We start from the raw sequence: 97,183 nt of genomic DNA on the forward strand, positions 1-97,183 counted from the left end.
GGAAAGATCAGCGGCAGGCCAACCTGACTGCCAATCAGACAGCCAGACGTTTGCGGCCTTTGGCGCGGCGAGCGTTGATCACGGCGCGGCCACCACGGGTTTTCATGCGAACCAGAAAGCCGTGAGTGCGGGCGCGACGAATCTTGGAAGGTTGGTAAGTGCGTTTCATTTTTGGAAATCCTAAGAAGCTCTAAGACGATTGAGCCCGTGCACAAATCAGGACAAGTGACGGATCAAATCGATGTTCGGTTTCTCCTGAATCGTTCAGGGAACCGCGGATTATCGCAAATTTTGGAAGCCAAGGCAAAATCAATCCTGATCAACCAACGGCAAGAGGTGGCTATCACCTGATTTTGCGGGTTGACCCGGAGTGTGGATAAGGTTTTGATAAATTAGAATGCAGGACACAGCAATTTAAAACTATCCACAGAAGCTGATTTCGCAATGACCCAGGGATACCAACCACAACCGGACCTCCAGGAGAGTTCGGCAGGCCCCGATTTTTGGCAAACCTGTATCGACCAGTTGGCCCAGGAACTGCCCGAGCAACAGTTTCAGACCTGGATCAAACCCTTGACCGCACAGGTCGCAGACGACCTCTCCAAAGTCACCATTTTTGTTGCCAACCGGTTCAAGTTAGACTGGATCCGGGCGCAATACAGCGCTCGTCTGGCCATGCTGATGGAACGGCTGACCGGACAGCCGATGTTGATTGAGTTAGCGCTTGCTCCGCGTGAACCTGTTGCCAGAGCTCAATCTGCCATCAAGCATTTGGCACTGCCCACTGGTTCTTCAACCCCCGCAACCGCTGAATCGTCGACCCACGAACCCCTGCGCAACCGGCTCAACACCGCCCTGACTTTTGATACTCTGGTGGAGGGTAGTGCCAACCGGATGGCACGGGCCGCTGCCATGCATGTGGCCGGCATGCCAGGCCATTTGTACAACCCGCTTTTCATCTACGGCGGTGTTGGTCTGGGTAAAACCCACTTGATGCACGCTGTCGGCAACCAACTGATCAGCGAACGCCCGGATGCCAAAGTTCTCTACATCCATGCTGAACAATTTGTTACAGATGTGGTTAAAGCCTATCAGCGCAAGGCTTTTGATGAATTCAAGGAACGTTACCACTCGCTGGACCTGCTGCTGATTGATGACGTGCAGTTTTTTGCCAACAAGGAGCGTACACAGGAAGAGTTCTTCAATGCGTTCGAGGCCTTGCTGGCCAAAAAATCTCATATTGTGATGACCAGCGACACCTATCCCAAAGGCTTGGCGGACATTCATGAGCGACTGGTTTCACGCTTTGACTCAGGCTTGACCGTGGCCATTGAACCGCCCGAGCTGGAAATGCGGGTGGCGATCCTGATCAACAAGGCCCAGGTCGAAGGCATTGTCATGCCCGAGGAAGTCGCCTTTTTTGTCGCCAAGAATGTCCGCTCCAACGTGCGCGAACTCGAAGGTGCCCTGCGCAAGATTCTGGCCTATTCACGCTTCAACCAGAAAGAGATTTCGATCATGCTGGCGCGCGAGGCCTTGCGCGATCTGCTGTCGATCCAGAATCGGCAAATCTCGGTGGAAAACATCCAGAAGACGGTTGCTGACTATTACAAGATCAAGATTGCCGACATGTACTCCAAGAAGCGCCCGGCCAGCATTGCCCGGCCACGCCAGATCGCCATGTACCTGGCCAAGGAACTGACACAAAAAAGCCTGCCCGAAATCGGGGAGTTGTTCGGCGGGCGTGACCACACCACCGTGCTGCATGCCGTGCGGAAAATCGGTGGAGAGCGCCAACAAGTCACCGAACTCAACCAGCAGTTGCACGTGCTGGAGCAAACCCTGAAAGGGTAGGCCAAATGAATGGGAAAATAAGCTTTACCGTAGCGGAAAATCCATTGAACAGTAACTGGAAGAAAACGACATGATTGTGATCAAGGACACCCAAAACAAAGTGCTGTCTGTGCTGCAGGCGGTCGCGGGCATTGTGGAGCGCCGCCATACGCTGCCGATTCTGGCCAACGTCATGATCCGTAAAACGGCACAAAGTGTGCAGCTGACCACCAGTGATCTGGAAATCCAGATCCGCACCACCGCCGAACTCGGTGGGGATACCGGTGACTTCACCACCACCGTGGGTGCCCGCAAGCTGATCGATATTTTGCGCAGCATGCCGTCCGACCAGACCGTGACACTGGAGTCCAGTGCCGCCAAACTTATCCTCAAGGGCGGTAAAAGCAAGTTCACCCTGCAAACCATGCCGGCCGAAGATTTCCCGCTGGTGCAGGAGTCGGCCAATTTTGGCCCGGTCTTCAGTGTGCCGCAAAAAACCCTCAAGGCCTTGCTGGGCCAGGTGTCCTTCGCCATGGCGGTGCACGACATTCGCTATTACCTCAACGGCATCCTGTTTGTCGCTGAAGGCCAGCAACTCAGCCTGGTCGCCACGGACGGCCACCGGCTGGCGTTTGCCTGCGCCACACTTGATGTCGAAGTCCCCAAACAAGAAGTGATCCTGCCACGCAAGACCGTGCTGGAACTGCAACGGCTGCTGTCCGACGCTGAAGGCGCCATCGACATGCAATTTGCCAGCAACCAGGCCAAGTTCAGCTTTGACGGCATGGAATTCGTCACCAAACTGGTCGAAGGCAAGTTTCCGGACTACAACCGCGTCATTCCCCGCAACCATCAAAACAGCATCATCCTGGGTCGGACGGCCTTGTTGTCGACCCTGCAGCGCACCGCCATCCTGACCAGCGACAAGTTCAAGGGCGTGCGCCTGAACATCGACCCCGGCACGCTGCGTGTGGCCGCCAACAATGCCGAACAGGAAGAAGCGGTGGACGAGCTCGACATCGACTACAGCGGAGACAGCATCGAAATCGGCTTCAACGTCACCTATCTGATCGACGCGCTGAGCAACATGACGCAGGAGATGGTCAAAATTGAACTCTCCGACGGTAACAGCTCGGCACTGCTGACCATTCCGGACAACGACCAATTCAAATATGTGGTCATGCCCATGCGCATCTGAGCCATCTGCTGCATCCGTGCATCGCCCCTGAACCCGCGACGAGCAGTTTGTTCTTTGCGGGTTTGATGTTTAAAGAGTTCCAGAAATTAACGACGTTTTGTGACACGGTTTCCCTTAAATGCCTGTCCTAACCTGATCAAGAGTGTGTCATGACCGAAGAAAACAAACCCACCCCCTCTGCCGACAACACGGTTCACACGGGTGAGGGCGCTGCTGACAGCTCCAACTTTCAACCCACCATCGACGCGCACCAGGTCGGTGCTTCCGAAGCCTACGGCGAGGGTTCGATCCAGATCCTCGAAGGCCTGGAAGCCGTGCGCAAGCGCCCCGGCATGTACATCGGTGACACCTCCGACGGCACCGGCCTGCACCACCTGGTGTTTGAGGTGGTCGACAACTCGATTGACGAATCGCTGGCGGGCCATTGTGATGACATTCTGGTCACCATCCACTCCGACAACTCAGTGTCGGTGGTTGACAACGGCCGGGGCATCCCCACTGGCGTCAAGATGGACGACAAACACGAGCCCAAGCGCAGCGCAGCCGAAATCGCGCTGACCGAATTACACGCCGGTGGCAAGTTCAACCAGAACAGCTACAAGGTATCCGGCGGTCTGCACGGCGTGGGCGTGAGCTGCGTGAACGCCCTGTCCAAGATGTTGCGCCTGACGGTGCGCCGTGACGGCAAGGTCCACGTGCTGGAATTCTCCAAGGGTTTTGTCCAGAATCGCATCACCGAAACCGTGGATGGTGTTGACGTCTCGCCCATGAAAATCACCGGTGAGACCGAAAAGCGTGGCACCGAAGTCCACTTCCTGCCCGATACCGAGATCTTCAAGGAAAACAACGACTTCCATTACGACGTGCTGGCCAAGCGCCTGCGCGAGCTGAGCTTCTTGAACCACGGGGTGCGTATCCGCCTGAAAGATGAACGCTCAGGCAAGGAAGACGACTTTTCCGGCGCCGACGGGGTGCGTGGTTTTGTCAACTTCATCAACAAGGGCAAAACCATCCTCAACCCCAACATTTTTCACGCCATGGGTGACCGCCAGAGCGACCAGAACACCAACATCGGGGTCGAAGTGGCGATGCAGTGGAACAGCGGCTACAACGAGCAGGTGCTGTGTTTCACCAACAACATCCCGCAGCGCGACGGTGGCACCCACCTGACCGGCCTGCGTGCCGCCATGACCCGCGTCATCAACAAATACATTGATGACAACGAACTGGCCAAAAAAGCCAAGGTGGAAGTCAGCGGCGACGACATGCGTGAAGGCCTGACCTGTGTGCTCAGTGTCAAGGTCCCCGAGCCCAAGTTCAGCAGCCAGACCAAGGACAAGCTGGTCAGTTCCGAGGTGCGCGGCCCGGTCGAAGACATTGTGTCCAAGCTGCTGTACGACTACCTGCAGGAGCGCCCGGCTGACGCCAAAATCATTGTTGGCAAGATCATCGAGGCGGCCCGCGCCCGCGAAGCCGCCCGCAAGGCGCGCGACATGACGCGCCGCAAAGGCGTGCTCGACGGCATGGGCCTGCCCGGCAAGCTGGCTGACTGCCAGGAAAAAGACCCGGCGATGTGCGAAATCTACATCGTCGAGGGTGACTCCGCCGGTGGCTCCGCCAAACAAGGGCGTGATCGCAAGTTCCAAGCCATTCTGCCGCTGCGCGGCAAGATTCTGAACGTGGAAAAAGCCCGTTACGAAAAGCTGCTGACCAGCAACGAAATCCTGACGCTGATCACCGCCCTGGGCACCGGCATCGGCAAGGCCGGCGGCTCCACTGGCAATGACGACTTTGACGTGGCCAAGCTGCGTTACCACCGCATCATCATCATGACCGATGCCGACGTGGACGGTGCCCACATCCGCACCCTGCTGCTGACCTTCTTCTACCGCCAGATGCCCGAACTGGTCGAGCGTGGCCACATCTACATTGCCCAGCCGCCGCTGTACAAAGTCAAGTCCGGGCGTGAAGAACTGTACCTGCAGGGCCCAACCGATCTGGACAACTTCCTGCTGCGGGTGGCGCTGGTCCATGCTACGGTACACACGGGCGGGGACAACAACACCTTGCTCACCGGTGATGTCCTGGCCGAACTGGCGCGCAAACATCAGGTGGCCCAAGCCGTGATTGCCCGTCTGGGCAATTTCATGGACACCTCGGCGCTGCGTGCCATTGCTGATGGTGTGGCCCTGAACCTGGACACCGTGGCGGACGCCGAGACCTCCGCTGCGGCCATGCAAGCCTTCTTGCCCGACGCTGAAGTCGCCGGCGAATTCGACGCCCGCACCGACAAGCCGATTCTGCGCATCAGCCGCCGTCTGCACGGCAACATCAAAAGCAGCGTGCTGACACAGGACTTTGCCCACGGTGCCGACTACGCGGCCCTGAGCGAAGCCGCCAAAACCTTCAAAGGCCTGCTGGGCACCGGTGCCAAGGTGACACGTGGTGAAGGTGAACGGCAAAAAGAGCAAAAGGTCGGTGACTTCCGCGAGGCCATGGCCTGGCTGGTCGCCCAGGCCGAAAGTGCCACCAGCCGCCAGCGTTACAAAGGTCTGGGTGAAATGAACCCCGAGCAGTTGTGGGAAACCACCATGGACCCGGCCGTGCGCACGCTGCTGCGGGTACAGATTGACGATGCCATCGAAGCCGACAAGGTCTTCACCATGTTGATGGGTGACGAGGTGGAGCCCCGCCGCGAGTTCATTGAAACCAATGCCTTGCAGGCCGGGAACATCGACATTTAGGAGCAAAATAGGCCTCTAGCCCGGATAAAACAAGCATGGATAGCTATTTTATTTATAGCAAAATGACGCCGTGAGTGAAAAAAAGCCATTTGAAATTGCCCGTGAGACGCTCAAGCAGCTCACGCTGCGCAAGCTGGCGCCCACGCCCCTGAATTACCATCGGATCTACAACGAGATCGCCGGCTTGCCCAATGATCCGCCGTTTCCTGCCGAACGGCTGCGTGACATTGCAATGGCCCTGCCCACCAAGACGCCAGGGCAGCAAAAACAACGTGCGCTGCTGGAGTCCGCTGTCAACCAGCTCAATTGGGAAGGTGTCAAAACCGCGCTGATGCACTATGGTGGGTTCAGCCCTGCTGCGACGGAACCGACCAAGCCGGGCGGCTTCCCATTGGCGGGGGCACCCAGGACAAGTGCACCGGCGGTCGCTCCAGAAACCGTGGCAACCACCGCCGTCATCACGGCTCCGGCCTTGACCGCCGAGTTTTTCGCCCAGATTGCCCGCCTGATCGAATACGCGCTGCCGGCACTCGGCACCGACGATGAACGGTTTTCGGAACAGACACAAACCCTGATCCAGGCCTTGCGTCAGAGTGAGCCAGATGCCGTGGCAGTCAAGCAGATGTTGATCCAATACGGACACCGGCTGTCTTTCGCCGCCGAGGATCAGGCCGAAATCAAGGCCATGCTGCTCAAGTTGCTGCAGTTGATCATTGAAAACATTGGTCAGTTGAGCCAGGAAGACAGCTGGCTCAAGGGCCAGGTGGACGCGCTACTGAGTGTCTGCACCCCTCCGCTGACCCTGCGCCGGCTCGACGATGTGGAACAGCGGCTCAAGGATGTCATCTTCAAGCAGACCGAGGCCAAGACCCGCACCATCCAGGCGCAAGAGGACATGCGCCAGATGCTGGCCACCTTCATCGAGCGGCTCAGTACCATGTCCGAGTCCACCGGCAGCTTCCATGCACAGATGGAGTCCAGTGCCAAACTGATCGAACAGGCCAAAACCATTGCCGATATCGCGCCGGTGCTCAAGGAGGTGGTGGGCGCCGCCCGCAACATGGCGCATGACAGTCAGGCCGCCCGCGACGAATTGCAAGGCATGAAAAAACAGGTGGAAGCCACTGAAGTGGAACTGGCCAAGCTGCATCTGGAGCTGGACCGCGTCAGTGCCCTGGCGCGACACGATCCGCTGACCGGTGCGCTCAACCGCCAGGGGCTAGATGAGGCGATCAACCGCGAGGTGGCCAAAGTCAGGCGCCACAACACACCGCTGTGCGTGGCGCTGCTGGATGTGGATGACTTCAAGAAACTCAATGACCGACTGGGTCATGCCACCGGTGATGCCGCCCTGGCCCACTTGGCCAAAGTGGCCCAGGAAGTGATGCGCCCACAAGACTCACTGGCCCGTTATGGTGGTGAGGAATTTGTGCTGTTGTTGTCCGACACACCGCTTGACAAGGGCATTGAAGCCATGACCCGTTTGCAGCGCGAGCTGACCAAGCGCTTTTTCCTCTCCGGGAACGAAAAAGTATTGATCACCTTCAGCGCCGGCGTCGCCCAATTGGCGGGAGATGAAACCGGCCCAAGTGCCATCAAACGCGCCGACCAGGCCATGTACCTGGCCAAACGCTCTGGCAAAAACCGGGTACTGGGTGCCTGAATCCAGCGACAAAACCGCAAACAGTGCTGCGTCTTACTTGGTGCCCATGAACCACTGAATCAGGTACTTGGCCACAAAACCCACCATGCCAAAGGCCAGTCCAAGAAACATCACAAAGGCACCAAACTTACCCGCCTTGGATTCCCAGGCCAGCTGGCCAATGATGAACAGCATGTAGAGCATGAAGCCACCCACGCCAAACGTCATGCCAAAATTTGTGATCTGCTCTTCCGTGAAACCAAACATGAACGCCGCCCCCTTGCTGGCACATCAAACCTGCGCGACCAAGGTGCCAGCGCAAGCGCTGCCAGAACCGCGACATTTCAACTGACTGTAGAACCCGTGATATTGCCATAGGTGCGGTCATTCTGGCGCCCTGCCACTCAAAAGACCTGGGGGCGCCACCGGCTGTTGGCCAGTGGCGCCCCCGTTGAGTCATTGTCAGACGCGGATGTCTGGGATTTATTGCTTGGGTTGAGCTTGTGGCCCCATACCACCGCGCGGCCCGCCGCGTGAGTGCCCGCGCCCTGGCATCGCAGACGCGTCAAACACCTTCTGCTGCTCTGGCGTCAACACGGCATACAGAGCCTTGACGGCTTCGGCGTGTTTGTCCATGACCGCTGTCATGTCCTTCATGTGTTGGGCCTGCAATGTTTTCATCTTGTCGATACGCTCCGGCATCGTCAGTTTGGCCATTTCGGCCGGATCAGGGCGTTGGCCCATCATCACCCCTGCGGGTGGTTTCATGGCCGCCGTAAAAGCGGTCCAGGCCGACTCCTGCGCCGGTGTGATCTTGAGCTGGGCTTTCAGGGCGGCATGATGTTGCTCCATACGCGCCTGCATTTTGGCTGGGTCCATGCTGCCCATGCGTTTGTGCTGCATGCCATGGCCCTGCATCGCACCGTAGGCTCCCATCATCGGATCACACTGACCACCCATCGGGCCCTGGGAATACGCAAAACCGGCCGCCACCAATAGTCCGGTGAGCAGCGAGAGTTTGAGACTGGTTTTCATGAGGATGTCCTTTCCGTTAAGGCTGATGACCTGAAGTGGCATCGGCATGGCAAGAAGTTTGCGGCACCTGTGTATCGCGCCGATGACGCCACGTGAAAGCTTTGTAAAGTTGGCGGCTTTTTTGCAGGTGTTTTGATGGGATGATCGACGCCTTGCAAATTCAGAACCCCGAAAAAAAGGCTCCCCGTGTTCAAGAACATCATCATGTACCGTATCGGCACCGGCTGGACCAGCACGGCTGAGCAGGTGGAAGAATGCCTGCAAGCAGGCCGTTTTGTCGAGTGTGGCGCCAGCCAGGAAAAATCGCTGGGCTGGATCGAACCACGGGGTCTGGCCAACGGCCCTTTACTGGAGGCCGTTGCCGGTCAGTGGATCACCAAGTTGATGGTGGAAACACGGGCACTGCCGGCCTCCGTGGTCAACCGCAAGGCCCAGGAACGTGTGGCCCAGATTGAAGCCAGCACCGGCCGCAAGCCCGGCAAGAAGGAAACCCGCGATCTCAAAGACGACATCCGTCTGGAACTGCTGCCGTTGGCCTTCACCAAACAATCCTCGGTGTTGGTCTGGCTGGACCAGGAGGCCCGCTTGCTGGTGATTGATGCGGCCAGCCAAGCCCGCGCCGATGAGGTGGTGACCCTGTTGGTACAAACACTGCCGGGCCTGGCCCTGACGCTGGTCAATACCCAGACCTCGCCGAGTGCTGCCATGGCCGAATGGCTGCTCAGCCAGGAAGCCCCGGCAGGCTTCAGCATCGACCGCGAATGTGAACTCAAGGCAGCTGACGAATCCAAAGCCGTGGTGCGTTACGCCCGCCATCGTCTGGACACCGAAGAAGTCCAGCAACACATCAAGGACGGAAAAATGCCCACCCGCCTGGCCATGACCTGGGCAGACCGGGTATCGTTCCTGCTGACGGAAGGCCTTCAGTTGAAAAAACTGGCTATTCTGGATGTGGTTCTTGAAGGCCACAGCGCCAGCAAGGACGACAATTTTGACGCCGATGTGGTGATTGCCACCAGCGAGCTGCGCCAGCTCCTGCCAGAACTGCTGGAAGCACTGGGTGGTGAAATGCCGGCGGCCCAATGACCGGTTTAATGAATCAAAACAGGCTCCAGCCCGCTAGGATGCCTGCTGTTTTGCTACTGTTTTAGTAGCAAAATAGCAGGATTTCATGCTCCCTTCCGGGCAAAAGGTTTGCCGCTTCCAGACTATTTCTTGGTTGGGCAGGTATTGAGGCCCAGGATGGGATAGAGGGCACACCAGCCAATGGCGCCCGTGGCCAGCGGCACAATGCCCAGCCAGCCCCATAAGCCGATATTGCCAGTGAGCGTCAGGCCGATCAAAATCAGGCCAACAACGATGCGCAAAATGCGGTCAATACCGCCAACATTGGATGTCATGCAAACTCCTTGGTGAAAGGGAAATAACCCGCTGACAGAATAAATGGATTACACCTGCAAGTCCATCTGCTGATCTGTGACTCAAGTCACGTAACCCGTTTGGCCCACCGTCCTTTGGCAGTCACCCATCCTTGCCTGAATCTGCATGGCGAACCGTTAGCCACTGACCGAAGCACTTCGTGAATAAATACGCGGTTTTATTGTAAAAATATGTAACCAGTCCAATAATATCAATTACAGTTCGCTATCAAATTCGTTGCAAAATTGCCCACTTTCCCGATTCAACTGCCATGACGAACCTAGATTTAAATCAATATTTTCGAAGTCAACAGGTTTCTTTGCAATGGTTACCGGTGTTGCGCTCACTGGCAGCGGAATTGGCTGACGACGTCCCCGCCGAGAAACTGCGACTGATGTTTTTTAATGTGGGCGGGCGGCTGGCGGGTGATGTGGAATCCCGCTTCGAATCTGTGCAAACCCTGACAGAGCTGGAAAACGAGATCAACGAGTTCTGGCTGCAACTCAATTGGGGCTGGATCCATTTCACGGAACAAGCCGGTTGCATCCACATCAACCACCAGGCCGCACCTTTGGCCGAGGCTTTTGGTGACGAGGCGCTACCTTGGAGCGTAGGCCTGCTTGAAGGTTTTTATCAGGCCCTCTTCAAGATTTTGGGGGCAGGCGACGGGATGACCGTGCGTGCTGTAGAGGGTGAATGTGCCGACATGCAGATTCTTCTGCGTTTCGGAAATCACGTCGCCTGATCGGTGTATATCCAAGGACTCCAGGAGCAAATTTATGGTGCCTCAAGGTGACAAGCTGTCACAGCTGTTTAAATCCTTGCAGCCTGATCAGTCGCAGCTCGAAGCGGTCAAAGTTGCAGCAGTTCAGGAGGCGCAACAGCGCTGGCCAATGTTCAAGGAGCTGGCACCGGTTAGACCTGCAGATACACCTGAATTAAGTGACGTGGAAAAGTCCCACTGGCACGCGCATGCCGATGCAACCGCCGCCAGACCCAAACCCGCCTTGACCGTCCCTGGTCTGAATGACCGACTGGCAGAAAGCCTGAACAACTTTGCCACCAGAAAACCGGTTTCCAAAGAGCCCGCCCTACCTGCGCAAACAGCACCCAACGCCAGTGCCCGCCCCTTGTTCAATGCCGCCACAAGCCAGCCTGCACCCGTGCTGGCGCCGCAGCGGGTGTCAGCAGCTGAAGTGGAAGAGACCACAACCCAGGCACCAGCGGCCCGCCCAGTCATGCCAACCATGCCGGCTGAAGCGCCCGTGAGCCACACCCCCACCCCGGTGGCTGAAGCGTCCGGTGTGCCTGCGGTTCCAGCCCCAGCGGTGCGGGTGCCACCGTGGGCTCGGACACCGGAAAAATTGCCAGCACCGGTGGTGGAAGAAACCCCTGTCGCCACGCCACCAACCCCTCCGACCAGAGCGGTCGAACCACCGCCTGCGGCCCAGGCTGAGACGCTTCAGAACTTGTTCAAACGGCTGGAAGGCCCTGAAAAAACGCCGGCCAAACCCACGGCAAGCAGACCTTCTTTTCTTGGGCGAATGGCTAAACGATGAGCATCGTCGGCATTGTTTCCATGAAAGGCGGCGTCGGGAAGACCACAGTGTCTGCCAATTTGTCCGTCGCCCTGGCGGCAAAACTCGGTTTGGGCCGCGTCAGTGCGGTGGACCTGGATCCCCAGAATGCGCTGCACTGGCATTTTGGCATTCAAGATGCACAGGCCCATGGCGTCTGTGAACAGACCCTGCTGAACGGCAACTGGCGCGACATTGCACAAGCCAGCGACAGTGGCGTGGCCTGCCTGCCTTATGGAAACCCTACGGAAGTTGAACGCGAACAGTTCGAGTCCCTGCTGGCAGCTCGCCCCAACTGGATCGGCCAACAACTTGATCGTGCCCAGTTGGGCCAGGATGCGGTCGTCTTCATCGACACGCCTCCAGGCCCGTCGGTGTACCTGGAACAGGTTTTCGCCTGCGCTGATCTGATCCTGATCGTGTTATTGGCTGATGCCGGCTCTTATGCCACGGTGCCAGCCATGGAGTCCTGGCTGGGCAGTGAGTTTGCCCAGAAGGGGCAACAAAAAGTGGTTTATCTCCTGAATCAGGTCGATCGTAGCGAACCACTGAACCGTGATACAGCCGCATTTTTGCGCGAGCAGCTAGGTCCCCGCATGTGCCCGGTGGATATCCACTCGGACGAGGCCGTGGGTGAGGCGCTGGCATTTCAACAATCTGTTCTTGAGTACGAACCACATGGTCAAGCCAGCGCGGATATCGCACGTCTGGCCACCTGGTTGATTGACAAGCTCAATCAATGAGCCCGCTTGAACTGATCAGGCTTTGGCGTGAACGCTGGGGTAAAGCAGACCCCCGATCAGCACCATCGCCCTACCGCAGTGGCTGGATCAGTCACTGGGGTGACAAACTGGGCCTGTTTCCGGTCTGGGGTATTCCTGGGCTGTCGGCTGTCCCACTGCTGGTTTTCCTGGTCTTCACCGTGATCATGACCGGCGTTCAGTTCGATCTGAAAGGCCAATGGATGGTTTCTGTTGCCATCCTGATGGTGTCTTTGGCGATCCAGTTGTATCAAGGCACACTGGTGACACTGATGTTGCTGGGATTTGCGCTCATCAGCTCCGCACGTTATGGCTACTGGCGGTTGACCGCCACCTTGCAACCTGAATTCAACCTGGAGTTCCTGTTGGCATTGGGACTGTTTTGCGCAGAAGTTTATGCCTGCCTCTTGATTGTCCTCTCTACCTTGACGAAAGCCTGGCCAGCTGTCAGCCTGCCCGTGCCGCGACAAGCGGCCCCCACCGAGGCACTGCAGCTGGATGTTCTGATCGTGGCTTCAACCGCGTCCAGCGAAGCCATCACAAACACCCTGACGTCAATAACCCGCTGCAGTGGTGCCCACTATCAGTTTGCTTTCCATGTGCTGGATCCGGAAAACCGGGAGCAGATCCGGGAACATGCTCACCATCTGGGAGTCGATTTTGTGACCAGTGACTCCCAGCCCTGTGACGTCAAGGAACTGATCAATCTTGTCCTCTCGCGCTCTACCCACAGATTTGCGGTCGTGGTTGAAGCAGGGAACGTGCTGGCACCCGATTTTCTGGCGCGAACCTTTGGCTGGTTTGAAACCGATCCGGATCTGGGTCTGCTGGCAACACCCCGTCATTTTGTGTTGCCGGCTCCAAGCGACTTGGTGGGACAGCAATTCAGTGACTGCGCTTTGGGCGGCAGCTTCCTGATCATGCGACGAAGTGCGCTGATCCAATCCGGTGGTATGCCACTTGAACCTGCATCCCGGGAAGTGAATCTGGGCACCATGATGTCGGAAAGAGGCTTCCGGCACGCCTACGTGGCGGAAAACAACGCCACACTCGTGCGGGTCAACGATCCTTTGCTGGAATCCCATTTGCGCAACAAATTGGCGATTGCACGCTGGCAACAGGTGGTTCACCGTGCTTGTCCAGTACTGGTCTGGATTGGCATGCTGGCGCCTCTGCTCTACTTTTTTGCGAGATTCAACCTCATCAAGACAACGGTGCCGATGTATCTGGCTTATGCCATTCCACATTGTCTGCAAGCCTTCGTCTTGCAGAACCGGATCACAAGTGCCCATTGGTCAAGTCTGTGGATCAGTGTTCGCGAAGCGCTGTTTGCGCTGTATTTATTGGTGGCAACGGCCGTTTTGCTGGTGTGGACCCAATGGCGCATGCGGCGTTCAGTGAGCAAGATGCCCCGTCCAAGCGACGAGTGGAAAACAAGCCGATGGCCAGTGGTGTTGATCGGCCTGCATCTGATCGCTTTCGACATGGTTTTATGGCAGAGTTTCCATGGCAAAGCAGATGTGTCTGGCATGCAGTGGCTTTATATGGCCTGGTCTGCCATGGTGATCCTGACCCTGGCGGCCAAACTGGCGGTGACAGAGGAAGCCCGCCAGATCCAGCAGCAAAAGCTGCGCCTGATGACATTGCCCGTGATGCTGAAGTTGTCCAACAACCACACGTCAACCGGCGTGACCCTGAATTTTCCAAATCCCACTCTGGAACTTCAGCTCCCCCGACCAGTAACCCTTCAACCCGACACGGAAATCTTTTTGTCACTGTTCTTTGCAGACCGGGAAGCTTCCTTCAAGGCTTTGATCACCAAGGCAAATGCCGAAAAGCTTCAGGTCAGCATTCTTGAAGAGGATCAAGTGGCCTATGTGGCCTTGGGTCAGCTGGTTTTTGCCAGGGACTCCGACTGGCCCGACTGGCTGCCCGGCCATGACGCCGACAAGTTGTTTGGGCCGTGGTTCGCAGCAAAGATCCGACGCGTGTTCCCCGCCATGCCTCAATGGTCGCTGCCGCCACTACGTCATTCGTTCAAGACATTATTTGGAAATCGGAAACGGGAAAATCTACCATGATGACCACGCATAAACGCAACCGCAGTGTCGGTATTACTCTGGGTATTTCCGCCATTGCCATGGCCGTGCTTTTGACCACCGATGGCGCGGCGGCCCAGGTCAAAACCAGCAAGAAACGCAAAGTGGTGGTGGAAGAGATCATTGAACCCGCAGCCCCGGTCAAGCAACGCACGGTTTCATTAAGCTTCAAACAATTGGGTGCCTGGTCTGCAGTCAACCTCAAGGGGGTTGATGGATCACGCACACTGTCGTTCCCGATCCGGGCTGATGAAATGGTGGTCGGCGCCAGCCTGAAGCTCAACTACGATTATTCGCCAGCACTCATTCCCGAACTCAGTCACCTGCGGATTTTGCTCAACGAGCGTGTGGCCAAGGTCCTGCCCCTGCCACAAGGCAAAAATCTGGGCAATGCCGTTGACATCGAACTCGATCCCAGGCAATTTACTGATCTGAATTTTCTGCGTTTCAACCTGATCGGTCACTACACCCGCCAATGTGAAGACCCTTTTCATTCATCGTTGTGGCTGACGCTCAGTGATCTGGGCCGGCTTGAGCTGACTCTGGCGTCCAAGGCCGTGGTCAATGACTTAAAGTACCTGCCGGCTCCCTTTATTGACCGGCGCGACAACCAGGCCATCAAGCTGCCATTCGTCTTTGTCAACAAGCCCTCGCTAGGAACCATCAAAGCTGCCGGGATTGTGGCTTCGTGGTTTGGCATTCAGGCTGGAGCGCGCGGAGCACAGTTCCCGGTTTCGATGAATGCTTTGCCCGATGGCAATGCCGTCGTTTTCCTTCTGTCCAATGAGAAGATCCCCGGACTCGACAGCCCGGCAGGGTCAACCGTCAGTGTGGTCACCCATCCCACCAACCCAAGTGCGAAATTACTGGTGATCACGGGTGCCACAGAAGAGGAACTGCTGCGCTCGGCGCGTGCCGTCGCCCTGATCAGTTCGACGCTGACCGGGCCGTCTGTCACGATTGCCAAGGAAACCGCAGCGACCGCAAGGCAACCCTACGATGCGCCGGCCTGGGTTCCAACCCATCGGCCCGTGCGCTTCGGTGAGTTGGCCAAACCGGAAGAACTGCGCTCACAAGGCTGGTACCCGGAAGTCATCCGGTTGAATTACCGTGTGCCGCCAGATATCTTTACCTGGCGAACCGCCGGGGTGCCGGTGCAGTTGAAATACCGCTACACCCGTTTGCCCGAACACAAAAACTCCAGCCTGAACGTCAGCCTGAACAATGAGTTCATCCACGCGTTGCCACTGAACTATCCCTATCAAGCGCCCAATGACGCCAATCGCCTGAACCTTGCGGGCAGCGAGAACATCTCCAAACACAACGATCTGTTGTTGCTGCCTCCTTACGCCATCGGCGGCCGTGACCAGCTTCAATTGAGCTATTTCTTTGATGTGCTCAAACACGGCGAATGCCAGAACATGCCGCCTGACAATCTCCAGGGATCGATCGATTCTGAATCAACCCTGGATTTCAGCGGCTTCCCGCATTACGCCGCACTGCCCAATCTGAGCTACTTTTCAAGTTTGGGCTTCCCGTTCACGCGGATGGCGGATTTGTCCGAAACTGCTGTTGTCTTGCCCGACCACCCAGACACCAACGAACTGGGCCTGTACCTGACACTCATGGGTCATCTCGGTGAGTCAACCGGGTACCCCGTGCTGCGGCACACCCCTCTGGCAGCCGCCAATATTGACTCCATGCCTGATGCCGATTTTCTGGTGATCGGGTCAGCCAACTCCCAGACCTTGATGACCAAATGGGCCGATCAACTGCCCATCGTCGCAACCAATGGGGAAAGACGGGTCCGGGAACCCGACGCCACCTGGCTGCCGGCCTATCGCTGGGAAGGTAAGGACGTCCATGCCGTCGAACAGTCCAAAGGGGATCTCATGGTGCTGGGGCAAGGCAACCTGAGCACGGTCATGGCTTTTGAATCACCCCTGAAAAAGGGACGCAGCGTGGTATTTTTCCATGCAGACAAATCCGGCGATTTGCAAAAAATCACCGACGTTTTCGCCGACAGGGAACGTATCGCTTCCGTCAAGGGTGATCTGGCCGTGGTTCAAGATAAAGAGGTCAATCACACCAAGGTCAGCCGGACCTATTATGTCGGCGAGCTTGCTCTGAAGTCACGCCTGCAGTGGTTGCTTGCGGACTACCCGCTGTGGAGCGGATTTTTTGTCGTCCTGGGCAGTATTTTGATGGCCGCCGCCGCCTACCAGCCCGTGCGCCGGTTGATCAATCGGTACCGCAAAAAATAAAGATAATGGCACGCTGAAGGACATCCTCAATCATGACCCAAGTTCTCGCATTCGTTTCAGCCAAAGGCGGTGTTGGGAAATCAACGGTTGCTGCCAATATTGCAACCGCCTTGGTCCAACGCAAGAAAAATGTTCTGCTGATTGATCTGGACCCCCAAAATTCCCAGCGCTTTCACTTAGGCATGGATCCTGAAGAGATTGCCGGGCTGGCACGTGAAGGCATTGAGCCGGGGTCCATCTTTGACAGCCCGTATGGCGTCAGCTTCATCCCTTTTGGACGTGTCAGTGAAAGTGAACTGCAGGAGTTTGAGTCGCAATTGAAACTCAACCCGCGCTGGGTTGCCGAGAGCATCCGCTCACTCGGAGAAAACATGTTCGACTACGTGATTCTGGATACCCCTCCAGGCCCATCGGTCTTTTTGCAACAGGCTCTGCTGGCGGCACACCGTGCGCTGGTGATCCTGCTGGCCGACGCCGCCTCGTTTGCAACGATTGAGAAAATCCAGGATTTGGTGACGCAATACACAGCCCAACGGACGGAGTTCAAAGGGGCTCACTTTTTGATCAACCAGATGCCCATCAACAGCAAGCTGGGGCACCAAGTCCGCAATGCCATGTCTGCCCACTATGGTGAACATCTGGTGCCCGCGTCCATCCACCGTGACGCCAGGGTCGCCCAAGCCCTCGCTTATGAGCGCCCGGTATTGCAGTACGAGCCTGGATGCAAGGCCAGCCTGGATCTGCAGTACGTGACCGACTGGCTGCTCAACAGCACGGACTGATGTACTTTTCCCGCTGGCAACTCAGTTTGGCGTTGCTGTTGGCGTTAGGTCAGGCCAATGTCGCTGCCATGCCACCCAAAACAATGGGGTATCTGGGGTGGTGGTTGCCGCGCTCATGGGACAGCCTTGCACTTGCCCAGTTTGACCGGCTGTTTTTTTTTGAACTTCGGGTCGATGCATCTGGCGCCATCAGCGAGAAACACGGCTGGCCAGAGCAATGGACGGCCCAGCAGATGACCATCCATGCCGCCAAAGTCCCACTTGATCTCACCCTGACGCTGTTTGAACCAGGCCATTTCAACACCCTGTTTCGGTCCGATGCCGCCATGGATCGCCTGCGCAACGAATGCCTTGAACTGGTCAAACACCCTTCGGTCAGTGGTTTGCATATCGATTTTGAAATTTTTGTCGATGCCGATTCCCACGCCATTGCCAATTTCAGGCAATTTCTGATCTCCCTGTCAGACCATTTGCATCAGTTAGACCCCCAGAAAAAGCTGTCGGTTTTTATGCCATTCGAACCCACAGCAGAGTTGTATGACCAAGCTGCCCTGGACAAACTGGACTTTGTCGTGATGCAGGCTTATGACACCCACCAAAAAGACAGCCAGCATGCCGGCCCGGTCGCTCCAATCAGCGGCCCCGACACCCTGACCTGGGAAAAAGTGGCCGCCAAAGGCGCTGCCCTGGGACTCCCCGGAGAACGGCTGGTGCTGACCTTCCCGCTGTATGGTTATGAATGGCAGGTGACCAAACACCAACCCCGGGCTGCAGTGAAAGCCCCGGGCACAACCACCTCATTTGCCCCATTGTCAGCCGATGAACTGCCTGACATCCGGATCAGTGTGACACAACGTGTGCGCCAATATGGCGCCACACATGACCCGCTGACAGGGTCTTCCTATTACCAATTCACCCTTGACAAGCAGTTTTACCAAGGCTGGTTTGAGGACTGGTGGTCTCTGGACCGAAAAATCGATTTTCTGAATCAGCAGAAGTTGGGAGGAATTGCATTTTTTCTGCTGGGTTATGACAACCAGGTTTTGGTCAACCATTATCTCAATAGGCAGCCTGCCAAAAATTTTGAAAATCTGATTGATCAATTACAAAATTCTGGTACCGAATTCATCAGGTAAACCCATTCATGTTGCATCATGGTCATGGAATATAAAGATGGTTTTTAGTTCAAATATTTTCCTGTTTCTGTTCTTGCCAATTTTTTTGGCCAGTTATTATTTGACACCCTGGCGCTTCAAGTCTCTGCTGATTCTGCTTTTCAGCTACGGCTTTTACGCTTGGTGGCGGCCCGATTTTCTGAGCCTGCTGGTCGGTGTCACCGTTGTCAGTTACGCCATTGCCCTGTCAATGGAACATGCCGCTACCGACCAGAGGCGCAGCCGCTTATTGGCATTTGGCGTCTTTTTGAATCTGGCTGCATTGGCATATTTCAAGTATGCCAACTTTGGCATTGACAGTGCCAATGTGTTATTGACCGGCATGGGTTTCGAGAAAATTGAATTCACCCGCATCATTTTGCCGATTGGATTGTCTTTTTATATTTTCCATGCCATCAGTTATCTGGTGGATATTTACCGACGCGAAGCCCCCCCTGCAAGAAACCTGATTGACTTCGCCGCCTTCATTGCACTGTTTCCTCATCTGGTTGCCGGTCCAGTGCTGCGATACCACCTGCTGGCTGAACAGTTCCGCTCCCGAATTCACTCACTGGAGCGATTCTCCCGCGGCAGCCTGATCTTCATGGTCGGTTTTTGCAAAAAGGTCCTGATTGCTGACAGCGTGGCCCCACTCGCGGATGCTGCCTTCGCAGTCGCCCATCCGAGTCTGGCAGACGCCTGGATCGGTGCCGTGGCCTACACCATCCAGCTTTTTTTCGATTTCAGCGGCTACACCGACATGGCCATTGGACTGGCCTTGATGATTGGTTTTGTGTTCCCGGAAAACTTCAACGACCCCTACACATCAAAGTCAATCACCGAGTTCTGGAAACGCTGGCACATGTCCTTGTCCAACTGGCTGCGGGAGTATCTCTACATCTCGCTGGGTGGCAACCGCAAAGGTGTTTTCCGAACCTATGTCAATTTGTTCCTGACCATGCTGCTGGGCGGCTTGTGGCACGGTGCTAACTGGACCTTTGTGCTCTGGGGTGCCTGGCATGGCGGCATTCTGGCGTTTGAACGTTATTGGCAGGAAAAGCATGGTCCGTCCAGACTCCCGGGCTGGATTCAGGTGGCCCGCACCATGCTGCTGGTGATGATTGGCTGGGTCATCTTCAGAGCGGTGGATATTCACGCGGCCATTGCCATGTACAAAGGCATGCTGGGCATCCATGGCACGGCCTTGACAGCGACCATGAGCTGGCAACTGACGGTGGACCGTCTCATGGTCGGCCTGTTGGGCATTCTGCTGATCTATGCCATGCCACGGTTGCGCAGCATGGTCAGCAACCCCCTGCGCTGGCTGATCCTGCCCCTGTTCCTGTGGGCCGTGGCCACCCTGTCAGCACAATCGTTCACCCCGTTCCTCTATTTCCAGTTCTAAGCCATGGCAACTCATCCACTTGCATCAACCGACCGGCCCGTTTCTGCGCCCCTGCGGTGGGCTTCTGCAGTGATCATGATCATGGTGATGGTGATCGGACTATGGCAATCTCTGGCCGCCGTCCAAAAACTCAACTGGTCAGAGCTTCCCGCCAGCGTCACCGACTTTCGCACCGGACTCACCACCGGCCAGCTGGAAAAAAAGCTGGATCAGCAAATGCCCGCTCGCGACCACCTGATCGCCTGGGCCAATGGCTTGCGTTATACCCTGCTGCGTGGCAGCAATGACCAGGTTCGTACCGGGAAAGATGGCTGGCTGTTTTTGACGGAGGAGCTGAAATACGACCCAAACGGCTTGCAGAACATGGCTACGCGTGTTGAACTTGTCAGCCGGGTTTCCACTCTGCTATTCCAAAAAAACATCCAGCTGGTCGTTGCCCTGGTGCCAGACAAGGCCCGCCTCTACCAGGATAAGTTGGCCATTGACAGCTATACCATCACCAACCAGTCCCGTTACGCCGAAGCCCTGCGGCAGATGCAGACGGCACGCATTGCGGTGGTTGATCTCCACACACCACTGAAACAGTCCCGGCTCAAGGAAGCGGTGTACTACACCACCGATACCCACTGGAATCAGACCGGTGCCCGGCTCGCTGCTCAAGCCATTGCCGAGCATGTGAAAGGTCTGGGCGTCCCCTTGAAAAAGACCGATTTCTCAACCTCACTGGCGGCCACAGCGACACAACGCCCAGGGGATCTCACCCGGCTGATGGGCCTTCATACCCTGCCAACGTATTTCCAACCCAAGGCCGACGTGGAGGCTGAGGCCACCACCAGACAGCTCGGTGACGGCGGGGGAGCTGGTCTGTTTGGTGACAACACGCTCTCGGCGGTACTCACTGGCACCTCGTATTCCCTTCGTGGCAATTTTCACGGGTATTTGCAGCAATCGCTGGCTACACAGACGCTCAATGCGGCCCAGGACGGCAGCGGCTTTTTTCAGGCCATCCAGAATTACCTGAAAGACGATGCGTTCAAAAGCAGCCCGCCAGTGCTGGTGGTCTGGGAGTTGCCCGAGCGCTTCTTGACCTTGCCCCTGGCCCAAGAGAAGGACTTTGCCGCGTTTCTCGCCAAGCTGCGCTGACCGCCGCGCTTCGTCCCGGCAAGCTCAGGGGAGATGACTGGCCAGGGCCCGCAGGGCGGCACTGTGGTGAATCTGGATCTGTTCACGCCCCAGCGTTACCCATCCCTCACGCTCAAAGCGATGTAGCAACCGGGTCACGATTTCACGCACGGTGCCAAGTTCATCAGCCAACGCCTGATGGGTGATGTTGAGTTGCTGGCCGTGTCCCAACAAAGCTGCGGCCAGACGTCGATCAAGCTTGTGAAACGCCACGGCATCAATCAGGCTGGTCAGGTCCGCCATACGCTCGGCAAACAGACCCAACACATCGTTTCGGAACGCAGGCGTTTCCAGCCAGTGCCTGAAAAGTTCTGGCTGGATCAACAACAACTCGCTGGGCTTGGTGGTGATGCCCAGCGCCGACAAGGGTTGGGCACGAAACAGACTGGCACTGGAAACCAGGCACAGCTCACCAGGCACCACACGGTAAAGTTCCAGCGAGCGTCCATCATCCGATTGGCGCGATACCTTGATCTCCCCCTCGATCACCAGCGGAAACCCCTGACAAGCGGTGTTTTCGCTGAACAACACGGTTTCGCCGGGCACCCGAAACGGCGCCAGCGTCACGCTCAACTCAGTCAATGCTGGCTGCACCTGAGCCAGCGATGGATACAGGGCCGTGATTTTCCCGACAGGCATGTCCTGGGCCATGGATCAGTCCACCACGGTGTAACCTTCGTCCACAATGGCCTGCTTCAGTACCTCCGCAGACTCGCTGGAGTCCACTTCCACCTTGTTGGCAGCACGGTCAATCTGCACATCGGCAGAACGATCGAGCTGGCGGATGGCACGTGACACGGCCTTCTCACAATGCTCACAGCTCATGCCTTGCACGTTGAAGTTGTACTTCATACAAATCCTCTGAAAAAATCGGGCGTTACAAAAAGCGTATTGTGAACCTTGTCCTCTTTGAATCCTTGCTTCTCCATGACCCACCCCCACCCCGATCCAAGCGCCATCCGAATTGATCTCGGCATTCACGGCATGACCTGCGCCTCCTGCGTGGCGCGGGCCGAGCGCGCGCTCAAGAAGGTTCCCGGCGTGCAGGACGTAGCCGTCAACCTGGCGACCGAGTCGGCCCGCGTGATGGTGCTGCCCTCCGAGCAGGTTGAAGCCCGGCTCAAGCGGGCCGTGCGCGACGCCGGATACGAACCGGTGGCCGCCAACGCTGCCATGGATGCCGCCAGCGAGTCCAGCTGGGCTGGTTTTGGCCCGGTAGCCTTCGGGCTGGCACTGTCACTGCCTTTGCTGCTGCCGATGCTGGGTGACCTGCTGGGCCGGCACTGGATGTTGCCGGCCTGGCTGCAGTTTGCCTTGGCCACGCCAGTGCAGTTTGTTCTGGGCGCACGTTTTTACAAGGCTGGCTGGCATGCCGTGAAGGCTCGCAGCGGCAACATGGACCTGCTGGTGTCCATTGGCACCACTGCCGGCTGGGCTCTGTCGGTCTGGCTCTGGCTGAGCAGCCCTGCCAATGCCATGACGCACCTGTATTTTGAGGCGTCTGCAGTGGTCATTACCTTGGTGATGCTGGGCAAGTGGCTGGAGGCCCGCGCCAAGCGGCAAACCACGTCTGCCATTCGGGCTTTGCATGCGCTGCGTCCTGACACAGCCCATTTGCTGGGACTCGACGGTGAAGTGGATGTGCCGATCGATGAAGTGCTGGTGGGTGACCAGTTGGTGGTGCGCCCGGGTGAACGTTTTGCCGTGGATGCGGTATTGCTGGAAGGGCAGACACAGGTAGATGAATCCATGCTGACCGGTGAGCCGCTGCCAGTAGCCAAGACCATGGGTGAGCGGGTCACGGGTGGCACCCTCAATGGCGACGGACGGGTGGTGATTCAGGTCAGGGCGGTTGGGGTGGACACGGTGTTGGCCAACATCATCCGGCTGGTGGAAGACGCCCAGTCCGCCAAGGCACCCATTCAGCGACTGGTTGACCAGGTCAGTGCCGTGTTTGTCCCGGTGGTGCTGGTGCTGGCATTGATCACGCTGCTGGGCTGGTGGTTCAGCGGCCATGGTTTTGAAGTGGCGCTGATCCAGTCCGTCACGGTGCTGGTCATTGCCTGCCCTTGCGCCCTCGGGTTGGCGACACCCGTGGCCATCATGGCAGGAACCGGTGTGGCAGCCCAACATGGCATTTTGATCAAGGATGCCCAGGCACTTGAACTGGCACACAAGGCGCAGGTGGTGGTGTTTGACAAAACCGGAACGCTGACCGTCGGTCATGCCCGCCTGACCAGTTTTGTCGTGCCATCAGGCGCTGATGTGACCCAGCTGCTGGGCATTGCCGCTGCCATCCAGAGTGGCAGCAGCCACCCGCTGGCACGTGCCGTGGTGGTGGCTGCGCAAGAAAAAAACCTGCCGCTACCCACTGTCAGTCACATCGTGAGTGTTCCCGGCAAAGGTCAGCAAGGACAGGTGAATGCTGTTGAATACTGCATCGGCAACCCACTCTGGATCAAGGAACTGGGTGGGGATTTCCAGGCGTTTGACATGCAGCTCCAGACCCTACAGGCTCAGGGTGCCACGCTGGCAGTCATGGGCCAGCGCACGGCAACAGGCCTGGACGTCCTGGCCCTGATGGCTTTTGGTGACGAACCCAAGGTCAGTGCCATGCCAGCCATTGCCGCACTGCGGGCGCGAGGGATCCAGGTGCTGATGTTGTCGGGTGACCACCAGGCCGCAGCCCAGGCCATGGCCCGGCGCGTAGGCTTGCAGCCCAGTGAGGTCATCAGTGATGTCCTGCCGGGCGACAAGGCGGCTCATGTCCTGGCCTTGCGCCAGCATGGCCAGACCGTGGTGATGGTGGGTGACGGCGTGAACGACGCCCCGGCACTGGCCGCCGCTGATGTCGGCATGGCCATGGCCAACGCCGAAGGTGGCACCGATGTGGCCATGCACGCCGCCGGCATCACCCTGATGCGCGGAGACTTGTCGCTGGTGGCAGCGGCGCTGGACATTTCCAGTCGCACCGTGGCCAAGATCAGGCAGAACCTGTTCTGGGCGTTCATCTACAACGTGGCGGGGATTCCATTGGCGGCACTGGGTTACCTGAACCCGGTGATGGCGGGCGCGGCCATGGCCCTGAGTTCAGTCAGCGTCATGAGCAACGCCTTGCTGCTGAGACGCTGGAAACCCAAAATATAAGCAAAAAAACAGGCTCTAGCCCGGATGAAAACTGCCTTAATAGCTATAAAATTTATAGCTATTAGTGTTTATTTGGCTTTGTAGGTTGCGCTTTGCACCACCATATAGGTGACGGCATTTTTCAGATCGGTATCACTGAGATTGGCCATGCCTGAACGGGCCGGCATGGCCTTGTGGCCCGTGATGGCCGAGCGCAGCAAACCATCCATCCCTTTTTGCAGACGCGGTTTCCAGGCAGAGAAATCATTCAGACGGGGAGCCCCGTCCTTGCCATCACCATGGCAGGCCACACAATGACCTTGTACCAGCTGCTCACCAGTGGAACTGGTGGGTGTGGCGTAAGGCTTGCTCGGATCAACAGCCTTGCCAAAACTCACCATGAAAGCAATCGCCCGGCTCATTTCCAGGTCGCTCAGATTGGGTTGACCCCCATGCGCCGGCATTTTGCCGATACCAGCGATGGCACTTTCGGTGAGTTTGGCCAATCCAAGTTTGGAACGCTGTGTCCAGGCGGGCACATCACCAATTTTTGGCGCGCCATCCTTGCCACTGGCATGACAGGCAACACAGGTCTGTTCAACCACTTCACGCCCAGTCTTTTCTGCCGCCCAGGCGCTGCTGACAGCCAGGGACAAAGCCGCTACCGTGCTAACAACCATCCAACGACCATGAACCCGCATAACATCTCCTAAAGTGACCATCACCAGACTGATCCAGCGCTTTGACCCGGATGATTCTAGGACATCCTCCTTGCCGACAAGTGTCGGTCAACGTGTCTCAGGAAGCTCAATCTTGACTTCCAGCACTTCCAGATTGTCCTGCCGTTCCAGGTTGACCTTGATGTCTTCCTGATTGATCTTGACGTACTTGCTGATCACGGCAATCAACTCCCGCTGCAGATCTGGCAGGTAGTCCGGTTCAGCCGGGTTACGGCCGCTACGTTCATGCGCCAGGATGATTTGTAGCCGCTCCTTGGCCAGGCTGGCGGTCTTCTTTTTTTCACCGAGGAAAAACGAGAAAAAAGACATGGCTTCACTTCCCCCCAAACAGACGTTTGAGCAGGCCTTGTTTGGGAGCCTCGGTAAAACGCATGGGTTTATCTTCACCCAGGAAACGGTCAATCACATCCTTGTAGGCTTCCGAAACATCACTGCCTTCAAGGTGAACCGCAGGAACCCCCTGGTTGGAGGCCTGCAGCACCATCTCGCTCTCAGGAATGATGCCAATCAGCTTGATACGCAAAATGTCCTGGATGTCCTGCAGCGACAACATTTGGCCCTGGTTCACACGAGCCGGGTTGTAGCGGGTGATCAGCAGATGTTCTTTGATCGGCGATTGCCCTTCCATGGCGCGTTTGGTCTTACTCGAAAGCATGCCCAGAATACGATCAGAGTCGCGCACCGATGACACTTCCGGATTGGTCACCACCAGCGCTTCATCAGCAAAGTGCATGGCCATCAGGGCGCCGGATTCGATACCGGCCGGGGAATCACACACGATGTACGCAAAGTCCATGGCCGTCAGTTCGGCAATGATTTTTTCCACCCCCTCCAGGCTCAACGCGTCCTTGTCACGGGTCTGCGAAGCAGCCAGCACATACAGGTTGTCACACTGTTTGTCCTTGATCAATGCCTGGTTCAGATTGGCCTCGCCATGAATCACGTTGATCAGGTCATACACCACACGGCGCTCACAGCCCATGATGAGGTCCAGGTTGCGCAATCCGACATCAAAGTCGATCACAGCCGTCTTGTGGCCACGCAAGGCCAGACCGGCGGCAAAACTGGCGCTGGTGGTGGTTTTGCCAACACCACCCTTGCCGGAGGTCACCACAATGATTTTTGTCATGTCAACAGAGTCTTTCAAAAAAGGAATCAACCATTCAGCGCTTCAAACAGCAGCTTCTCCTGCCCGTCGTCACTCAGGCGCACCTGGGCAGGCTTGCCCTGCACATCCGGTGCCAACGGGTTCTCGCTGGTGCGATACACCCCGGCGATGGAAATCAGTTCAGGTTCAAGGCAGGTGGAAAAAATGCGCGCCTGGGCGTTGCCGCTGGCCCCCGCCATGGCCTTGCCTCGCAAGGGCGCATAAACGTGGATATTGCCATCGGCAACCACTTCTCCGCCCTGATTCACCATCGCCAGCAATACCAGATCGGCCCCACGGGCGTAAATTTTCTGGCCAGAACGCACGGGCTTGTCGATCACCAAAGTAGCCGGTCCAGGCACCTCACGCACCACTTCCTTGATGACTTCAACCGACGCTGAACCGGTTTTTCTGGATTCGCCTGCAGTTTTTCCACGGGTGAGTTCTGCTGGCGCCAGCATCAGGTCCTGGGCCATGGCTAACGCCTGATGGGCCGGGTCAGTACTGCGAAAAGCCACAGGCTTCAACCGGCAATTCAGCAAGGCTTTCATCAAGGTATTCAAGTCCTCAGCCGAGACCTGACCTTTGGTTTTGGAGCAATCGATGATGACACCATCGTTTTCGAAAAAATCGGCGTTGTCACTGTCGGGTCCATAACGCTGAAGCAAATCAGAGGCAAGCTGCTTCAAATCAGTTGTTTTGGCCAAAAGTGACATCAGTGGCAACTGGGCACTTTTGATTTCAAATGAATCGGTCACTGGATTGCTGCAAAGTCAAACAGTCGAAGAAAAATGGCCAGGAACAGGTCCCATGGCCGACAACACACAAGTGGTTCGGAAAGAGTTCCAAATCTTACTTGATCACACCAGAAAAAAAACTGTGGTCACGAGTTTATTCGTCTTATGCACAAGCCGGTTTCCGGCTGTTCTCCTGGCCACTTCAATGGTTGAAAGTTGTTCTACTATGACGTTTAAATTCTTAATTTATAAAGTAGTCGTAGTAGATAGAGCCTCACAAAAAACGTTGATAAGTCATTTTTTTCTTTTTGAATCAACAGCTTCTGGAATGTTGACGGCTGTGTATGGGAGCGCTTTTTTGCAGTCACCGAAATCTGGATAAGTTTCAAATGTCGCCAGATTTGTGGATAACTTGCTGTTTCCAGACAAATTACTCACAGCTTTATCCAGATGGCATGTGATCAAAAAAAAAGCCGGACCAGGGTCAAACCCATGGTCCGGCTGTTGCGGTTGTACTGCTTTTTGGAATGTTGTTCAGGGTTTGGCTTTTCCAGCCATCCTGGCTTTGGCATCGGCAATTTCGGCCTTGACCTGTTCACTGTCCTTGGAGCCACCTGGCAAGACAGTCAGGACCGTTTCCCAGTGCCTGATGGCTTTGGCATAGTCGGCAGCCCGATAAGCCGCCTGACCGGCCATCATCAGCGCAACCGGGTGTTTGGGTTGGATCGACAGTGCCTTGTTAATGAGGGTTTGCGGTTGGCCAGTGAAGTCCCCCTTGGCCCTGCTGGCCAGCAAGTCTGCATACTGGGTGATCACGTCGGGGTCGGTGTCGAGCAGGCGGCCAGTTTTGGCAAAAGCCTGTTCTGCTTCAGCCGTGCGGCCCTGAACCTTGTAGGCGCGTGCCAATCGGGCCCAGCCGGCCACGTCATCCGGGTTGTCTTTCAAGCGTGCAGCCAGGCGCTCAACCATCTGGTTGATCATCTCGGGAGTCATGCCAGCAGCTGCACCTGTGGGGACGGGAGGCAGCTTGCCAGTCTCGGATGGTGCACTGGCCACTGGCAGGCCAGCCTTGGCACGGGCATCGTCGATGTTGGCCTGGATCTGCTGGGCGTCGGAGGAACCGGGTTCGAGCACCGAGAGCAATTTCTCCCATTGGGTGATGGCAAATTTGAAGTCGGAACGCCGGTAGGCAGCCACTCCTGACATCATCAATCCCATCGGGTGCGTCGGGTTGATGCCGAGCGCCTTATTGACCAATTCGAGTGGTTTGCCTTCGATGTTGCTGTCGGCGCGAACGGCCAGCAGATCAGCATAGTCCACCAGCAGGTCTGGCTCTTGCTGGACCAGGTCGCCGGCTTTCAAAAACGCTTGTTCTGCTTCATCCAGCCGGCCCATGACTTTGTAGGACCGGGCCAGCATCGCCCAACCCTTGGGATTGTCCGGGTTGGCCTTGAGTTTGGCCGCCAGCGTGTCGATCATTTTGATGATTTGCTGATCATCCACCTTGGCTGCGACGACCGGGTTGATGGCTGCAGGGGTGCCCAATTGCAGGTAGATGCCCAGGGCCAGAACCGGGGTACTCAAGCCGATGGCCAGTGCCGTGCGGCGAGCGTTCCAGAAACTGGTGTGGCCAGTGTCGGGTGGCGGTTCGTCATTCCCGGTATCGTCGAGCAGGCGCAATTGCAGCTCATCACGTGAGGTTTCGAAATCCTGTTGACTGATGACGCCACGGGCCAGGTCATTCTCAAGCGCCTTGAGCTGGTCGCGGTGGATCTCGGTGTTCAGTCGCACGCTGGAGATACCTGCAGCCGGTCTGGAACGCAGCAGGGGATAAACCAGCCAAGCCACCACCAGCAACGTCATGAGCGCTGCAATGCCAATAAAAACATTCATTTTGAAGAATCAGTCTCTTGAAGGAGGGCTTGGGCCTTGGCGCGTTGCGTATCGTCAAGCACGGTTGGGTTGGCGTTGTTTTGGGTTTGGCGGATGGTGCGGATCAGAATCCAGATGGCACCGAGCAGCAACAGCAGCGGACCAAACCACAGCAGCCAGGTGGTTGGTTTGACAGGCGGCTGGTAGAGCACAAAGTCACCGTAACGGCTGACCAGGAAGTCCTTGATTTCAGCATCCGTCTTGCCTGATTTGATCAGGGTGCGAACTTCACGGCGCAAATCGTTGGCCAGGTCAGCGCGTGAACCGGCCAGCGATTCGTTCTGGCACACCAGGCAACGCAGATCTTCGGCAATGGCAATCAAGCGTTGTTCAACCACCGGGTCATCCGCCAGCGCCAGCGCTTCATTGGCATGGGACGCCACAACACCTTGCCATAACAGAAAAAGACAGAGCCAGAATTTCATTTTTGGAGCTCCCGTATCAAGGGCAGCAGCTTGTCCTGGATGACGGCTGAAGTAAAGGGACCAATCTGTTTGTAGCGAATGACGCCAGCCTTGTCGATCAGAAAGCTTTCAGGCACACCATAAACGCCAAAATCGATGCCGATTCGCCCGTCCCGGTCAGCGATGGCAACGTCGTAAGGGTTGCCATAACGGGCCAGCCACTTCTGGCCATCGGCATCCTTGTCCTTGTAATCGAGCCCCACAATCGGCAAGGTTCTGGTTTTGGCAAACTCAACCAGGATGGGATGTTCCTCGCGGCAGGCCACACACCAGGAAGCCCAGGTGTTGAGCAACCAGACCTTGCCCAGCATGTCCTGTTTGGTGAGCTGTAGCGCCGGGGTGTCGAGCACGGGTGCTGAAAAATCAGGCGCCGGCTTGCCGATCAGGGGGGATGGGATTTCGTGCGGATCTCGGGTCAGGCCAATGGCCAGAAAAATCAGCAGGACGACAAAGATGCCCAGGGGAATATAGGCTTTTTTCATACAGCCATGCCCTTGATGTCAGCCTGGTTCAGCTTGGTGGCCATTTTGCGGCGATAACGTTTGTCCAGTGCCGCCATGGCGCCACCGACGGCCATGAACAGGCAACCGACCCAGATCCACGGTACAAAAGGTTTGTGATAAACACGCATGGCCCAGGCCGGCTTGTCGGTACTCTCCAGTTTTTCACCCAGTGACACATAGACGTCACGGATGAACCCGCTGTCAATGGCGGCTTCGGTCATGGGCATGGTGGATGAAAAATAGGTCCGTTTTTCCGGGTACAAGGTTTTCAGCACCTGGCCGCCTTGAATGAGTTCCACCGTGCCGACGTCCGCGTTGTAATTGGGTCCGGCCTTTTCATTGATGCCAGTCAGCCGGAAGGTGTAGCCACCCACTTCAACCGTGTCGCCAATGGTCATGCGGACATCCTTTTCGGTTTCATACCCTTTGACCATGGTGATACCCACCACACACACGGCAATGCCAATGTGCGCCACATGCATGCCCCAGAACGAGATCGGCGTGGACTTCCAGTTGACCGTGTCCCTGATCTGACGAGCCATCTGCACGATGGATGCCAGCACAATCCAGATGGCCAGCGTCAGGCCCAGCGCCACCAGGGCAGACCAATGGCCAGCCAGGAACGGGGCCGAGCAACCCAGCAAAACCGAAACAATGGCAATGGGCCGCAGCTTCTGGCTGAGTTCTGCCAGACTGTCACTCTTCCAGCGGGCAAACGAGCCGACCACCATCAAGAACAGCACCGGCAACATGATGGGGGCAAAAACACTGTTGAAGTAGGGCGGGCCAACTGACAGCTTGCCCAGGTTCAGGGCATCAATGATCAGCGGATACAGGGTCCCCAGCAGCACGGCCGCTGCCGCCGTGGTCAGCAAGACATTGTTCAGCAGCAGAAAGGTCTCGCGCGACATCATGGCGAAAGCACCCCCGGAGCGGACTTTGCCGGCACGCGCGGCAAACAGGATCAACGAACTGCCCACCACCACCGCCAAAAACATCAGAATGAACACCCCGCGTTTGGGATCAGAGGCAAACGCATGCACCGAGGTCAGCACGCCCGAGCGCACCAGGAAAGTACCCAACAGGCTCAGCGAAAAAGCGATCAGCGACAGCATGATGGTCCAGCTTCTGAACAGGCCACGTTTTTCAGTCACCGCCAGCGAATGGATCAGCGCCGTGCCAACCAGCCAGGGCAAAAACGAAGCGTTTTCCACCGGATCCCAAAACCACCATCCGCCCCAGCCCAGTTCGTAATAGGCCCACCAGGAACCCATGGCAATGCCGATCGTCAGGCAGATCCAGGCAGCGGTGGCCCAGGGACGGGTCCAGCGTGCCCAGGCCGCATCCAGCCGGCCATTGAGCAGCGCCGCGATGGAAAAGGCGAACGGCACCGACATGCCCACATAACCCATGTACAGCATGGGCGGGTGAAACACCAGTCCAGGGTCCTGCAGCAGCGGGTTCAGGTCGCGTCCGTCGGCCGGTATGTCACTCAAACGCACAAACGGATTGGAGGTGACCAGCATGAACAGCAGAAAACCGACGGCCACCAGACCCAGCACACCCAGCACCCGCGACACCATCACGTCGGGCAGCTGGCGTGAAAACAATGAAATACCCATCATCCAGGTACACAACATGAGCAGCCACAACAGCAGCGAACCCTCATGGCCGCCCCACACTGCGGCAAGGCGGTAGATGTCAGGCAGTTTGGTGTTGGAATGCTGGGCCACATACAACACCGAAAAGTCGTTGGTATAGAACGCATAGGTCAGGCATAAAAACGACAAACCGGTCAGCAGCCACAGGGCCTGGGCGCCCGGGCGGGCCAGCGCCATCCAGTCTGCGCGGCCACGTTGCCCTCCCGCAATGCTCAGGATACCCAGCGGCAAGGCCACCAGCAGGGCAAGAATCAAGGAAAAATGGCCGATTTCAGGAATCATGGTGTGTCACTGGGTAAGTTTCAGGGCGTGAACAAGCTACTTGAGGGTTTTGGCTGATTTTTCGATCTGAGCCCGGTCCATCGCGTGTTGTGCCTCAGGTGGCATGTAGTTTTCATCATGTTTGGCCAATACTTCCGAGGCGGTGAATTTCCCGCCCTCATTGAGTTGGCCCTGAGCCACGACCCCTTTGCCTTCGCGGAACAGATCCGGCAGGATGCCGGTGTAGGTGACCGGCACTTCCTTGACAGTGTCGGTCACCACAAAGGACACGGTCAGGTTGTCACGCTGGACCGAGCCGGTTTTCACCATGCCACCGATACGAAATGGCCGGTTTCTGGGCGCCTCGCCAGAGGCCACCTGACTCGGGGTGAAGAAAAACACCAGACTGCTCTGGAACGCATTGAGGACAAAATAGGCGGCCAGCGCAATGGCTGCCAGGCCGCCAGCAATGAGGGCGGCGCGTTTATGACGTGGTTTCATGGTCAGGAATGGTTAGGGTCGCTGTCTGACCCGGTTTCGTTGGAAAGGTTTCGCAAAATGGCGCGATGTTGGGCGCGCAGCTGCCACACCTCGATGATCATCACCAGCGCAGTGATGCCAAAACTTCCCCAGACGTAAAAGGCGTAACCGCCCATGTCCAAAAACTCTGCGACGCTATGCCACTGCATGTTTCACCCATTCGGTATGACGTTCACGATCAAGAATGATGTTGCGCACCCGCAGTAGTGCGATGGCGATGGCATACATCCAGAAAGCCAGCACCATGATCAACATGCCCATCAGCATGGGGGTGGCCATGGAGGCCCCTTTCATGGACACCGAGGCACCCTGGTGCAGGGTGTTCCACCATTTGACCGAGAAATAAATGATGGGCACATTCACCGCCCCAACCAGCGCCAGCACGGCACAGGCTTTGTCGGCACGGCGCGGATCGTCTATGCTGGACTGCAGGGCCAGGAAACCCAGGTATAGAAACAGCAGGATCAGCTCCGAGGTCAGGCGTGCATCCCAGACCCACCAGGCGCCCCACATGGGTTTGCCCCACAGGGCGCCGGTGACCAGTGACAAAAAGGCAAACAGCGCACCGGTCGGTGCCAGTGCCGAGGCCATCATGCCCGACAGGCGGGTGTTGAAAGCCAGCCCGATACCCGCCCAGGCCGCCATCACCAGGTAGATGAACATCGACATCTGCGAGGCCGGGACATGGACAAAAATGATGCGATAACCCTGGCCCTGCTGGGCATCCACCGGAGCAACAAAGAAGGATATCCACAGTCCGACCAGGGTCAGCACGGTGGCCAGCGCGGCAAACCATGGCCACATCCGGCCCGCCAGACCATAAAAGTTCTGTGGCGAGGCAAACTTGAACCAGTGAATCACACGTGTTTTCATTCCAGGGAAATCCTCAGGGCAGCGGCGGTGGCCATAGGCGAAAAGAACAAGGAGAGTACCAGCAAGGCTGATAACAATGACAGGTGTCCGCCAATGCCCAACCCGGCGGCATCGGCTTCAACGGCACCGGCGCCAAAGATCAGCACCGGAATATAAAGCGGCAGGATCAAAAGCGACAGCAAAACCCCTGCACCGCGTACGCCCAAGGTCAGGGCCGCGCCGATGCTGCCGATCAGGCTCAGTGTCGGTGTGCCCAGCAACAGTGACAGCATCAGGATGCCCAGGGCACGGCTGTCCAGTCCGAATTGCAATCCCAGTACCGGGGCCATCAACACCAGCGGCAGTCCCGACAGCAGAAAGTGCGCCAGGGCCTTGGCCAGCACCAGCAGGCCCAGTGGTGTCGGAGACAGCGCCATTTGTTCCAGGGAACCATCCGCGTGGTCGGTGGCAAACATGCGTTGCAGCGACAACATGGCCGCCAGCAGGGCGCTGACCCACAACACCCCCGGGGCCATGCGCAGCAGCAGCCTGGGCTCGGCGCCCACACCGAGCGGGAACAGGCTGGCGATCACCATGAAAAAAACCAGGGGCGTCAACACTTCGCCTTTTTGCCGCAGGCCCAGGGCAATTTCCCGCTTCATCACGGCCAGCATGACCTGGCCCAGGCCGATGGTTTTCAGGACGTGGTTCATGAGGCTTGCAACTCCAGCAGCTGGGCCGCAAAGTCACCAATTGGCACACGCTGGTGGCTGGTGACCACGGCCAGGCCATTGTTTTGCAGATGGCTGGCAATCAGCTCAGCCAACATCTGCACACCCGCCTCGTCCATGGCCACGTAAGGTTCGTCCAGCACCCACAGGCGTGCCGGGCTGAGGGCCAATCGCGACAAGGCCACACGCCGTTTCTGGCCCTGTGACAAATGCCGCACCAGCTGGCCGCCGCGGCCACGCAGCCCAAAGCGGGCCAGGATGTCCTGCAGCTGGGCGGTGTCGATGGCCTGACCCGACAGCGCCGTGGTGAAACTCAGGTTTTCCTGGACCGTCATGGATTCTTGCAGTGCATTCAGGTGCCCGAGGTAACACAAGTCCCGGCGGTAACTGTCAGGCTGTTTGTGAATGGGGATGCCGTTCCAGAGGATGTCGCCGGATTCGATGGAGGCCAGGCCACACACCATGCGCAGCAGGCTGGTCTTGCCGACACCATTGGCCCCGGCGACATACAGCCAGTGGCCTGCGGTCAGGGTGCAATCGACATTTTTGAAAAGCTGCCGTCCACCCCGGGTGCAGCCCAGCTTGGAAAAAGTCAGTGTGGTGGTGGTGTTCAAAAGGGGGCGGGCGTGGCGTTGTCGGAAAGCCGATTATCTTATGGCGTGCCCGGTGTGCCCGTCTTAAGACGGTCTTAACAGGTGATCACAACCTTTTGGTACAGGCCGCCAAAATAGGTCTGTTTGCTGATATCGGTATAACTGCAGCCTTCGGGCAGCCAGTCGGCGATGTTGCCGTTCCACAAGTCCATGGCAAAGGGCTCCAGCGTGGTGAGGATCGGCACCATGATGTAACGAAACGGGCTGCTGGCCACCGGACGGTGGTAGTCGACAAACACCACCTTGCCGCCGGGTTTGGTGACCCGCAAGGCCTCGGCAATGGTCTTGCGCCGCACATCAGCGGGCATCTCGTGCAGCAGGAAGAACACCATCACCGCGTCGTGGCTGGCGTCGTCAAACTGCAGGTGTGTGGCATCCTGCTGGGTGATGCTGACCTGGCGCTTGTCACCGAGCTTGTCATGCAGGTTGCTGATCTGCACCGGCGCTACATCAATCACATTCAGGTGGCCTTGCGGCCCCAGGCGGCGCAACAGGTATTCGGTGAAGTTGCCGTACACGCAGGCCACCTGCAGCAGTTGGCCGTTGACGGCGTCACCCAGTTCGTCCAGCGCCAGGTCGCGCAGGCGCGAGAAATTGCCCCACAGGATCAGGTTCACCAGCCATTGCCGCTCAAACACGCGCACGGCATTGGGGTGGGTGTAGGCCCACCAGTACGTCTTTTCCAGGTAATCCGGAACGATGACCGGCGCTCTGTTGAGTGGCGCGACGGCCGCCAGGGAGTTCTCTCGCTGGATAACACCGGATTTCTCAAAAGTCATGAACAAGCCTTGATGCGGACCTGCATCAACCGGGAAAACCCGTTGTGCTGGCGAAAGGTGGACAACAGAAGCGTAGCAAAGTGGCGTCGGCTTGACCCGATGGCATCAGATCAGACACAACAGCCACTCATCAAGCGCCAGTTATTTTAGTAAGCCTTCTGCGCGCAAGGCCGCTTGCACTGCCGGACGTGCACTGACCCGCGTGATAAACGCGCCCAGATGGCTCAGGCCGCTGATGTCCACGCCCACATGTTTGCTCCAGTTCGAGACGACAAACAGGTAAATGTCGGCCACGGTGAAGGTGTCGCCCATCAGGTAGGTTTTGCCGGCCAGTTCGCCATCGACCCATTTCAAGCGGCCTTCCAGGCGTGTTTTGGCCAGGTTTTTGGCTTCTTCGGGCATGCCAGGGGTGAACAGCGGTGAAAACCCCTTGTGCAGTTCGGTGCCGATGAAGTTGAGCCACTCCTGCAGCTTGTAACGTTCATAGCTGCCGTTGGCAGGGGCGAGCTGTTTGGCCGGCGCCTGGTCCGCAATGTATTGCACGATGGCCGGGCCCTCGCGCAGTTGCCGGCCATCGTCGAGCACCAGCAGCGGCACATAACCCAGCGGGTTGATGGTGTAGTAGTCCGTTCCGTCGGCCAGCTTGTGGGTCTTGGTGGGGGCGGCAACGGCTTCGAACGTCAGTCCCGCCTCATGCAGGGCAATGTGGGGGGACAGGGAACAGGCGCCGGGTGAGTAAAACAGTTTCATGAATTCTCCAGGTGAGACAGGTTGTTTGACCGGTGTGGGCCGCAAAAAGGCCGAATGCTACCGTGCTTCCCGGCATGTTGCTGGCGGACCAGGCGATAACCTGATGGTCGCGACAGCTGGTCAGCTTCACGGGATTTGCAATGGCCAAATTTGCTATTAAATATATAGCTAGTAGAGTATATTCTGTGCGGGCTAGACCTCTATTTAACGATTTAAAACCTTGGCTACGGGGTTGTGCCGCAGGCGGAAGGCATCCGGCATGCCCGAACCCAGCAGCGGGCGCAGGTACAGGCGAAAGGCATCGGTGACGTCGGTGCCGCTGGCGCTGATGAACTCATCTTCCATGACCCGGGTCTTGCCGGCCACCGCTTCCAGGGGCAGCAGTTCGTAGTCCACCGAATAAAAACCGGTGCGCTTGATGGCCACCGAGCCATTGTGCTGGCCCCACATGGCAAATTGCACGGCTTTTTCGCCGACCTCGCGGGCTTCGCGCTGGTCCACGTCCGAGACGCAGCCGATGAATGAGCGCTGCAGGTAACCAAAGGTGTCACCACGCACCCGCTTGATCTTGAGCTTGGCCTTGATCTCTTCACACAGCAGGTCCGCCAGCGCACCATTGCCCGAGAGCTGCACATTGCCATGGGCATCGTGCTCCAGCTCCTTGGCCAGCAGCGCGGCAATCGGCGTGCCGGAGGCATCGTGGATGCCTTCGGACACGGCAATCACGCAGCGGCCATACCGCGCGTAGGTGGCCTTGACGTCGGCCAGAAACTGCTCCAGCACAAAGGTGCGTTCCGGCAGGTAAATCAGGTGCGGACCATCGTCGGGGAACTTCTTGCCCAGCGCCGAGGCCGCCGTCAGAAAACCGGCATGGCGCCCCATCACCACCCCGACGTAGACGCCGGGCAGGGCGGCGTTGTCCAGGTTGGCCCCGGCAAAGGCTTGCGCCACGAACCGGGCGGCCGACGGAAAACCGGGCGTGTGGTCGTTGCCGACCAGATCGTTGTCGATGGTCTTCGGGATGTGAATGCAGCGCAGGTCATAGTTGGCCGCACGGGCTTCCTGGCTGACGATGCGCACGGTGTCGCTCGAATCGTTGCCGCCGATGTAGAAAAAATGCCCGATCTGGTGCGCCTGCAACACCTTGAAAATCTCATGGCAGTAAGCGGCATCGGGTTTGTCGCGGGTGGAGCCCAGGGCCGACGAGGGGGTGTTGGCAACCTGTTCCAGGTTGTGGCTGGTTTCCTGCGTCAGATCGACAAAGTCTTCGTCGACGATGCCGCGCACGCCGTGATGGGCGCCGTAGATGTGGCCGATCTGGCTGAAACGCCGCGCCTCAAGCGCCACGCCGACGAGCGACTGGTTGATCACGGCAGTGGGGCCGCCGCCCTGGGCGACAAGGATTTTTCCGGAAGCCATAAAGGTGTCCTGTTACAAGGTGAATGGAGCAGAAACAAACAGCATCCATTGTGCCCGGGATGCACCGGTTTGGGCGCTGGCACAAACCCCGGTCTTGGGCTGGCGCCGCCAGGGTTTGGGGGCCTTTCGGTAAAATCGCACCCCTTGAGTCACCGGCGCCGGGCGAGCGCTTTCCCCCCTGATTCGCTCACTTTGATGGACCACCATGCTTTATCCCCAACATTTTGACGTGATCGTCGTCGGCGGCGGTCATGCCGGTACCGAGGCGGCGCTGGCCGCTGCCCGCATGGGCTGCAAGACGCTGCTGCTGTCGCACAACATCGAGACGCTCGGTCAGATGAGCTGCAACCCCTCGATCGGCGGCATCGGCAAGGGCCACTTGGTCAAGGAGGTGGACGCGCTGGGCGGCGCCATGGGGCTGGCGACTGACGAAGCGGGCATCCAGTTTCGCATTCTCAACTCCAGCAAGGGCCCGGCGGTGCGCGCCACCCGGGCCCAAGCCGACCGCATTCTGTACAAGGCCGCCATTCGCCATCGGCTGGAAAACCAGCCCAACTTGTGGCTGTTCCAGCAGGCGGTCGATGACCTGATGGTGGAGGGTGACCGGGTGGTGGGGGCCGTGACCCAGGTCGGTATCCAGTTCCGCGCCAGCACCGTGGTGCTCACCGCCGGGACCTTTCTGGACGGCAAGATCCATGTTGGCCTGAACAACTATGCCGGTGGCCGGGCGGGCGATCCGCCGGCCGTCAGTTTGTCGGCCCGACTCAAGGAACTCAAACTGCCGCAGGGCCGCCTGAAGACCGGCACACCACCGCGGCTGGACGGCCGCTCGATCGACTTCAGCCAATGCACCGAACAGCCCGGGGATGGCATGCCCGGCGGCATGAGCCCGAGCATGCCGGTGTTCAGCTTCATGGGGCGGCCCGACATGCACCCGCAGCAAATGCCGTGCTGGGTAACCCATACCAACGAACGCACCCATGACATCATCCGCAGCGGCTTTGACCGCAGCCCGATGTTCACCGGCAAGATCGAAGGCGTGGGACCGCGTTATTGCCCGAGTGTGGAAGACAAGATCAACCGCTTTGCCGACAAGGAAAGCCACCAGATTTTTCTCGAACCCGAAGGCCTGACCACCCACGAGTACTACCCCAACGGCATCAGCACCAGCCTGCCGTTTGACATCCAGTACGCCTTGGTGCGCTCCATGAAGGGGCTGGAAAACGCCCACATCCTGCGCCCCGGCTACGCCATCGAATACGACTATTTCGACCCGCAACAACTCAAGAGCAGCTTTGAAACCCGGGTGATCTCCGGGTTGTTCTTCGCTGGCCAGATCAACGGCACCACGGGTTATGAAGAGGCGGCGGCACAAGGCCTGTTTGCCGGCATCAACGCCGCCCTGCAGGCCGGTGCCCGCCACAGCTGGAGCCAGGACACCTGGGTGCCGGCGCGGGATGAAGCCTACCTGGGGGTGTTGGTGGACGACCTGATCACCAAAGGCGTGACCGAACCCTACCGCATGTTCACCAGCCGGGCCGAGTTCCGCCTGCAGTTGCGTGAAGACAATGCCGACGCCCGCTTGACCGAAACCGGCCGCAAACTCGGTTTGGTGGACGATGCCCGCTGGGATGCCTTTTGCCGCAAGCGTGATGCTGTTTCACGTGAAACAGAACGCCTGCGCTCAATCTGGGTCAGCCCGAAAAACCTGGAAGCCGCCGAGGCGCAACGGGTGCTGGGCAAGGCGCTGGAGCATGAATACAACCTGGCCGATTTGTTGCGCCGCCCCGGTGTGAGTTATGCCGCACTGATGTCACTGGACGGTGGCAAGTACGCTGCCCCTGATTTGCCAGTGACTGTTTCACGTGAAACAGCAGACACCGCTGTCCAGGCCGCCACGGTGATTGAGCAGGTGGAGATTGCCGCCAAATACTCGGGCTACATTGACCGGCAGAAGGACGATGTGCTGCGCGCCGCCCATTATGAAAACCTCAAGTTGCCGCAGGACCTGGATTACATGCAGGTGTCGGCCCTGAGTATGGAGGCACGACAAAAGCTCAACCGCCACAAGCCGGAAACCCTGGGGCAGGCTTCGCGTATTTCCGGCATCACACCGGCGACGATTTCCTTGCTGACCATCCACTTGAAAAAATCCAAGTTCCGGGGTTTTGTGACCTCCGGCGAGGAGCGTGATGTCCACCGCGCGGCCAACCCAGCTCAGCTGGACACGGAGGCCTGATGTCAAACCTGGAACCCATGCTGCGCCAGGGGCTTGCTGAACTGGACCTGGCGCTGTCGGACGCCCAGGTCGCCCAGCTGCTGGCATATCTGGCGCTGATCCAGAAATGGACCAAGGTCTACAACCTGACGGCGGTGCGCGACCCGGCTGAGATGTTGACCCACCATCTGCTCGACAGCCTGGCGGTGATCCTGCCACTGCAGCGGCAGTTGGCGCAGCTGCCCGCCGCTGGGTCGCTGCGTTTGCTCGACGTTGGCTCCGGCGCCGGACTGCCCGGCGTGGTGATGGCCATCTGCTGCCCGCAGATCACGGTGCACTGCGTGGACACCGTGGCCAAGAAAGCCGCGTTCATCCAGCAGGTGGCGGTGACACTGAAGTTGCCCAATCTGCGTGGCCTGCATGCCCGGGTGGAAAGCCTGACGGACAAGTACCAGGTGATCAGCAGCCGGGCATTCGCCTCTCTGGCGGACTTCACCAGTTGGTCGGCGGCGGCGCTGGCAGAGCAGGGCATCTGGATGGCGATGAAGGGCAAACACCCCGCCGACGAAATCACCGCATTGCCATCCAGTGTCGAGGTGTTTCACGTGGAACAACTGGATGTTCCTGGCCTGGAGGCAGAGCGCTGCATTGTGTGGATGCGCAGCTCAGGTTGAATTTTCTGATTGTCCAGCCGGCTTTATCTTCCCCCTGGCCCTTTCCGCCCCGGCCTCCATCCCTGCCAACGCCGTTGCCCCCACCCGCAGTAACGTAAACTCCACCCCTGCGCCCGGCGACCTCTCGGGCCAATTTCCAGGACTCTTTCCCATGCTTGGCGTCACCGACTACGGTACTTTTGTTGTCACCATCATCGTGTTCCTGCTCATCCCGGGCCCAGGCAATCTGGCCCTGATCACCTCCACCAGCAAGGGGGGCATCCGGGGCGGACTGGCCGCCACCTTCGGCGTGATTGTCGGTGACCAGGTGCTGATGTGGTCGGCCATTGCCGGTGTGGCCGCCTTGCTGAGTGCTTACCCAAATGTCTTCAACGCGGTGCAATGGCTGGGTGCCGGCTACCTGGCCTGGCTGGGTGGACAGATGCTGCTGGCCAAACCTGGCGCCAAGCCGGTGCTGCAGATCCATCCCCATCATTACCTGAAGCAGGCGCTGATGATCACCTTGCTGAACCCGAAGGCCATCCTGTTTTACATGGCGTTTTTCCCGCTGTTTGTGGACCCGGTGCGCCAGCAGGGCTTGACGACTTATGCCTTCATGGCGGTCACCATTGCTGTGCTGACTTTTCTGTACGGCTTGACGGCGGTGCTGCTGACGCATTTTCTGGCGGCGCGGGTGCGGGCCAACCCGGCCATTGCCCGGGTGCTGGAAAAGGTCGCGGGTTTGTTCCTGATCGGCTTCGGTTTCAAGCTGGCGTTGTCGCGCTAGGCGCGGGGTGCTGGTGTTTCACGTGAAACGTTGGGTGGTGTCTGGTTTCTCCATTTTGAGTTAGGTTCCCATGGCCAAGATTTTCTGCATTGCGAATCAAAAGGGAGGGGTTGGCAAAACCACCTCCACGGTCAATCTGGCCGCTGGCCTAGCCAAGGTCGGGCAGCGTGTGCTGATGGTGGACCTGGACCCGCAGGGCAATGCCACCATGGGTTCGGGCGTGGACAAACGCAAGCTGGAACTCAGCGTTTATGACGTGTTGCTGGAATCCGCCTCGGTGCGTGAGGCCCGCGCCCAGAGCAGCCGCTTGGTCGAGGCAGGCTGTGGTTACGACATCCTGGGTGCCAACCGCGAACTGGCCGGCGCCGAGGTCGAAATGGTCAGCCTGGAGCGGCGTGAAAAACGCCTGAAAACCGCGCTGGCCGACGTGGATGCCGACTACGACTTCATCCTGATCGACTGTCCGCCCAGTCTGTCGATGCTGACGCTCAACGGTCTGTGCTGCGCCCATGGCGTGATTGTGCCGATGCAGTGTGAATACTTCGCGCTCGAAGGCCTGGCCGATCTGGTCAACACCATCAAGCAGGTGCACGCCAACCTGAACAAGGACCTGGCCATCATCGGGCTGCTGCGTGTCATGTATGACCCGCGCATCACTCTGCAGCAGCAGGTGAGTGAACAACTCAAGGCCCGTTTTGGTGACAAGGTCTTTGAAACCGTGATTCCGCGCAATGTGCGACTGGCCGAAGCCCCCAGTTATGGGGTGCCGGGGGTGGTGTTTGACCCGGCCAGCAAGGGCGCCCAGGCGTTTGTGACGTTTGCCAAAGAGATGGTGGAACGTAGCCAGACCATGTAGTCAAATTGGCCTCTAGCCCGGATAAAACAAGCAGTTTTTGCTACAAAAATCATAGTAATGAATCCTGATCACATTCTCATCCTGCCGGGCTGGCAAAACTCCGGTCCACAACACTGGCAAAGCCTGTGGCAGACCCGGTTTGGCTACCAGCGGGTCGAGCAGCACGACTGGATGCGGCCCCTGCGTGGCGACTGGATTGCCCGTCTGGAAGACGTGGTGCTGTCGGCCGACCAGCCGGTGGTGCTGGTGGCCCACAGCCTGGGCTGCCAGCTGGTGGCGGCGTGGGCGGCACACTCCAGCAACACCCGGCGGGTCAAGGCGGCGCTGCTGGTGGCGCCCGGTGACCCCGAGCGCGACGAATTGCGCCCGGTGCTGACGAGCTGGGCGCCAGCCGTGATGCAGGCGCTGCCGTTTCCCAGCACCCTGGTGGCCAGCACCAACGACCCGTATTGCAGCTTTGAGCGCGCCTGCGGTTTTGCCAGCGCCTGGGGGGCCGGCTTGGTGACCCTGGGGGCGATGGGCCACATCAATGCTGATTCCGGCCTGGGCGACTGGCCGCAGGGGCAGACCCTGTTGCAAGCCCTGACTTCGATCTAACGAAAGACAAACATGGTGACCAAAAAACTCAAAGGCCTGGGTCGCGGCCTGGAAGCCCTGCTGGGCCCGACCGTGGATGAAACCACATCGCCCGACGGCGGCCCTGACGGCGGCGCCAACAGCGGCCAGCCCTCCACGCTGCTGCTCAGTGACATGGTGGCCGGCGTTTACCAGCCGCGCACCCGCATGGACGAAGGTGCGCTTTATGAGCTGGCCGAATCCATCAAGGTGCAGGGCATCATGCAGCCGATCCTGGTACGCCGCCTGAGTGATGCCGATGCCGAACTCAAGCGCCGCCAGCAGTCGCCCGAGGGCGGTGGCGGTGGCGCGGTGCGCCCGCTGTACGAAATCATTGCCGGTGAGCGGCGTTTCCGCGCCGCCAAGCTGGCTGGCCTGGACAGCGTGCCCGTGCTGGTGCGTGACGTGCCCAACGAGGCCGCCGCTGCCATGGCGCTGATCGAGAACATCCAGCGCGAAGACCTCAACCCGCTCGAAGAAGCCCAAGGCTTGCAACGCCTGATCAAGGAATTTGGCCTGACGCACGAAACCGCCGCCCAGGCCGTCGGGCGCTCGCGCAGTGCCGCCAGCAACCTGCTGCGCCTCTTGAATCTGGCCGAGCCGGTGCAAACCATGCTGATGGCCGGTGATGTGGACATGGGCCACGCTCGTGCCTTGCTCAGCCTGGACCGGGCCACGCAGATCACCGCTGCCAACCAGATCGCCGCCAGGAAACTGTCGGTGCGTGAGGCGGAAAGCCTGGTGAAGAAACTCGGCGCCGAGTTCTCGCTGGTGGCGACCAAACCCAAGAAAGAGAAGTCGCGCGACCTCAAGCGGGTGGAAGAAGAGCTGTCGGACCTGCTGATGGCCCAGGTGGAGGTGCGTGTCAAAAAACGAGTCAAACGCGCCGGGCGGATGGAAGAAATGGGCGAGATCAGCATCCAGTTTGGCTCGCTCGACGAGCTCAACGGCCTGATCGAGAAACTTCAGCGCGCGGCCAGCCGCTGACCCTGATGCCAATGGCGGCTCGCCTGCGCTGGCCCCTGCCCGCCGTGCTGGCCTGGGCCGGTTCCTGGCTGGCTTATGCGGCCTTGCTGCGTGTCGGCACGGGTGGGCTGTGGGCGCTGGCACTGGCGTGTGTGCTGGGGGCGCTGGCCAGCGTGCTGGGCAGCAGCTGGTGGCGCCGGGGCCTGATTGCGCTGGGTTTTCCGCTGTCACTGGCCTTGTCCGGCGCCGCCGCCGTGCCGGCCTGGGCCTGGTTGCTGCCCTTGTTGCTGCTGTTGCTGGTCTACCCGCTCAACGCCTGGCGCGACGCACCCTTGTTCCCGACGCCGCCGGGCGCCTTGCAGGCGCTGGCGACACAGGCGCCGCTGCCGGCCGGGGCGCACATTCTGGACGCCGGTTGTGGCCTGGGGCATGGCCTCCAGGCGCTGCGCCGCGCCTACCCGGCTGCGCAACTCGACGGGCTGGAGTGGAGCTGGCCGCTGCGCGGCCTGTGCGCGTTGCGCTGCCCCTGGGCGCGGGTGCGCCAGGGCGACATCTGGCGTGCCGACTGGTCCAGCTATGACATGGTCTACCTGTTCCAGCGTCCCGAGAGCATGGCCCGCGCCGCCGCCAAGGCCGGCGCCGAACTCAAAGCCGGCGCCTGGCTGGTGAGCCTGGAATTTGCCGCCACCGCGCTGCAGCCCCAGGCGCAACTGTTCTGCCCGGATGGCCGGCCGCTGTGGCTGTATCAGGCACCGTTTACCGCCAGTGCTCGCCAAGGCGGCTGACCCGATGGCGTCATAAAGTTTGATATGGCGCAACAAATGGCCAGATCAAAAGGTTAAAAAGCTTAATTTTTTCTGGCAAACAAGAAGCACCCTCCTAGAATGAGCCGCAGTGGATGGCTTATTCCAGAAGGAGAGGACATGAAACGGACAACATTGGCCACTTGGGTGTTGGGGCTGGTCAGTCTCATTGGCACGTCGGCCAACGCCGTGGATCCGGCGTCGGTGGTGCGTGGCGGCCGTCTTTATGACAACTGGAGTGTCGAACTCAAGGCCCGCCCGCCGAACCATCCGAATCCGGTCTTCAAGACCCAACAGGTCCGCGTCGATGCCCCCGACACTTGGCGCTGTGTGGCCTGCCATGGCTGGGATTACCAGGGCAACAACGGCGTCAGCGGTGTCCGTGGCCGGCAAAAGGCGGACCCTGCGGCCCTGGTGGCGGTGCTGAAGGACGCCAACCACGGGTATGAAGAATTGCTCGATGACGGCGACCGTCTTGATCTGGCCAACTTCATTGCCAGTGGCCAGACCGACATGCAGCGGCTGGTCGAAGCGGCCCGGCGCGTGAAACCCGCCCAGGCATCAGCGAACAAGGTTTTTGCCACCGTCTGTTCGGTCTGCCATGGCCTGGATGGCGACCGCCTGCGCCAGATTGCCCCGCTGGGTGATTCGGCCCGGCAACGCCCGTTCGAGGTCCTGCACGTGGCGCTCAATGGACACCCGGGCGGCAACATGCCGGCCCTCAGGACGCTGGGGGAGGATACCGTTGTCAGGATGCTGGCCTATTTGCAGACCTTGCCCAGCTTCAATCTGGCAGCCTCGATTGCCAATGGCGGCCGGCTGTATGACGACTGGCAGACCCACATCGCTGGCCAGCGTCAGGCCTTGCCGCATCCAGCCTATCCACCCAAGGCCTATTACGCCAACACTGCCAGCGAAACCTGGCGTTGCAAGGAGTGCCATGGCTGGGACTACAAAGGCAACCAGGGTCAGTACGCCAAGGGTGAGCATGCCACCGGCATCAAGGGCCTTCGCGCCATGGCGGGCGCTGACCCGGAACGCATCATGGCGGTCTTGCGCAGCCGCAGCCACCTCTATGGCGCGGTCCTGAAATACCGGGACCTGCAGGACCTGGCGAACTTTGTCAGCCAAGGCCAGATCGACATGGACACGGTGATCGACCCCCGCACCGGCCTGGCGCGTGGTGATGCCAGCCAGGGTGCAGCGCACTATCGCAGCATGTGCGCGGGCTGCCACGGGCTGGAAGGCCACTTCGTGGCCAAACGCCACACTGGCCGGGTGTCGCGGACCGACCCCTGGCACAGCCTGCACAACATGCTCAATGGCCATCCCGACGACACCATGCCGGCCTTGAGGGAGCTGGACCCCAAGGTGATCAACGACATCCTGGCGCATATCCAGACCTTGAAGGAGCGTCCTTAACTTCTATCCGTTTGTCCTGCCAGCAGACATGGTGCTGGTATTCATCAAGGAGTCGTTCATGAACAAGAGAATCTCCCTATTACTCACCAGTTCCCTGTTTCTCGCCATGGCGGGGTCAGGCTTTGCCCATGCGGCTGTGGATGCCGTACAGGCCCAGGAGCTGATGAAGACCAACAAGTGCGGCAAATGCCATGAAATCGCCAAAACCAAGACGGCACCATCCCTGAAGAAGATCGCGGCCAAATACAAAGGCAAGACCGACGGCGAAGAGAAGATCATCAAGAACATCACCACGGGGCCAACCGTCAAGGACGCGGACGGCAACGAAGAAGAGCACTACATCATCAAGACCAAGGACCCGGCCAAGCTGAAAAATCTGGCGCAGTGGATCCTGTCGCAGTGATCCGGATGCCGATTTGATCGGTGCGATGGTGACGGTCAGCGGCAGATCGTCACGGTAGTCGCCCCCCAGAAACAGGTCAACACCCCGTTGTCCGAGCCGAAAAACCTGACGGGGCTGGAGTGAAAAAACATGAGTAGCAGCAGGCTGAAAGTATGGTTCATGGCTGCGGCGTTTTTCTTTTGGACCAGCCTGCCGGGTGGCGCTGCTGCCGCTGACGCGCCATCCCCCACCGGGCTGGGCAATGCCAGCTGCCTGTCCTGTCACGATGGACAGAAAGGCCAACTGGAAGTGGCGGGCCCGGACGGCGAAAAACGTGCATTGCTGGCAGTCGAGCCAGCCGGGTTTGCCAAGAGTGTGCATGCCGACATGGAGTGTGTCACCTGCCATCTGGAGATCAATGACAGCACCGCCAAGCACAAGAAGACCCTTGGAGAAAAGCGGCCTGACTGTGTGCAGTGCCACCTGAAGCTCAATGATGCCTCGGTCAAGGAAAAGGTGGCTGGTGAACGCCGCTGGATGCAGGCCGTGGGCAAAAGCATCGAAACCTACCAGACGTCCTACCACGCCCGGCCGAATGCCGATGACCCCACCAAACAAAACGCATCCTGCAACGACTGCCACAACGTTCACAGCTTCAATGTGCCACCGCCCGGCACGGCCGAGCGCACCGACTGGCACCTGGGAATCTCGGACCTGTGTGGCAAATGCCATGAAAACCAGCTGGACGACTGGTCCAAGTCGGTTCATGGCCGGGAAATCAAGCAGAAACACAACCCGAAAGCCGCTGATTGTGCTGATTGCCACACGTCGCACAACGTCAGGAAAACGGCATCAGATAAGGTCAAGCTGGCCATTACGGCGAATTGCGGGAGCTGCCATGACGAGGCCTATGTGTCCTACAGGGCCACTTACCACGGAAAGATCACCACTCTGGGCTACGCCCACACCGCCAAATGTTTTGACTGCCATAGCAGTCACGACATTGAGCCGTCTTCGAATTCCGCGTCGAAGATGCACCTCAATAACCGTCTGGAGTCGTGCCAGGAGTGTCACAGCGGCAAGAAGAAAGTCCCTTTGGCAACCGCCGGCTTTGTCAGCTTCAGCCCGCACGGCACCAGCAACAACTTTGCAACCGACCCAGAAATCTGGATGGCCAGCAAGGTGATGATCAGTCTGTTGGTGGGCACCTTCGGGTTCTTCTGGCTACATACGCTGTTGTGGTTCTATCGTGAATACAAGGAGCGTCAGCGGCGCCAATCGCAGCGCCATGTGAACTTGGAAGGCCTGGCCGACGCTCCCGTCCCCCACCAGGGCAAGCATTTCCGGCGTTTCAGTCGCACCTGGCGCATTGCTCACCTGCTGTTTGCACTGAGCCTGATGACACTCACGCTGACCGGTATTCCACTGTTCTACCCGCAGTCACCATGGGCCCAGCCCTTGATGAGTCTGCTCAACGGACCATCCACGGCCGGGTTGATCCACCGCGTGGCGGCGACCATTTTTGCGGGGGTGTTTTTCTGGCACCTCGTTTATATGCTGGTCAGAATCGGACGTGACTGGAGAAACTTCAAGATTTTCGGCCCGAACTCCATGGTGCCTGGTTTGCAGGACCTCAAGGATATCCTGGCGATGTTCAAGTGGTTCTTTGGCAAGGGGCCACGGCCAGTGTTTGACCGCTGGACCTACTGGGAAAAGTTTGACTACTGGGCACCGTTCTGGGGTGTCACCATCATCGGTGTCAGTGGCATCATGATGTGGTTCCCACACATTGCGGCGCAATATTTACCTGGCTGGGTTTTTAATGTCGCGGCGATCTTCCATAGCGAAGAAGCGTTCCTGGCCGTGGTATTTCTGTTCACCGTGCATTTCTTCAACAACCACTTCCGCCCCGACAAGTTTCCGCTGGATCGGGTGATGTTCACGGGCACAGTGACGCTGGAAGAACTGCGGCATGAACACCCACTGCAATATCAGCGTTTGTTGGACTCAGGAGAGCTGGAACAACATCTGGTGGACGCCCCATCACCCGCCATGGTCCAGGCTGCAACGGTGCTTGGTTTCGTCCTGATTGTGGCCGGTCTGATCTTGCTGACACTGGTCGGGATCGGGTTTTTCACCAGCCTCTAGGGCACTTGTCGAAGATCAAGACTCTGTTGAATAGGCCTTGACCAGGGTGGGCAACTGGCGCGTAATGAAGGCGTAGCAGGTTCTCTTTGAAATGGATTGTGCAGGCATGCCTGCCCCATGTGGGGTGGATGCCCAACGCAGTCAGTCGCGTCCACGTGGCATACAAAGAGGCTTGCTACCTTGCTTTCTGAAAGAAAGAACGTGCGCATGAGAACGCGGTTTTTGCATGCCTTGACGCGGCTGCCCTTGCTGGCTCTTCTACTGGGCCAGCCAGCGTTCGGCCTCGAACCCCGTGATCAACAGGCGCTGGATCTGATGAATTTTGCCGTCAAGCAGACCGTGAAAGAAACCGGTGTTGAGGTCATCGGTGTCGGCTCCTGGACCTCCGGGAAGAATTACAAGGGACCACTGACCGGCAGAACCTCTGACCACGACATGAGGGTGGTTCTGACAGGGGAGACCAGCCAGGCGGCCCAGGCCAGGAAGTGGAAGGACTTCCAGGAAAAGCTCAAGGAGAACATCGTCGCCAGCGGGCAGGCCAAACGCCTCAGTGAAGCAGACATCGGGAAACTGCTCAAAAGCACCAACGTGTACCCGCCCAGCCAGGTCATGGAGACGGTTGAAAGTGCGCAGGACGCCAGGAAACTGTTCGACCGGATCGGCACCCAACCCAATCTCGGCGGTGAGCCGGTGGAAGGACTCTGGGGCAAGGGCAGCAAAACCTACACCCACTACTACGAGGAAAAGTCCGGCAAGCTCTTTTTTATGGACCCGAAATATCCGGACCGCGTGATGACCGGCGGGACCGACCTCACCCATCTGGTCGAAGGCGTGGAGGCCTATACCACTGCTGGCGAGGTGAACAAGGCCGGGCAATGGGCCGAGAAGGTGCTCGAACAACTCGGGGAGGGCAACGTCGACAAGGCGGCCAAGCAAGCCGAGCGTTTGCGGACCTCGATCAACAAGGCCAGAAGTCTGGAGCGGCTGGGCGGCAGAGTCGATTACCTGGACGACATCGTGAGTGGCAAAGTCACCGACCCGCAGGCGATTCGTGCCGCCGTGGCCCGGGCCAGGCAAGAGGCGGGTCTGTTGCTGTCGCTGGCGAATGAGTCCAACGTCAGGACACGCCATGTCATGCGCAGTGTGCTGGCGAGCGAGGGCGGGACGTTGTCCAGATCGGGCAAGCTGTTCTGGAAGTACGCCGACAAGGTGCCGGTGGGGCAGCTGTTTCGGGCCTGGCAGCTCTATGGCTACTACGCCAGCGCGAAGGACATTTCGGCCATGACCGGGCCCGACTTCAATGCGGCGGTGCTCAATGCCTATGCCAAAGAGCTGGGTTGGCTGGCCGGGCCGTTGGCAGGTCTTGGCATGGAGCTGGCCGATGCCACGCTGCAGGCCGCGCGCCAGGGCGCCTACGGCGTCGTCACCGCCTTTCAGGACTGTGAAAATCTGGCCACGGGCATCCACTCCGTCAAGGGCCGGGAGGCGCTGAACAAGGGCATGAGCATCGACCAGATGGCGTCGCTCTTTCCTGACACCGCCGACGGCCGGTCAAGGCTGAACAACTTTGTCTGGAGCCAGGCCCACCAGGCCTCTTTGAGGTTTGAAAACAATGTCTGGGTTGAAGACGCCACTATCAGGAATTCGCTCTATCAAAAGTGTCACGCTACGCTGGTGACGATGTGGCAAGAAAAGCGGCTGGCGCAGATCAGTGCTTTCAACCAGTTGTTCCTCGAATTCGACAAATTGGCGGCGCGAGACAAAGCCGTCATCACGATCCAGCCCTACGGTGATCCCGTCCCGTTGAGGGAGCCAACCCAGCAGGGAAAGGTCGCGACGGTCACGATCAATGCTGTCACGACCCAGGACCCGGGGAAGATGCAGGACCTGCTGAAAAAGATGAACACCATTCTGGCCGCGCTGGAAGGTGGCAAAAAGGGGGACGTGATCTTCGCTTCGGCGGTGTATGAGTTCTCGGTGGACGGGAGGCCGCAGCCCAGGCAATATGCACCCGTGCATCACACAGCCATCTTCCGGACAGCGGGGGAACACCTTGCCCGCCTGGCCGTCGAGACGAGTGTGGTGGCGACGCTGCTGAGCGACGACATCACACAGCATGCGATCCTGCAGGGCTACAGGAAGAAATACCCATCCACCGCGACCCTGCCCTTCAGTGTGGTCGACGATACCGCACGGGTCGCCCTGCGGATCGACGCACCCCGCACGGTCAAGGTCGGGCAGTCATTCCAGCTCATTGGTGTGATCGAGCAAAGCCAGGTGGAGCGCTTGCCGGTGCAGATCGCCTGGGGCAACATCGGCAACGGGCAGCGCCTGCTCAACGGCTACGCGCCAGCCGTGAACCGGGCTGAGCGCACACCCGGAAGCTACCAGTATCTTGCTGAGGCTTTCATGGTGGAGCAGGGCCGCTTGGTCAAGCTGGCAGAGGCGCGCACCGTGGTCGAGGTTGTTGCCGAGGAGAAGAAGCCCGACGTCGCCGACTTTCTGTCTGCGCTGCAGACGATGTCCGATGACCTGAAAAAGCAGATCCCGGCCAAACCGTCAACTCCGGCGCCAACACCTCAGCCGTCCACACCCGGGAAAAAACCTGATCCGAAGCCGGCCGCACCCCAAGCCAATATCGCTGAAAAACAGGCGCTGTGCGAGTGTCTCAACCGCTACCTGACGGGTGAACGCACGCAAGAGCAGCGGCGCAGTTATGACAAATGGTGCACCAACAAGGAACGCTGCAAGGGGACCGAAATCTACCTGGTCGAACCCTTCAAATATGTTCCGGGGGGTGACTACTGCTGGGGTTACGAGGAGTGCCGCGAGCACAGTTTTGATCCCGAGACAAAACAATCCTCCACCCGAACTTGCGGCTCGTTCCAGGGCGCTTATTACATGAACCAGGCCAAGGAAATGTGCGCCCGGCAGAAATGAGCCTGGTTGAACAAAAATCAGTCTCTAGCCCGCGTATTGATTGCCTATGTAGCTATCTTATTTGTAGCATTTTCGGGCAAAATCCAGATACCAGTCCAGGCAGCCGGGGTTGGCCATGGCGTCGCGGTTGACCACCTTGTCGATCGGCTGGCCCAACAACAGCTTCTTGATCGGCAGCTCCTGCTTTTTGCCTGACAGGGTGCGCGGCACCTCGGCCACCTGGAAGATGTCATTGGGGACAAAACGCGGCGACAGCGCGGTGCGGATGGCCTGGTTGATCCGGGCCTTGAGCGCCTCGTCCAGCGCCAGGCCGGGGCGCAACACCACAAACAGCGGCATGTAACTTTCGCGGCCCAGGTACTCCAGGTCCACCACCAGGGTGTCCAGCACCTCGGGCAGCGCCTCCACGGCGCTGTAGAGTTCGCTGGTGCCCATGCGCAGGCCGTGCCGGTTGATGGTGGCGTCCGAGCGGCCGTAGATGATGCAGCCGCCCGTGGCGGTGATCTTCAGCCAGTCGCCGTGGCGCCACACGCCTGGGTACATGTCAAAGTAGCTCGACAGGTAACGGCTGTTGCCGCGGTCGCCCCAGAAGTACAGCGGCATTGAGGGAATCGGCTGGGTGCACACCAGCTCACCAACCTCGTCGATCACCGGCTGGCCCTGCTCGTTCCAGGCTTGCACGGCACAACCCAGCAGGCGGCACTGCATCTCACCGGGCACCTGCGCCAGCTCGCGGTGGCCGCCGATGAAGGCGCCGGCGAAATCGGTGCCGCCCGAGATGTTGCACCACCAGATGTCCCGCCCAAACAGGCGCTGAAACTGTGCCGTGCCCCAGGCCTGCACCTCGGGGGCCAGCGGCGAGCCGGTGCTGCCCAGCGCCCGCACGCGGGAGAGGTCACCGCAGCTTGACAGGTCCAACCCGGCCTTGAGGCAGTTGGCATAAAACGCCGCACCGGCGCCAAAGAAACTCACGCCGGTGCTGGCGCCAAAACGCCACAGCGTGCGCCAGTCCGGCTGCGCCTGGCCGCCGCCGGGGCTGCCGTCAAACAGGCAGCAGGTGGTGCCGCCCAGCAGGCCGCTGACCTGCACGTTCCACATCACCCAGCCGGTGGAGCTGTACCAGTGAAAGCGTTCACCCAGGCTGTTGGCCTCGTAACTGCAGCCAATGTCGTTGTGCAGGGTCTTGAGCGCCAGCGCCACCAGCACCGTGCCGCCATGGCCGTGCACGATCGGCTTGGGCAGGCCGGTGGTGCCGCTGGAGTAGACGATCCACAGCGGATGATCAAACGGCAGCCAGAGCGGTTCAAATGCTGCGGTTTGGGCATCATTTCGGCTGGTAGCCCACGTCAACAAAGCATCATGCGCTATCAAATCTGAAGTTCCTAGGCAGGCATGAACCACCACGTGGCGCACCGAGGGCAGGGCCGCGCGGATCTCCGCCACCACCGCGCTGCGGTCGATGTCGCGCCCGCCGTAGCTGACGCCATCACAGGCGATCAGCACCTTGGGCTCAATCTGGCGAAAGCGGTCCAGCACCGCGTGGCTGCCCATGTCGGGGGCGCACAGGCTCCAGACGCCGCCGATGCTCACCACCGCCAGAAAAGCCACGACGGTTTCGGGCACGTTGGGCAGGTAGGCCGCCACCCGGTCGCCCGGCTGCACACCCTGGGCCTGCAGGTGCAGCGCCAGCGACGCCACCTGGCGGCGCAGCTCGGGCCAGCTCAACTCGCGCGCCGGGCCTTGGTCCAGGCTTTTTTCGTTGTGGCTGAGCAGCGCCGGCTGGCCGGCGGCATGAGCAGCTTCCACATGCCGCAACACCTGGTGCGCATAGTTGAACTGCGCGCCGGGAAACCAGCGGGCGCCGGGCATGTGGCGGTCGGCCAGCACGGCGCTGTGCGCCGTGGGTGACTGCAACTCGAAATAGTCCCAAATGCTTTGCCAGAACGCGTCCAGCTCGGTGACCGACCAGCGCCACAGCGCGTCGTAATTCTCAAAGTGGCGCTGGCGCTGGTCGCGCAGCCAGTCCTGGTACCGGCGGATTTGGGGCAGATGGGGGGCGCTCATGGGCAGAAAGCTTAGCAGTTCCGGCCAGGGCCAGCGACCCCGCCGCCGGGCCTGGCCCGGCTTCCCGGATAATCCCGCCCCAACATGGCAATCATCACACTTCTTGACGCCCAGCTGGCATTTGGGCATGTTCCCCTGCTCGACCACGCTGATTTTTCACTCGAAACCGCCGAGCGCGTGGGCCTGATCGGCCGCAACGGCGCGGGCAAGTCCAGCCTGCTCAAAATCCTTGGTGGTCTGGAAAAACCTGACGACGGCACATTGCAGGTGCAGAGCAACACCCGCATCGCTTATGTGGCACAAGAGCCGCAACTCGACGCGGATGCCACCATCTTCGACGCCGTCAGCGACGGGCTGGCGCGGGTGCGCGCGCTGATCGACGACTATTCGCAGGGCCATGGCGACCTCGATGCGATGCAAAGCGAGATCGAGGCGCTGGACGGCTGGAACTGGGAGCAGCGGGTGGCCGAGACCCTGCAGCGCCTGCATCTGGCGCCGGACGCCATTGTCAGCACGCTCTCGGGCGGCAACAAAAAGCGGGTGGCGCTGGCGCAGGCCCTGGTGGCCGCGCCCGACGTGTTGCTGCTGGACGAACCCACCAACCACCTGGACCTGGACAGCATCGAGTGGCTCGAAGGCCTGCTGGTGGCGTTTAAGGGCGCCATCATCACCATCACCCATGACCGCTCGTTCCTGGACAACGTGGCCACCCGCATCGTTGAGCTCGATCGCGGCAAACTCAGCAGTTACCCCGGCAACTTTGCCGCCTACCTGGTGCAAAAGGAAGAACAGCTGGCGCAAGAGGCCGTGATCAACGCCAAGGCCGACAAGCTGCTGGCCCAGGAAGAGGTCTGGATCCGCAAGGGCGTGGAAGCCCGGCGCACCCGCGCCACCGCCCGCATCGTGCGCCTGCAGGAGCTGCGCGCCCGGCGCCAGGCCCGGCGCGACACCGTGGGCAGCGTCAACATGGACATTGCCACCGGCGCCGCCAGCGGCAAGCTGGTCTCGGAGATGGTGCACGTCAGCAAGTCTTTTGGTGACAAAGTGATTGTTCGCGACTTTTCCACCACCGTGCTGCGCGGCGACAAGATCGGCCTGCTCGGCCCCAATGGCGCGGGCAAGACCACGCTGCTCAAGCTCATCCTGGGTGAGCTGCAGCCCGACCCGGCCCCGGCCAATGCCCCGGCGCCCGAGCCGGGCCACAGCCCCTGGGGCACGGTGCGCCTGGGCGCCAACGTGACGGTGGCCTATTTCGACCAGATGCGCAACGCGCTGGACCTGGACGCCACGCTGGAAGACTTCATCAGCCCCGGCTCCGAGTGGATCGAGATCGGCAACCAACGCAAACACGTCAAGAGTTACCTGGGCGACTTCCTGTTCTCACCGGCGCGCGCCAATTCGCCGGTGCGCTCCTTGAGCGGCGGCGAGCGCAACCGCCTGCTGCTGGCGCGCCTGTTTGCCCGGCCCGCCAATGTGCTGGTGCTCGACGAGCCGACCAACGATCTGGACATCGACACGCTGGAGCTGCTGGAAGACCTGCTGCAAAACTACGACGGCACGGTGTTCCTGGTCAGCCACGACCGCACCTTCCTGGACAACGTGGTCACCAGCACCATTGCTTATGAGGGGGATGCGTGCTGGCGCGAGTACGAGGGTGGGGTGACCGACTGGCTGACGCAGAGCCGGCGCGCCGGTGAACTGGCCAAAAACAAAGACCAAAATGGGCCTAAGCCCGCAAAGAATGGACGTGAACAGCTCTCAAAAACAGAGCAAGACGTGGCGCCTGAAGCCGCGCCTGCTGCGGCCAGCGCCGCCGCCACGCCGGCCAGGGTGCGCAAGCTCAGTTTCAAGGAGCAGCGTGAACTCGACAGTCTGCCCGATCTGATTGCCCGGCTCGAAGCCGAACAGGCCGATGCCAACGCCCAGCTGGCCGACGGCAGCCTGTACGCCATCGACAACGCCCGCGCCCTGAAGCTGGCGGCGCGTAGCGCCGAGATTGAAGACGAACTGCTGCTGGCGCTGGAGCGCTGGGAGTTGTTGGGCGGTTAATACGGGCGCCGCCGCCCGCCGTGGTGCCGGGCCAGGCTCACAAGGTGGACAGGGGAATGCTTTCTGCCGACTCGTCGGCCTGCAGCAGGGTGATGAGTTCGGCCAGGTTCTGGTCAAGCTGTTGCAGCGTGGCTGCGGGCAAGCGGTCCAGCGCCACTGGCAGCACCCCTTCAAAAGGCCCGGGCACCCTGGCCAGCAGGGCCAGCGCCTCGGGCAGGACATCAAGCTGGACGTGCCGTTTATCGGTGGGTGACTTGTCCAGCCGCACCAGGTTTTTTTGCAGCAGCACCTTGATCAGGTTGCTGGCGGTGGACTGGTGCACGTCCATGCGCCGGGCCAGCTCCCCCAGGCCAATGCCGGGCTCATCCCGGATCAGGCTCAGAGCCCAGACCTGGGCGCCGCCCAGACCCACCTGCTTTTCGACCTGTTTGAAGTGGCCGCGCACCGCGTTGAACACCACGCGAAAGCGGCGCAGCACCTGTGCGGATTGGGCCGAGGCGGTGCTGCTGGCAGAGTCATTGAGAAGCATAGGCAAGCGCAAATCAGGAATTGGCACCATCATAGTGCAAGCCCCCCAAAAAAAAGGAGCCCCGCAGGGCTCCGAACTCTCGCTAGCAGTTCTGATCGCTAAAAAAGAACAGCGGGGCAATTATATTTGGGCAAATGAAAATATCACTCAGGGATTACCCGTGCGCGCCATCGGGACCTGATCGCGCGGCTGCAGCGCGACTTGCGCCCGGGCCGTGCCAGGCGCCGGTGGCTGGTCCGGCGTGTTGTCGCCGGATTTCAGCGTGCGCTCCATCCAGGCGTGCAGGTCGCCCCACATCTTGCGCATGTCGGCGTCAGTGGGGGTGCGCAGCGCGCTGGGCAGTTCAACCGTGACCACCGGCAGGCCGCGCTGCACCCCGCTGTAGTTGCCCAGCGAGCCGGGGAACACGCCCACCTGGTCCAGGTACAGCCGTCCCAGCCGGGTGGGCGGCATCACCGGGCCGTCAAAGTCCAGCACGCCATAGGGCGCGTGGATGCTGACGATCACCTGCGGCTTGAACGCGACCATCTCGTCATAAAGGTACTTGGCCTCGGGTTCACTCAAGGGGGTGCGCCCAGGCCAGCGGCGCGGGTCCTTACGGGTGCGCTGTTCCCAGTACACCCTGGTTTCACGCTGCCAGTTGGGGGTGGGGAAGTTGCGGTTCAGGTCCACCCCGTTGGCGTTCATGCGCCAGGCCGGCTTGCGCAGCAGGCCATCGGGGTTGAGCACCGGCACAAACCGCCAGTGGATCTGTTCGGGCGAGGCCTGCGCCATTTTCAGCCAGTGCAGCGCCACCGCGGCGGACGACAACTCGTCGCCGTGCATGGCCGCCACCACCAGCACCCGCCGACGGGCCTGCGGCGGCACCACGTCACGCACCAGAATGGCGCGCCCCTGCACACTGCGGGCGCCGCTGGGCTTGAGCTCGGCGTCCTGGCACAGGGTTTTGGAAACATTCGGAAGTTTTTGATAAAAATCGGCACAGGCCCACGTCGAAACTGGAGTAAGTGCTATACATACAATAGCAAAGATGAATAACTGTGGAAACCTGGGGTGCATCGGCAGATTTTAAAAGCCGCTCGCCAGCCATCCCATTGCACCTACGGCAGGCGTGGCACGGCAATATCGGGTAAATTGGGCCGGATGTCGTTGCACCAATCCGCCGCCCCAGCCCGGCTCCCCCATTTTTCCAAGACCGAATTCCGCACCGCTTTGGGCATGTTTGCCACCGGTGTCACCATCGTCACGGCACGGGCGCCCGACGGCAAGCTGGTGGGGCTGACGGCCAATTCATTCAACTCGGTGTCGCTGTCACCGCCGCTGGTGCTCTGGAGCCTGGCGCGGGCGGCCAGGTCGTACGACGCGTTTCACCAGGGCTCCCATTACGCCATCCATATCCTGGCGGCCGACCAGCAGGCGCTGGCGCAGCGTTTTGCCACCCCCGGGATCGACCGTTTCGTCGACCTGGCAGTGACCGAAGGCGCCAGCGGGGCGCCGCTGATCAGCGGCTGCGTGGCAACGTTTGAATGTTTCAACCGGAGCCGGTATGCCGAGGGTGACCACGTGATTTTTGTCGGCGAGGTGGAGTACTGCAGCCACCGCACCGGCGCCTCGCCCCTGCTCTACCACGGCGGCCAGTTTTATACCGAGCATCCGCTTTGAGATCACCTGTCCTGCCACCCCGGAGGCAGGCGTAAACTCCAGCTCATCACCACCTCTGCAGGAGACGCTCGTGAGTCTGAATCCGGCTGAAAAAATCCGCACCGTGGCCCTGGTCGGGCATGGTGCCGTTGGTAAAACCACGCTGGCCGAAAGCCTGCTGGCGGCCACCGGGGCCATCACCAGCCGTGGTGTGGTGGAAAAGGGCAACACGGTTTGTGACTTTGACCCGATTGAAAAGCAGCTGGGCCACTCGCTGCAGTCGGCCCTGGTGAGCCTGACCAGCGCCGACACGCGCATCCACCTGATCGACACCCCCGGCTACCCGGACTTTGCCGGGCAGGCCATGGCGGCGCTGGCGGGGGTGGATACCGCCTTGATCGTCATCAGCGCCCAGACCGGCATTGAGCTGATGACCGAGCGCATGTTCGATTTGGCCGGCGAGCGTGGCTTGTGCCGCATGCTGGTTGTGAACAAGATCGACACCGACAACCTGGACCTGGCGGCGCTGGTGGACAGCATCCGTGAACGGTTTGGCAAACAATGCCTGCTGCTGGATCTGCCCAGCCACCAGGCGCAGGAGGTGGTGGAGCTGCTCGGCCACGATGACGGCGACAGCGACTTTGCCTCGGTGGCCGCAGCCCACCGGGCGCTGATTGACCAGCTGGTTGAAGAGGACGATGCGCTGATGGCGCGTTATCTGGAGGACGGTCTGGACCCCAGCCCGCAGGAACTGCATGCGCCGTTTGAAGCAGCGCTGCGCGCCGGTCACCTGATTCCGATCCTGTTTGTGTCGGCCAAGACCGGTGCCGGGGTGCCGCAATTGCTGGATGCGCTGGTCAAACTGGCACCCAACCCGAGCGAAGGCAACCCGCCGCTGTTCTACAAGGGTGAGCCGGGGCAAGACCCGCAAGCCTTTGCTGCCCAGCCCGACGACGCGCTGCATGTGCTGGCCCATGTGTTCAAGGTGGTGATAGACCCCTTCATTGGCAAGGTGGCGGTGTTCCGGGTGCACCAGGGCACGGTGCGCCGGGACATGCAGCTTTATGCCGGCTCAGCCAAACGCGCCTTCAAGGTCAACCACCTGTACCGCTTGCAGGGCAAGGACTATGTCGAGGTGGAGGCGCTGGCGCCTGGCGAGCTGGGTGCCGTGGCCAAGGTCGACGAGATCGACTTTGACTGCGTGCTGCATGACTCGCACGACGAAGACCACATCCATCTCAAGCCGCTGGTCTTCCCTTTGCCCATGCAGGGGCTGGCGGTGCAGACCCGGCGCAAGGGGGATGAGCAGCGGCTGTTTGACATCCTGCACAAGCTGGAGCAGGAAGACCCCTGCTTTACCGTGGAACGCCACCCCGGCACCAACGAGACGGTGATCCGCGGCCTGGGCGACATGCACCTGCGCGCCAAGATGCTGCGCATGCAGCAGCAGTTCAAGCTGGAGCTGGACACCAGTGCGCCCCAGATCGCCTACCGCGAAACCATCCTGGGCCAGGCCGAGGGCCACTGCCGGCACAAGAAACAAAGCGGTGGTGCCGGCCAGTTTGGCGAGGTCATGCTGCGCGTGGAGCCGCTCGAACGCGGCGCTGGTTTTGAGTTTGTCGATGTCGTCAAGGGCGGCGCCATTCCCGGCGTGTTCATGGCTGCGGTGGAAAAAGGTGTGCGCCAGGCGCTGGCCGAAGGCGCCGTGGCCGGGTTCCCGCTGCACGATCTGCGGGTGACGGTGTTTGACGGCAAGACCCACGCGGTGGACGGCAAGGAGGTGGCGTTTGTCGCCGCCGCCCGCAAGGCCACACTGGAGGCCGTGCGCGCGGCCAGGCCGGTGGTGCTGGAGCCGCTGGTCAACATTGAGGTGCAGGCCCCCGAGGCCACCATTGGTGACCTCACCGGGGATCTGGCCAGCAAACGCGGCCACATCACCGGCACCCAGCCGCGTCCGGCAGGCACGGTGGCGATTTCCGGCCAGATGCCGCTGGCCGAGCTGGGTGACTACCAAAGCCGGCTGAAGTCGCTGACCTCGGGTCAGGGTTCCTACAGCCTGGCGTTTTCACACTATGCCCAGGTCGGTGCCGACACCCAGGCCAAGTTGGCAGCATCGTTCAAGCCCGACAACCTGGCTGAGGACTGACGCCCCTGAGCTTCTTTTGGCTGGTGAACACACCGTGGCGCATCACACCCTGCTGGCCTACTCCACCACCGACGGGCATACGCTGCACATCTGTGAGCGGCTGAAGTTTGTCATGACTGCACTGGGCCAGCGCGTCACGCTGCTGCCGCTGGCGCAGGCGGGTGCGCTGGATCTGGCGCAGTTCGAGCGCATCGTCATCGGCGCCAGCATCCGTTATGGCCACCACCAGCCGCAGGTGGCGCAGTTCATCAGCCAGCACCAGGCCTTGCTGGAGCGTCGGCCCAGCGCGTTTTTCAGCGTCAACGTGGTGGCGCGCAAGCCCAACAAGAACCAGCCCGACACCAACCCGTACCTGAAAAAATTCCTGCGCCAGATCGACTGGCGCCCGCAGCTGACCGCCGTGTTTGCCGGCAAGCTCAATTACCCGGTCTATGGTTTTTTTGACCGACAGATCATCCGCTTCATCATGCTGCTCACCCACGGCCCGACCGACCCCAGAACGGTGGTCGAGTTCACGGACTGGGCCCAGGTGGAAGCTTTCGCCCATGCGGTGTGCGCCTTGCCCGACCCGGCGGGCGCCGCCATTTCACCCTGACATTTCTGCTGGACACCAACCATGTTCAAACCCCAAGCCCTGACCTTGCTGCTGTTGACCTTGACCCTGGCGGGGTGTGAATCCATGTCCGAATCCGAATGCCGCACGGCCGACTGGGGCCGGGTCGGGCTGGCCGATGGCAGCCGTGGGGAGACCGAGCGGCGGCTGGCCGACTACACCGAAGACTGCGGCAAGATCGGCGTGGTGCCCAACGCCCGCGCCTACCGTCAGGGCTGGGACAACGGCATCCAGCGGTTTTGCACCGCGGCCAATGGCTGGCGCGAAGGCGTGGCGGGCCACAGCGGCAAGGCCGAGGTGTGTGTCGGCCAGGCCGGCTATGCCAGTTTTGCCCGCTACCTGGATGCAGGTTTGCAGGTCTATCGCACGCAGGAACGCATCCAACGAAACACGCAGGAAAGCAACCGGCTGCAGAAGAAATTGGAAAGCGCCACCACGGACGAGGAAAAGCGCCAGATCCGCCGCCAGTTGCAGGACATTGACCGCGACCAGTTTCACCTGCGCAACCAGATGGGCCAGCAGCAGCTGCTGGCGCCGTGAGGTCCAATCAGACCGTCGCGACCAGCAGTTCCTCTGAGCTTGACGGACGCAGGCCATCTGTCCTGTCGGCGAAGTAGCGCTCGGTCAGACTGGCTGCCGACACATGCCGGGGTTCCCGCAAACCAGCTTCACGGGCCAGTGCCAGCATCTCTGACGGGGTCAATAGGCTGAGAAAGGGTGTTCCCGCTGCTCGCGCAAATTTCTCCGTCATCTGTCGTCCGGGACGCTCCTCGGGCTCGACAAGCTCCAGTGGCAGCATGAACGTCATGGCCAGTGTGGAACCCGGTGCGAGCGCCGCGACATGGCGCAGTGTGGCCATGATCGCCTCCCGGGTGAGGTACATGGAGAGGCCGGTGGCGGCCACGGTGGCAGGCTGTCCGGCTTCGAAGCCGGCATCATCCAACTGCTTCCACCAGAATTGTCCCGCCTCGAAATCGACTGGCACCAGCCGCAGCCACGGCGGGATACCGAAGCCAAGTTCGATCAGGCGCTGCCGTTTCCAGGCCTGAGGACCCGGCTGATCGACCTCGAACACCCGCAGCCCGCTGGCCAGCTCCGGCCTGCGCTGGGCAAAGGTGTCCAGGCCGGCGCCAAGAATGAGGTACTGGCTGACGCCTTGGTCAGCCTGCGCCGCCACCAGATCCTCGATGAAACGCGCACGGGCCACGATGGACGCACGGGCGCGGCGCGTGGCCTTCACGGCCATGTCCGGGCGGCGCTGCCAACCGTCATCCGGGGCGGCCAGTTGCAGGCCGATCTCGTCGGCGAACACATGCGGTGGTGGGTCGACCTGGACGTGCATGGCTCGCCACAGGGCGACCCGCACCGCCGTTCTGTCTGCTGCCACGGCTTGTCTGGCGTCAATGGTGTGATCAGGCGCAATCATGATGGACCTCGTCAAAAGGAAGTGACGGATGCTAAACATCTCAAGGCCTTGTTGAAATAGCCATAATGGAAATTGATTTGATAGCTTGGGTTGAAAGTGGCGATGCGAAACTTGCAAGGTTTGAACGCATTTGTTGAGAGCGCTGAAAGCGGGAGTTTCACTGGCGCGGCCGTGAAGCTGGGCGTCACGCCTGCTGCCGTCAGTAAAAACGTGGTTCGACTTGAGAAGGAGCTGCAAGTCCGCCTGTTTCATCGATCGACACGGCGCCTGGCGCTGACAACCGAGGGGCAGACTTTTTTGGCTCAGGTCGGAAGCGCCCTGAGATCGCTGAACGAGGCAGCGGACCAGCTGACCCGCACCAATGCGGAGCCGCAAGGCAGGGTCCGGATCACCTCGGGGATCTCGTTTGGGCGTCAGTTCATATTGCCCGCTCTTGCGAAAATCGCGCGCCGCTTCCCCAAGTTGGAGATGGAGCTGAATCTGGACAACCGCACCGTGGACCTGGTTGGCAGTGGTGATGACATTGGCGTGCGCGTCGGAGAACTTCATGACTCCAGTTTGATCGCTCGGCCGATCTGTCCATTGATCAGCGTGCTCGTTGCTTCGCCAGCTTACCTGCGCCAGCACGGAACACCGGCCACGCCTGAAGACCTCAAGGATCATCGCGTTCTGGGGCTACAGTTTGCTTCGGGAGAAATGGCCAAGTGGCGGTTCAAAAACGTTTCAGGTCGGGGAACCATCAAGTGGGTTCCACATGCGCAGGTGTGGACCTCGGACCCGGACCTGTTCATGGAGCTTGCGGCTTCAGGTGAGGGGATCAGCCAGGCTGCGCTTCAGCATGCTGCCCCGCTGCTTCGGAGCGGCCGCCTGAAACTGGTTCTCCATGACCAGTATGAACATGAAGGGCGGCAAATATTCCTGTGTTATCCCGACCGCCAGTTCCTGAGCCAACGGGTGCGTGTTGTGGTCGAGGCGTTGTGCGTAGATCTGGCTGCGCAGCCAGATCTGGGACTTCGACTCAACGCCATTCCCCGTGAATGGTGCGCCAGCTGACAGGTGGATGCGGACGAGGCGTCCAAGCCAGCACCGGTGCACGGCTTGCGCAAAAGTATTAGGCAACTGATTGGTTGCATTTTTCAGTAGATGACCCCATAATCCAAAAATGCAACCGATCAGTTGCGTTTTAAGGAGTCATGTCATGAGCCATTACCAACAGAGCCTCATCCTAGAGGCAAACCCCGCTGCGGTGTACGCCGCACTCACCACTCCCGAAGGGCTGCGAGGCTGGTGGACGCAGGATTGCGACGTCCAGGCCAAGACGGGTGACACGAACCACTTTCGCTTCGGACCCAACCACAAGGACATGCGCATTGAACGGCTCGAACCGGGCCACGAAGTGCGTTGGCTGTGTACGGGTGCCCATATTGCTGTCGACCAGCTCACGCGCAGGGACGAATGGGTGGGCACACAGCCTGTGTTCCGTCTGACGCCGCAAGGCAACGGCTGGACCCGTCTGGACTTCGAGCACATTGGCCTCGTGCCCAACTTCGAGTGTTACACCCTGTGCTGCGATGGCTGGCGGTACTTTCTGGCCAGTTTGCAACAATTCGTCAAGACCGGCCAGGGCACACCCTACGTGCTGGATAGCGCAGTGGTCACTGCGCCATGAAATTGGAAACAAGGAGTGAACAGACCATGAATACCAGATCAGACAATGACCGTATTGAACGCAGCATCGTCATCAACGCCTCGCGTGATCGCGTCTGGCACGCGCTCTCGAATGCCGAAGCGTTCGGCACCTGGTTCGGCGCCAAGCTGGAGGGCCAGAGCTTTGCGCCCGGACAGCGTGTGCGCGGCCAGATCACCGTCTGCGGTCACGAGGACGCGTGGTTTGACGTGGTCATCGAGCGCATCGAACCACAGAACCTGCTCTCGTATCGCTGGCACCCCTATGCCGTCGAGCCGTCTGTGGACTATGACGAGGAGGAGCCGACGCTGGTGACCTTCACATTGAAGGATGCGCCCAGTAACGGCACGCTGCTGACGGTGGTGGAGTCGGGGTTCGACAAGGTGCCACCGCACCGTCGCCTGGAAGCGTTTCGCATGAACAGCCGTGGCTGGGAGGCGCAATTGAACAACATCGCGCGACATGCCAGCGCGTAGCAGCACGGCGCAGGGCACGGACCAGCGCGACACGGGCTTGTCAGCCATCGTCCGGTCAAGCGAAACGCTGGCCAGCGTCTTTGCGGCATTGGGCGACCCGACGCGCTTGAAACTGGTGGCGGTACTTTGCGCGGGCGGTGCCTTCTCAATTGCGCAGCTGACGGCAAACGCCGAAATCAGCCGGCAAGGTGTGACCAAACACCTTCAGGTGCTGGCGCAGGCGGGTGTGGTGCGCGACGTGAAGCGGGGCCGCGAACGCCTCTGGCAGCTGGAGCCAGGGCAGATCGATGAAGCGAAGCGGACCCTGGAGATCATCGGCAAAGAATGGGAAGTCGCCCTGGGGCAACTCAAGACGTTTGCAGAGTCCCTCTGATTTGAGGGATGGCTGGGATACACGAGCCGGCCCCGGAGCGCCTGTGTAACTGGATAGCTATTGATTTAATAGCTATCCAGGTTTATTTGATCTGGGCTACAGGCCGATTTTGCTTGTAACCCGAGGGGATCACTGCTTGACCGCTTCGACCTGCACCACCAGGCGCACGTTTTTCGGGAAACCCCAGTCAATGCCGTAATTCATGCCGAACTGGGTGCGGTCCAGCGTGCCTTCAAAGTCACCGCCGCAGACTTCGCGCTTGAGCATCGGGCTGTTGTAGCAGTTGAAATTGGTGGCCTTGAGCGTCAGCGGCTGGGTCTTGCCCAGCAGCGTCAGCGCGCCGGAGACTTCACTGACCTTGTCGCCGTTGAAGCTGAACTTGTCGGCGACAAATTTCATGGTCGGAAACTTTTCCGTGTCAAACAATTCCGCAGTTTGCAGATGTTTGGTAAACGCTGGAAAGCCGGTGTTGATGGAATTGGTGTCCACCACGATCTCGACCTTGCCCGTTTTGGCGGCGCGGTCCAGCTCCACGCTGCCCTCTTTCTTGTCAAAACGGCCGCGGTTGGTGCTGGTGCCAAAGTGGCCGATCTCAAACGTCACATAGGTGTGCGCCGGATCGATGGCGTAGCTGGCGGCCTGGGCCGGGAGAGTGCTGGCCAGCAAGGCGGTGGCAGCGGCGAGAGGCAACAAGATGGAACGCATAAATACTCCTGAAAGGGTGAAAGAAAACCGTTGAAAAAAGAGGGGCAGAAATTGAAAAATGACTCAGAGCTTGCCGACGCCGGTGAGTGACAGCTTGAACTTGACCTGCACGTCGTCGGCCACCATCGAGGTGTCGGCCCATTCGCCGTCGCCGATCTTGAACGCCAGGCGTTTGAGCGGCAGCACGCCGCTGGCCACGGTGACGCCGGCGGCCTGGCTCATGGTCAGCGGCACCTGAACGTTCTGCACCTGGCCCTTGATGGCGAGTTGGCCGGCCACCTCGTATTTGCCCGCGCCCAGCGCCTTGAAGCTGGTGGAGGTGAAGGTGGCCTGGGGAAACTTCGGCACATTGAACCAGGGTGCCTTGGGCAACTCGCTGTCCATCTCGGGCGCACCCAGTGTGGCGCTGCCCATGTCGACGGTGAATGCCACTTTGCTGCTGGCCAGCTTGCTGGCGTCAAAGCTGAGTTGGGCGTCAAACTTTCTGAAGTGACCGCTGATCGGCACCCCCATCTGTTTGGCAACAAAGCCCAGTTCACTTTGGGCGGGCAGCAGTTTTTGCTGGGCAAAGGCGGGCGCGGCCAGCAGACTGGCGCTCAGGGCGCTGATCAAAACCTTGGTGTTCATGGTGCGGGTTCCTGTGGAAAAGTGTTGACAGAGAGGCAGGGCTTCAGCCTCGGCCCGGCAGCATGCGCTGCAGCAGGCCATCACGGTCCAGCCAATGGTGTTTGAGGGCGGCGGCGATGTGCAGACCGGCCAGCGCGATCAGGGCCAGCGCTGCCAGCTTGTGCAGCGGTTTGATCGATTCGGCCAGCGCCTTGTCGGCGGGCAACAGGTCCGGCAGGCTGATCTGGCCAAACCAGACGATTGGAAAGCCGGCTGCCGAGCTGTAGGCCCAGCCCAGCAGCGGCACGGCAAAAAACAGCAGGTACATCAGGTGATGGGTGGCGTGGTAGGCACGGGTCTGCCAGGCCGGCATGGCCTGGCGGATGGCTGCCGGCAGCGTTGGCGGCCGGTGGGTCAGGCGCCAGCCCAGGCGCAGGATGGTGAGCAGCAACAGGCTGACACCGGCCCATTTGTGCCAGTTGTACAGCTTCAGGCGGGTGGGTGAAAACGGCAGGTCCGTCATGTACACCCCCAGCACAAACAGGGCCAGGATCAGCAGCGCCAGCAGCCAGTGCAGGGCCATGGCCACGGCGGTGTAGCGCGGCTGGTCCGTGGTCGGGTCGGGCAGGGATGAGGTCAAAACAGTGCTCCAGTTGAGGTTGATCAGGGATAACCCTGATACGAAACCGCAAGTTTAGGGAGCAGTCATTGCAAATGGATTCAATGGAATTGTTGGCAATATTCAATTAATTTGAATAATTACAACACCAACCCAGGTCCTGGCGTGGGCCTGGGCGCCCACCGTTCACGGTGCCAATGCACAAAGCAGACATTGCAGCTTTCACCATAGGCCAGACCGCGTGCCAGCACCGCCTGGCTGTCAGACAACATCCTGGCATTCAGGAAACGACTCGGCTTGAAAATTTCAGTTTAAAAATACCTGTTTTAGAAAACACTTAAGTGCAATAGCCTGTACGTACATCACCAGATTAGAATCTTTTGCACATTTAACGAGAAAACGGGTTCCGGGGAATGACAACAAGACAAATATCTCTGATATTCCTCATTGCGTTTGCTGCTGGCATTGCCATTTTGTATGCGTTCGGAATCAATAACCAGCTGGTGTTTGACGATGGGCGCCTTACAGATGGCACCGTCTTTGGTCAGTATGGCAGCCTGATGCAGGTTAAACCGCGCCTGCTGTCCTATGGCAGTTTTGTCTGGATTCAAGACATCTTTGGCGAGGGCTGGTGGAAGCAGCGCATTTTTAATATTGGGCTGCACATTGCCACAGCGTTCGTGCTTTATATGTTGGCCCTTGAGCTGCTTCATCGCACTGAGTGGGAAGAGAACACCCGTAGTCTGCCGCAATTCTCCAGTTCGCTGGCAGGGGCTGCCCGCATGGGCGTCGTCTTGTGGGCCTTCAATCCCGTGGCTGTTTATGCGGTGGCTTACCTCATTCAGCGCTCCATACTCATGGCCACGCTGTTTGTCGCCATGGCCTGCTGGAGCTACGTGCGCGGCTTGGTGACTGGTCAATTGCGCTGGCGGGTATTGGCCGCCGTCTGCTACGTGCTGGCAGTGGCTTCCAAAGAACACGCTGTGACCGCGATTCTGCTGACCGTGCCGCTGTTTGTCTTTGTCAGGCGACCCAGCTTGCAGCGGGTGATTGGGGTGATGGCGGTAGCCGGCCTGGTGCTGGTGGCTACAGGCACCGTGCTGTTTCAGCTCTACGGGTCTATTGTTGGCACGGTCTTTGACGAAACATCCCGGGCTTTTGCTGCCCAGTTGGCGCTATTGCGTCCTGGGATTGATCAGCAAATCTATCCATTGAGCATCATCAACCAAGCCAGCTTGTTCTTTCAGTATGGGTTGATGTGGTTTTTGCCAAATGTCAACTGGATGTCCGTTGACATCCGGCCCAGTTTCCCTTTGACGCTATGGAGTTGGCATATGGCTGGTGCCCTGGCTTGGGTCAGCACATTGATCCTTGGCGTCTGGTTGGTCATCCGCCGCAGCGATGTCTGGGGCTTGATTGGCTTGTGCTTGTTGATACCGTGCCTGCTTTTCTTGACCGAATTTGCGACGGTCTGGTTGCAAGACCCCTTTGTTTTGTACCGCAGTTACCTTTGGGCCGTCCCGATTCCGATCTTCTTTGCATTGCCCCTGGTCGGCACCTCGCGTCGCACCTTTTACGCTGTCGGGCTGATCGTGGCCGGGCTGTTTGCAGCCCTTAGTTTTGAGCGCATCAACAGCCTGCAAACGCCCACCACCACCTGGGCCGATGCCAGCGCCAAAATTGACAAGCAAGGCCCGGCCAACGCGGTAGGTCGCTGGCGCTCGGTGCTTAATCTGGCGGCCGAATACCAGGACCGGGGCGATTATCAGGAAGCCTTGCGCCTTTTCAGTCAGGCGGAAGCTTTGGGTGAGCCTTTGGGTTCGGCTCGGTTCAATATGGGTGTCAGTCTGCAACAACTCCAACAGCACCCGCAAGCCTTGGAGAACTTTGTTCAGGCCGAGGGCAAAGGTTTCACCGAAGCGGCGCTGTATTACCACCGTGGTGAATCGCAATATGCCCTGCGGCGATTTGCCGAGGCTTTTGAGAGTTTCACCAAAGCACTGCAACACCGACAGGGACCAGAGGCAGCGCAATTTACCCGCATGCGCCAAGCCGAAGCGGCCGTAGGCAGTCAAAATTTCGATGCTGCGATCACGGCTTATCAAACGCTGATCCAACAAGCCCCTGACAAACAACGCTACAAAATCGGCTTGAGCATGGCCTTTGTCGGCAAGAAAGACTACGCGGCTTCCTTGGCCATTCTGACGCCGGCCATTGCGCAGCACCCCACTGGCCCAGCTTATTACGCCCGCGCCCTGACCCACTTTTACCTTGGTAACCGCGTAGCCAGTGCCCAAGATCTGGAACTGGCCATGCGCGCTGAACCCGCCAACCCCATTTATCGCAAGCTGCAACAGCAGTTGAATGAGTCCCCGGCTAAGGCCACACCTCAAGCGGTGACAAAGTCAACGGCAAAACCATGATGGCCAACCTGCAAATCACCACCAGCTTGCTTGGCCTTGGTCTGGCTTTTTTCATCCTGTTTCTGGTGCGCCGTGACCATATCTACATTTCACATGCCCTATTCTGGATTGGTATTGCCGGCCTGGCCGCCCTGCTGGGTCTGTGGCCAGGTCTGATCGACCGGATCGCTTCCTGGGTGGGCATCAGCTATTCACCGGCAGCACTTTTGTTGGGTGCCGTCGTGGTGTTGTTGGTCAAATCTCTCTACTCGGACATCACGCACACCCAACTTGAGCGGCAGTTGCGTCGGCTGAATCAGCGGATGGCATTGATGGAGGTGCGAGGGGTGTCGGCTGATCACAAATCGGACGAGGCGTAGCGAGTATCAAAGCCAATTTGAATTTGGTATTTCAGGCAAAAATCTTGCCCCCAGCCCCCAGTAACACTATCGCCAGCAAAATTTGCATCCATCGCCCAGAGATCTTCCGACTCAGCAGGCTCCCGATGGCGGCAGTGGGGACAGAGCCAGCCAGCAGGCTGATCAGCATTGTCCCGTCCACCATGCCGGCAATCAAATAGCCAATACCCGCGACCATCGCTAGGGGTATTGCATGCACGATGTCGGTGGCAATCAAGCGATGGGGACTCATTCGGAGCGGGTAAAGATAAAGCAGCATGACGCTGCCCAGCGCACCAGCCCCCACTGAAGTCAACGCCACGACAATCCCGAGCGTGACTCCTGCGCCTACCGTCAACCCCGGTTGCAGGCGCGCCAAAATTTCCGGTTTGATCAACCGGCGCTTGTGTGATTTTGCTAACAGGCATGGCGCAAAAAGCAAACCACACGCGGTCATCATCACGATCAAGCCAATGGCATGCGTCAGCCATTCCACTTTTGATACTGTCGTACCGAGGCTGATCACCACAACGACCAATAGGGCGACCGGCAAACTGCCAAGCCAAAGACGTTTCACTATCTGCCAGTCTACCTGTCCCATATTATTGTGAATACGGGCAGCAACCGTTTTGGTCAGGGCGGCAAACCATAGGTCTGTGGCGACAGCGGTGGTCGGCGGAACCCCAAAGAACAAGAGAAGTATCGGCGTCATCAATGCGCCACCCCCGACGCCTGTTAAGCCGACGATCAAACCAGTGATCGCACCTGCTGTGGCATATGCATGGTCGATCATCGCAACCGCAAAAGCTTTGGCGCATGAATAGATGGCCGCTTATGACAGCCATGAGCAAATTTCTGTGGATTTTGTCGCATTATGGATATATTTAAGAAAATTCATGTAATTGTAAATTCGAAAGAATAAAATGTCATCTGTAAAATTTTTGTTGCAAATTACGACATAACGGGACTTATGGAAACTGTGGATCTTCTTGGGCTAGACGCTCATCAGGTATGGGACACCGAACGTGCTTTTCAGCATCTTCGGGCCATGGGCTATGCGGATACCAAACGAACCACTGAGCGGCGATTGCATGAACTGGCGATATTGCCTCCTGAGCTGAAACCCGAGCAACTGAAGGATGAGTTTGATCGCCCGCCCATTATGTTAGTACTCGGGCAGGAACTGGAAAAAGCGCGCAGTAAACGCAAACTGGTGCTATTTGCTCAACTTCATGCCTTGGCGACTGGACAGGAGTGTTTGCATGCCAACGATGCGCGAGGTGCACGTTATTGGGTGCCGATGGCCAAGGTTTCTTCCGTACCAGAGCAAATGACAACTGCGATTGAGCAACTGCAAGCATTTGTGAGCAAAGAGGTGGTGGTGTTCCCCCACGGGCGATTGGTGGAGCTTTGCCGCCAGATGCCAGACATGCCATTTGTCAATTTGCTAGCCAATCAGCCGACTTTGAACTTAAATCGCCAGATTCTTGGTGTTCGGCGAATGGAGTCGCAGGAAAAGATTTGCATCCCATACTTGCAGCAATTAGAGAACGAAAGTATCCATATCATTCGTGAAGCGGTTGCAGAAGCTGACAATCCGGTCCTGCTTTTTTCAGCGGGTAAAGACAGTGCTGTCCTGTTGCACTTGGCTCGCAAAGCGTTTTATCCATCGTTACCACCATTCCCGCTGCTTCATGTGGACACGCGTTGGAAATTTCAAGAGATGTACAGCTTCCGTGACTATATGGCTCGCGAAAGTGGCATGGACTTGCTTATACACATCAATCCCGAAGCCATACAAAAGAACATCAACCCTTTTGATCACGGTTCGGCCTTGCATACCGATATCACCAAAACCGAGGGTTTGAAACAAGCTTTGGACAAGTACAAGTTTGATGTGGTATTCGGCGGTGCCCGGCGAGACGAAGAAAAATCACGTGCTAAGGAGCGTATCTTCTCGTTTCGAACCAGCTCTCATCAATGGGATCCGAAAAACCAACGTCCCGAGCTCTGGAATCTCTACAACACACGCAAAAATCAGGGTGAAAGCATCCGGGTCTTTCCACTCTCAAATTGGACAGAGCTCGATATTTGGGAATATATCTGGCAAGAAAGCATTTCGGTGGTCCCGCTGTATTTTGCAAAAGAACGTCCAGTCGTTTTACGCGACGGTATGTTCCTGATGATTGATGATGATCGCTTTCAATTGTTGCCGGGTGAAGAAATCCAGACTCGTAAGGTGCGTTTTCGGACCCTGGGTTGTTATCCACTCACCAGCGCGGTGGAGTCACGTGCGGAAACATTAGAAGACATTATTCTGGAATTGGCCGGTAGTCACAGTTCCGAGCGGCAAGGTAGGAAAATTGATTCCGACGTTGCTGCCAGCATGGAAAAGAAAAAGAAAGAAGGGTATTTCTGATGACACGTTCGCAGACCAGACGCCACGCCCAAGCATCATCAAGCTATGCACATCCGCCAGTTCCACCAAATACCGTGGAAGCGTTCTTGGTGCAGCAGCAAACACAAGATATGCTGCGCTTCATCACCTGCGGTAGTGTGGATGATGGAAAAAGCACCTTGATAGGGCGATTACTTTGGGAGGCCCATCAACTCTTTGACGATCAACTTGCCACGTTGGCAGCAGACTCGAAAAAATATGGGACTCAAAATGGTGATATTGATTTTGCGTTGCTGGTAGATGGTCTGGCGGCTGAGCGGGAACAGGGCATCACCATCGATGTGGCGTATCGCTTCTTCGCCAGCGCGCGACGAAAGTTCATCGTGGCAGATACGCCAGGTCACGAGCAGTACACGCGCAACATGGTCACAGGTGCATCTACCGCAGACGTGGCAGTACTTCTTGTAGATGCGAGCCAAGGTTTGCTGACGCAGACGCTTCGCCACGCCTATCTGGTGTCGCTCGTGGGTATTCGACACGTGGTACTGGCCATCAACAAAATGGATTTGGTAGGTTTTGACGTAAAAACATTTAGCCAAGTCAGCGAGGCATTTGCATTGTTTGCTCAACCACTTGGTTTTGAGAGTATTACCTCCATTCCACTATCGGCCCTCAAGGGTGACAACATTACCCAAAGATCAGCCAATACAGTTTGGTATGTTGGCCCTACCCTGATGGGCTATTTGGAAACCATTGAAGTCCATGCACATAGCTCCGACAGACTGGTATTTCCGGTGCAGTGGGTTAGCCGACCAAACGCATCATTCCGCGGCTTCAGCGGGAGTGTGGCTGAAGGCAGTATCAGGGTTGGTGACGAAATTCGTGTCACGAGCTCAGGCCAAACAGCCGCGATTGCCGAAATTGTCACGATGGCTGGATCATTGACGCAAGCAGCCAAGGGTCATGCAGTGACCTTGCGATTGAGCAAAGAAATTGACATTTCCCGTGGCGACATACTTTCCTTGAGCCAGCATCCACTTGAAACCACTGATCAGTTTGAAGCCGTTTTGGTCTGGATGAACGAGGAAGCCGGACTCACCGGCCGTAGTTATGACATCAAGCTTGCAAATCAATGGGCTTCGGCCACCATCACGACCCTTAAATATCGAGTAGACGTCAACACCTTGGCACATCAGGCTGCCACACAACTCGCCTTGAATGACATAGGTATTTGTAACCTGGCTACTTCAAAACCTTTGGTTTTTGATAGATACACGCAATCAAAACCTTTGGGAGGCTTTATATTGATAGACCGCTTCAGCCATGCCACGGTAGCTGTGGGCATGATTCGCCATAGCTTGAGACGTGCACAAAATGTGCATAAACAGGCGTTGTCTATTACCCGGCAAGATCGAGAAAAACTCAACGGGCACAAAGGCAAAGTCATCTGGTTCACGGGTCTCTCGGGCTCAGGGAAGTCAACCCTGGCAAACGCGTTAGAGGCAGCGCTTAATCACCAAGGCAAACGGACCTATCTGCTGGATGGTGACAACGTGCGTCAAGGTTTGAACAAAGACCTTGGCTTTACTGATGCGGACCGGGTAGAGAATATTCGTCGCATTGCCGAAGTGGCCAAACTCATGTTGGACGCCGGCCTGATTGTGTTGACAGCCTTCATATCCCCTTTCCGGCAAGAGCGAGAGATGGCTCGGGAACTGATTGGGTCAGAAAATTTTGTCGAGGTGTATGTGAGCACGCCGCTGAATGTCTGTGAACAGCGGGACGTCAAGGGTCTGTATAAAAAGGCCCGCAGTGGCCAGCTTCCCAACATGTCAGGAATCAGCAGCCCTTATGAGCCGCCATTGGCACCACAGGTCGAACTGAACGGCAGCGATGTGCCCATTAAAGAAAGTGTCTCTCATTTACTCAGCCAAATTGCTGCAAGAATTTGGTGACCTACACTCAACATGAGTTCCAAAAATACACTTTTTACATTAGGATACCCCCCATACTGAAAGAACACGTTATGAATAGCTACCATGCAAGTCGGATGCTTAGATTTTGTGTCGCGCTAACGTTAGGCCTCCTAAATCACATTGCTTCACAAGCAGGGCCTGCCAATCCTTTTCCATACCTGATTAAACAACCGGATGGGACATCATTCACCGCTGTGCAACGCGGTGATGAATTTCAAGGCTGGACAGAAACTGAAGATGGGTTCTCAATTACAAAAAATCATCGGACTGGATTTTTTGAATATTTGACTGAAGATCCGCAGGGAAACGGTACACCTTCTGGCATTGCAGTATCACCGAATGGAAAAATTGCAATTCAGCAGCTGAATGGAAAGAAAAGTATTCGCCCAATTAGAAATGTAGAATTGGAACAATATTCAAATGGTTTTCTTAATAATGTAAGAATTTTCAATAAGACCGCTGTGTTAGGTGAGTCAACATCCAGCTTGGAAAAAGTCACAGGTATTTGGGCGCCAACACCTGTTACAGGGTCGAAAAAAATTCTCACCATATTGGTAAATTTTTCGAATATTGGTTTGAGTTCTAACGCCTCTACCTATTGGTACAATGCCATTCATGGTACCGGTGCTTCTGTTGCTCAGTACTATAAGGATAATTCATTCAATAATATATCAATTACTCCGGTGGCACATACCCAACCAGGCAATCCTGCTGGTATTGTTTCCGTCAATCTTGGCCAAGCGCATCCTGGTTGCGCTGGTTCTTGTAGCTACTCTACGGAATCCACTTGGATTAACAGTGCATTAGCAGCGGCAGCACCCTATGTTGACTTCCCTGCACTGGATACAAATGGTGATGGAACCATATCAGTTGATGAAACATTAATCTATTTTATTTTGGCTGGGTATGAAACATCTGCTAGCTCTGGCTCATCGCCTTCAATATGGGCACATGCTTGGGGTGGATCAGGAGTCAGTGTCGAAGGAAAAAATGTCAATCACTGGGCTTTGAATGGTGAGCGATACAACGCATCAACTTTAATGACGATGGGTGTTATTGCTCATGAAATGGGTCACGCCATGGGTGGACTTCCGGATTTATATGACATTGCAGGAATAAATAAAGGGCTAGGTGCTTTTAGTCTCATGGCCAGTGGTTCATGGGGTAGCAAGAGTGGTGAAACTGGGGGAGCTACTCCAGTCGGCATGGATGCTTGGAGTCGTCAATATCTCGGATGGTCTACACCTCAACAAGCAACTACTGGAACAACATTTCAATTTGTTAGTGGACTCAGCAGTTCGAGTTCGGCATTGATGTTGATTAACGAATCAATCAGCAGCAGTGAATATTGGCTGATCGAAAATCGCCCACCAACCAGTTGGGATGCAGGAATGTATCGTTTTGTGGGGAGTTGGACAGGTGGTTTACTGATTCAGCATATTGATCTAAATATTGGATCTAAATCAGCAAATAGTTTTAACAAATATATCGATGGATCACATCAAGGAAATATGGCTGAGGAGCCTTCCACAGCAGTCTGCAGTCTTGCAGCCATATCAGGGAGTACGCTTGGCTGCGCTTCCATTCTCTATTATTCGGGAAATAGCACTACTTTCAATAATACATCTAATCCAAGTTCAGACTATTATTCATTAGGTGGGAGTAATTTGGGAATTTCAGGCGTTTCAGCGCCAAGTGGTGTCATGACGGCTGTTGTGGAGATTTCTAATACGCCACCTGTCAATTACGTCTTGACTGTAGCTAAAACAGGTGAAGGAGTTGGTACTGTTACAAGTAGTCCAAGCGGAATATCCTGTGGAGCTACATGTAGCGCATCATTTGGAGCAGGTTCGGTAGTTAATCTGATCGCCACGAGTACTGGGTCCAATATATTTATGGGCTGGAGTGGCGCCTGCACAGGTACGGGTTCATGCAGTGTGACTATGGATAGTGCCAAAAATGTTGTTGCTAACTTTACTGTCGGCACGGTGATTTCTCCTCTGAATCAAACTAATCTTTCCGGTGCCGCTGGTAGTAGCAGTTACTATTCCTTTAATGTACCGGCTGGCGCTCGCAATCTGCTAATACAAATCAGCGGGGGTACGGGTGATGTTGATCTTTACGTCAAAGCGAATCAAACCCCAACGCTACAGATGTTTGATTGTCGCCCCTATTTGCCGGGTAACAACGAGAGTTGTAGTTTTCCAATGCCGGGAGCGGCAACAACTTATCAAATCATGCTACATGCCTACGCTGCGTATAGCGGCGTGACCCTAAACGCAAGTTACACCATCCCCCCGACGGGCTACACACTTACGGTGAGCAAGACGGGTGCAGGGGGCGGAACGGTCACAAGCTCACCAGCGGGTATCTCTTGCGGCAGCACATGTTCTGCCACGTTTGCAGCAGGCAGTCTGGTAACACTGACCGCTGAACCTGCTGCTGGTTCAGCTTTTTCTGGATGGTCTGGCTTGTGTTCTGGTCAGGGTTTATGCAGTTTTTCTATGAATTCTTCGCAGTCTGTTACGGCATCGTTTAGAAAAATTACGACAGATATAACACCTATATTGATGCTTTTATTAGGTGATTAAATATTAGGCAAGATTGGGGGAATCTATGGTAACAACTAAGAAACAAATGAACTGAAACTATATTTCTGAAATCAACATGAAAGGTATTATTATGAAAAAAATTCTTATATCCACTTTAATGATGACAACTTGCCTTGCATCGCATGCAGTTGCAACAGATGAAACTCGATCAAATAATATTACTTTGGTTGCATCGTCTGCCGGATCATCGTATCTAAAAACGGCATTGCCACTTGTCGATACTAAGTGTGTTTATAATGTTTTGTATTTTCCCTCATACACTTTACCTGAGACAAAATATTTGTACTCTATGGTTTTATCAGCATACTCACAAAATATGCCAGTAACACGTATCGTGTATGATAGAAACCCTAACACAAATGAATGCACAATTTTTACCGTAAGCTTTTAATGTGAATGTAACAGCCACATTGCGGCCTATTGGCATTCTATAGCAGAATAGTAAAGCCCTTGCGACATACGCTACCCAGTGGATGTGGAAATACAATCACGATCGGGTCCGCACATAGCCTTGGGCGGCATTACCCCAAAGCAGTGATTGATCATGGTCGCATAACCATTCTACTTCTTCCATCGGTGGAATACGGGGGATTCCGGAGAATGGTATAGCAACCTGCTGGAGGTAGAACTCACAATTTAATGTGATTAATATTTTTTTTGACCAAACTCAAATCACAAATTTCAGGCCACATTATTTTAAAACTTTTTACAAAAGCAGAACTGTTTTGAGAAAATTGACTTGAGCTAATTGCATTTCGCATATCACAAATTAATTTCTCGCATTTCATATATTCTGGACTTGAAAGAATTTTTTGACGATCTTTTTCGTCTTCAAATGCTAACGTATGATCACGATTCATGCTGTGAATATAATCTCCAATATATTTATTTTCTTTCAGACTATCCCAATCGCAGTTATTTTTTGAAAATAATTGCAAAGTTAAAAGATAATCTTCCATAAATCGCTGCCCAGGCAAATATAAAATGTGAGTTAAATTTAAATTATCTAAGTCCAGCATAAAACTATGCAGCGGAGCATGATTGTGTGTGAGGAATTCATCATAAGAATAGCCGTATTCATAGTTACGTTTGCGATTAATAATTAATTGGCTTTCTGAATTATATATAGTTGAATAAACGCGACCAAAACTAACTGATTTCCCGGTCACTTTTAATCGATCAATCAACCAGATGTATGCATCCGGTGATAACAGATCATCAAAATCAAGAAACGCAGCATAACGTGTTTTCACTCGTAGTAAAGATTCGTTTAACATCGTAGATCTTAAATCACTCTTTCCATTTTCTGAATAATACGAAAACACCTGTGCCTTACAATCATTTGGCCAATCAAAATTGGCAATTAAATTCTCTAACGCTAAAACTTGCTGTTCTTCAAGATCTTGAGCTGCAATAAGAGGTGTCACAATACAATCTCTCATCGCATACAAAGTAAACAATGCATTTTCCAACTCATCAAGATCAGCTGACTTATGAAAGCGAATAATGGTTGTTACTCGATTTTGAGTAACATTATTTTTATTCGATGGAAGTGCTAAAAAACTACGTGCATTAGTGCTGATCTTAAAATTCTTATGCCCAGATTTTTCGACCCTTGCAGGAAAAATCAACATTGGAGCATCGTATCCATTTGAACTCGCCACTGACCCATTTTCAGTGACCATAAATGGTGAACTATTGATGTTATAGCAATTAGATATGACTGTAGAACCAGACACAAATGCGAGTGCTAGCATTTGTTCTATTGCATCAGAATTGAAAAAGGCTACTCTACGAAATTCCAAAATAAAGTCAGATTCGTCCGGCTCTTGTATCACAGCCATAGAAATATATTTACCTAAATCTGCTGATTTAACGCTGACTGAACAGCTTTCAAAAATTGTTGAATTTAATATACAGCGAAAAAATCGTTTTCTTAATAATTCATCCAGATCAAGCTGACGAATAACAAATTCTGGAATAGATATGTGTAACTTTATCCCCGTTGGGTAATTCTGTCCGCCATACTCGGTGGCCGAATAAGCCTTGCCAGATAAAGCACGTCCAACAGAATTTAAGTAGGCATACCCATACCGGGAGTCTGGCTCTAAATGTGCACCTTCCGCCCATTCATTCCACGCATTGACAATAAGAAACTGCCGATCAACTGGTAGGTTAGCCTGGGTATAGGCAATTGAATTTTCCATCCACTCTTGGAAGCGCTGGGGCGTGCTCCCGTGAAGCAAAAACGCTTCAGAGCCATAGCGAGCGGTATTATCCCAATTTGGAACAGTTGCTCGGAAATAGCAAAAATCTTTGGTATCAGTCTGGCCAGCATAAAAATTTGCGACTGCATCGTATGCCAACACACTCCCATTCACAGGCCAATACTGATTAAGCGAAGATTTAATGTCAGGTACTGCGCCGCCAGTCCAATCATGTAGATTTCGTTCAGTCCCCGCATCCATTCCAAAATTTCTTGGATCGCTGGCACCGCGGGTTAAAACTGCAACCACATACGGCTGCTTTATCCCGGCGTTAAAACACTCTTCCCGCCAAATATCAAGGTACTCTTTACAATTAGGTATTGATGATGGTCGATAGATAAATAGAACGGGTCGATCCTCAACTCTTATATATCGCGAATCTCTGAAAAATGGAATCAGATAATTAATAAATTCTCTAGCATCTTGAGCTGAATAATTCTGTCCAAGCAAAATATCAGATTCATTGCCATCCCAACGCCGAGTCCAATTCTCATTTGCCCAACAAAAACAGAATGGAATGCAAATATCTTTATTGTCCAGAAGGAGTTGAGCAGGTTTCTCAAGAATCAATTTTCCAGAAAACCAATAATGATAAAAAATCTGTCCGTAAACTCCGGATTTTTTCATCATCGCAGCTTGAGATTTCAATACATCTGCTGAATTCAACAGATAATAACCTAGATCAGCATGAGGTATATGCTGCTGGTAGTGGCCTTGAAACAGTGGATAGGCCGCTTTTACTTTAGTCCATTCGGTAAACCCCTCGCCATGCCATCGATCATTTTCAGGAATTGGATGAAACTGGGGTAAATAATAAGCCAATACTTTTATATTTGAATGAATAATATTATCTGAATAATCATGTTGTATTTCATATTGTTGATAATCCTCAATCGAATCCATATTATGAATTCGAATACAATTGCCTGGATACTGGGATGCAAATATGAGTATTAATCTCTCAAGCGCATGTGCCAAAGTTCCATCCGCAGGAATTGGCTCTTTTTCAAAATCATCGTACCCCAGAGGCAGCGAAAGAAACTCCTTCAAACAATCCGCACGCCCCCAAAACATTGCGCCCTCTGGGAACTCAACCGTTGAAAAATTTTGAATAGAGATTTTTGTATGGGTAATTAGTATATTCTTCGCAATTTGATAGTTATCATCCCAGCCGGTAGGTGCCTTTATAAAATTATTTTTCCCAGCGGAATAAACGATCTTAGCATTTGATTGAAGTAACTTGATTATATGGGTGACGTGACCACCGGTACTATTAGGTTTTCCTAATAGATTAGTCATAATTTCCTCGTGCCAACCTGTCAAATTGCTATTGTGGGGACTCTTTTTTGTATGGATATGGCAAATAATTTCATATTCAGCTAATCTTCCGCCAAATTGAGCAATTAATGGTGCAATATTCCTACCTCGATTTTCAACTCGCTCAACAACAATTAATTTTGCGTTTTTTAGTAATTTTTTTAATTCATTCTCGATATTATTAATAATTGTTGATTTTTGTACCGAAACATATAGGTCATACTGTATAGGAAGGTTGTTTAAATAGTCAACCATCTGTAAAAGCATATCTGTATAAAAAAGATGCAAATGCAGAGCAACAGATGTTTTATTTAAAGATTCCGGTGGTCTAATATCCAGTAATGGATCAATGTAATAAGGCACTATAGAAAAAGGAGACTTATTGAAAGCAATTTGCCTATATTCTTCATTTATTTGCTGTGATTGTGTCTCACTTATTTGCTTTACATTATTAATGCGCCATCTAATTCCAGATATGCCTTCTGACAAAACTACATTCAGTACTGTTCGTGTTGTTGAAAAAAAACCGCCACCTACCCGAATAATTTGCAAAAATAGAGACAATAATCTCTTTGCTTGATGAATAAAATCTAGGCAAGAACGCAGTGGCTGCGTAATCCGCCAACTTTTACTTTTTTTAATATTGTCAACGGTTATTTCAAGGCTATTCAGCCACTCGCTTCGCTCTGCAAGAGTCTGGTTCAAGCTGGCAATTTGCACTTCCTTCGCTGCAAGATCCTGACTCAAACCGGCAATCTGACTCTGCTCGCTGGGAAGACCTTGGCCCATGCTGACAATCTGGCTGTCTCTTTCTCCAATGGCCTTGTTCAGACTGGCGATCTGACCCTCTTTGTCCGCAAGAGTTTGACCCATGCTGGTAATCTGGCTGTCTCTTTCTCCAATGGCCTTGTTCAGACTGGCGATCTGACCCTCTTTGTCCGCAAGAGTTTGACCCATGCTGGTAATCTGGCTGTCACACTTCACTATCGCTTTTAATGCAGCATCTTTTTGTGTGTAAAGCCTATCAGCCAAATTCAAGAAAGAAGACATGCGTTCAAATTCGGCTGCCCAACGCGCAACCATATCCCTTAGCTCCGGGGAATTTATCGGCACGTTATCTGATGCTACTTTCACCAACGCTGCGTAAACCTCCCTTACAAGTGCAGGACAAGCATCGTCTAGTGCTAAGTCATTCAAGTCATATACTGTATGACGTAGTCCGAGGTCGAGAAATTCCTGCTTGTAAACTTGCAAAGCATCATGATCAATAATCAGATTAAGTTGCTCTGCGATCCGTCCCAATTGGTGATCCGGCAACAACATTAATGAGTCGTAGTCAACCAAGACACGTTTGCCGTCAGCACTATCTGACATCATCCGGATGACGTGCCCCAACCATAACAGGTAACTTTTTTCTGCATCAAAATTGTCGCGCTTTTTCAATGACTTCACTACACTGATCGGGTGACGCAATGCCAAAACGTACCCAACGTCAAACTCGCAGTGCTTAAACACAGCGCGCCAAAACGGTAGGAGCTTGGTTACGCGCGGATCTTTGAAGCCAAAGAGGGGAGAGTCATCAACCTTTTGCCGAAGCAATTCAACCGCACGAAGGAAAAATCCTTTGTTGCGCAATACATCAACATCTTTTTCATCAATATTTGCAAGTGAATGCCAATCAAGACCTAAATCATTTAGTATTTCGACATCCAAATCATTGAAATAAATATCTTCCCAAAAACCCTTTTCATTGACACCAGCCAAAGGGCCATACATGGTCTGCCCCAAATCCACGCCCAACACTTGCAATCCACGCGTGATGGCGCTGGTGCCGCTGCGGTGCATTCCCAAAACCACAATCAATCTTTTATTATTCATTTCTTCGGAAATTCGAGTTCATTTATAACTATTGAAACCATCATTTAACAACTGAACTTCAGGTGAGCAAGAAAAATCAACGATGCCTGTTCCGAGTATCTCTGAATCATGCAAAACACGAAATAAAGCAACGTCCAAAATTCGGTGTAAGTAAGTTTCTTCACCATTGATCTCTCCTACTACACCCGCATTTAAAAAGAAAGTACCGGGGTTAAGAGCGCAGACAAACCGAAATTCGACTGCATAACTAGTACCTGCTGTAATTGCATTTATGCTGGTACGTACAGTATTTGCACTGGTACCACCGCCCAATTCCAATCCAGATGTTGCTTTAATCATCATGCCAAAACGCACATTGCTGGCGCTTTGCGAAAACTGTACTTGATAAACGTAGCGATAGGTCTTGCCACGAATCAAGTTGTTCACTCGTTCCCCTGCCAGTGTGAGTACGGCCGGATCCTGAATCAATGCGCCGCGTGATTCATAAGTGATGGTACTGCTGGGAATCAGACTGGGGTCAAAGCTTTCATGTTGAGCAAGCTCAGACTTGGGCACAGCAGGCGATTCAACCGCCACTGCTGGCACGGCGGCATCAAGCCGACGCACCACTTGCCGGATGGTTTCGCGCTGCTCTGGCGGCGCATACAGCAGCTTTTGGTAGCGTCCCACAATTTGCTTGGGCGCGCCCATGCAAAGCAGTTCGCCAGCGTCGAGCAGCACGGCGCGATCGCACAGCTCGACGATAGTGCCGCCGGAATGCGATACGAAGAGAATGGTGGCACCGCTGGCGCGGATGGACTCAATGCGCGAGAAGCATTTGCGCTGAAACAGCTCGTCGCCCACCGACAGGGCTTCGTCCACAATCAGTATTTCGGGGTCGACATTGATGGCCACGGCAAAGGCCAGGCGCACCATCATGCCGCTGGAGTAGGTTTTAACGGGTTGCTCGATGAATTGGCCAATGTCGGCAAAGGCGGCAATGGCGTCAAAACGAGCGTCAATTTCGGTTTGGCTCAGACCCAGCACGGTGGCATTGAGGTAAACGTTTTCACGCCCGGTAAATTCGGGGTTGAAGCCCGAGCCCAGTTCTAACAAGGCGGCCACCCGGCCACGGGTATGCACCATGCCACTGGTGGGGCTGAGAGTGCCGCAGATGATTTGCAACAAGGTTGACTTGCCGCTGCCGTTGCGCCCGATGATGCCAACGGTTTCACCGCGCTTGACATCAAACGCCACGTCTTTGAGGGCCCAGAAGTCAAGAAAGTATCGGCGTTGCGGCTGCCCGGCAAGTTTTTGCAGTGGGGGCAACACAAACTGCTTGAGCCGGTCACGCGGGGTCGGGTAAATTTCAAAGCGTTTGCTCAATCCCTGAATGCGGATGGCAGTATCGTCAGAGGACATCGGCAAAACCCCGGCGTGTTTTTTGGAACCAGAAAAAACCTCCCCAGGCGATCAGCGTGGCCACCAATGTGTATACCGCCAGGCCTAGCCAGCTCGGCAACTGTCCCAGAATAAGCACGGCACGCGCTTGCTCAATGATGAAGGTAAGCGGGTTGGCCATGAGGTAAGCGCGAAAATCCTCCGGCACCGCGGTAATGGGGTAAAACACCGGCGACAAAAACATCAGCACGGTGGTGATAACTACAATGAATTGCCCCACATCGCGCAGAAACACCCCGAGCGAAGCTAGCACCCAGGCCAGCCCGGTCGCCAAAATGATTAGCGGCAGCAGCACCAGAGGCAAAAAAACCAGCGTCCAGTGCAAAAAGCCGTTAAAAATGGCAAACGCTACCAACAGCACAGCCAGACTGATCACGCTATGGAACAGCGACGAGCTCACCGCGATGATGGGCAGGATTTCAAGAGGAAACACCACTTTTTTGACATAGTTGACATTGCCCAGCACCAGATTGGGTGCGCGGTTGAGCACGTCACTGAACAGGCTCATGACGATCATGCCTACAAACAGCATCATGGCAAAGTGGGTTTTGCTGTTTTCAATACCTGGACCACCCCAGCGTGATTTGAAGATGACCGAAAACACAAAGGTGTAGATCACCAGCATGAACACGGGGTTGAAAAACGACCAGGCCAAACCCATGGCCGAGCCTTTGTAACGACCAACCACGTCGCGCCGGGTCATTTGGCCGATGAGCTGGCGATTGTGCCAAAGACTATTGGCCAGTGTCAGCAACGATGTTCGCGGTGCGGCGTGCGGATTGATGTGGGGTGCGCTCAAGACAAAGTTTGTAAATAGTGGGGATCAGCCGTTTGACTCTACGGGTGACGGGGAGAAGTAGTTCTTTGAAATTTGGCGTACCACTGGGTAATGACCAACCTCGCATAGCCTGTACGGTAAAACTGTCTGCTGGTATTTTGGGCAAGTGCCATTGTATGCAATCGGGTATTTGACAGAAACTTTGCCCGCTCTTTTCGAAGAGAAGGTAACTGTTTTAGTGCATCGTTATACACAGCCAAAAGCACGTCGACCCTGCCGGCCATGATTTGCCGTATAACGTTTAATAAGTTGGCCAAAACCAACCAGGGCAGATGCCGCATCAGCATCGACGTCGGTATTAACTTGTATTGCATCCAGATCAGATTTCGCAACCCATGATACGCAATGAAGTCGTTGCTCTTGGAACCACTGCTGGCCTGCCCTTCATGTAACGCTACCAACCGGTCAACATACGCAGGCCGGTAACCAAGCAGGTTGGCCCGCAGCACCAGATCGGTGTCTTCGCAGTAGCAAAAAAAGCGCGCGTCAAAACAATAGCCAGTGGTCGCTTTGACATCTTCTACAAACGCACGAGTCATCAGGCAACAGCCACCTGTGGGGCCAAGATAGGGGTCGGTAATATCTTTGCGGTCGGCAGGCATCAGGCTGGCATACAAGCTGATACCCAAAGTATCAACTTCCTGAGGGGCGTGAAGTTTGTGCATGCGCCCGCCAGACATGCCAATAGGGTTCGTGCCGCTGCTAAGTGACTCACGCAGTAGATGGATTAATTCTGGTTTGGCTACGGCATCGTTGTTCAGCAACCCAATGAAATCACAGTTGGGGGTAGCGAGTAGTTGATCAATCAAAAAATTACTGCCAGCCGCAAAACCGAGGTTGAGGCTGCTGCGAAATAGGCAAATGTGGCTGTGAGCGGCGCTCTGTAAACCGCGTGCCAATGCGCCAAAATCATCTTCTGCCGACGCATTGTCAAGAATCAATATAAAGGCTGGTGGCAGCGTACATTGGCTCAAAGACATAACGCAGCGCAATGTTTGGGCAGCGGTGTTGTAGTTGATAACCGTATATCCCACATCTTGGCTGTTGCCAAGAGGATGGCTTGCCGGTAATTGCAAAATGAGTTCCGGCAGCGGGGGGGCTGGCAAGTTCCGCATACTGTCAAGTGCCTCTATTTGTTAACCGTTGCCCTGGCAGAAACCTCCCAACGCGCCAAACAAAGTAACGATGTCTCAACCATATAGCGTAGCACGCTAAACCATGAATAAAAGATGCGGGATTTGCCCACTTGCCGGGTATTCATGCTGACAGGGACTTCCATGATGCGCAGGCCAGCTTTGCGTAGCAGCAAAAGAACGCCGACATCCTGGTAGTCCAGCAAGGTAGCTTCGCTGGCGGCCAGGATTTCCATGGCAGATTGGTTGTACCACCGAAAGCCGGAGGTCAGGTCGCGCAGCTCAAACCCGGCAATGACGCGAAACCATCGCCAGGCAATCTGTCGCAAACGGCTGGCGCGCTGTGGGTGGGCGCCGATGACCACATCGGCGCTGGCAGCGCCCGCGAGCAAGCGGGGTATTTCCTCGACCTCATGCTGTCCATCAGCGTCCATGGTGATCACAGACTCAAAGCCGTGAGCCCGCGCATAACGGATACCCAGCTGCATGCCACCCCAGGCGCCCAAAGGTAACACCGGCCGTGTCACGGTTGCCCCGGCGCGGTGTGCGATGTCTCCGGTGCCGTCAGTGCTGTGGTCATCAATCACAAACACATGCCGCCAGCCAGCCTTGACCAAGGTGGTCACCACTTGACCAATGGTGGCCGCCTCATCTCGCGCCGGAATCACAATCAGGATGGATGGGTTGGCAGCGGTCGAGCGGGTGAGGGCGGGCGCAGCCGGTTCAATTTGACACATGCGGTATTGTGCCGCGATGGTTCGCGCGCAAGCTGAGATGGAAAACCGGGCCAATAGCGCTTGCTGGCCTTGGATGCCCCACTGCTTCAGCTTCTGGGGTTGGCTGACCAATGACTCCAAAATCTGACGCCATGCGTTAGCGTCACCTCGAGGCAGATGGCTCAAGCCAGCACCACTGCTTGAAACCACCCATGGCATGCCAGAGCCAGGCAAGTCACTGACGATGCAAGGCCTGGCATGGGCCATGGCTTCAAGCAAGACGACACCAAAAGCCTCGGTGCGCTCAATCGACGCCAGACAAAAGGCGTCGCAGCTGTTGAGCAACGCGTGTTTGTCGTTTTCGCTCACCTCGCCGAGTAGTTGTACCTGGGCGGGGGACCCATGGGGAGTGCTCTCGGCGGTCATGGCCTGTAACTGCGCCATGCTCTCGCCTTGGCCTGCAATGATGAGCTGCAAATGTGTTGAACCATTGACCGCGCGGACCAGGGTTTCAAACCCCTTGTAATGTGCCAGTCGGCCAATCGACAAAAGTCGCAGGCGCCCGGGTTGCCACGGTGCCGGTGGGTTGGTTTGGTGTGGCGAGGCAGGGTCAATACCCAAGGGCACGACCGCACATTTGCTTCGCCATTTGCGCAATGGTTCGCTAGCCTGGAGATAAGGGGGGGATGTCACCAAAATGCGTTCGGCGTGGTCCAGCACAGCTTGCTCAAACGGGCGGTACAGGGTGTAGGCCCAACGCAAGAGCAGTCGTTCATCGGAGACCACCACGTCCGAATGCCAGTGCACCACCCATGGAATGTTTTTCGCGTCGGCAATGGTCAGCGCCCAAAAAACGGAATTGTTGGGCATGTGCAGGTGCAACACATCCGGCCTGATGTCGTGAATGGCGTGTATCAGCGCCGCTCTAAAGCCCAATGCAATCGGTGCATAGATAAGCTGAAGCTGTACCGGTACACGCCGCAGCCAGTGTGGGTCGTCTCCCAGAGGGGTGCCATGGACCAGCGCATGGCTGTCAATGCCTTGGGTGCGTTGTGTCTGAACCAGATCAGACAGAAACGACTCCATGCCGCCACGATGTGGAGGGAAGAACTTACCGATATGAAGAACACGCAGCACCATGGGCTTTGATGCTAACCGAGTTCATCCATGCGGCTGCCTACACCCCCCTGCGCCAAGTCGTTGACCGGGCCGTAGGGCGCCGTGCTGAAATGGTGGAACCAGTGGATGACGCGGCACAAGGTGAGCTGGTGAGCGTCGCGGGCTCGACGCACCCATCTACGCTCAACCGGGGTTTCTGTGTGAATTGAAAAACTTGAACATATCGGGTGCCGCGATGGGTGGAGCGTTCGGATTCTTGGCGTTTGCTCGAGCGACGGCATCGGTGATTTGCTGATTGACGGCGGTGGGCTGCGCGCCGCCGGCAACCCCATCCAACTGGCTGTCGTTCAGTGCGTCGTCACGGGTGAGCAGATTTTGCAGCTCGGATACTGCGTCGGATTCAGGCATGGTGTACTCCTGGAATGAGATGGGTTGGATAGGTAACGTGTTCCGGTGCCGATAAGTAACAAAATCGGCAGAAAAGGTTCCGCGTGGAAGACGGATAAGAAATTCAACCGCATGTGCTCAAGTGTGGCACGGGGTGCGCCGCCATATCCCAGCCACAGCCACAGCCAAAAACAAGGCCAGAGTCTCGTTACACCACCCCTGCGCTTCTGAGTTGCGCAATCTGCGCCGCATCCAGCCCCAACTCAGCCAGCACCTCGTCGGTATGCTGGCCCAAAGCGGGCGGCGCGCGGCGCAACACCGGCGGCGTGGACTGCAGGCGCAGCGGGCTGGCCACGGTGTGGATGAGTGTTTGATTTGCTATTGAAGTTGTAGCTTCATTGGCAGGTTTCACCTGGGCTACAGGCTGTTTTATCACCAAACTGCGGGCTTGCACCTGCGCGTCACCAAAGGCCTGCGCCAGGTCGTTGATCGGGCCGCAAGGCACGGCCTTGTCTTCCAGCAGGGTAATCCATTGGGCGGTGCTGCGGGTGCGGGTAACGGTTTGCATCAGTGGGATCAGTGCCTCACGGTGTTTCACGCGCAGGGTGTTGGTGCGAAAACGTCCGTCCTGCGCCCACTCAGGCTTTCCAGCGGCTTCGCAGAAGCGGGCGAACTGGCCGTCGTTGCCCACGGCCAGCAGCATTTGGCCGTCCAGCGTCTCAAAGGTCTGGTACGGGGCCAGGCTGGGGTGGGTGTTGCCCTGGCGCTGCGGCACTTTGCCGGTGTTCAGGAAGCCTGCAGCCTGGTTGGCCAGCACGGCCATGCCGACATCCAGCAAGGCCATGTCGATGTGCTGGCCTTGGCCGGTGCGGTGGCGCGCCTCGACGGCGGCCAGGATGGCGCTGCAGGCGTAGATGCCGGTGAGCACGTCGATCAGCGCTACGCCCATACGCATCGGGCCGCCGCCGGGTTCACCATCGGCATGGCCGGTGATGCTCATCAGCCCGCTCATGGCCTGGATCATCAGGTCGTAACCGGCGCGTTCGGCATAGGGGCCGGTCTGGCCAAAGCCGGTGACCGAGCAGTAGATCAGCCGTGGGTTGACGGCTTTCAGGCTCTCGTAGTCCAACCCGTATTGCTTCAAACCGCCGACCTTGAAGTTTTCCACCAGCACGTCGCTTTGCGCCGCCATTTGCAGGATCAGCGCCTGGCCTTCTGGCTTGGCCATGTCCAGCGTGATGGCGCGTTTGTTGCGGTTGCAGGCGGTGAAGTAGGTCGCCTCTGTGGTGTCGTTACCGTCGGCGTCTTTGAGGAAAGGTGGGCCCCAGTGGCGGGTGTCGTCACCGGCGCCGGGGCGCTCAACCTTGATCACGTCAGCCCCCAAATCGGCCAGCATCTGGGTACACCAGGGGCCGGCCAGCACGCGGGACAGGTCCAGGACTTTGAGGTGGGAGAGGGCGGCGGGTTGGGTGGTCATGGTTGCGGCTTGGTTGGATTCAGGGGTTGAGTTGGTTGGGGTTCCTGGACGAGCCAGCGCTGTGGGTGGGCCATGCGGGCTTGGGCCGGGGGCCTCAACGCGCTGCGCTTTGCGAAGTCGGCCCCCATACCCCTCCCGCTGCCACCAATGAAACTGGCATCTTCCCCCATCAATGGGCGATCAGCAAAACGCCTGAATCCCGGTCTGCGCGCGCCCCAGAATCAGCGCGTGAATGTCATGCGTGCCTTCATAGGTGTTGACCACCTCCAGGTTCACCAGATGGCGCGCCACACCGAACTCGTCGCTGATGCCGTTGCCGCCCATCATGTCGCGTGCCATACGGGCCACGTCGAGCGCTTTGCCGCAGGAGTTGCGCTTCAAAATCGAGGTGATCTCGACCGCCGCCGTGCCCTCGTCTTTCATGCGGCCCAGGCGCAGGCAGCCTTGCAGGCCGAGTGCAATCTCGGTCTGCATGTCGGCCAGCTTCTTCTGAATCAACTGGTTGGCAGCCAGCGGGCGGCCAAACTGCTGGCGGTCCAGCACGTACTGGCGGGCGCGCAGCCAGCAGTCTTCGGCCGCGCCCAGCGCGCCCCAGGCGATGCCGTAGCGGGCGCTGTTGAGGCAGGTGAACGGGCCTTTGAGGCCACGCACTTCGGGGAAGGCGTTTTCTTCGGGGCAAAACACGCCGTCCATGACAATCTCGCCGGTGATGCTGGCACGCAAGCCCACTTTGCCGTGGATCGCCGGAGCACTCAGGCCGGGCGCGCCTTTTTCCAGCACAAAACCACGGATCGGGCCGACCGTGCCGTCCTCTGTGACCTCTTTGGCCCAGACCACAAACACGTCGGCAATCGGGCTGTTGGAAATCCACATCTTGTTACCCGTCAGCTTGTAGCCGCCCGGCACTTTCACCGCGCGGCTGAGCATGCTGGCCGGGTCGGAACCGTGGTTGGGTTCGGTCAGGCCAAAGCAGCCAATCCACTCGCCGGTGGCCAGTTTGGGCAGGTATTTTTGTTTGGTCGCTTCGTTGCCAAACTCAAAAATCGGCACCATCACCAGTGAGCTTTGCACACTCATCATCGAGCGGTAACCTGAGTCAACGCGCTCGACTTCACGGGCGATCAGGCCATAGGCGACGTAGTTCAGGCCGGGGCCGCCATAGGCTTCGGGAATCGTCGGCCCCAGCAGGCCCAGTTCACCCATCTCGCGGAAGATGGCGGGGTCGGTTCTTTCAGCGCGAAAGGCTTCGATCACACGCGGCTGCAGCTTGTCCTGGCAATAGGCGGCGGCGGCTTCCTTGATGGCGCGCTCGTCGTCGGTGAGTTGTTGTTCCAGCAAAAAGGGGTCTTGCCAGTTGAAGGCGGCGTGGGCCATGGGGGGTCTCCGGTCAAAGTGGGTGTTGGGAAAGGACTGGCCGACATGGTAGCGCGCCGGTGGTGGCGGGCACAAACGATTTGTTGTCACTCAGATATGAGAAAGAAGCATGAATGAAGTGGATGCCCCGACGTGAGTCTTGCACAAAATCAGGCGTAAAACAAAGGTTAGCCCACGTGATATTTGCCTATACAGCTATACAAAACATAGTAGATTTCTGGCATTGTTTTGAAAGTATGTGTATATTTCGCACATCATGCGTAGAAAAATCCCTTCACTGCAGGCCCTGGCCTGTTTTGACGCCGCCGCCCGGCACGAGAGCTACACCCGCGCCGCCCAGGAGCTGGCGCTGACCCAGGGCGCGGTGTCGCGCCAGATCACCGCGCTGGAGTCGTTTGTCGGGGTGGCGCTGTTTCGGCGCACCCGCCACGGGGTCGCCCTGACCGCCAGCGGGCGTGATTACGCCACCCAGGTGGCCAGCCGGCTGCAGGCGCTGGAGCAGGACACGCTGGACGTGATGAGCACCCATGGCCGTGGCAGCGTGTTGCAGATTGCCGCGGTGCCGACCTTTGCCACCCGCTGGCTGATTCCGCGCCTGCCCAGCCTCAAGCGCCAGCACCCCGACATCACCGTGCACCTGGAGACGCGCACCCGCCCGTTCATGTTTGCCGACACGCCATTTGATGCCGCGCTGTTTGCCGGCACGCCCGAGCAGCTCAGCAACTGGGCCGGCACCCAGGCGGTCAAGCTGCTTGACGAAGACGTGGTGCCGGTGTGCAGCCCCGACTGGCTGGGCGGCCAGCCCAGCCTGCCGCCCGACGCTCTGGCCCGCCTGCCGCTGCTGCAGCAAAGCACCCGCCCGCTGGCGTGGCGCCAGTGGTTCGAGGCCCACGGTGTGGCCTCCCACCAGGCGCTGGCGGGCGCGCGTTTTGAGTTGTTTTCCATGACCGCCGCCGCTGCCGCCTGCGGCCTGGGGCTGGCGCTGGTGCCGCGTCTGCTGGTGACGCAGGAGCTGGCGTCGGGTCAGCTGGTGCTGGCCAGTGACGCCACCCTGCCCGCTGAGCGCGCCTACTACCTGGTGCGCCCCGAGGGCGGCGACCCCGCGCCGGCAACCCAGCTGTTTCTGGACTGGCTGCTGCAGGCGGTGCAGGCCGCCTGAGCGCCGCCTTGCGGTTGGCCTTCAGGGGTGGTATCCGCTACCATGCCAAGCTTCTGCATGACACGGATTGGGGTTCACATGATCGACGGGTCCACACTGCTGGCTTTTACTTTGCTCAACATGAGTTTTGCGCTGGTGCCCGGGCCGGATGTGCTTTGTATCCTGAGCAACGCCATCACCCGCGGTGCCGGCGCCGGGGTCAAGGTGTGCCTGGGCATTGCCACCGCCTGCCTGGTCCATGTGGCCGCTGCCTCGCTCGGGCTCTCGGCCTTGCTGCTGGCCGTGCCAACGGCGTTCCTGATCGTCAAGGCCGCCGGCGCCATCTACCTAGTGTGGCTGGGCTGGCAAATGATGCGCCACCCGGTCTTGCTGCATGCCGAAGCTGCGCCCAGCCGGTGGCGCTCACCCTTCACCCAGGGGGTGTTGTCCAACCTGTTCAACCCGAAGATCGCCATTTTTTTCCTGGCCATCCTGCCCCAGTTTGTGCACCCTGAAAACGGGCAACCGGGGGTGCAGGCGCTGATTCTGGGCCTGGTGTCGATTGCGTCGGGCACCGCGGTCAACCTTGTCACGGCCACGCTCGGCGCCCGTGCCCGCGCCTTTTTTGTGGTGCGGCAAAAAGCCTTTGGCCGCTTCCAGCAGGCCGCCGGCGCGGCGCTGGTGGGCCTGGGGCTGCGGGTGGCGCTGGAGCGCGCGAAATGAGCGCGTTTTCCAGCCTGCGCCTGCCGCTGGAGCCCACGGTGGTGGCGCCCGATGGGTCCGATGTGCGGGTGTTGCTGGGCCTGCCCGCTGGGGGCATGGCGCACTTTGAACTGGCTGCCGGCCAGACCTCGCAGGCGGTGACCCACCGCACGGTGGAGGAAATCTGGTACGTGGTGGCCGGGCGCGGGCAGATGTGGCGCAAGCAGGGCGCGCGTGAAGAAGTCATCACCCTGGAGCCGGGCCTGTGCCTCACCATTCCGCTGGGCACCCATTTCCAGTTTCGCGCCGCGCCGGATGTGGCGGTGGCGGCGGTGGCCATCACCATGCCGCCCTGGCCGGGTGAAGACGAGGCCGTGGCGGTGGCCGGCCCGTGGCCTGTGGATGATGGCGGCGCTGCTGTGGACCAGTCGGCGTGCTAAGCTGGACCGCCGTCAGCCCCCTTTGTTTTCCCCATTTCAAGGAGCGTTTTCATGCCCGGACTTCTTCCCAACATTGACCCGGATGGCCTGCTGGAGTTTTCGGTGGTGTACACCGACCGGGCGCTCAACCACATGTCCAAACGCTTTCAGGGGGTGATGACCGACATCTCGCGCATCCTCAAGGAGGTGTACCACGCCAAGTCGGTGGCGCTGGTGCCCGGCAGCGGCACTTTTGGCATGGAGGCGGTGGCACGCCAATTCGCCACCGGCAAAAAGACGCTGGTCATCCGCAATGGCTGGTTCAGCTACCGCTGGACGCAGATCTTTGACATGGGCCAGATCCCGGCGCAGTCCACCGTGCTCAAGGCGCGGCGCACGGGCACCGATGCCCAGTCGCCATGGGTCCCGTGCCCGGTGGACGAGGTGGTGGCCAGCATCCGTAGCCAGCGGCCCGACGTGGTGTTTGCCCCGCATGTGGAAACGGCCGCCGGCATGATCCTGCCCGACGATTACCTGAAAACCGTGGCTGATGCGGTGCATGAGGTCGGTGGCCTGATGGTGCTTGACTGCATCGCCTCCGGTGCCATGTGGGTCAACATGGCGGCCACCGGCGTTGATGTGCTGGTGAGTGCGCCGCAAAAGGGCTGGAGCGGCTCACCATGTTGTGCCATGGTCATGCTCAGTGACCGGGCTCGCGCCGCCATTGACGGCACCAGCAGCACCAGCTTTGCCTGTGACCTCAAGAAATGGCTGCAGATCATGGAAGCCTACGAGGGCGGCGGCCACGCCTACCACGCCACCATGCCCACCGATGCGCTGATGCGCCTGCGTGAAGTCATGCAGGAAACGCGTGACTACGGCTTCGAGAAGGTCAAGGCCGAGCAAGTGGCGCTGGGGGCGGCGGTGCGCTCGCTGTTCGAGAGTCGTGGCATCCAGAGTGTGGCGGCAGACGGCTTCAAGGCCCCCGGCGTGGTGGTGAGTTACACCACCGATGCCGACATCCAGAACAGCAAGAAATTCCTGGCGCTGGGCCTGCAGACCGCCGCCGGTGTGCCGCTGCAATGCGACGAAGGCGCCGATTTCAAAACCTTCCGTGTCGGCCTGTTCGGCCTGGAAAAACTGCACAACGTGCCGCGCAGTGTGGCGCATCTGGCGACCGCGCTGGACGCCATGGGCCTGCCTGCGCCCGCCGCCGTGGCGGCCTGAAGATCGCCCGGAACAGCCGCACCCGTTAGCGGGTGGGGTGTGGCTTTCAGATGATTTGGCTATTTGAAAATGAAAACTCAGTAGTTCCAGTTTTAACGGATGACCTCCAGAATTCATTCCATTGCACTTTGGCAATGAATTCCGAGGACATCCCATGACAACCCATCGCCGCCTTTTTACCCTTGCCGCTGCCGCCCTGCTGGCCGGCGCCACCTTGGCCGCCAGCGCCCAGCAAGTGGTCACGCTGCTCAACGTCTCCTACGACCCGACGCGTGAACTCTATGCCGAGTTCAATGCGTCCTTTGTCAAATACTGGAAAGCCAAGACCGGTCAGGACGTGACCATCAAACAAAGCCATGGCGGCTCCGGCAAACAAGCCCGCGCCGTCATTGATGGCCTGGAGGCCGATGTGGTGACACTGGCACTCGCCGGTGACACCGATGCCATCCACAAAAACGGCGGCTGGATTCCCGCCGACTGGCAAAAGCGCCTGCCGCATAACTCGTCGCCCTACACCTCGACCATTGTGCTGGTCACGCGCCAGGGCAACCCCAAGGGCATCAAGGATTGGGATGACCTGATCAAGCCCGGCATCAGCGTCATCACGCCCAACCCCAAAACCTCGGGTGGCGCCCGCTGGAACTACCTGGCCGCCTGGGAATTTGCCAAACGCAAGTTCGGTAGTGAGGCCAAGGCCAAGGACTTTGTGCAGGCGCTTTATAAAAACGTGCCGGTGCTCGACAGCGGGGCGCGCGGCTCGTCCATCACCTTCGCCCAGCGCAACCAGGGCGACGTGTTCATCAGCTGGGAAAACGAAGCCCATCTACTGGAAAAAGAATTTGGCGGCAAGGTCGACATCGTTTACCCGTCACTGAGCATCCTGGCCGAGCCGCCAGTGACTGTGGTCGATAAAAACGTGGACAAGAAAGGCACCCGTGCGGTGGCCACCGCTTATCTGGAATACCTCTACACCGACGAGGGCCAGGACATTGCCGGCAAGAACTTCTACCGCCCGATTTCCGAGAAGTTCCAGGCCAAGTACGTCCGGCAACTGCCCAAGATCAAACTCTTCACCATCGACGAAGCCTTTGGCGGCTGGAGCAAGGCCGCCAAGGACCACTTTGCCGACGGTGCTTACTTTGACCAGATCTACACCAAAAAATAAGTCACATCGCAACTGCCTATTCGCTGTCACACACCAAGGCAACAGGGATAAAAAAATGAGTGTTCTATTGATCGCAGGCAGCCCGTCAGAGCGCTCCCGATCAGCCGCCTTGCTCGACGCCGTGGCCCAGCGCCTGGTGTTTCGCGGGGCACTGGTTGAGCGCCTGCAAATCCGCGACCTGTCACCGCAAGCGCTGATCCTGGCCGACTTTGGCCACCCCAGCATCAGCCACGCCGTCGGGCAGGTGGCCAAAGCCGATGTGGTGGTGGTCGCCACCCCGGTCTTCAAGGCCGCCTACAGCGGCGTGCTGAAGGTGTTTCTGGACTTGCTGCCACAAACCGCGCTGCAAGGCAAAACCGTGTTGCCCCTGGCCACCGGCGGCAGCCCGCACCACATGCTGGCGCTGGACTATGCGTTGCGCCCGGTGCTGCAGTCACTCGCCGCCAAACAGATCCTGCCCGGCATCTACGCCACCGATTCGCAAGTGGCGGTGAACGACTCGGGGGCGTATCAAGTCAACACCGAGATTGGCCAACGGCTGGACGACGCCGTCAACACCCTGGTGCGCGAGGTGCTGCCTGCGCATGAGGTCCACACCCGCCGCTTTGCCCCGGTGCAGTTCTCGCAGGTGCGATGTAGCGTGTAAACGCCCTGCCGGTCAGCCCTTCCTGGGCTGACACCCAACCCAATTTTTTTCAGGCCGCTGGCAAGCGGTCGGGGGCGGCTTTTGCCCCAAATTTTCAAAGGAATTCACCATGTCAAACCTCATCCATTTTTCCCGTCGCCAGGTGCTGGTAGCCGGGCTGGCCACGGCCTCCCTGGCGGCTGGCTCACTGGCCCTGGCGCAAAAAGCCCCGCGCACCCTGCGCATTGGTTACCAAAAAGGCTGGCTGTCCATCCTCAAAAGCCGCGGCACGCTGGAGAAAGAGCTCGCCCCTCTGGGCGTGAACGTGACCTGGACCGAGTTCAACGCCGGGCCGGTGCAGCTTGAAGCGCTCAACGTGGGGGCGATTGACTTTGGTGACGTGGGCGAAGCCCCACCCATCTTTGCCCAGGCCGCCGGGGCGCCGCTGGTCTATGCCGGGGCCACCGTGCCGCGCCCGCAGCTCGAAGCCATCCTGGTGCCCAAGGGCTCGCCGATCAAGTCGGTGGCGGATCTGAAAGGCAAGAAGGTGGCCTACAACAAAGGCTCCAACGTGCAGTACTTTCTGGCCAAGCTGCTGGACAAAAACGGCCTGAAATACAGCGATGTGCAGCACACCCACCTGCCCCCGCCCGACGCCCGCGCTGCCTTCCAGAAGGGCGCGGTGGATGCCTGGGTCATCTGGGACCCGTTCTTGGCGGCCGCGCAAAAAACGCTGGATGCACACATCCTCGCCGATGCCAAAGGGGTGGTGAACAACCGGGCCTACTACTTCAGCTCGCGCAACTTCGCCACCCAAAACCCAGACGTGCTGAAGATCGCCATCCGCCAGATCAATGCCATCGACACCTGGGCCGCCAAGAACAAACCAGCCGCCTCCAAAGAACTGTCGCAAGTGCTCGGGCTGGACGTGGGCATCACCGACCTGTACCTGAGCCGCGCCGACTACGGCACCGCCCCGGTGAACAGCGCCATCCTGGCCGAGCAGCAAGCCATTGCCGACACCTTTTTCGAGCTCAAGCTGATCCCGAAAAAACTCAACCTGCTGCACGCCGCGCCGGTGGACCTGAGCTGATCAACCCCCAGGGAGCCACACCATGAAACAAGTCACAACCACCGGGTCGCGCCGCAGCCTGCTGCGTGTGCTGGCCATCAGCGCGGGTTTCTGGGGCCTGTCGGGGCCGATCACCTCCAACGCCTGGGCGCAGGCTGCGGACAAGCCCCTGAGCCGATTGCAGCAACTGCGCATTGGCTACCAGAAATCTGCCGTCAACCTGGTCATCCTCAAGCAGCAAGCCGTGCTGGAAAAGCGTTTTCCCCATGCGCAAGTCAAGTGGGTTGACTTCCCCGCCGGGCCGCAGCTGCTCGAAGCACTGGCCGTGGGTTCGCTGGAGTTTGGCCTGACCGGTGATTCACCGCCGGTGTTTGCCCAAGCCGCTGGCAAAGACCTGGTGTACGTGGGAGCCGAGCCGGCCAAGCCTGAGAGCTCGGCGATTCTGGTGGCCAAAGACTCACCCATCCACAAGCTGGCTGACCTCAAAGGCCAAAGAATTGCCCTGCAAAAAGGCTCCAGCGCCCACTATCTGCTGGTGCAGGCGGTGGAAAAAGCCGGGCTGTCATGGACCGACATCCAGCCCATTTACCTGGCCCCGGCCGATGCCCGTGCTGCGTTTGAGCGCCAGAGTGTCGATGCCTGGGCGATCTGGGACCCGTTTTACGCCGCCACCGAATTGGCCCTGGCCCCGCGTGTGCTGACCAACGGCACCGGCCTGTCCAACAACAACTCGTTCTACCTGGCCTCACGCGCCTTTGCTACCGATTACCCGGACGTGTTGGCCGTGCTGTTTGAAGAGCTGAGCCGGGCCGACCAATTTGTGCAGCAACACCGCCCCGAGGCAATCAAGCTGATCTCGGCTTACAGCGGGCTGGACGCTGGGGTGGTCAGCCTTTTTTTGCAACGCCGCCCAGCATCACCCGTCGGGCCGATCAGCCCCAAAACACTGCAGTCGCAGCAACAGGTGGCCAACAGTTTCCAGAAGCTGG

Annotated in this window: 86 protein-coding genes; 47 read left to right on the forward strand and 39 right to left on the reverse strand. The window is 57.6% G+C overall.

Going from position 1 to position 97,183, the window contains the following annotated elements; translation table 11 throughout:
* Positions 1 to 34: 34 nt before the first annotated feature.
* A complete protein-coding gene (rpmH, locus tag PHW99_RS01070) occupies positions 35 to 169 on the reverse strand; it encodes a 50S ribosomal protein L34 (RefSeq protein ID WP_006299042.1) in 135 nt (44 codons plus the stop codon).
* Positions 170 to 444: 275 nt separating this feature from the next.
* Between rpmH and dnaA the strand changes: the two genes are divergently transcribed.
* The 4 genes from dnaA (at position 445) to PHW99_RS01090 (ending at position 7,438) form a co-directional block, all read left to right on the forward strand.
* On the forward strand, positions 445 to 1,854 hold the full coding sequence (gene dnaA / locus PHW99_RS01075; RefSeq protein ID WP_300172870.1) for a chromosomal replication initiator protein DnaA: 1,410 nt from the start codon (positions 445 to 447) through the stop codon (positions 1,852 to 1,854).
* A gap of 70 nt (positions 1,855 to 1,924) precedes the next feature.
* Complete coding sequence (dnaN, locus tag PHW99_RS01080) at positions 1,925 to 3,031, forward strand: DNA polymerase III subunit beta (RefSeq protein ID WP_300172872.1); 1,107 nt, start codon at positions 1,925 to 1,927, stop codon at positions 3,029 to 3,031.
* Positions 3,032 to 3,180: 149 nt separating this feature from the next.
* A complete protein-coding gene (gyrB, locus tag PHW99_RS01085; protein WP_300172874.1) occupies positions 3,181 to 5,775 on the forward strand; it encodes a DNA topoisomerase (ATP-hydrolyzing) subunit B in 2,595 nt (864 codons plus the stop codon).
* A gap of 70 nt (positions 5,776 to 5,845) precedes the next feature.
* Positions 5,846 to 7,438 carry a diguanylate cyclase gene (locus tag PHW99_RS01090; protein ID WP_300172876.1) on the forward strand — a complete coding sequence of 531 codons (1,593 nt, stop codon included), beginning with the start codon at positions 5,846 to 5,848 and terminating at the stop codon, positions 7,436 to 7,438.
* 33 nt (positions 7,439 to 7,471) lie between these two features.
* Here the strand turns inward: PHW99_RS01090 and PHW99_RS01095 are convergent, their stop codons facing one another.
* Both PHW99_RS01095 and PHW99_RS01100 read right to left on the reverse strand, forming a co-directional pair.
* Positions 7,472 to 7,684 carry a DUF2788 domain-containing protein gene (locus PHW99_RS01095; protein ID WP_300172878.1) on the reverse strand — a complete coding sequence of 71 codons (213 nt, stop codon included), beginning with the start codon at positions 7,682 to 7,684 and terminating at the stop codon, positions 7,472 to 7,474.
* A 216-nt stretch (positions 7,685 to 7,900) separates the two neighbouring features.
* Positions 7,901 to 8,452, reverse strand: coding sequence for a Spy/CpxP family protein refolding chaperone (locus PHW99_RS01100; RefSeq protein WP_300172880.1), 552 nt, complete (start codon positions 8,450 to 8,452; stop codon positions 7,901 to 7,903).
* 186 nt (positions 8,453 to 8,638) lie between these two features.
* Between PHW99_RS01100 and PHW99_RS01105 the strand changes: the two genes are divergently transcribed.
* Complete coding sequence (locus PHW99_RS01105; RefSeq protein ID WP_300172882.1) at positions 8,639 to 9,538, forward strand: recombination-associated protein RdgC; 900 nt, start codon at positions 8,639 to 8,641, stop codon at positions 9,536 to 9,538.
* A gap of 122 nt (positions 9,539 to 9,660) precedes the next feature.
* Here the strand turns inward: PHW99_RS01105 and PHW99_RS01110 are convergent, their stop codons facing one another.
* On the reverse strand, positions 9,661 to 9,852 hold the full coding sequence (locus PHW99_RS01110; protein ID WP_300172884.1) for a DUF2892 domain-containing protein: 192 nt from the start codon (positions 9,850 to 9,852) through the stop codon (positions 9,661 to 9,663).
* A gap of 338 nt (positions 9,853 to 10,190) precedes the next feature.
* Here PHW99_RS01110 and PHW99_RS01115 point away from each other — a divergent pair, with 338 nt between their 5' ends.
* The 8 genes from PHW99_RS01115 (at position 10,191) to PHW99_RS01150 (ending at position 21,056) form a co-directional block, all read left to right on the forward strand.
* Positions 10,191 to 10,616, forward strand: a complete 426-nt coding sequence (locus PHW99_RS01115; protein WP_300172886.1) for a hypothetical protein — start codon at positions 10,191 to 10,193, stop codon at positions 10,614 to 10,616.
* Between the two features lie 810 nt (positions 10,617 to 11,426).
* Entirely contained in the window at positions 11,427 to 12,191 is a 765-nt protein-coding gene (gene bcsQ, locus PHW99_RS01120) for a cellulose biosynthesis protein BcsQ (protein ID WP_300172887.1), read from the forward strand.
* Positions 12,188 to 14,290 (forward strand): hypothetical protein, encoded by a 2,103-nt coding sequence (locus PHW99_RS01125; protein ID WP_300172889.1) that lies wholly within the window; start codon positions 12,188 to 12,190, stop codon positions 14,288 to 14,290. Before bcsQ (PHW99_RS01120) ends, PHW99_RS01125 begins: the two co-directional genes overlap by 4 nt.
* The gene (gene bcsB / locus PHW99_RS01130) at positions 14,218 to 16,572 is read left to right on the forward strand and encodes a cellulose biosynthesis cyclic di-GMP-binding regulatory protein BcsB (RefSeq protein ID WP_300172891.1); all 2,355 of its coding nucleotides are present in this window, start codon (positions 14,218 to 14,220) and stop codon (positions 16,570 to 16,572) included. Before PHW99_RS01125 ends, bcsB begins: the two co-directional genes overlap by 73 nt.
* A 32-nt stretch (positions 16,573 to 16,604) precedes the next feature.
* On the forward strand, positions 16,605 to 17,354 hold the full coding sequence (gene bcsQ / locus PHW99_RS01135) for a cellulose biosynthesis protein BcsQ (RefSeq protein ID WP_300172893.1): 750 nt from the start codon (positions 16,605 to 16,607) through the stop codon (positions 17,352 to 17,354).
* A complete protein-coding gene (locus tag PHW99_RS01140) occupies positions 17,354 to 18,490 on the forward strand; it encodes a glycosyl hydrolase family 18 protein (RefSeq protein WP_300172895.1) in 1,137 nt (378 codons plus the stop codon). The genes bcsQ (PHW99_RS01135) and PHW99_RS01140 overlap by 1 nt, the downstream gene beginning before the upstream one ends.
* Before the next feature lie 73 nt (positions 18,491 to 18,563).
* The gene (locus tag PHW99_RS01145) at positions 18,564 to 19,913 is read left to right on the forward strand and encodes an MBOAT family protein (RefSeq protein ID WP_300172897.1); all 1,350 of its coding nucleotides are present in this window, start codon (positions 18,564 to 18,566) and stop codon (positions 19,911 to 19,913) included.
* 75 nt (positions 19,914 to 19,988) lie between these two features.
* Positions 19,989 to 21,056, forward strand: coding sequence for a hypothetical protein (locus PHW99_RS01150; protein WP_300172899.1), 1,068 nt, complete (start codon positions 19,989 to 19,991; stop codon positions 21,054 to 21,056).
* A gap of 24 nt (positions 21,057 to 21,080) precedes the next feature.
* On the opposite strand, the gene PHW99_RS01155 is transcribed toward PHW99_RS01150, so the two are convergent.
* Together PHW99_RS01155 and PHW99_RS01160 are read right to left on the reverse strand one after the other, a co-directional pair.
* Positions 21,081 to 21,734, reverse strand: coding sequence for a Crp/Fnr family transcriptional regulator (locus PHW99_RS01155; RefSeq protein ID WP_300172900.1), 654 nt, complete (start codon positions 21,732 to 21,734; stop codon positions 21,081 to 21,083).
* Between the two features lie 15 nt (positions 21,735 to 21,749).
* Entirely contained in the window at positions 21,750 to 21,947 is a 198-nt protein-coding gene (locus tag PHW99_RS01160; protein ID WP_300172901.1) for a cation transporter, read from the reverse strand.
* 75 nt (positions 21,948 to 22,022) lie between these two features.
* Between PHW99_RS01160 and PHW99_RS01165 the strand changes: the two genes are divergently transcribed.
* The gene (locus tag PHW99_RS01165) at positions 22,023 to 24,242 is read left to right on the forward strand and encodes a heavy metal translocating P-type ATPase (RefSeq protein WP_300172903.1); all 2,220 of its coding nucleotides are present in this window, start codon (positions 22,023 to 22,025) and stop codon (positions 24,240 to 24,242) included.
* A 68-nt stretch (positions 24,243 to 24,310) separates the two neighbouring features.
* Here the strand turns inward: PHW99_RS01165 and PHW99_RS01170 are convergent, their stop codons facing one another.
* The 16 genes from PHW99_RS01170 to PHW99_RS01245 form a co-directional block, all read right to left on the reverse strand.
* Positions 24,311 to 24,901: a c-type cytochrome gene (locus tag PHW99_RS01170; RefSeq protein WP_300172905.1), complete on the reverse strand. Its 591-nt coding sequence runs from the start codon at positions 24,899 to 24,901 to the stop codon at positions 24,311 to 24,313.
* Positions 24,902 to 25,009: 108 nt separating this feature from the next.
* The gene (gene minE / locus PHW99_RS01175) at positions 25,010 to 25,270 is read right to left on the reverse strand and encodes a cell division topological specificity factor MinE (RefSeq protein WP_300172907.1); all 261 of its coding nucleotides are present in this window, start codon (positions 25,268 to 25,270) and stop codon (positions 25,010 to 25,012) included.
* A gap of 4 nt (positions 25,271 to 25,274) precedes the next feature.
* Positions 25,275 to 26,090, reverse strand: a complete 816-nt coding sequence (minD, locus tag PHW99_RS01180) for a septum site-determining protein MinD (RefSeq protein ID WP_300172909.1) — start codon at positions 26,088 to 26,090, stop codon at positions 25,275 to 25,277.
* A 26-nt stretch (positions 26,091 to 26,116) separates the two neighbouring features.
* The gene (gene minC, locus PHW99_RS01185) at positions 26,117 to 26,866 is read right to left on the reverse strand and encodes a septum site-determining protein MinC (RefSeq protein WP_300172911.1); all 750 of its coding nucleotides are present in this window, start codon (positions 26,864 to 26,866) and stop codon (positions 26,117 to 26,119) included.
* Positions 26,867 to 27,379: 513 nt separating this feature from the next.
* Positions 27,380 to 28,738 carry a c-type cytochrome biogenesis protein CcmI gene (gene ccmI / locus PHW99_RS01190; RefSeq protein WP_300172913.1) on the reverse strand — a complete coding sequence of 453 codons (1,359 nt, stop codon included), beginning with the start codon at positions 28,736 to 28,738 and terminating at the stop codon, positions 27,380 to 27,382.
* Positions 28,735 to 29,202: a cytochrome c-type biogenesis protein gene (locus PHW99_RS01195; protein ID WP_300172915.1), complete on the reverse strand. Its 468-nt coding sequence runs from the start codon at positions 29,200 to 29,202 to the stop codon at positions 28,735 to 28,737. Before PHW99_RS01195 ends, ccmI begins: the two co-directional genes overlap by 4 nt.
* On the reverse strand, positions 29,199 to 29,723 hold the full coding sequence (locus PHW99_RS01200) for a DsbE family thiol:disulfide interchange protein (RefSeq protein ID WP_300172917.1): 525 nt from the start codon (positions 29,721 to 29,723) through the stop codon (positions 29,199 to 29,201). Before PHW99_RS01200 ends, PHW99_RS01195 begins: the two co-directional genes overlap by 4 nt.
* Complete coding sequence (locus PHW99_RS01205; protein WP_300172919.1) at positions 29,720 to 31,687, reverse strand: heme lyase CcmF/NrfE family subunit; 1,968 nt, start codon at positions 31,685 to 31,687, stop codon at positions 29,720 to 29,722. The genes PHW99_RS01200 and PHW99_RS01205 overlap by 4 nt, the downstream gene beginning before the upstream one ends.
* Positions 31,688 to 31,723: 36 nt before the next feature.
* The gene (ccmE, locus tag PHW99_RS01210) at positions 31,724 to 32,167 is read right to left on the reverse strand and encodes a cytochrome c maturation protein CcmE (RefSeq protein WP_300172920.1); all 444 of its coding nucleotides are present in this window, start codon (positions 32,165 to 32,167) and stop codon (positions 31,724 to 31,726) included.
* Between the two features lie 2 nt (positions 32,168 to 32,169).
* Entirely contained in the window at positions 32,170 to 32,322 is a 153-nt protein-coding gene (gene ccmD / locus PHW99_RS01215) for a heme exporter protein CcmD (protein ID WP_300172922.1), read from the reverse strand.
* Positions 32,323 to 32,341: 19 nt separating this feature from the next.
* Positions 32,342 to 33,079 (reverse strand): heme ABC transporter permease CcmC, encoded by a 738-nt coding sequence (gene ccmC, locus PHW99_RS01220; RefSeq protein WP_300172924.1) that lies wholly within the window; start codon positions 33,077 to 33,079, stop codon positions 32,342 to 32,344.
* Positions 33,076 to 33,771, reverse strand: coding sequence for a heme exporter protein CcmB (gene ccmB / locus PHW99_RS01225; RefSeq protein WP_300172926.1), 696 nt, complete (start codon positions 33,769 to 33,771; stop codon positions 33,076 to 33,078). Before ccmB ends, ccmC begins: the two co-directional genes overlap by 4 nt.
* Positions 33,768 to 34,403: a cytochrome c biogenesis heme-transporting ATPase CcmA gene (gene ccmA / locus PHW99_RS01230; protein ID WP_300172928.1), complete on the reverse strand. Its 636-nt coding sequence runs from the start codon at positions 34,401 to 34,403 to the stop codon at positions 33,768 to 33,770. The genes ccmB and ccmA overlap by 4 nt, the downstream gene beginning before the upstream one ends.
* Before the next feature lie 74 nt (positions 34,404 to 34,477).
* On the reverse strand, positions 34,478 to 35,221 hold the full coding sequence (gene rquA, locus PHW99_RS01235; protein WP_300172930.1) for a rhodoquinone biosynthesis methyltransferase RquA: 744 nt from the start codon (positions 35,219 to 35,221) through the stop codon (positions 34,478 to 34,480).
* Positions 35,222 to 35,362: 141 nt separating this feature from the next.
* Positions 35,363 to 35,971, reverse strand: coding sequence for a glutathione transferase GstA (gene gstA, locus PHW99_RS01240; protein WP_300172932.1), 609 nt, complete (start codon positions 35,969 to 35,971; stop codon positions 35,363 to 35,365).
* A gap of 204 nt (positions 35,972 to 36,175) precedes the next feature.
* On the reverse strand, positions 36,176 to 37,390 hold the full coding sequence (locus PHW99_RS01245) for a 6-phosphofructokinase (RefSeq protein ID WP_300172934.1): 1,215 nt from the start codon (positions 37,388 to 37,390) through the stop codon (positions 36,176 to 36,178).
* A gap of 205 nt (positions 37,391 to 37,595) precedes the next feature.
* Between PHW99_RS01245 and mnmG the strand changes: the two genes are divergently transcribed.
* The 11 genes from mnmG to PHW99_RS01300 all read left to right on the forward strand — a co-directional run bounded on the left by mnmG (position 37,596) and on the right by PHW99_RS01300 (position 51,180).
* Positions 37,596 to 39,629 carry a tRNA uridine-5-carboxymethylaminomethyl(34) synthesis enzyme MnmG gene (mnmG, locus tag PHW99_RS01250; protein ID WP_300172936.1) on the forward strand — a complete coding sequence of 678 codons (2,034 nt, stop codon included), beginning with the start codon at positions 37,596 to 37,598 and terminating at the stop codon, positions 39,627 to 39,629.
* A complete protein-coding gene (gene rsmG / locus PHW99_RS01255) occupies positions 39,629 to 40,282 on the forward strand; it encodes a 16S rRNA (guanine(527)-N(7))-methyltransferase RsmG (RefSeq protein WP_300172938.1) in 654 nt (217 codons plus the stop codon). Before mnmG ends, rsmG begins: the two co-directional genes overlap by 1 nt.
* A gap of 151 nt (positions 40,283 to 40,433) precedes the next feature.
* Positions 40,434 to 41,048: a LysE family transporter gene (locus tag PHW99_RS01260; RefSeq protein ID WP_300172940.1), complete on the forward strand. Its 615-nt coding sequence runs from the start codon at positions 40,434 to 40,436 to the stop codon at positions 41,046 to 41,048.
* 70 nt (positions 41,049 to 41,118) lie between these two features.
* The gene (locus tag PHW99_RS01265) at positions 41,119 to 41,904 is read left to right on the forward strand and encodes a ParA family protein (protein WP_300172942.1); all 786 of its coding nucleotides are present in this window, start codon (positions 41,119 to 41,121) and stop codon (positions 41,902 to 41,904) included.
* A 57-nt stretch (positions 41,905 to 41,961) separates the two neighbouring features.
* Positions 41,962 to 42,501, forward strand: a complete 540-nt coding sequence (locus PHW99_RS01270; protein WP_300172944.1) for an alpha/beta fold hydrolase — start codon at positions 41,962 to 41,964, stop codon at positions 42,499 to 42,501.
* Between the two features lie 12 nt (positions 42,502 to 42,513).
* On the forward strand, positions 42,514 to 43,506 hold the full coding sequence (locus PHW99_RS01275; RefSeq protein ID WP_300172946.1) for a ParB/RepB/Spo0J family partition protein: 993 nt from the start codon (positions 42,514 to 42,516) through the stop codon (positions 43,504 to 43,506).
* A gap of 11 nt (positions 43,507 to 43,517) precedes the next feature.
* Entirely contained in the window at positions 43,518 to 44,270 is a 753-nt protein-coding gene (locus tag PHW99_RS01280; protein WP_300173057.1) for a class I SAM-dependent methyltransferase, read from the forward strand.
* A 138-nt stretch (positions 44,271 to 44,408) separates the two neighbouring features.
* Positions 44,409 to 45,710, forward strand: coding sequence for a c-type cytochrome (locus tag PHW99_RS01285; RefSeq protein WP_300172948.1), 1,302 nt, complete (start codon positions 44,409 to 44,411; stop codon positions 45,708 to 45,710).
* 58 nt (positions 45,711 to 45,768) lie between these two features.
* The gene (locus tag PHW99_RS01290; RefSeq protein ID WP_300172950.1) at positions 45,769 to 46,113 is read left to right on the forward strand and encodes a c-type cytochrome; all 345 of its coding nucleotides are present in this window, start codon (positions 45,769 to 45,771) and stop codon (positions 46,111 to 46,113) included.
* A 129-nt stretch (positions 46,114 to 46,242) separates the two neighbouring features.
* Positions 46,243 to 48,240, forward strand: coding sequence for a cytochrome C (locus PHW99_RS01295; RefSeq protein ID WP_300172952.1), 1,998 nt, complete (start codon positions 46,243 to 46,245; stop codon positions 48,238 to 48,240).
* 207 nt (positions 48,241 to 48,447) lie between these two features.
* Complete coding sequence (locus PHW99_RS01300; RefSeq protein ID WP_300172954.1) at positions 48,448 to 51,180, forward strand: hypothetical protein; 2,733 nt, start codon at positions 48,448 to 48,450, stop codon at positions 51,178 to 51,180.
* A 57-nt stretch (positions 51,181 to 51,237) separates the two neighbouring features.
* Here the strand turns inward: PHW99_RS01300 and PHW99_RS01305 are convergent, their stop codons facing one another.
* Entirely contained in the window at positions 51,238 to 53,244 is a 2,007-nt protein-coding gene (locus PHW99_RS01305) for an acetoacetate--CoA ligase (protein ID WP_300172956.1), read from the reverse strand.
* An 84-nt stretch (positions 53,245 to 53,328) separates the two neighbouring features.
* Here PHW99_RS01305 and PHW99_RS01310 point away from each other — a divergent pair, with 84 nt between their 5' ends.
* Positions 53,329 to 55,293, forward strand: a complete 1,965-nt coding sequence (locus PHW99_RS01310; RefSeq protein ID WP_300172958.1) for an ATP-binding cassette domain-containing protein — start codon at positions 53,329 to 53,331, stop codon at positions 55,291 to 55,293.
* 37 nt (positions 55,294 to 55,330) lie between these two features.
* Here the strand turns inward: PHW99_RS01310 and PHW99_RS01315 are convergent, their stop codons facing one another.
* Both PHW99_RS01315 and PHW99_RS01320 read right to left on the reverse strand, forming a co-directional pair.
* Positions 55,331 to 55,822 (reverse strand): MarR family winged helix-turn-helix transcriptional regulator, encoded by a 492-nt coding sequence (locus tag PHW99_RS01315; RefSeq protein WP_300172960.1) that lies wholly within the window; start codon positions 55,820 to 55,822, stop codon positions 55,331 to 55,333.
* Positions 55,823 to 55,969: 147 nt separating this feature from the next.
* A complete protein-coding gene (locus tag PHW99_RS01320; RefSeq protein WP_300172963.1) occupies positions 55,970 to 56,881 on the reverse strand; it encodes a M14 family zinc carboxypeptidase in 912 nt (303 codons plus the stop codon).
* Between the two features lie 84 nt (positions 56,882 to 56,965).
* Between PHW99_RS01320 and PHW99_RS01325 the strand changes: the two genes are divergently transcribed.
* From PHW99_RS01325 to PHW99_RS01340, 4 genes are all read left to right on the forward strand, one after another.
* Positions 56,966 to 57,484 (forward strand): flavin reductase family protein, encoded by a 519-nt coding sequence (locus tag PHW99_RS01325; protein ID WP_300172966.1) that lies wholly within the window; start codon positions 56,966 to 56,968, stop codon positions 57,482 to 57,484.
* A gap of 70 nt (positions 57,485 to 57,554) precedes the next feature.
* Positions 57,555 to 59,609, forward strand: a complete 2,055-nt coding sequence (fusA, locus tag PHW99_RS01330) for an elongation factor G (RefSeq protein ID WP_300172969.1) — start codon at positions 57,555 to 57,557, stop codon at positions 59,607 to 59,609.
* Positions 59,610 to 59,643: 34 nt separating this feature from the next.
* Entirely contained in the window at positions 59,644 to 60,204 is a 561-nt protein-coding gene (gene hemG / locus PHW99_RS01335; protein WP_300172972.1) for a menaquinone-dependent protoporphyrinogen IX dehydrogenase, read from the forward strand.
* A 21-nt stretch (positions 60,205 to 60,225) separates the two neighbouring features.
* Complete coding sequence (locus PHW99_RS01340; RefSeq protein ID WP_300172975.1) at positions 60,226 to 60,762, forward strand: DUF2799 domain-containing protein; 537 nt, start codon at positions 60,226 to 60,228, stop codon at positions 60,760 to 60,762.
* Between the two features lie 7 nt (positions 60,763 to 60,769).
* On the opposite strand, the gene PHW99_RS01345 is transcribed toward PHW99_RS01340, so the two are convergent.
* A complete protein-coding gene (locus PHW99_RS01345) occupies positions 60,770 to 61,627 on the reverse strand; it encodes a class I SAM-dependent methyltransferase (RefSeq protein ID WP_300173060.1) in 858 nt (285 codons plus the stop codon).
* A 141-nt stretch (positions 61,628 to 61,768) separates the two neighbouring features.
* Between PHW99_RS01345 and PHW99_RS01350 the strand changes: the two genes are divergently transcribed.
* The 4 genes from PHW99_RS01350 (at position 61,769) to PHW99_RS01365 (ending at position 64,184) form a co-directional block, all read left to right on the forward strand.
* The gene (locus PHW99_RS01350; protein WP_300172978.1) at positions 61,769 to 62,701 is read left to right on the forward strand and encodes a LysR family transcriptional regulator; all 933 of its coding nucleotides are present in this window, start codon (positions 61,769 to 61,771) and stop codon (positions 62,699 to 62,701) included.
* A 145-nt stretch (positions 62,702 to 62,846) separates the two neighbouring features.
* The gene (locus PHW99_RS01355; protein WP_300172981.1) at positions 62,847 to 63,317 is read left to right on the forward strand and encodes an SRPBCC domain-containing protein; all 471 of its coding nucleotides are present in this window, start codon (positions 62,847 to 62,849) and stop codon (positions 63,315 to 63,317) included.
* 26 nt (positions 63,318 to 63,343) lie between these two features.
* Positions 63,344 to 63,811: an SRPBCC family protein gene (locus PHW99_RS01360; protein WP_300172984.1), complete on the forward strand. Its 468-nt coding sequence runs from the start codon at positions 63,344 to 63,346 to the stop codon at positions 63,809 to 63,811.
* The gene (locus PHW99_RS01365; RefSeq protein WP_300172987.1) at positions 63,798 to 64,184 is read left to right on the forward strand and encodes a metalloregulator ArsR/SmtB family transcription factor; all 387 of its coding nucleotides are present in this window, start codon (positions 63,798 to 63,800) and stop codon (positions 64,182 to 64,184) included. The genes PHW99_RS01360 and PHW99_RS01365 overlap by 14 nt, the downstream gene beginning before the upstream one ends.
* 129 nt (positions 64,185 to 64,313) lie before the next feature.
* Here PHW99_RS01365 and PHW99_RS01370 read toward each other — a convergent pair whose 3' ends face one another.
* The 3 genes from PHW99_RS01370 to PHW99_RS01380 all read right to left on the reverse strand — a co-directional run bounded on the left by PHW99_RS01370 (position 64,314) and on the right by PHW99_RS01380 (position 66,135).
* Complete coding sequence (locus PHW99_RS01370) at positions 64,314 to 64,889, reverse strand: YceI family protein (RefSeq protein WP_300172990.1); 576 nt, start codon at positions 64,887 to 64,889, stop codon at positions 64,314 to 64,316.
* Positions 64,890 to 64,952: 63 nt separating this feature from the next.
* Positions 64,953 to 65,516: a YceI family protein gene (locus tag PHW99_RS01375; RefSeq protein WP_300172993.1), complete on the reverse strand. Its 564-nt coding sequence runs from the start codon at positions 65,514 to 65,516 to the stop codon at positions 64,953 to 64,955.
* Positions 65,517 to 65,559: 43 nt separating this feature from the next.
* A complete protein-coding gene (locus tag PHW99_RS01380; protein WP_300172996.1) occupies positions 65,560 to 66,135 on the reverse strand; it encodes a cytochrome b in 576 nt (191 codons plus the stop codon).
* Positions 66,136 to 66,527: 392 nt separating this feature from the next.
* Between PHW99_RS01380 and PHW99_RS01385 the strand changes: the two genes are divergently transcribed.
* Together PHW99_RS01385 and PHW99_RS01390 are read left to right on the forward strand one after the other, a co-directional pair.
* The gene (locus PHW99_RS01385; RefSeq protein WP_300172999.1) at positions 66,528 to 68,537 is read left to right on the forward strand and encodes a tetratricopeptide repeat protein; all 2,010 of its coding nucleotides are present in this window, start codon (positions 66,528 to 66,530) and stop codon (positions 68,535 to 68,537) included.
* Positions 68,534 to 68,896, forward strand: coding sequence for a DUF2304 domain-containing protein (locus PHW99_RS01390; RefSeq protein ID WP_366912887.1), 363 nt, complete (start codon positions 68,534 to 68,536; stop codon positions 68,894 to 68,896). Before PHW99_RS01385 ends, PHW99_RS01390 begins: the two co-directional genes overlap by 4 nt.
* A 31-nt stretch (positions 68,897 to 68,927) precedes the next feature.
* Here PHW99_RS01390 and PHW99_RS01395 read toward each other — a convergent pair whose 3' ends face one another.
* The gene (locus PHW99_RS01395) at positions 68,928 to 69,707 is read right to left on the reverse strand and encodes a sulfite exporter TauE/SafE family protein (protein ID WP_300173002.1); all 780 of its coding nucleotides are present in this window, start codon (positions 69,705 to 69,707) and stop codon (positions 68,928 to 68,930) included.
* Positions 69,708 to 70,415: 708 nt separating this feature from the next.
* Here PHW99_RS01395 and cysD point away from each other — a divergent pair.
* The 3 genes from cysD (at position 70,416) to PHW99_RS01410 (ending at position 75,879) form a co-directional block, all read left to right on the forward strand.
* Positions 70,416 to 71,333 (forward strand): sulfate adenylyltransferase subunit CysD, encoded by a 918-nt coding sequence (cysD, locus tag PHW99_RS01400; protein WP_300173066.1) that lies wholly within the window; start codon positions 70,416 to 70,418, stop codon positions 71,331 to 71,333.
* On the forward strand, positions 71,333 to 73,267 hold the full coding sequence (cysN, locus tag PHW99_RS01405) for a sulfate adenylyltransferase subunit CysN (RefSeq protein WP_300173005.1): 1,935 nt from the start codon (positions 71,333 to 71,335) through the stop codon (positions 73,265 to 73,267). The genes cysD and cysN overlap by 1 nt, the downstream gene beginning before the upstream one ends.
* A 71-nt stretch (positions 73,268 to 73,338) precedes the next feature.
* Positions 73,339 to 75,879: a M6 family metalloprotease domain-containing protein gene (locus PHW99_RS01410; protein ID WP_300173008.1), complete on the forward strand. Its 2,541-nt coding sequence runs from the start codon at positions 73,339 to 73,341 to the stop codon at positions 75,877 to 75,879.
* 650 nt (positions 75,880 to 76,529) lie between these two features.
* On the opposite strand, the gene PHW99_RS01415 is transcribed toward PHW99_RS01410, so the two are convergent.
* The 9 genes from PHW99_RS01415 to PHW99_RS01455 all read right to left on the reverse strand — a co-directional run bounded on the left by PHW99_RS01415 (position 76,530) and on the right by PHW99_RS01455 (position 89,846).
* The gene (locus PHW99_RS01415; RefSeq protein WP_300173011.1) at positions 76,530 to 81,362 is read right to left on the reverse strand and encodes a glycoside hydrolase family 99-like domain-containing protein; all 4,833 of its coding nucleotides are present in this window, start codon (positions 81,360 to 81,362) and stop codon (positions 76,530 to 76,532) included.
* A gap of 18 nt (positions 81,363 to 81,380) precedes the next feature.
* Positions 81,381 to 82,763, reverse strand: coding sequence for an ABC transporter ATP-binding protein (locus PHW99_RS01420; RefSeq protein WP_300173013.1), 1,383 nt, complete (start codon positions 82,761 to 82,763; stop codon positions 81,381 to 81,383).
* Entirely contained in the window at positions 82,753 to 83,505 is a 753-nt protein-coding gene (locus tag PHW99_RS01425; protein ID WP_300173069.1) for an ABC transporter permease, read from the reverse strand. The genes PHW99_RS01420 and PHW99_RS01425 overlap by 11 nt, the downstream gene beginning before the upstream one ends.
* 134 nt (positions 83,506 to 83,639) lie before the next feature.
* Entirely contained in the window at positions 83,640 to 84,716 is a 1,077-nt protein-coding gene (locus PHW99_RS01430; protein WP_300173016.1) for a glycosyltransferase family 2 protein, read from the reverse strand.
* 53 nt (positions 84,717 to 84,769) lie between these two features.
* Positions 84,770 to 86,575, reverse strand: a complete 1,806-nt coding sequence (locus PHW99_RS01435) for a glycosyltransferase (protein ID WP_300173019.1) — start codon at positions 86,573 to 86,575, stop codon at positions 84,770 to 84,772.
* Between the two features lie 65 nt (positions 86,576 to 86,640).
* Positions 86,641 to 86,781 (reverse strand): hypothetical protein, encoded by a 141-nt coding sequence (locus PHW99_RS01440; RefSeq protein ID WP_300173022.1) that lies wholly within the window; start codon positions 86,779 to 86,781, stop codon positions 86,641 to 86,643.
* Positions 86,782 to 86,791: 10 nt separating this feature from the next.
* Complete coding sequence (locus tag PHW99_RS01445) at positions 86,792 to 87,016, reverse strand: hypothetical protein (protein WP_300173025.1); 225 nt, start codon at positions 87,014 to 87,016, stop codon at positions 86,792 to 86,794.
* 187 nt (positions 87,017 to 87,203) lie between these two features.
* Entirely contained in the window at positions 87,204 to 88,472 is a 1,269-nt protein-coding gene (locus PHW99_RS01450; protein ID WP_300173028.1) for a CaiB/BaiF CoA-transferase family protein, read from the reverse strand.
* A 180-nt stretch (positions 88,473 to 88,652) separates the two neighbouring features.
* Positions 88,653 to 89,846, reverse strand: a complete 1,194-nt coding sequence (locus tag PHW99_RS01455) for an acyl-CoA dehydrogenase (RefSeq protein ID WP_300173031.1) — start codon at positions 89,844 to 89,846, stop codon at positions 88,653 to 88,655.
* Positions 89,847 to 90,102: 256 nt separating this feature from the next.
* Here PHW99_RS01455 and PHW99_RS01460 point away from each other — a divergent pair, with 256 nt between their 5' ends.
* The 8 genes from PHW99_RS01460 to PHW99_RS01495 form a co-directional block, all read left to right on the forward strand.
* Entirely contained in the window at positions 90,103 to 91,005 is a 903-nt protein-coding gene (locus PHW99_RS01460) for a LysR substrate-binding domain-containing protein (protein ID WP_300173034.1), read from the forward strand.
* A 78-nt stretch (positions 91,006 to 91,083) separates the two neighbouring features.
* Positions 91,084 to 91,707: a LysE family translocator gene (locus tag PHW99_RS01465; protein WP_300173037.1), complete on the forward strand. Its 624-nt coding sequence runs from the start codon at positions 91,084 to 91,086 to the stop codon at positions 91,705 to 91,707.
* Positions 91,704 to 92,126, forward strand: coding sequence for a cupin domain-containing protein (locus PHW99_RS01470; protein WP_300173040.1), 423 nt, complete (start codon positions 91,704 to 91,706; stop codon positions 92,124 to 92,126). Before PHW99_RS01465 ends, PHW99_RS01470 begins: the two co-directional genes overlap by 4 nt.
* A gap of 51 nt (positions 92,127 to 92,177) precedes the next feature.
* The gene (locus PHW99_RS01475) at positions 92,178 to 93,332 is read left to right on the forward strand and encodes an aminotransferase class V-fold PLP-dependent enzyme (protein WP_300173043.1); all 1,155 of its coding nucleotides are present in this window, start codon (positions 92,178 to 92,180) and stop codon (positions 93,330 to 93,332) included.
* Between the two features lie 154 nt (positions 93,333 to 93,486).
* On the forward strand, positions 93,487 to 94,497 hold the full coding sequence (locus PHW99_RS01480; RefSeq protein WP_300173045.1) for a sulfate ABC transporter substrate-binding protein: 1,011 nt from the start codon (positions 93,487 to 93,489) through the stop codon (positions 94,495 to 94,497).
* Positions 94,498 to 94,552: 55 nt separating this feature from the next.
* Complete coding sequence (gene ssuE / locus PHW99_RS01485) at positions 94,553 to 95,143, forward strand: NADPH-dependent FMN reductase (protein ID WP_300173048.1); 591 nt, start codon at positions 94,553 to 94,555, stop codon at positions 95,141 to 95,143.
* A 109-nt stretch (positions 95,144 to 95,252) separates the two neighbouring features.
* Positions 95,253 to 96,215, forward strand: a complete 963-nt coding sequence (locus PHW99_RS01490; RefSeq protein ID WP_300173051.1) for a sulfonate ABC transporter substrate-binding protein — start codon at positions 95,253 to 95,255, stop codon at positions 96,213 to 96,215.
* A gap of 22 nt (positions 96,216 to 96,237) precedes the next feature.
* The coding region (locus PHW99_RS01495; RefSeq protein WP_300173054.1) for a sulfonate ABC transporter substrate-binding protein at positions 96,238 to 97,183 on the forward strand (946 nt) is incomplete at its 3' end.

The sequence above is a fragment of the Rhodoferax sp. genome, assembly GCF_028689305.1.
GTDB lineage: Bacteria > Pseudomonadota > Gammaproteobacteria > Burkholderiales > Burkholderiaceae_C > Rhodoferax.

Excerpts from the sequence above, each read along its gene's own strand:
- rpmH (WP_006299042.1), bottom strand. The coding sequence starts at position 169 with ATGAAACGCACTTACCAACCTTCCAAGATTCGTCGCGCCCGCACTCAC.
- dnaA (WP_300172870.1), top strand. The coding sequence starts at position 445 with ATGACCCAGGGATACCAACCACAACCGGACCTCCAGGAGAGTTCGGCA.
- dnaN (WP_300172872.1), top strand. The coding sequence starts at position 1,925 with ATGATTGTGATCAAGGACACCCAAAACAAAGTGCTGTCTGTGCTGCAG.
- gyrB (WP_300172874.1), top strand. The coding sequence starts at position 3,181 with ATGACCGAAGAAAACAAACCCACCCCCTCTGCCGACAACACGGTTCAC.
- PHW99_RS01095 (WP_300172878.1), bottom strand. The coding sequence starts at position 7,684 with ATGTTTGGTTTCACGGAAGAGCAGATCACAAATTTTGGCATGACGTTT.
- PHW99_RS01100 (WP_300172880.1), bottom strand. The coding sequence starts at position 8,452 with ATGAAAACCAGTCTCAAACTCTCGCTGCTCACCGGACTATTGGTGGCG.
- PHW99_RS01110 (WP_300172884.1), bottom strand. The coding sequence starts at position 9,852 with ATGACATCCAATGTTGGCGGTATTGACCGCATTTTGCGCATCGTTGTT.
- bcsQ (WP_300172887.1), top strand. The coding sequence starts at position 11,427 with ATGAGCATCGTCGGCATTGTTTCCATGAAAGGCGGCGTCGGGAAGACC.
- PHW99_RS01125 (WP_300172889.1), top strand. The coding sequence starts at position 12,188 with ATGAGCCCGCTTGAACTGATCAGGCTTTGGCGTGAACGCTGGGGTAAA.
- bcsB (WP_300172891.1), top strand. The coding sequence starts at position 14,218 with ATGGTCGCTGCCGCCACTACGTCATTCGTTCAAGACATTATTTGGAAA.
- bcsQ (WP_300172893.1), top strand. The coding sequence starts at position 16,605 with ATGACCCAAGTTCTCGCATTCGTTTCAGCCAAAGGCGGTGTTGGGAAA.
- PHW99_RS01140 (WP_300172895.1), top strand. The coding sequence starts at position 17,354 with ATGTACTTTTCCCGCTGGCAACTCAGTTTGGCGTTGCTGTTGGCGTTA.
- PHW99_RS01150 (WP_300172899.1), top strand. The coding sequence starts at position 19,989 with ATGATCATGGTGATGGTGATCGGACTATGGCAATCTCTGGCCGCCGTC.
- PHW99_RS01155 (WP_300172900.1), bottom strand. The coding sequence starts at position 21,734 with ATGCCTGTCGGGAAAATCACGGCCCTGTATCCATCGCTGGCTCAGGTG.
- PHW99_RS01160 (WP_300172901.1), bottom strand. The coding sequence starts at position 21,947 with ATGAAGTACAACTTCAACGTGCAAGGCATGAGCTGTGAGCATTGTGAG.
- PHW99_RS01165 (WP_300172903.1), top strand. The coding sequence starts at position 22,023 with ATGACCCACCCCCACCCCGATCCAAGCGCCATCCGAATTGATCTCGGC.
- PHW99_RS01170 (WP_300172905.1), bottom strand. The coding sequence starts at position 24,901 with ATGGTTGTTAGCACGGTAGCGGCTTTGTCCCTGGCTGTCAGCAGCGCC.
- minE (WP_300172907.1), bottom strand. The coding sequence starts at position 25,270 with ATGTCTTTTTTCTCGTTTTTCCTCGGTGAAAAAAAGAAGACCGCCAGC.
- minD (WP_300172909.1), bottom strand. The coding sequence starts at position 26,090 with ATGACAAAAATCATTGTGGTGACCTCCGGCAAGGGTGGTGTTGGCAAA.
- ccmI (WP_300172913.1), bottom strand. The coding sequence starts at position 28,738 with ATGAATGTTTTTATTGGCATTGCAGCGCTCATGACGTTGCTGGTGGTG.
- PHW99_RS01195 (WP_300172915.1), bottom strand. The coding sequence starts at position 29,202 with ATGAAATTCTGGCTCTGTCTTTTTCTGTTATGGCAAGGTGTTGTGGCG.
- PHW99_RS01200 (WP_300172917.1), bottom strand. The coding sequence starts at position 29,723 with ATGAAAAAAGCCTATATTCCCCTGGGCATCTTTGTCGTCCTGCTGATT.
- PHW99_RS01205 (WP_300172919.1), bottom strand. The coding sequence starts at position 31,687 with ATGATTCCTGAAATCGGCCATTTTTCCTTGATTCTTGCCCTGCTGGTG.
- ccmE (WP_300172920.1), bottom strand. The coding sequence starts at position 32,167 with ATGAAACCACGTCATAAACGCGCCGCCCTCATTGCTGGCGGCCTGGCA.
- ccmD (WP_300172922.1), bottom strand. The coding sequence starts at position 32,322 with ATGGGCGGTTACGCCTTTTACGTCTGGGGAAGTTTTGGCATCACTGCG.
- ccmC (WP_300172924.1), bottom strand. The coding sequence starts at position 33,079 with ATGAAAACACGTGTGATTCACTGGTTCAAGTTTGCCTCGCCACAGAAC.
- ccmB (WP_300172926.1), bottom strand. The coding sequence starts at position 33,771 with ATGAACCACGTCCTGAAAACCATCGGCCTGGGCCAGGTCATGCTGGCC.
- rquA (WP_300172930.1), bottom strand. The coding sequence starts at position 35,221 with ATGACTTTTGAGAAATCCGGTGTTATCCAGCGAGAGAACTCCCTGGCG.
- gstA (WP_300172932.1), bottom strand. The coding sequence starts at position 35,971 with ATGAAACTGTTTTACTCACCCGGCGCCTGTTCCCTGTCCCCCCACATT.
- PHW99_RS01245 (WP_300172934.1), bottom strand. The coding sequence starts at position 37,390 with ATGGCTTCCGGAAAAATCCTTGTCGCCCAGGGCGGCGGCCCCACTGCC.
- mnmG (WP_300172936.1), top strand. The coding sequence starts at position 37,596 with ATGCTTTATCCCCAACATTTTGACGTGATCGTCGTCGGCGGCGGTCAT.
- rsmG (WP_300172938.1), top strand. The coding sequence starts at position 39,629 with ATGTCAAACCTGGAACCCATGCTGCGCCAGGGGCTTGCTGAACTGGAC.
- PHW99_RS01260 (WP_300172940.1), top strand. The coding sequence starts at position 40,434 with ATGCTTGGCGTCACCGACTACGGTACTTTTGTTGTCACCATCATCGTG.
- PHW99_RS01265 (WP_300172942.1), top strand. The coding sequence starts at position 41,119 with ATGGCCAAGATTTTCTGCATTGCGAATCAAAAGGGAGGGGTTGGCAAA.
- PHW99_RS01270 (WP_300172944.1), top strand. The coding sequence starts at position 41,962 with ATGAATCCTGATCACATTCTCATCCTGCCGGGCTGGCAAAACTCCGGT.
- PHW99_RS01275 (WP_300172946.1), top strand. The coding sequence starts at position 42,514 with ATGGTGACCAAAAAACTCAAAGGCCTGGGTCGCGGCCTGGAAGCCCTG.
- PHW99_RS01280 (WP_300173057.1), top strand. The coding sequence starts at position 43,518 with ATGGCGGCTCGCCTGCGCTGGCCCCTGCCCGCCGTGCTGGCCTGGGCC.
- PHW99_RS01285 (WP_300172948.1), top strand. The coding sequence starts at position 44,409 with ATGAAACGGACAACATTGGCCACTTGGGTGTTGGGGCTGGTCAGTCTC.
- PHW99_RS01290 (WP_300172950.1), top strand. The coding sequence starts at position 45,769 with ATGAACAAGAGAATCTCCCTATTACTCACCAGTTCCCTGTTTCTCGCC.
- PHW99_RS01295 (WP_300172952.1), top strand. The coding sequence starts at position 46,243 with ATGAGTAGCAGCAGGCTGAAAGTATGGTTCATGGCTGCGGCGTTTTTC.
- PHW99_RS01300 (WP_300172954.1), top strand. The coding sequence starts at position 48,448 with ATGAGAACGCGGTTTTTGCATGCCTTGACGCGGCTGCCCTTGCTGGCT.
- PHW99_RS01305 (WP_300172956.1), bottom strand. The coding sequence starts at position 53,244 with ATGAGCGCCCCCCATCTGCCCCAAATCCGCCGGTACCAGGACTGGCTG.
- PHW99_RS01310 (WP_300172958.1), top strand. The coding sequence starts at position 53,329 with ATGGCAATCATCACACTTCTTGACGCCCAGCTGGCATTTGGGCATGTT.
- PHW99_RS01315 (WP_300172960.1), bottom strand. The coding sequence starts at position 55,822 with ATGCTTCTCAATGACTCTGCCAGCAGCACCGCCTCGGCCCAATCCGCA.
- PHW99_RS01320 (WP_300172963.1), bottom strand. The coding sequence starts at position 56,881 with ATGCACCCCAGGTTTCCACAGTTATTCATCTTTGCTATTGTATGTATA.
- PHW99_RS01325 (WP_300172966.1), top strand. The coding sequence starts at position 56,966 with ATGTCGTTGCACCAATCCGCCGCCCCAGCCCGGCTCCCCCATTTTTCC.
- PHW99_RS01340 (WP_300172975.1), top strand. The coding sequence starts at position 60,226 with ATGTTCAAACCCCAAGCCCTGACCTTGCTGCTGTTGACCTTGACCCTG.
- PHW99_RS01355 (WP_300172981.1), top strand. The coding sequence starts at position 62,847 with ATGAGCCATTACCAACAGAGCCTCATCCTAGAGGCAAACCCCGCTGCG.
- PHW99_RS01360 (WP_300172984.1), top strand. The coding sequence starts at position 63,344 with ATGAATACCAGATCAGACAATGACCGTATTGAACGCAGCATCGTCATC.
- PHW99_RS01365 (WP_300172987.1), top strand. The coding sequence starts at position 63,798 with ATGCCAGCGCGTAGCAGCACGGCGCAGGGCACGGACCAGCGCGACACG.
- PHW99_RS01370 (WP_300172990.1), bottom strand. The coding sequence starts at position 64,889 with ATGCGTTCCATCTTGTTGCCTCTCGCCGCTGCCACCGCCTTGCTGGCC.
- PHW99_RS01375 (WP_300172993.1), bottom strand. The coding sequence starts at position 65,516 with ATGAACACCAAGGTTTTGATCAGCGCCCTGAGCGCCAGTCTGCTGGCC.
- PHW99_RS01385 (WP_300172999.1), top strand. The coding sequence starts at position 66,528 with ATGACAACAAGACAAATATCTCTGATATTCCTCATTGCGTTTGCTGCT.
- PHW99_RS01390 (WP_366912887.1), top strand. The coding sequence starts at position 68,534 with ATGATGGCCAACCTGCAAATCACCACCAGCTTGCTTGGCCTTGGTCTG.
- PHW99_RS01395 (WP_300173002.1), bottom strand. The coding sequence starts at position 69,707 with ATGATCGACCATGCATATGCCACAGCAGGTGCGATCACTGGTTTGATC.
- cysD (WP_300173066.1), top strand. The coding sequence starts at position 70,416 with ATGGAGTCGCAGGAAAAGATTTGCATCCCATACTTGCAGCAATTAGAG.
- cysN (WP_300173005.1), top strand. The coding sequence starts at position 71,333 with ATGACACGTTCGCAGACCAGACGCCACGCCCAAGCATCATCAAGCTAT.
- PHW99_RS01410 (WP_300173008.1), top strand. The coding sequence starts at position 73,339 with ATGAATAGCTACCATGCAAGTCGGATGCTTAGATTTTGTGTCGCGCTA.
- PHW99_RS01415 (WP_300173011.1), bottom strand. The coding sequence starts at position 81,362 with ATGAATAATAAAAGATTGATTGTGGTTTTGGGAATGCACCGCAGCGGC.
- PHW99_RS01420 (WP_300173013.1), bottom strand. The coding sequence starts at position 82,763 with ATGTCCTCTGACGATACTGCCATCCGCATTCAGGGATTGAGCAAACGC.
- PHW99_RS01425 (WP_300173069.1), bottom strand. The coding sequence starts at position 83,505 with ATGACCCGGCGCGACGTGGTTGGTCGTTACAAAGGCTCGGCCATGGGT.
- PHW99_RS01435 (WP_300173019.1), bottom strand. The coding sequence starts at position 86,575 with ATGGAGTCGTTTCTGTCTGATCTGGTTCAGACACAACGCACCCAAGGC.
- PHW99_RS01445 (WP_300173025.1), bottom strand. The coding sequence starts at position 87,016 with ATGCCTGAATCCGACGCAGTATCCGAGCTGCAAAATCTGCTCACCCGT.
- PHW99_RS01450 (WP_300173028.1), bottom strand. The coding sequence starts at position 88,472 with ATGACCACCCAACCCGCCGCCCTCTCCCACCTCAAAGTCCTGGACCTG.
- PHW99_RS01455 (WP_300173031.1), bottom strand. The coding sequence starts at position 89,846 with ATGGCCCACGCCGCCTTCAACTGGCAAGACCCCTTTTTGCTGGAACAA.
- PHW99_RS01460 (WP_300173034.1), top strand. The coding sequence starts at position 90,103 with ATGCGTAGAAAAATCCCTTCACTGCAGGCCCTGGCCTGTTTTGACGCC.
- PHW99_RS01465 (WP_300173037.1), top strand. The coding sequence starts at position 91,084 with ATGATCGACGGGTCCACACTGCTGGCTTTTACTTTGCTCAACATGAGT.
- PHW99_RS01470 (WP_300173040.1), top strand. The coding sequence starts at position 91,704 with ATGAGCGCGTTTTCCAGCCTGCGCCTGCCGCTGGAGCCCACGGTGGTG.
- PHW99_RS01475 (WP_300173043.1), top strand. The coding sequence starts at position 92,178 with ATGCCCGGACTTCTTCCCAACATTGACCCGGATGGCCTGCTGGAGTTT.
- PHW99_RS01480 (WP_300173045.1), top strand. The coding sequence starts at position 93,487 with ATGACAACCCATCGCCGCCTTTTTACCCTTGCCGCTGCCGCCCTGCTG.
- ssuE (WP_300173048.1), top strand. The coding sequence starts at position 94,553 with ATGAGTGTTCTATTGATCGCAGGCAGCCCGTCAGAGCGCTCCCGATCA.
- PHW99_RS01490 (WP_300173051.1), top strand. The coding sequence starts at position 95,253 with ATGTCAAACCTCATCCATTTTTCCCGTCGCCAGGTGCTGGTAGCCGGG.